This is a genomic window from Rhodanobacter fulvus Jip2 (genome assembly GCF_000264315.1).
Lineage (GTDB): Bacteria > Pseudomonadota > Gammaproteobacteria > Xanthomonadales > Rhodanobacteraceae > Rhodanobacter > Rhodanobacter fulvus.
Genome location: NZ_AJXU01000037.1, coordinates 55,925 through 169,307 on the forward strand (window position 1 = coordinate 55,925; position 113,383 = coordinate 169,307).

Here is a 113,383-nt window from a genome sequence, read left to right on the forward strand (position 1 = left end):
GCAAGGTGCTCACCGAATTCGTCAAGGCCGGCGCGCCGGAGGAAATCCTCTACGTCAGCAAGCCGCACATCGGCACCTTCCGGCTGGTGTCGATGGTGGAAAACATGCGCGCCACGATCGAATCGCTGGGCGGCGAAATCCGTTTCAGCCAGCGCGTGGATGATCTGCTGCTGGAGCCGGCAGCGGATGGGCAGCAGCAGGTCCGTGGCGTCACCCTGGCCAGCGGCGAGCAGATCCGCGCCGATCACGTGGTGCTGGCGCTGGGCCACAGCGCGCGCGATACCTTCGAGATGCTGCATGCGCGCGGTGTGTATCTCGAAGCCAAACCCTTTTCGATCGGCTTTCGCATCGAGCATCCGCAGTCGGTGATCGACCGCGCCCGCTTCGGGCCGCAGGCCGGCCATCCGATGCTCGGCGCGGCCGATTACAAGCTGGTGCATCACGGCAAAGGCGGGCGCTCGGTCTACAGTTTCTGCATGTGCCCCGGGGGCACCGTGGTCGCCGCCACCAGCGAACCCGGCCGCGTGGTCACCAACGGCATGAGCCAGTACTCGCGCAATGAGCGCAACGCGAACGCCGCGGTGGTCGTGGGCATCGAGCCTGCCGATTTCGCGCCGTACGGCGAAGGTCCGCTGGCCGGGATCGCGCTGCAACGCGCACTGGAAAGTCACGCCTATTTCCTGGGCGGCGAAAACTACAGTGCGCCCGCGCAACTCGTGGGCGATTTCCTCGCCGGCTGCGCCTCGCGCGACTTCGGCGACGTGCAACCGTCGTACCAGCCGGGCGTGACGCTGGGCAGCCTGGACAGCGCGCTGCCCGACTACGCCATCGCCGCCATCCGCGAAGCGCTGCCCGCGTTCGAACGGCAGATCCGCGGCTACGCGATGCCCGACGCCATCCTCACCGGTGTGGAAACGCGCACCTCCTCGCCCGTGCGCATCGAGCGCGACAACGACAGCCTGCAAAGCCTCAACACCCGCGGCCTGTATCCCGCCGGTGAAGGCGCCGGCTACGCCGGCGGCATTCTTTCCGCCGCCGTGGACGGGATCAAGGTGGCCGAGGCGGTGGCGCGGGATATCGCGGCGCGGGGCTTGTCCGCGTAACTTCAACACGAGGGTTGAAATGCCTCATTTAAACCTGTAAGTTGAATATCATCATATCAACCTATAGGTTGAGTTCATGCATTCGACGCCCATCCTTCTCCCCACTCAGTTGGGCGACATTCTGCGTAGTGCCCGACTGAGTCGCGGTCTGACCCAAACCGACATCGCGCGGCAACTCGGCATCAGCACCCAGGCCGTATCCAAGCTGGAGAACAATGCCGCCCGGGTCTCGTTCGACCGGATCCACCGGCTATGCCAGGTCCTGGGACTCGAACTGCTTCTGCAGGACAAACCCACGATGAACTTGCGCGACGCAGGCGCGCCGGAGTGGTAACCACGCCGCGCTCGCTGGCCCTGGACCTGTGGATGAACGGCCAGTACGTCGGAGCCTGGGAGCGCTCCAGGGGTGTCGCCGATCGGCTGACCTACGACGCCCGCTGGATCCAGTCCGAAGCAGGACGCCCGTTGTCACTGTCGTTGCCGTTCGGACACGCCCATGGACGCAGCAATGACATATCAGTCTTGCGCGGCGACAAGGTCGCCGCCTACTTCGAGAACCTGATTCCGGACAACGAGCGCATCCTGCAACGCTTGCGCGATCGCCATGGCGCGCGCTCCACCGCCCCCTTCGACCTGCTGGCCGCGATTGGCCGCGACTGCGTCGGCGCCATCCAGTTGCTGCCCGCAGGAATGGACCCGGGCGACATCCGTCGCATCGAGGCCACGTCGCTTAATGAAGCGGGGGTCGCGGACGTATTGCGCAACACCACGCTGTCCCGATACCCGGGCCAGACGGTCGACGACGACGCGTTTCGCCTGTCGATTGCCGGTGCGCAGGAAAAGACCGCATTGCTGCGGCATCGCGGACGCTGGTGTATTCCGCACGGCGCCACGCCATCCACCCACATTTTCAAATTGCCCCTGGGATTGGTCGGCAATGTGCAGGCTGACATGCGCATGTCGGTCGAACTGGAATGGCTTTGCATGGCCTTGGTGCGCGGATACGGCCTGCCCGTTGCCCATGCTGAAATTGGCCGTTTCGAAGACCAGACGGCCCTGATCGTCGAGCGCTTCGATCGCGTTCGCGCACGCGATGGCCATTGGTTGCGCATTCCGCAGGAGGATTTCTGCCAGGTCACCGGATTGCCGCCGAACCGCAAGTACGAAAGCGACGGCGGTCCGGGTATTCGTCAGATCATGGATGTCCTGCGCGGTTCCGAAAACGCCGACACAGACCGCGAAAACTTCTTCCGGACGCAAATAGTGTTCTGGATCATGGGCGCCACCGACGGCCACGCCAAGAATTTCAGCCTCACCCTGCTCGCCGGCGGGCGCTATCGACGCACGCCCCTGTACGACATCCTGTCCACCTGGCCCATCCAGGGCCGCGGCGCAAACCGCATGGATGCGCGCAAGGCGCGACTGGCGATGGCGGTGGAAGGCGGCAACCGTCACTACCTGATTCACGACATCCATCGCTGGCATTGGGTCGGCATGGCCGAAAGCCTGGGTCTCGGCGATCGTATTTCGGCGATGCTCGAGGACCTCATCGACCGCACTCCGCAGGCACTTGATGCCATTGCAAAGCGCTTGCCGCAGGATTTCCCTGCGGAGCTGTTCGACCGTGTGGCAAGCGGCATGACCGATACCGTCAAACGGCTGGCAAGAGAGCCTGATCGTCGATCAGCAACGTCGATCGGCAAACGTTGAGCTGCCCCTCGCCCAAGGCCGCACGCACACACGCCTGTGGTTGCCATGAAGATCGTCGCAAAGCCTGCTCGGCGCCGTGCAATGGGCGATGCCTGATTCGCCGCGACCCCTGCAATGGGCATCGCTGCAACGCCTTGAAGCTGCCAGCCCCATCCCCAATCTCGTGTCTGTTCACTCCACTGGCAGAAAGACCATGACCGCTCCCGCCTCCGTCCGCATCGATTTCGTCTCCGACGTTTCCTGCCCGTGGTGTGCGATCGGGCTGGCGTCCTTGCAGCAGGCGCTGGCGAAGCTCGATGGCGAGGTGGCCGCCGAAATCCACTTCCAGCCGTTCGAGTTGAATCCGCAGATGGCTCCCGAAGGCGAGGATTCCACCGAGCATCTGGTGCGCAAGTACGGCAGTTCGGCCGGGCAGATCGACGCGAACCGCGCGATGATCCGCGAGCGCGGCGCCGCGCTGGGGTTCACCTTCAACATGGACCGGCGCAGCCGCGTCTACAACACGTTCGATGCGCACCGGCTGCTGCATTGGGCGGAGCTCGAAGGCCGGCAGATCGCGTTGAAAAAGATCCTGCTGCGCGCGTATTTCACCGATGGCGAGGACGTCAGCGCGCACGACACGCTGCTGCGGCTGGCCGTTGAAGCGGGGCTTGATGCGGAGCGTGCGCGGCAGATTCTCGCCGGCGATGAATACGCCGACGACGTGCGCGCGCAGGAACAGTTCTTCCAGTCACGCGGCATCCGTTCGGTGCCGGCCACGATCGTCAACGGCCAGCACCTGATTTCCGGCGGGCAACCGCCCGAGGCCTTCGAGCAGGCGCTGCGTCAGATCGTCGCCGCCGCCTGATTACCGCGCACGTCGCGGATGTTTTCGCGCCACCGCGCAGGTGAGCGGTCGTCCACCGTTTCAGGGATGCTCGATGCCCATGTCGTGATGCGACTGGCGCTTTACTTCCCGGGCGCCTTCTTCCTTTTTGTCGTCGCGGCGATCCTGCAGCTTCTCGTCATGCTTGGCGACGTCGCCCTCGTTGCGGTCGCCGGTGCCGTGCTTGCGGTCAGCGGGTGGACGGGTCATGGCGCTTCTCCGGGTTTTTCGCCAGATTAGGCCGCCGCTGCTGACGGATTCGTGATGCCGCGCGGGCGTCAGGCGCTCTCGGACGCCAGCCAGTGCGCGATGGGCGAGGGATAACCCATCAGGTAGCCCTGCCCCAGCTCGCAGCCCATCGCCTGCAACGCGCCGTATTGCACGTCGGTTTCGATGCCTTCGGCGATCACCTCGATGCCCAGTGCGCGCGACAGCGCCAGGATCGCCGCGACCACCGTGGTGCTGTTGGTGTTGGCGCCCTTGTCCAGCTCGTGCACGAAGGCGCGGTCGATCTTCAGCATCCGCAGCGGCAGCGAATGCAGGTAGCTCAGCGATGAGTAGCCGGTGCCGAAATCGTCCAGTGCGGCGCCGACGCCGGCAGCGCGCAAGCGTTCCAGCGTGGCGCGCACGCGTTCGGGGTTGTCCAGCAACGCGCCTTCGGTGACCTCGGCGATCAACCGCGCGGGTGGCAGGCCGGTGCGTTCCAGCAGGGCGATCAGCCGCTCGTCGAAATCGGCATGGCGCAGGTGCAGCGCCGACACGTTGATCGTCATGAAGGTGTCGGCCGCGCCGTCGCGCATCAGATGAGTGCAGCTCAACTCGAACATGCGCCAGTCGATCGCTTCGATCAGGCCGCTGTCCTCGGCGATCTTGAGGAAGTCGGCGGGGCGCAGCACGCCGCGTTGCGGATGGTTCCAGCGGATCAGCGCCTCGTAACCGACCACCTTGCCGCCATCGAGGTGGCAGATCGGCTGGAAGTACGGTTCGAACTGATCCTGCGCCAGCGCCTGGCGCAACTCGCCCTCCATCGCCAGCACGTCGATCACGTTCCTGGCCAGCGTTTCGTCGAACAACGCATAGCGCTTGCGGCCCAGCGCCTTGGCCCGGTACAGCGCGATGTCGGCGTCGCGCAGCATCTCGTCGGCGGCGCTGTACTGTCCGTCGCCGATGGCGATGCCCACGCTGGCGGTAGTCTGCAGCTCCTTGCCGGCGATCATCATCGATGCACTCAAGGCGTCCAGCACGCGCTGCGCCACCATCATGGCATCGGCGGGTTTCTCCACCTCTTCCACCAGGATGGCGAACTCGTCGCCGGACAACCGCGCCACCAGGTCGGGGTAACGCACGCAGTTGGCGAGGCGGTTGGACACCTCTTTCAGCACTTCGTCGCCGGCCAGGTGGCCGAGGCTGTCGTTGATGATCTTGAAGCGATCGACGTCCAGGTAGAGCAAGGCGCAGCGGCGCGCGGGCTCGCGCCGGATGGCGGCCAGCACGCGATCCATGCGGTCGCGCAGATAGCCGCGATTGGGCAGGCCGGTGAGCAGGTCGTGCATGACCTGATGCTTGAGCTGATCCTGCACCCGCTCGCGCTCGATGATCTCCTTGCGCAGCGCCAGCGTGCGCTCCTCGACGCGCTGCTCCAGTTCCTCGTAGGCGCGCCGCAGCGATTCGGCCGAGCGCCGCCGCATCAGGCTGCTGGCGATCTGGGTGGCGACGAAGCTGAGCAGTTCCTGATCCGCCTGGTCGTAGACGACATCGCGCGAATAACTCTGCACGGTGACCACGCCGATCGCCTCGTCACCCACGATCAGTGGCACGCCCAGCCAGCAGGTCGCCTTGGCGCCAGATTGCACCGACGACGCTTCGCCGTTGCGCACGAGCTTGCGGATGTCGGCCTTGTCGGCCAGCAGCGCCTTGCCGTGGCGCAGCACGTATTCGCTGAGGCCGCGGCCCAGCGGGCGCTCCTCCTGTCGCGGCTTGGTCGCATCCACCGAGTACGGAAACATCAGCCGCTTGCCGTCGTCGGAAACCAGTGCGATGTAGAAATTCTTGGCGTTGAGCAAGTCGTCGACCACCGCATGCACGCGGCGATAGAACTCGTCCTGGCCGATGTCGGCGGTCGCCAGCTGCGCGATCTGGAACAGCGCCGCCTGCAGGTGCTCGGCGCGCTGGCGTTCGACGATCTCCAGTTGCAGGCCGCGATTGGCCTCGGCCAGTTCCAGCGTGCGCAGCTGCACGCGCTGTTCGAGATCGGCCTTGGATTGCTTGCGCTCCAGCGCGGTGAGGATGTGGCTGCCGACGAACTCCAGCAGGGCCAGGTCCTCGTTGGTGAAACCCAGGCCTTGCTGGTAGTTGTGCACGACCAGGGCGCCGCCCAACTGGCCGTCGCGCAGCATCGGCACGCCGAGCCAGTCGTAGCTTTCCGGGCCTTGCAGATTCATCGGGCCGGATACCTGGCTGCGCAGCTCGCGGGTGTTGCCCATGCGCGCCTTGCCGTCGCGGATCACGTACCAGGTGAGCGTGTGCTCGATGGCGCTCAACGGCAGGTCCTGGCCATCGCCGGGTACGGCGGGCTCCTCCACATCCACGAAATACAGGAAGCGGATGGTGTCGTTGGCAGGGTGGTACATCACGATGCAGAAGTTTTCCGCGTACATCAGCGTGCTGACGATGCCGTGGATGTCGCTGAGCATATCCGGCATGTCGCGGTCGGAACCGGCCAGGTCGGATATGGCGAACAGCGCGCGTTGCAGGGTTTCCGAGCGCGCCAGCTGGCGGTGGGAATCCTGCAGCTCGAACCATTCCAGCGCCCGGCGCAGGTGCTGGCCGGCCAGTTGCAGCGGCGCAGCCAGATCCTCCAGCAGCGCGCTGCCGTCGTGACCTTCCGCAATCGTCAGCACCAGCAGCACCGGCTCGGGTCGTTGGCAGATGCGCAGGGCCACGCGGTTCTGTTGCGGGTGCGGGCGCGCCGAACTGGCGCGTGCGGCGTCCTGCAACCAGGGCCAGTCGGAAGAATCGATCCAGCATGGCGGCGCGCTGTAATGGTTGGCGGGATCACCCAGCCCCCACACCACGAACGCCTTCTCGCAACCGGGTTGGGCCTGCGCCAGCGAGGCAATCGTCACGCCGACTTCGTCGGGCGTGTGCGCAGCGGCGAGGCGCGCCAGCCATATCAGCTGCAAAGAGCCTTCTGACGGCGTCGATCGCACAGCACCCGCCTGCATCATTCTGAGGTTCCCCAATCGCGGCCCGCCAACGCCTGTTGGCCGCCGACGGCTTATTGTCGCGCATCGCTCCCTCGCGCGCCGCATGAGCGTGCCCGCAAGCGGGCGCCGGCGCAATACCGATATAAACTGTGCTGCTTGCACCGCGCGCACGGCCGGTGCCCGCGGCATCATCCGCGCCTGCCATCATCGGCCGCGGCGATGCCCTTCCAGCGTCACAGGTTCACCACGCATGCTTGCCGACACCACCAAAGATGCCATCCGCGCCGCCTATGCGCGCCTGAAAGACGGCCTGCCCGGCTTCCGCGCGCGCGCCTCGCAGGGGCGGATGATCGCCGAGGTGGCCAAGGCGTTCGGCCAGGCCGGCGGCGTGGCGGTGATCGAGGCGCCCACCGGCACCGGCAAGTCGATGGCCTACCTGATCGCCGGCGTGGAAGTGGCGCGCTTCCAGAAAAAGAAACTGCTGATCGCCACCGCCACCGTGGCGCTGCAGGAGCAACTGGTCGACCGCGATATCCCGCTGTATCTGCAGCTCAACGGCATCGAGGCGAAAGTGGCGCTGGCCAAGGGCCGCGGCCGCTATCTGTGCCCGCGCAACCTGGCGCTGGCCGCCAACAGCATCAACGACACCGCGCAGATGGGCCTGGCCGGTTTCGATGCCGACCTGGTGTTGTGGACCAAACCGCCGCAGCCACGTGACAAGCAGGCGCTGGCCAAGCTCGGCGCCGCGTTCGAGAGCCGCGAATGGAATGGCGACATGGACAGCGCCCCCGAGCCGGTCAGCGACCTGTTGCGCCCGATGCTCACCACCAGCGCCGGCGGCTGCACCAACCGCAAGTGCGCGCACTTCATGAACTGCCCGTTCTTCACCGCGCGGCGTGCGGCGGAAGACGCCGAGATCATCGTGGCCAACCAGGATCTGGTGCTGGCGGATCTGACCATGCCGGGCGAGAGCGCCGGCAACGGCGACCCGGCATGGGGCGGCGTGATCCTGCCGCGGCCGGACGAGACGCTGTACATCTTCGACGAGGGCCACCACGTGCCGGGCAAGGCGATCGATCGCGGTGCCGCCGAGGTGTACATGAATGTCACCGTGCGCCAGTTGAGCCGGCTCGGTCGGCAGGTGCACGCGGCCTATTCGCTGACCGACAAGGAAACCCTGGGCAAGCTCAGCCTGGACAAGGGCGACGAGAAGCTGCAGGAGCTAAGCAACACGCTGGAGGAACTGGAGAAGGAGATCCGCCTCGGCTGGCTGCCCGACCCCTCCGAGACCGAGCCGATGTACCGCGGCTCGCTGGGCCAGCTGCCGGACGCCTGGGTGGCGCACGCGCAGGCGCTCAGCGCGTATACCAACGAAGTGCAGCGCTGGCTGGCCGCCGTGCGCCGCGCGGTGGTGGAAATGACCGACGGCGGCCCCACCCAGGAAGCGCTGTCGCGTGAGCTGGGCATCGCGCTGGAGCGGGTCGACAAACAGGCCCGCTGCTGGCGCGCCTGGGCGACTGCCGATGCCGACGACGCCCCGCCGATGGCGCGTTGGGTCACCCTGGGCGGCGATCAGCAACTGGTCTGCCACGCCTCCGCCGTCTCCGCCGGCGGCCTGCTGCGCAGCGTGCTGTGGGGCAACGCCAGCGGCGTGGTGATGACCTCGGCCACGCTGAGCGCAGGCGGCAATTTTCGCGGCTTTGCCGACGCGGTGGGGCTGCCCGGCGACGCGGTGACGGTGAGCCTGCCGTCGCCGTTCGACCTGGCCGCACAAGCGCGGCTGGAAGTGCCGATGATGCGCACGCTGCCCGACGCACGCGAGGCGCACGCCGAGGAAATCAGCGAATGGCTGGCCGAACACCTCGACTGGGATGCGGGCAACCTGGTGCTGTTCACCTCGCGGGTGAAACTGGACCGCGTGCTGCAGAAGCTGCCGATCGCGATGGTGCGCAAGGTGCGCGCGCAAGGCTCGCTGGGCAAGTCGCAACTGGTCGCCGAGCACTGCGCCGACATCGAAGCCGGCAAGGGCAGCACATTGTTCGGACTGGCCTCGTTCGGCGAAGGCCTGGATCTCCCCGGCAAGCTGTGCGAGACCGTGGTTATCACCCAGCTGCCGTTCGCCGTGCCCACCGACCCGGTGGGTGCCACCTACGCCGAGTGGCTGGAATCGCGCGGCCGCAACCCGTTCATCGAAGTCAGCATTCCCGAGGCCACGCGACTGCTCACCCAGTATTGCGGCCGCCTGATCCGCGCCGAGACCGACCAGGGCCGCATCGTGCTGCTGGACCGGCGCGTGGTCACCAAGCGCTACGGCAGCGGCATGCTGAAGGCGCTGCCACCGTTCCGCCGGGTGATCGAACGCGGCTGACGCGTTCGCTCCCTCCCCTGCAACGCAGGGGAGGGTTGGGGAGGGGTCGCTCTTGATCCTGCCCTCCCGTCCCCCGCACAACCCCTCTCAATCTCCCCCTGCAAGCAGGGGGAGAAGCCAAGCACCGCGCCTTGCTTCTCCCCGAAGGTGCCAGGAGTCATCTACGCCGCATGATGACCCTGCGTTAGAGTGACGGCATCCTTCGATCCGCGAGGAATGCGACATGGCCGGTTTCCTGCTCTGGTTGTTGCTGTTGGTGTTCTGCTGGCCGCTGGCACTGCTGGCGCTGGTGTTGTATCCGATCGTGTGGTTGCTGTTGCTGCCGCTGCGACTGGTCGGCATTACCGTGACGGCGGTGTTTTCCTTCCTCGGTGCGCTGCTGATGCTGCCGGCGCGCGTGCTGCGTGGGCGTCCGGTCTGAGGGCGATCCGGCCTTCCATGCCCGCGCGGGTCGATCGGGCGACCTGCACAATGCCGCCAAACCGGGTACAAGTGCGGCATGAAATCCATCGACACCATGACGCCGTGCCCGTGCGGCAACGACGCCGGCTACGCCGCTTGCTGTGGGCCGCTGCATGACGGCAAGCCGGCCGAATCGGCCGAGCAGTTGATGCGCTCGCGCTACAGCGCGTACGTGTTGTTGCGCGAGGATTACCTGCTGGCCAGCTGGCACGCCGACACGCGACCGGCGTCATTGCGGTTGTCCGCCCAGCAACCCGCACCTACCTGGCTGGGGCTGGATATCCGCAGGCATCAGGTGATCGACAACGATCACGCCATCGTCGAATTTGTAGCCCGCTACCGGCTCGGTGGCGGTCGTGCGCAACGCCAGCACGAAACCAGTCGTTTCGTGCGCGAAAACGATCGCTGGTTCTATCGCGACGGCGAAATCAAGGCCTGACGACCCGCACCGACGCGGCGGCTTTCTTCAGAAGCCGGCCACGCCCAGCGCACGCAGATGTACCGCCAGCGCACGCACGTCGGCATGCCGGAAGAACGCCACCAGGTGTTGCGCCCGCCCCGGACCGATGCCTCCGCCGGCTTGCCATTGATCGTTGTTGCGCGCCGCCAGACTGCGCCAGTCAGTCAGCGCGACGGCGCCGCTGGCAGGCATGCCCAGCGCGTGCAGCCAGCGCTTGAAGGGTTGCGCCCGGGCGGCGGCGAACGCGTGCAGCAGCGCATCGGCACGCGCATCGCCGAGCCCGGGCACGGCCGCCAACTGCGCGGCCGTGAGATCCATCCAGTCGAGCAGCCCGTGCACCAGGCCGGCGTCGATCAGGGCTTGCCAGGTATCGGGACCGAGGCCGTCCAGCTGCAATCCGGATTTGCCGGACAGCCAGACCAGCCGCGCCCGGAACTGCTGCTCGCAGCCCGGCACCCATCGCCAGCAACTGAGGAAATCATGCTGCGCCGGATCGGGCGGCGTCACCGGCTGGCGTTGCTGCGCCCGCCACGCCACCGACTGCAGCCGCGGAATGGTCAGCCCGGCCAGCGCCACTTCCACCTGATCGCCGGGACGAATATCCAGCTGCTGCCAGCGCCGCAGCGAACCCACGCTGACCCGTTGCACGCGATGATCGTCCAGTTGCACCGGCTCCAGCTCCAGCACCGGCGTGATGCGACCGCTGCGACCGACGGTGAAGGTCACCGCGCGCACTTCCGCCAACGCCTGCGCGGCGGGATATTTCCACGCCACGGCCCACGCTGGCGGTTCGGCGCGCCAGGTCGAGGCCGCCGGTCGTCGGCCCTGGCGCAGCACGGTGCCATCGGCCGCAAACTGCATCGAGTGCCGGTACCACTGCCGGCGCCAGCGTTCGACATCGGCAAGCGTGCTCACCGGCCGGGTGTAATCCGCGCTGTCCGCCAGGCCCATCGCACGCAGGCCGGCCAGCCGCGAAGACATGTCGGCCGGGCCGTTGGGCCAGTCCCATACGAACAGGCCGATGTGCGCCGCGGTGGCGGCGTCCAGCGTATCGCGCGCCATGGCGCCGGCCACCGCCGAACGTGCGTTGACGCCACCATCGCGCGCCTGCACATGGCTGGGCAGGCGCCAGTAGAGTTCGCCCTGCAACACCACCCGTGGCGGCGCGTTGGGCAGGTGCTGCGGGATCGCGTCGATCCGCAAGGCCTTGGCGGTCCAGTCCGATCCATGCAGGCCATCGCCGCGGCTGGTCGCCTGGCGCAGCTCGCCATCGCGATACAGCAAGGTGACGGCCACCCCATCCGCCTTGGGCTGCACCCACAGATCGCTGCCGCGCGCCCGCATCCACGCCGTCACCGCGGCGGCATCGGGCAATTTCGCCAGCCCCGTCTGCGCCACCGGCGCGGTGACCGCGCCGCTTGCATCGGCGAGATGCGCGAGGGGCGCGGGTGCCTGCTCGGGAAAGCAGGCGCGCCAGCGGTCGAACCGCTGCAGCGCCTGGTCGTACACCGCGTCGTCGACCGGCGATTGACCGGTCACGCGATAGGCATGGTTCCAGCCATCCAGCCGGTCGTGCAGCGCGTCGAGTTCCTGCCGGGCCTGCGCCTCGGTCCACGGCGGACAGGTCGCCCCCGCCATCGTGGCCACCAGAAAAACCGGCAGCCCCAGCCACAGCCATCGCTTGCGCATGATGCGTTCCGCGTCGTGATCGTCACCACAGCGTGATGGGCAAGCCGGGTTGCGTAGTAGCGGCCCATGACTTCACCAGCCGTAGTCGATCGCCGCAGCGCGGCACAGCCGATCGCTAGCCCGCGCCACCGATGGGCAGCGACGATTGGCCGTCCATACGGCCATTCGGTCCATAACGCCGCTCGACGATCACGCCAGCACCGTGGCGATCGATCGCCACCACCGTGCTGGCGCGCGTGCCGTAGTGCTCGCCACGGATGAAGGCGGCCGAAAGCAGCCGCTCGCGCTCGAGCCCCACGCCGGTCTGCGGCAGTTCGGCGTCGGGCGCGGGCCGTTCGTCGGCCAATGCCTCGAACAGAGGATCGAAACCGTCATCGCCGTCTTCGTCGATCCACTGCCGCACCCGCTGCATCAGGTTGCGCGTCTTGGGCCACGGCGTATTGAAATCGGCATTGGACAGGCCATGCACGCCCGGCGTGATCGCCTGCGCCCGCGGTTGCGGCCGGTTGCCCAGATAGAAGCCGTCGCGGCCATCGAAGGTGAGCAGGTTGAATGGCCGGAATGCGGCCGCCGACGCCAACAACTGCGTGGCATGGGTGGCGGCGTCGGCGGCACCGGCCAGATAGTCGGTGGCCAGCATGCCGCGCGAAACGCCCAGCTGCGGATCGCGCGGATCGCGCACATTGGTGACCACGCAGCAGCGCCCCGTATCGGTGACGCCCAGCCAGGTGCCGCCGGCCTGCAGGTCGCGCCCACCGATGATCGGCAGGTCATCCCAGCGCGCCAACGCCGCGCTGGGACGTGCGTGCATTTCGTCGCGATTGCCTGCCAGCAGCAGGCGCCAGCGCGGATGGGCCTCCCAGGCGAAGGCGATCAGGCACATGGCGGAACAATGATGGTCGACATGCCGACCATTGTGGGCGATGCGCCACGGCTCGGCCAGCCGTGGCCGGCCTCAGGGCGATGGCGTGCCGGCATCCGCGGTGGAGAACGCATACACGATGTGGTTGCGATAGGTCTGGCCGGGCATCAGGCGGGCCGAGCCGAATGCCGGCTGGTTCGGCGTGTCGGGAAACAGCTCCGGCTCCAGCGCGAACCCGGCGTTGTGCTGGTAGCGCGTGCCGCTGGTGCCGATCGAGGTGCCGTCCAGATGATTGGCGGAATAGAACTGCAGCCCCGGCTGGTTGGAATGCAGCGTCAGCACGCGGCCGGAAGCGGGATCTTCCGCCCGCGCCATCAGCCGCATTTTGTTGTCGGGATGACGGCTGATCACCCAGTTGTGGTCGTAGCCATGCGCAATCAGCAACTGCGGCTCGCCACTGCGATGGATGTCCTGGCCGATCGGCTTGCCCTGGCGGAAATCGAACGCGGTGCCGGTCACGTCGGCGAAAGTTCCGGTGGGAATCGCACCCGCATCCACCGGCAGATACGTATCCGCAGGAATCGTCAGCCGCTGGCCCAGCACGTCGCCCGACGCCTCGCCCGCCAGGTTCCAATAGATGTGGTTGGTGATGTTGACGATCGTGGGCTTGTCGGTGGTGGCGGTGTAGTCGATCGTCAGCCGGTTGTCCGCGCCCAGCGTGTAGACGGCGGTGGCAGTGAGCTTGCCCGGAAAACCCATGTCGCCATCGGGGCTGACATAGCGCAGGGTGACGCTGGCGCCGTTGGCGTCGTGCGTGGTATCGACCACCGTCCACAACACCTTGTCGAAACCGATCGGGCCACTGTGCAGCGAATTGACGCCGTCCGTGATTGGCAGCTGGTACGTGTGGCCGTCCAGCGTGAAGCGCCCCTTGGCGATGCGGTTGGCATAACGCCCCACCGTGGCGCCGAAGCACTGCGGCCTGGCCAGGTACTCCGCCAGGTCGATCGAGCCCAGCACGATATTGGCCGACTTGCCGTTGCGATCGGGCGCATTGAGCGAGCGCACCGCGGCGCCCAGCGTGATCACCTGCGCCACCAGGCCATGGCCGTTGTCCAGCGTGACCTCGCCCACCTTGCGGCCGTCGGGCATGGTGCCGAAATCGCCGCGCGTGACGCTGGTGGCCGTGCTGGCCCCCGCGGTCAACGGCAGCGCGACCACCGCCCAACCCAACCACCGCCTGATCCGATTCGCTCGCTTCATGTGCCGGCCTCGTTGATGGGCACAGCACCATGCGCGGCCGGCCCGTGTGATAATATTGTATGACTAATCGACCTGCCCGCCGGGCCGAAGCCTCAACGCCACTCGGCCTCCCCGACATTCCCTGCCGGCGTCTCTTCCGACCACCGTACTTACTATGACGACTGCACCCCGCTCTCAGCAAGGCGACCGGCAGCGACTGGCTGGACGCTCGCTCGTCCGGCCACTCATCGATGCCGGCGCGGAAGGCCTGCGACCATGATCAAGGCAACATCTCCCCGAAACCTGCACGGCCACGTCATGCACGAACTTGGCCGGCGCATCGTGGGTGGCGAGTTGCGCCCAGGCGATGTGCTGCCGCGCGAGGAACTGCTGGCGGAACAGATGAACGTGAGCCGCACCGCGCTGCGCGAGGCGATGAAAGTGTTGTCGGCCAAAGGGCTGGTGGAATCACGCACCAAGGTGGGTACGCGCGTGCGCGACCCGCGCTACTGGCATCAGCTGGATGCCGACGTGCTGGCGTGGCGCTGCGCGCTGATGCCCACTGAGGACTTCGTGCAGAAACTGGCGGAAATGCGCGAGATCATCGAACCGAGCGCCGCCGCCGCGGCCGCACGGCGCGGCAGCGAGGAACAACTCAAGCGACTCGAAGCCGCCTACGCCGCAATGGATGCCGCACAGACGCTGGACGCCTGGGCCAAGGCCGATCTTGATTTCCACGAGGCGCTGCTCAGCGCCACCAACAACGAGTTGATGATTTCGCTGTTCTCGGTGATCGAAACCGCGCTGGGCACGTTCTTCGTGCTGTCCGCGCGCACCGTGAAAAATTTCAAATATTCGCTGCCCCACCATCGCAAGGTGCTCGACGCGGTGCGTCGCCGGCAACCCGAAGCCGCCCGGCGCGCCATGCAACGCATGATCGCCGACTCCAGCACCCCCATGAACAAGACGCGCCGTCATGTGGAGAAAGGTTGAAACCATGGGCTGGCTGATCGGCCTCGACTGGGGCACCTCCAGCCTGCGCGCGATGCTGTTCGACGGCGAAGGCGGCGTGCACGAAACCCGCCATCGCGCCTGGGGCATCCGTCAGTTGCCCGACGGCGGCTTCGAGGCCGCGCTTTCATCGATCTGCGAGGGCTGGCCGTCATGTCCGGTGCTGGCCGCCGGCATGGTCGGCAGCCAGCAGGGCTGGCACGAAGCGCCCTATGTCGACACGCCCGTCGACGTGCACGCATTGGCTGCCCGTCTGGTAACGGTAGCGGCCGCCGATGGACGCCGCATCCATATCGTTCCGGGCGTGCGTGACAGCGCGGGCCCCGATGTGATGCGGGGCGAGGAGACCCAACTGATCGGCGCGCTGGATGCGCAGCCACGCATCGCCGAGGGCACGCCGCTGGTGTTGCCCGGCACGCACAGCAAATGGGTGCAGCTGCACCGGCGCCGCATCAGCGGCTTCACCACGATGATGACCGGCGAGTTGTACGGTGTGCTGCGCACGCACTCGATTCTCGGCACCTCCCTGCCCGATGCACCCGCTGCAGCACGCAACCACGAAAGCTTCGATGACGGCGTGCGCGCTGCCCGCGCCAGCGGCTCGGCCGGCGTGCTGACGCGGCTGTTTTCCGCGCGCACGCTGGTGCTCGAAGGGAAACTGGACGCCGCCGCCGTGCCCGACTACCTGTCCGGCCTGCTGATCGGCGAAGAGTGGCGCGCCGCGCTCGCCGCCGGCTGGCTCGATCGCGGTGAAGCCCCGGTGTTGATCGGCGACGAAGCGCTGTGCCTGCGCTACCGCCGTGCCGCCGCCTTGTTCGACCTGCCCGACCCCGCCTGGATCGCCGACGCCACCGCGCGCGGCCTGTGGCGCATCGCCCGCGTCGCCGGCCTGGCCGTCGATCGCCCCTCTCCCGTCCCCATGGAGCTCCCCGGATGATCCGTTCCTGGCTCGACCCGTTACCACTGATCGCCATCCTGCGTGGCCTCACCCCGCGCGAGGCCGTCGCCATCGGCGAAGTGATTGCCGACGCCGGCTTTCGCATGCTGGAAGTGCCGCTGAATTCGCCCAATCCGCTGGAAAGCATCCGCCTGCTGCATGAACGCCTGGGCGAGCGCTGCCTGGTCGGCGCCGGCACCGTGATGACGCCGGCGCAGGTCGACGACATCGCCGCCGCCGGCGGCAAGCTGATCGTGATGCCGCACGCGGACACGCAGGTGATCGCCGCCGCCAAGCGCGCCGGCATGGTCTGCACGCCCGGCGTTGCCACGCCCACCGAGGCGTTCGCCGCGCTGGCCGCCGGCGCGGACGCGCTGAAGATCTTCCCCGCCGAACAGGTCAGCCCGGCCGTCGTGAAAGCGTGGCGTGCGGTGTTGCCGCGCGATCTGGCGCTGCTGCCGGTAGGCGGCATCACGCCCGACAACATGCAGCCCTACGTCGACGCGGGCGCCAACGGTTTCGGCATTGGTTCGGCGCTGTATGCGCCCGGCCGCGACGTGGCCGACGTGGGCCGCCGTGCGCAGGCGTTTGCGCGAGCGTGGGCCGCGCTGCCGCGGGGAGAAGGTGCATGAAGATCACCAAGCTCACCACCTTCCTGGTGCCGCCGCGCTGGCTGTTCCTGCGCATCGACACCGATGCAGGCATCAGCGGCTGGGGCGAGCCGGTGGTGGAAGGCCGCGCGCATACCGTGGCCGCCGCCGTGGACGAGCTTTCCGATTACCTGATCGGCAAGGACCCGCGCCACATCGAGGATTTGTGGAACGTGATGTACCGCGGCGGCTTCTATCGTGGCGGCCCGATCCTGATGAGTGCCATCGCCGGCATCGACCAGGCGCTGTGGGACATCAAGGGCAAGGATCTGAACGTGCCCGTGCATGCGCTGCTGGGCGGCCCGGTGCGCGACCGCATCCGCGTGTATTCGTGGATCGGCGGCGACCGCCCGGCCGATACAGCCAGAGCCGCCAGTGAGGCGGTGGCGCGCGGCTTCACCGCCGTGAAGATGAACGCCACCGAGGAAATGCAGTACGTCGATACGCACGACAAGGTCGAGCGCGTGCTGGAAAACGTGCAGGCGGTGCGTGACGCGGTGGGCCCGAACGTGGGCCTGGGGCTGGATTTCCACGGCCGCGTGCACAAGCCGATGGCCAAGGTGCTGATGCGCGAGCTGGCACCGTACAAGCTGATGTTCATCGAGGAGCCGGTGCTGTCCGATCACCTGGAAGCGATCCCCGAACTCGCCGCGATCTCGCCCGCGCCGATCGCCTTGGGCGAGCGGCTGTACTCGCGCTACGACTTCAAGCGCGTGCTGCAGCGCGGCGGCGTGGACATCATCCAGCCCGATCCCTCGCACGCCGGCGGCATCACCGAAACGTGCAAGATCGCGGCGATGGCCGAAGCCTATGACGTGGCCTTGGCGCTGCATTGCCCGCTGGGTCCGATCGCGCTGGCGGCGAACCTGCAGATCGACGCGGTATGCCACAACGCGTTCATCCAGGAGCAGAGCCTGGGCATCCACTACAACGCCGGCAACGACCTGCTCGACTACGTCACCGATCGCAGCGTGTTCGCCTACGAAAACGGTTTCGTCACCATCCCCAACGGGCCCGGCCTGGGCATCACGGTGAACGAGGAGTACGTGACCGAGCGCGCCGCCGTCGGCCACCGCTGGCGCAACCCGATCTGGCGTCACGCGGACAACAGCGTGGCGGAATGGTGACCCCGATGAAACCCGCCTATGCCACCTACCCCAGCCTCGCCGACCGCGCGGTATTGATCACCGGTGGCGCCAGCGGCATCGGCGCCGCCTTCGTCGAGCACTTCGCGCGCCAGGGCGCGCGGGTGGCATTTCTGGATGTCGATGCCGCCTCGGCACAATCGCTGCTCGACGGCCTGGGCGAGGTAAACCACACGCCGCTGTTCATCGCCTGCGACCTCACCGATCTGGATGCGCTGAAGGGTGCGATCGACCAGGCGCGCGCGCACATCGGCCCGATCGCGGTGCTGATCAACAACGCCGCCAACGACGTGCGCCACGATTTCGCTGCAACCACCACCGCCGATTTCGAGCGCAGCGTGGCGGTGAATCTGCGCCACCAGTACTTCGCCACGCAGGCGGTGGTCGAGGACATGAAAGCGCTGGGCGGCGGCTCGGTGATCTGCCTGGGCTCCACCGGCTGGATGATCAAGAACGCCGGCTATCCGATGTACACGATGGCCAAGGCCGCCATCCACGGCCTGGTGGCGGGACTGGCGCGCGAACTGGGCCAGCACCACATCCGCATCAACTGCCTGGTGCCCGGCTGGGTGATCACCGAAAAGCAGCAACGGCTGTGGCTGGACGCCGAGGGCGAAGCCGACATCGCCCGCAACCAATGCCTGCCCGGCCACGTGATGGCCGACGATCTGGCCCGCGGCGCACTGTTCCTGGCGGCCGACGACAGCCGTATGCTGACGGCAAAAGACGTCATCATCGATGGGGGCTGGGTATGAGTATCGCGGCGCAATCCGTCGTGGCGGCGGACAACCGGTTGGGCGAAGGCGTGCAGTGGTGCCCGCGCACGCAGGCGCTGTACTGGACCGACATCCTCGCCTCGACGCTGTGGCGCTACACGCCGCACGACGGCGCCACGCGCCAGTGGACGATGCCCGAGCGGCTGGCCTCGTTCGCGCTGTGCGAGGCCGACGGCTGGCTGTTGCTGGGACTGGCTTCGCAGCTGGCGTTTTTCCACCTGGACAGCGGCGAGCTGCAACCCATTGTCGATGTGGAGCCGGACCTGCTCACCCGGGTCAACGACGGCGCCTGCGATCGCCAGGGCCGCTTCGTCTTCGGCACCATGCACGAGCCCGAAGGTGATGCGCCGAAACAGGCCATCGGAGGCTTCTATCGGTTGAACACCGACCTGTCGCTGGAACGCCTGCCGCTGCCTTCGGTGGCGATCAGCAACAGCCTTGCCTTCAGCCCCGACGGCGCCACGATGTATTTCTGCGACTCGCCCACCCAGCGCATCCAGTGCTGCGATTACGCAGTTGATGGCCGCCTGGGCACTCCACGCACCTTCGTCGACCTGGCCGGCATCGAAGGCGATCCCGACGGCTCGACCGTGGATGCCGAAGGTGGCCTGTGGAACGCGCAATGGGGCATGTCGCGCGTGGTGCGATATCGCGCCGATGGCCGCGAGGACACCGTGGTGCCGCTGCCCGCCCGGCAGCCGACGCGGCCGGCACTGGGCGGCGCGGCGCTGGACACGCTGTACATCACCAGCGCCCGCGACGGCCTGCCTGCGGATTGCGTGCGCGATGAACCGCGCAACGGCGCGCTGTTCTCGGCGCCCGCCCCTGCGGGCGTGCATGGCCTTGCCGAAGCGCGCTTCGGCGGCAGCCCTTCACTCGGGTGAGCGGTTCGAACCGAGTCGTGCCATGGCCCGACGCGCGGCGCGTGCCGGGCCATGGCGGAACAGCCGTCTAAACGGCTGCTTTGCGCAGCGCCACCGCTTCGGCCCAGCGCGCGGCCACCTTGGGCGAGGTCATGCAGACGGTGGCGTCGGTCACCGTGGTCACCGCACGCTCGAGCAGCTGGATATCGGCTTCGTGCTGGCGTGCCACGTGCGGGTCCTCGAAGAAGATGGCGCGCTGGCAGCGGCGTTCCAGCACCAGGTCGGCGATCTGCGCGTCGCCGCCCATCGGGCCGCTCTGGTAGCGCTGCACCCACGGCTTGTCCTGCGGCCAGCCGCGGCTCCAGGCCAGCTCGTTGAGACGCTGGCCGGTGGTGCCGGTGGCCACGCGGGCGGCAAAGCGCGATAGCAGGTCGAAGTGTTCGGCGGCGAACGCCAGCATCTGCGGCTTCATCGCATCGTGGGCGATCAGCGCCAGCGTATGCGTCTCCAGCGCGTGCAGTTCGTTGGCGCCCGGGTCCGGTGCGAAACCGGCATGGATGCGCTCGATCTCCACCCAGTCGCGCGCCGACGCCACCGTCGAAATGAACGGTTTCTGGTGGATCACGCACTGGCGTTTCAGCGCGATCGCCTCGGGGAAGATCGAGGACGGGTCGACCGGATCGATCAGGTAGATCGCGCCATCCAGTGCGCGCTCCGATTCCTGCAGGCCGACGACCTCCGCCACCAGCTTCATCAAGCCGCCATCGCGGCCGTAGGGATAACGGCGCAGCGCCGGGTAGTTGTTGAGCCAGCCGGCGCGGACGATGGCGTCGCAGGTTCGCCCCACGGCGTGCAGGCCCAGTTCCAACTCACGGATACCCGGCTCGCAGGCACGCAGCCAGCGAAACAACGCCGCATCTTCGTGACCGTGGTGGCGTTGGTTGGCAGCCAGGCCCATACGCATAGTGCTCTCCTTGAACGTGCATCGATTGAGTTGTGCCGGATCCATCGGCCAGCGCTTGGCGCCGCGCCATGGACATCTCGACAGACAGGAAGCTTAACCAACCTGCGTGACAATCGGCACGCCATGGCCGCTCGCTCCCACCGGCCGGCTCGGTGATAATCACCCGATGCCCAGCCCCGCCCGTTTCCTTCGCCTGCCCGCCTGCCTGGTAATCGCCGCGGTCCTGTTCGGCGCGGCACCCGCGCTCATCGCCAGCCCGCAGAGCAGCACGGAGCAGGCCGCCGCCCGCAAGAAGCTGGCCGACGTGCACAGCAGGATGCAGGCCCTGGCCAAGCAGCAATCGGAAACCGCCGCGCGGCGCGAGCAGCTCAACGCGGAACTCGCCAAGCAGGCCACGGCGCTGGCCGTCGCCGCCCGCGCCCTGCGTCAGACCGAAGCGGAGCAGGCGGCCAAACAACAACAGCTCGACGACCTGCAACAACAACGCAGCGCGCTGCAGGAAAAACTGGCGGGGCAGCGTGCCGCCATCGCCGCGCTGTTGCGCGCCACCTATACCCTGGGCCGCGGCTCCGACCTGCGCCTGCTGCTGGGCGACGAGGATGTGGGCCGGATCTCGCGGGCGCTGGTCTACTCGACCTATTTCCAGCGTGACCGGGTCGAACGCGTGCGCCTGCTGATGACCGACCTGGCCCGCCTGCAGGAAGTGGAAACCACCATCACCGCCGAGCAACAAGCCTTGCAGGCGGTGCGCGAAAAGCGCGAGGAACAGGCGCAGACGCTGAAAAAGCAGCGCGCCGCGCAGCAGAAACTGGCGCGCGAGGCCGACGCCACCTACCAGGACCAGGCACAGCGACTGGCCGCGCTGAAAGAGAACGCGCAGGCCTTGAACGCGCTGGTCGACAAGCTGCAAAAGGCCATCGACGAAGCGGCCCGCAAGGCCCGCCAGGCGGCGGCACGCGAGGCGGCGAAACAGAAACGCACCGGCCGCAAGGCGCCGCCGGTGGAAGTGGGCAATGCCGGCGCCAACATCCGCGGCAATCTGCCGTGGCCGGCGGCGGGCGACGTGCACAGCTACGGCAACGGCGTGCTGATCCGCGCCAGCGGTGGCAGCGAGATCCACGCCGTGGCGCGTGGCCGGGTGATCTACGCGGGTTTCCTGCGCGGCTACGGCATGCTGCTGATCCTCAACCACGGCGACGGCTGGATGAGCATGTACGGCAACAACGAAACCCTGCTGCACGGCGTGGGCGACGCGATCGAAGCGGGCCAGGCCATCGGCACCGCCAGCGCGCCCACCGGCGTCAACACCGGCGTGTATTTCGAGCTGCGGCACAACAGCCAACCGGTCGATCCGCGCAGCTGGCTGAGCAAGCACCGTTGACGCCGACGGCGCCGCGCCGCAGGCTGGCCCGAACCGCGTCCCCGGCGACGCACCCCGTTTTCCTGGAGTCTTGCGTCATGCGTGTTTTCCTTCGCGGATCCCTCGCCGGCCTGACCGGCCTGCTGCTGGCCGCACCGCTGCTGGCGCAGACGGCGGCACCGGCGGCCGCCCGCAGCGCCGCCGCCCCGGTCGACCTGCCGGCCACCGCCAGCTCCGCCTCCGGGCCGAATGAGGATGCGATCGACCTGGACGACGTGCGGCGCTTCAGCCGCGTGTATGAAGTGGTGCGCCAGGCCTATGTGGAAAAGGTCGACAACAAGACGCTGATGAATGCGGCGATCAGCGGCATGCTCAGCCAGCTCGATCCGCACAGCGCCTACCTCGACAAGGAAGGCCTGCAACAGCTCAGCGAGGACACCACCGGCCAGTACAGCGGGCTGGGCATCGAGGTGTTGCAGACCGACGGCGGCCTGCACATCGTCACCCCGATCGACGACACACCCGCCGCGCGCGCCGGCATCCAGCCGGGCGACGACATCGTGAAGATCAACGGCACTACCATCGACCCGCAGAATGTCGATGCGATGTTCAAGCAGCTGCGCGGCGAACCCGGCAGCAAGATCAGCCTGACCATCGTGCACGCCAACAGCGACAAGCCGATCGACCTGAACCTGGTGCGCGAGAACATCGCCATCGCCAGCGTCAAGACGCGCGAACTGGAGCCGGGCTACGCCTATATCCGGCTGACCCAGTTCCAGAGCGACACCGCCGCCGACCTGGAAAAGAAGCTGCCCGAACTGCTGCGGAAGAACGGCCCGCTGAAAGGCGCGGTGCTGGACCTGCGCAACAACCCCGGCGGCCTGCTGACCGCCGCCGTCTCGGTCAGCGACGACCTGCTCGACTCAGGTGTGATCGTCACCACCCGCGGCCGCCTGCCCGACGCCAACCTGCGCTTCGCCGCGCACCCGGGCGACCTGCTCGACGGTGCGCCGCTGGTCGTGCTGGTCAACAACGGCACCGCGTCGGCCGCCGAGATCGTCTCCGGCGCGCTGAAGGACAACCACCGCGCGCTGATCATCGGCCAGCGCACCTTCGGCAAGGGCGTGGTGCAAACCGTGCTGCCGCTGGACGCCGACCACGCGGTGAAGATCACCACCGCGCGCTACTACACGCCCAACGGCACCTCGATCCAGGCCAAGGGCATCACGCCCGACATCGTGCTGGCCGATCTGGCAGTGCGCAAGGCCGATCGCGCCACCGGCCCGGTGAACTTCGAATCCGACCTGCCCCATCACCTGGCCAACGAAAAAGCGGTGACGTCCCATGGCGACACCGCCGACGAGGAGGCCAAGCTGGCCACCCAGGATTTCGCGCTGTCGCAGGCGCTGAACGTGCTCAAGGGCATGTCGCTCAACCGCGCTGCGGTCAAGCCGGCACGGTGAAATTCACGCGCCGGGCGATGCCGCCTCGCGCGGCTTCACCAGCCAGCCCACCGCCAGCACGCCGAGCTCGTACAGCAGGCACATCGGGATCGCCAGCATGATCATCGAGGTGATGTCCGGCGGCGTGATGAACGCGGAAATGGCGAACGCGCCGACGACCGCATAGCGACGGCCGCTGCGCAGTTGCTTCACGTCGACCACGCCAACGGCCGCCAGGATCACCACGCCCACCGGCACCTCGAAGCACAGCCCGAACGCGAAGAACATCAGCATCACGAAATCGAGGTAATGGGAGATGTCGGTCATCATCTCCACGCCTTGCGGCGTCACCGCCGTGAGAAAGCGGAACGCGGCCGGCAGCACCAGGAAGTAGGCAAAGGCGCAGCCCAGATAGAACAGCCCCATCGCCGCCACCAGCAGCGGCCGCGCCAGGCGCTTCTCATGCTTGTAAAGACCGGGGCTGACGAACGCCCACAGTTGGTAGAGGATCATCGGCATGCCGAGGAACAGCGCCGCGTAAAAGGCCAGCTTAAGCGGCGTCACGAACGGGCTGGCGACTTCGGTGGCGATCAGGTGCGCCCCCTCCGGCAACCGGGCCACCAGCGGCGCGGCCAGCTCGGTGTAGAGGCGGTTGGCGAAGGGGACCAGCACCAGCAGGATCACCACCACCGCCGCCACCGCCTTGAGCAGGCGCGAGCGCAGTTCGATCAGGTGCGAAAACAGGCCCTGCTGCAGGTCGTCGACGGGATCGTCGGGCGTGGTCATGCGGAGTGATCCCTGTTCGGTTCGGCTGGCGCCGGCGCGTCGAGCGGCAGCTCCGCCTGCACCTGGCTGGACGGATCATCGCCTGCTTCCGTGCCCGTTTCCGCGCCATCCCCGATCGCCGGGGTCTTGGGGCGCACCATCGCCGCCGCTTCGTCCAGCGCACCGGCCAGCGGCTCGCGAACCTTCTGCACGCCGTCATTCAACTGGCTCTGCAGGGCTTCGGCGCGCGCCGCGGCCTCGCGCGCGGTGCGCTTGATCTCCTCGATCTCGAACTCCCGCTCCACCTCGGCGCGCACGTTGTCCCAGCCGCTGCGCACCCGCCGCAGCAAGGCGCCCGCGGTGCGCGCCACGCCGGGCAGCTTCTCCGGGCCCAGCACGATCAATGCAACCAGCGCCAGCAGCACCAGCTTGCCGAAGCTGATCTCGATCATTGCGATGTATCCCGCCGCGCCCGCGCGCGCTTACTTCGATTCGGTGGAATCGGGTTGCTTCTGCTCGGCAGCTTTCTCGGCCGGCGGATCGGCCTGCAGGCGCTGCTCGTCCTTGGACTTGGCCTCTTCACCCTCCAGGCCCTTCTTGAAGTCGCGCATGGCGCCGCCCAGGTCCGAGCCGATGTTGCGCAGCTTCTTGGTGCCGAAGATCAGCACGACGACGATCAGCAGGATGATGAGATGGGTGATGCTCATGGTTTGACCTCAAAACGGCGACGGACAGCGATGTGCCGGAGCGCGCCGCAGCGCCGACGGCTCATCGCTGAGTGTACTCTTCCAGCCGGTCGCGAAAATCGACCACCGGCGCGGGGATATTGCTCACGCCACCTTCGAAGATGCGCCGCGGCGTGATGCCGGGGCCGTAGATGGCGGCATTCGCATCATAATCGATGCGCAGCGCCGAGCCATCCAGCGCCACGCCGGCAAACAGCCCGCGCGTGCGCGAGTAGGAATAGATTTCCGCCTTCAGCTGGCCGTCGGTGGCCGCGCTGGCCGTACGACCGACCGGACCGGCCGCCGCCGACGCATCGGCGCCCAGGGTGAACTTGCCGTTGACGATGGAATCGACGCCGCGCTGGGTGCGAAACACCAGGATCACGTCGGTCGACGACACGCCCGCCTGGAAGCCCACGCTGCCGCCGGTCATGGTGATGAAGCTGGGGTTGGACCAGGTGCCGTCGCGGGTCTTCACCGAGATCAACCCTTCGCCGCGGCGGCCGCCGAAGATGAAGCCGGCCTTGATCATGTCCGGAATCACCGCGATCGCCTTGGCTTCGCGCAGCAGGTCGCTGGGGATGGCCTTGTCCGGCGCCTGCATGATTTCGCCCAGCACGCGCACGGCATTGTTGGCACGGACCAGCGGCGGATCTTCGGCGTGCACGGACACGGCGGGCAGCAGCAGGGCAACGCCGATCACAAGCAGACGATGCAGCGGGATCTTGAACATGGGCTCAGCTCCACGTGGGGTTGGGATGCGGGGCGACGATGGGCGTGCTCACAGCCCGGATGGGCGCTTGTGGCAGACTGCGCGATTGATCGCCTTCGACGCAATCGCCCTCGTCACGATGCCACCCAATTACTATACCGGCCCCACCGGCCATTCCCACACGACCGACGTTCAGTCCGTTCAGACAGCCGTTTTGCTGGTCAACCTGGGCACGCCGACCGCGCCCACCGCGCAGGCGGTGCGACCCTATCTGGCGGAGTTCCTTGGCGACACACGGGTCATCGACTACCCGCGCTGGCTGTGGTGGCTGATTCTGCACGGGGTCATCCTGCGCACCCGACCGGCGCGTTCGGCGCATGCCTACGCGCGGATCTGGACCGAGCGCGGCTCGCCGCTGCGCTTCGAAAGCGAGGCCCTGGCGGCGGCATTGCAGGCCAAGCTGGAGCGTGAGCAACCGGGCACGCTGCGGGTGGCACTGGCGATGCGCTACGGCGAGCCCGCCGTGGCCGATACCATCGCGCAACTGCATCGCGAGGGTGTGCGCCGGCTGCTGGTGTTGCCGCTGTATCCGCAGTATTCGGCCACGTCCACCGGCTCGGTGATCGATGCGGTGGCCGACGCGATGAAGGCGATGCGCTGGCCGCCCGAACTGCGCCTGATCAACGATTATCACGACGATACGGGGCACATCGAAGCACTGGCACGGCGCATCGAACGCTGGTGGGCCGATAACGGTCGCGGCGACAAGCTGCTGCTGTCCTTCCACGGCATCCCGGAGCGCTACGTACGGCTGGGCGATCCCTACGCCGAGCAGTGCCAGGCCACCGCGCGCTTACTGCGCCAGCGCCTGCGGCTGGGCGAGAGCGAACTGCTGGTGAGTTTCCAGTCGCGGGTGGGCCGCGAGCGCTGGCTGCATCCCTACACCGACGCCACCGTGCGCCAGCTGGCGGCCGACGGCGTGAAGTGTCTCGACGTGGCCTGCCCCGGTTTCGCGGTGGATTGCCTGGAGACGCTGGAGGAAATCGCGATGCAGAACCGCGACTTCTTCCTCGCCGCCGGCGGCCAATCGCTGCGCTACATCCCCGCGCTGAACGACAGCCCCGAGCAGATCGACAGCCTGGCCGCGTTGCTGCGGCGCCATCTCCGCGGATGGCCGACATTCGCCAACGACGACGGCGCCGCGTGATCGAACCGCGCGAACGGCGCATCGCGCTGCCGCACCTCACCCTCGCCGCACAGGTCTGGGGCGACGACGCGCTGCCGCCGCTGCTGGCCCTGCATGGCTGGCTCGACAATGCCGGCACCTATGCGCTGCTGGCGCCCCTGCTGGCCACGCGGTTCCAGGTGATCGCGCTGGATCTGCCCGGGCACGGGCACGCCGACCACATGGCGGCGGGCGCGCAGTATCACTATGTGGATTACGTGCGTACCGTGCTGGCCGCCGCCGATGCGCTGGGGCTGGATCGCTACAGTCTGCTGGGGCATTCGCTGGGCGCGGGCATTGCCTCGCTGGTGGCGGCGGCCGCGCCGTCGCGGATCGAACGGCTGTGGCTGGTCGAGGGGCTGGGCCCGCTCGGCGACGATGGCACGCGTACGCTGCAACGCTTTCGCGAGGCGCTGGCGCAGGAACAACCACGCAAGCCGTTGCGGCTGTTCCGCAGCATCGACCAAGCCGTCGACGCACGCCAGATCGCCAGTGGTTTGCGCGGCGATCTGGCGCGACCGATCGTGACGCGCAGCCTCGCAGAGGTCGACGGCGGCTGGCGCTGGCGCAGTGATCCGCGCCTGACCCGGTCCAGCGCCACGCGACTGGCCGAATCGCAGGTACACGCCCTGCTGCAGGGCATCGCCTCACCCACCACACTGCTGCTGGCGCAACCATCGACGTCCTATTTGCCGACGGCGTTGATGCAGGCGCGCATCGACAGCGTCGATGGCATCGTCGTCAGCCACATGGACGGCGGCCACCATCTCCACCTGGAACATCCCGCCGCCGTGGCGACCTGGATCAAGGCCGAGAACGGACCCGCGCGCTAGCATCGGTCACGATCGCCAGCGCACCTGAAGATGCCGCGGCATTCGACCGCGCATCGACACCCGGGCTGCAAGGATGCAGCGACTGGCACATGCCATCGCCGAGGGAGCCCTCATGCCAAACCGTCCCACCGATGATCCGGACGCCCGCGCGAGCTGGCCCCATGTGCTGATCCTGGGCGGCGGCTTTGGCGGGCTCGCCGTGGCGCGGCGGCTGGCCGGCGCGCCGGTGCGCATGACGCTGGTGGACCGGTGCAACCATCACCTGTTTCAGCCGCTGCTGTACCAGGTGGCCACCGCCAGCCTGGCGGCACCCTCCATTGCCGCGCCCTTGCGGCAGATCCTGCGCCAGCAGCGCGATCTCACCGTGCTGCTCGATGAAGTCGTCGGCGTGGACACGTCGGCGCGCGAGGTCATGCTGGCCCACGGCACGCTGCACTACGACATCCTGGTGGTGGCGACCGGATCGACGCACGCCTACTTCGGCCACGACGAATGGGCGCCGTTCGCACCCGCGCTGAAGACACTGGACGATGCCTTCCTGATCCGCCGCCGCGTGTTGCTGGCGTTCGAACACGCCGAACGCGAAACCGATCCGGCGCGGCGTCAGGCCTGGCTGAATTTCGTAGTCGTGGGTGGCGGTTCCACCGGCGTCGAACTGGCGGGCACACTGGCCGAACTGGCACGACGCACCCTGCCGCGCGATTTCCGCCGCAGCGACCCGCGCCGCGCCAGCGTGCGGTTGATCGAGGCCGGGCCGCGCCTGCTGCCCGCGTTCGACCCGCTGTTGTCGGAGCGCGCACGCCGTCAGCTGGAACGCCTGGGCGTGGCGGTTCACACCGGCACGGCAGTCACCGCCATCGACGCACATGGCGTGAACCTGGGCGATCAACGACTGCCGGCGCGCACCGTGCTGTGGGCCGCGGGCGTAGCGGCTTCGCCATTGGGACGCGTGCTGGGCGCGCCGCTGGATCGCGCCGGCCGGGTACAGGTTCGCCCCGACCTCAGCCTGCCGATGCATCCGGAGGTATTCGTCATCGGCGACCTGGCGGACGTGCAACAACCGGGTGGCAAACCGGTGCCCGGCGTGGCACCGGCGGCCAAGCAGATGGGTGAATATGTGGGCACGGCTATCCGCGCACGGCTCGACGGGAGCGACAGCCCCGCGCCATTCCGCTACCGCGACGCCGGCTCGCTGGCCACGATAGGCCGCATGGCCGCGGTGGCCCAGTTTGGCCGTCTGAAACTGTCGGGCTTTGTGGCGTGGGCGGTGTGGCTGCTGGCGCACATCTATTTTCTGATCGGCTTCCGCAACCGGCTGGTGGTGATGCTGGACTGGGCGTGGGCATACTGGACCCACGAACGCCACGCCCGCATCGTCAGCGGCCGCGATGAAGCGGACGAAACGCCGGAAAATCGCTGATTTTCGGGCCTGGATCGCTCAACCGTCACCAACGCAAACGGCCCCTTGCGGGGCCGTCTTTCGGTGCACTGCGCCGCGATCAGGCTTCGGCGAACAGCCCGCGCATCTTCTTCATCGCGTTGGCCTCGACCTGGCGGATGCGTTCGGCCGATACGCCGTACTCATCGGCCAGATCCTGCAACGTCGCCTTGTTGTCGTCGTCCAGCCAGCGGCGCTGGATGATGTCGCGCGAGCGCGCATCGAGTTGCACCAGTGCGTCGGACAAGGCCTGCAGGCGGCTGTCGCTGGCGTCGGCATCGGACACGTTTTCGTACGGATCGGCGCCGTCGTCGATCAGGAACGCGGCCGGTGCGGGCTTGGCGTCCTCGTCGTCGGTCACCGGCTCGAAACCGATGTCGCGGCCGGACAGGCGTGATTCCATTTCGCGCACCGTCGCCTCGGGCACGCCCAGGTCGTTCGCCACCGTGCGCACTTCGGCGGCATTCATCCAGCCCAGCCGCTTCTTGCTCTTGCGCAGGTTGAAGAACAGCTTGCGCTGCGCCTTGGTGGTGGCGACCTTCACGATGCGCCAGTTCTTCAGGATGAATTCGTGCATTTCGGCGCGGATCCAGTGCACCGCGAAGCTGACCAGACGCACGCCCTGGTCGGGGTCGAAGCGCTTGACCGCCTTCATCAGGCCGATGTTGCCTTCCTGGATCAGGTCGGCCAGCTGCAGGCCGTAGCCGCTGTAGCCGCGGGCCACGTGCACCACGAAACGCAGGTGCGACATCACCAGCTTCTTGGCCGCGTCGAGATTGGCGTCCTCGAGATAGTCGCGCGAGAGCGACTGCTCCTCTTCAGAGCTCAGTACCGGGATGCGATGCACGGCGGAAATATAGGCATCCAGACTTCCGACCACGCTCGGCAGCGGGAAGTTGGCGGTTACCAAGGCTTGAGACATGGTTGGAACCTCCAGAATGGCAACAAAGTTTAGCACTCGGTGGGTTGGAGTGCTAAGTCCGGACATTGGTTCCGGACCTTTAATGAACTAGATGGTACATATATTGGCGGACGTTGTCCATCTGCCGAGTTCTTCGCTGCCAGTCTGGCGAGGGTTACGTTCAAAACGCGTCATGCCTGCGTGCCTGGCGTCTTTGCACCACGCACCGTTCGACCGCGCGAAAGCGGGCGCGGCTTGACAGCATGCAACCGGCGCGACCATTCTGCCGGCCATTCCGAGGGGTGCCCACCATAAGCGTGGGCTGAGATAGCGCGAGCTGACCCTTGAACCTGATCCGGGTAATACCGGCGTAGGAACGGGAATCACCACCACGGGCGGCCGGCTGCGGCGCGTCCGTGCGCCGTTGCAGCGTCGCATCCCGGATCTCCATCGAAGGAGGAGATCCATGAACCATCCCGCTGCCGCACCCCTCAGTGTCACCACCGGACCGATCGGCGGTTCGCGCAAGGTCTACATGTCGCCGCCCGCGCATCCCTCCTTGCGAGTGCCGGTGCGCGAGATCGCGCTGAACGATCCGCTCTCGCCCGCGCTGCACGTCTACGATCCCTCCGGGCCGTATACCGACGACACGGTGCAGATCGACCTGGCCGCCGGCCTGCCACCGGTACGCGATGCGTGGATCGCGGCGCGCGGCTTTCCGACCATCGACGGGCGCGCCAGCCGCCCGGAAGACAATGGTGGCGTCGGCCCGGACCGGCTGGTGGCGCCCTGCCCCGCGCACCGCACGTTGCGCCGGGGCGAAGCGGGCCAACCCGTGACCCAGCTGGAGTTTGCCCGCGCCGGGATCATCACCGAGGAAATGATCTACGCCGCCCAGCGCGAGAACCTGGGCCGCACGCAGATGCACGAAGACGCCGCCGCCCGGCTGGCCGATGGCGAAGCCTTCGGCGCGGCCCTGCCCGCCTTCGTCACGCCCGAATTCGTGCGCAGCGAGATCGCATTGGGGCGCGCCATCATCCCGGCCAACATCAACCACGGCGAGCTGGAGCCGATGGTGATCGGGCGCAACTTCCTGGTGAAGGTCAACGCGAACATCGGCAATTCGGCGGTGTCATCCGGCGTGGCCGAGGAGGTCGAGAAACTGGTGTGGGCGATCCGCTGGGGCGCGGACACCGTCATGGATCTCTCCACCGGCCGCAACATCCACAACATCCGCTCGTGGATCATCCGCAACGCGCCGGTGCCGATCGGCACCGTGCCGATCTATCAGGCGCTGGAAAAAGTCGGTGGCGATCCGGCGCGGCTGAACTGGGAGGTTTTCCGCGACACACTGATCGAGCAGGCCGAGCAAGGCGTGGACTATTTCACCATTCACGCCGGCGTGCGCCTGCACCACGTGCCGCTGACCGCGAAGCGGGTCACCGGCATCGTTTCGCGCGGCGGTTCGATCATGGCGCGCTGGTGCCTGAGCCATCACCGCGAGAGTTTCCTGTACGAACACTTCGCCGAGATCTGCCAGATCATGCGCCGCTACGACGTGGCCTTCTCGCTCGGCGACGGCCTGCGCCCCGGCTCGATCGCCGACGCCAACGACGCGGCCCAGTTCGCCGAGCTGGAAACCCTGGGCGAGCTGACCCGGATCGCGTGGGAACACGGCTGCCAGGTGATGATCGAAGGGCCCGGCCACGTGCCGATGCACAAGATCCGGCTCAACATGGACAAGCAGCTGGAGCACTGCGCCGAGGCGCCGTTCTACACGCTCGGCCCGCTGATCACCGACATCGCGCCGGGTTACGACCACATCACCTCGGGCATCGGCGCGGCGATGATCGGCTGGTTCGGCACCGCCATGCTCTGCTACGTGACGCCGAAGGAACACCTGGGCCTGCCCGACCGCGACGACGTCAAGACCGGCGTCATCACCTACAAGATCGCCGCCCACGCCGCCGACCTCGCCAAGGGCCATCCCGCTGCCCAGCACCGCGACAACGCGCTGTCGCGCGCGCGCTTCGAATTCCGCTGGGAGGATCAGTTCAACCTGTCGCTCGATCCCGACACGGCGCGCGCCTACCACGACGCCACCCTGCCGAAGGAGGCGCACAAGGTGGCGCATTTCTGCTCGATGTGCGGGCCGAAATTCTGCTCGATGAAGATCACCCAGGACCTGCGCCGCGAGGTGCGCGAGATGGAGGACGCCGCGGTGCGCGCGGGTATGGACGCGAAGTCGCGCGAGTTCGCCGCGCAGGGCGCCACGCTCTACGTGCCGGCGGCGGAGTGAACGCCATGCGCGTCACCGTCATTGGCGCGGGTGTGGCCGGACTGGTCACGGCCATCGAACTGGCCAGCCGCGGCGCCCGGGTGGAGATCGTGGAACGCGGCGCAGGTCCGGGCGCGCAGGCCTGCGCCTGGTTTGCCGGCGGCATGCTGGCGCCGTGGTGCGAACAGGCCACCGCCGAACCGCCGGTGGCGGCGTTGGGCGCCGCTTCCATCACGTGGTGGCAGCGCCATTTCACCGATACCGTGCAGCGCGGCACGCTGGTGGTCGCCGCCACCCGCGATGCCGGCGAACTGGAGTTGTTCGGCCGCCGCACCGAGCGGTTCGAAGCAGCCGACGCCGCCCTTATCGGCGCACTCGAACCGGATCTGGCGGGACGGTTTCACCGCGGCCTGTTCTTTCCCGACGAGGCGCACCTGGACCCGCGCCGCGCGCTGCAGGCCTTGACGGCGCAACTGGATGCGATGGGCGTGACGATCCGCTACGGCGTGGACGCCGATGTGGAACGGGTGGTGGCGGACCGGGTGATCGATTGCCGCGGCATCGCCGCGCACGACACGCTGGAGGAGCTACGCGGCGTGCGGGGCGAAATGATCATGCTGCGCGCACCGGACATCCATCTCACGCGCCCCGTGCGTCTGCTGCATCCGCGCTTCGGGATATACGTGATCCCGCGCGGCCAGGGCGTCTTCATGCTGGGGGGCACCTTGCTGGAAAGCAGCAGCCATGGCCCGGTCACCGTGCGTTCGGCGATGGATCTGCTCAACGCCGCCTACGCGCTGCACCCGGCGTTTGCCGAAGCGCAGATCCTGGAGCTGGGTGTGGGCGTGCGCCCCGCCTTTCCCGACAACCTGCCGCGCGTGTTCCGCCGCGGCAACGTCATCCACGTCAACGGCCTCTATCGCCACGGCTTCCTGCTTTCGCCCGCGATGGCGCAGCAGGCCGTGCAGATGGCGCTGGCCAACACCCCGGAGGCAAGCGCATGCATATCCTCGTGAACGGCGCCGCGCACGACGTGTGCGCCACCACCCTGGCGCAGGCACTGGACGCGCTCGGTTATCGGCGAGCCATCGTGGCCACCGCGCTCAACGGCGCGTTCGTGCCCACGGATCATCGCGACACCACCGCGCTGGCCGAAGGCGATGCGCTGGAGATTCTCGCCCCGATGCAGGGCGGTTGAGCCATGAATCTCTATGGCATCGAACTGACATCGCGCCTGCTGCTGGGCAGCGCCCGCTATCCCTCGCCGGCGATGCTGGCCGATGCGGTGCGCGCGTCGGGCACCGAGGTGGTCACCGTGTCGCTGCGGCGCGAATCGGGCGGACAACGCAGCGGGCAGGGTTTTTGGTCGCTGATCCGCGATCTGGGCGTGCGCGTGCTGCCGAATACGGCCGGTTGCCATTCGGCGAAGGAAGCGGTGACCACCGCGCGGATGGCGCGCGACATCTTCCAGACGCCGTGGATCAAGCTGGAAGTGATCGGCGACGCCGACACGCTGCAGCCGGATGTGTTCGACCTGGTCGAGGCGGCGGCCGAGTTGTGCGCCGACGGCTTCGAGGTGTTTCCGTACACCACCGACGATCTGGTCGTGGCCGACCGGCTGCTGCAGGCGGGTTGTCGCGTGCTGATGCCGTGGGGCGCACCGATCGGCAGCGGGCGCGGGTTGAACAACCGCTTCGGCCTGCGCACCTTGCGCGCGCACTTTCCCGACGTGCCGCTGATCATCGACGCCGGCATCGGCCGGCCATCGCACGCGGTGGAAGCGATGGAGCTGGGTTTCGATGGCGTGCTGCTGAATACCGCGGTGGCGCTGGCCGGCGATCCGGTGGCGATGGCCGCCGCGTTCGCCCGCGCGATCGAAGCGGGGCGCGCGGGTTTCGAGGCCCAGCCGATGGCGCCGCGCGACCTCGCCGAACCCTCCACGCCGATCACCGGCAAGGCGTGGCTGGCGTGATCGCGTTGCCCCCGTTCTACCCCATCGTGGACAGCGCCGAATGGGTCGGCCGGCTGGCACCGCTCGGCATCGAGCTGGTGCAGCTGCGGCTCAAGGCACAGCCCGCGGAGGTGATTCGCCGCGAGGTTCGCGCCGCGCTGGCGGTCTGTCGCTGGCAGGGAGTGCAACTGGTGGTCAACGACCATTGGCAGATCGCGCTGGACGAAGGCGCCGACTTCATCCACCTCGGCCAGCAGGACTTGCTCGACGCGGATCTGAAGGCGATCCGCGGGCACGGCATGCGGCTGGGCATCAGCACCCACGACCATGCCGAACTGGATCGCGCACTGGCGGCATCACCCGACTACGTGGCGCTGGGGCCGATCTATGACACCACGCTCAAGCAGATGCCGTGGGCGCCGCAGGGCCTGCCGCGCATCGCCGAGTGGAAGCGGCTGATCGGCGATCGACCGCTGGTGGCGATCGGCGGCATCACGCTGGAGCGCGCCGCCGGCTGTTTCGATGCGGGCGCCGACAGCATCGCCACCATCGGCGACGTGACCGGCCACGCCGACCCGCTGGCACGCGCGGCGGCATGGCTCACCGCGACGGCAGCGCACCCATGAGCGACCGTTACGCGCGCCAGATCGTGCTGCCCCATGTCGGCGAGGCGGGCCAGGCGCGGTTGTCGGCCGCACATGTGCTGGTGATCGGTGCAGGTGGCCTGGGCTGTCCGGTGCTGCAGTATCTGGCGGGCGCCGGCGTCGGTCGGATCACCGTGATCGATCACGATGACGTCGAGGAGAGCAACCTGCATCGGCAGCCGCTGTATGCGATGGCCGATGTTGGTTCATTCAAGGCGCGGGCGGCGCGCGCCGCCCTGTTGCGGCTCAACCCGACCATCGCCGTGGACGCGCTGACACAGCAGCTGACCCCGGCCAACGCGGCGGCGCTGGTGGCCGGCGTCGATAGCGTCGTCGACGCCTCCGACAGTCTCGCCGTTACCTACACCGTGAGCGACGCCTGCCTGCAGCAAAACACCCCGCTGATCAGCGCGTCCGCCGTGGGCCTGGCCGGTTACGTCGGTGGCTTTTGCGGCGGCGCCCCCAGCTATCGCGCCGTGTTTCCCGACATGCCCGCACGCGCGGCCAGTTGCAGCAGCGCCGGCGTGCTGGGCAGTCTGGTTGGCATGATCGGCAGCCTGCAGGCGCAATGCGTGCTGCAACTGCTGCTGGGCATCGCGCCCTCGCCGCTGGGGCGACTGCTGAGTTTCGATGCGAGCCGTCTGGCGTTCGGTGGTTTCGACTTCCACGAGGCGAGCGAACCGGAAGGCGACGCGTTGCGCTTCATCGACGTCGGCGATGTGGTGCGGGACGACCTGGTGATCGACCTGCGCAGCCTGGACGAAGCCCCGGTATCGCCGCTGGCCGCGGCCCTGCGTTTCACCCCGGAGCACATCGACGCCTTCATCGGCGCCCATCCGCCCACGACGCGCCGCGTAGTGTTGTGCTGTCACAGCGGCGTGCGCGCATGGCGCATCGGTCGACAATTGCAGTCGCGCGGCTACGCCAACCTGGCCCTGGCGACGCTCGCCAGGGTGTCGGCATGACACAGGTACTGTCCATCGCCGGCTCCGACTCCTGCGGTGGCGCCGGCCTGCAGGCGGATCTGAAAACGTTCGCCGCCTTCGGCGTCGACGGCGCCACCGTGGTGACCGCCGTCACCGCCCAGAACACCGCCGGCGTGCGCGCCATCGCGCCCATGTCCGCGGCGATGGTGCAGGCGCAGATGGACGCGGTATTCGAGGAGATGACCATCGACGCCGTGAAGCTGGGCATGCTGGTCAACGCGGATATCGTGGCCACGGTCGCGCAGCAACTTGAATGCCGGCGGCCAGCGTTCGTGGTGCTCGACCCGGTGTTGCTCGCCACCTCCGGGGCGCAGCTGCTGGAAGCCGCAGCGGTGGATCTGCTGCGCACGCGGCTGTTGCCGCTGGCCGATTGCCTCACCCCCAATCTGGCCGAAGCCGCCGCACTGCTGGACGCGCCGCACGCAACGGACGAGGTGGAGATGGCGCGGCAAGGGCGTGCGCTGCTCTCGCTGGGGCCGCGATCGGTGTTGATGAAGGGCGGCCATGCTGCCCTGCCCGAAGCGGTCGACCTTCTGGTCACCGCGCGCGGCATACAACGCTTCGCCGCGCCGTGGGTGGCCACCACCCGCCTGCACGGAACCGGCTGCATGCTCGCAGCCGGCATTGCGGCCGGGCTGGCGAAAGCATGTCCGCTGCACGAGGCGGTTGATCGCGCCCGGCAGCATCTGCGCCAGGTGCTGATCCAGCGGGCGCGATGCTGACGGCCCGACATCTGCTGCGCCGCGCGTTTCCCCGCCAATCGGCGCCCGATACAATGATTTGCGCATCGAACGCGCTCTTCCCTCCACTGCGTCCAGGCGGCATCCCGTGATCCTTTGCGTACCCAACGTGTTGACGGCCGACGAGCTCGGCGTCCTTCGCAGCGAACTGCGCGATGCGTCGTTCACCGACGGCGCGCGCACCGCGGGTTGGTCGGCGCGGGAGGTGAAGAAGAACCTGCAAGCCAGCGACGACAACCCGCATCAGGAGCGTTTGCGCGACATGGTGCGCAGCGCCTTCATGCGCAATGGCATGCTGCAGACGGCGCTGCTGCCATCGGCATCGACGCTGCCGCTGTTCAACCGCTACGACATCGGCATGCAGTACGGGCAGCACGTCGACGCGCCGGTGATGGGCGGCATGGGCAATGCGGTGCGCACCGACGTGGCGATCACGCTGTTCATTTCCGAGCCCACGAGCTACGACGGCGGCGAGCTGATGATCGATTCCGGCGGCATGGAATACGCGTTCAAGCTCGATGCCGGTGCCGCCATCGCCTACCCCGCCAATTCGCTGCATCACGTGACCCCGGTGACGCGCGGCAGTCGCCAGGCGGCGATCATCTGGGTGCAAAGCCTGGTGCGCGACCCGGCACGGCGGGAATTGCTGTGGGATCTGGAAAACGCCAAACGGCAGCTCTTCGGCCGCGAAGGGAAGAGCGTCACCTTCGACACGGTCAGCCGATCCCACGCGAACTTGCTGCGCATGTGGGCGGACGTCTAGACGCCGGGGCGGTCAAACGCCAGAAACGGGAAACAGTGCGGCTCGCGCTGTGGGAGCGACTTCAGTCGCGAAGCTCCTGTTTTTTTGGCAATGAAGCGAAGAGCATCGCGACTGAAGTCGCTCCCACCGGTCGGCGCTGCGGTTGAGGGCACGGGGAGATGAACTCGTCGAGTTTTCCACGCGCGCAGCACGCGCCACTACCCTCTCGCCGCTCCCGGCATCGCCGCCTTCGGTGGCAGCGACCAGTCGATCGGCGCCTGGCCGTGGCTTTCCAGATACCGGTTGGCCGCCGAGAAATGGCCGCAACCGAGAAACCCCCGGTGGGCCGACAGCGGCGAGGGATGCACCGAGGTCAGCACGCAATGGCGATTGCGGTCGATCAGGCTGCCCTTGCGTTGCGCATAGGCGCCCCACAGCAGGAACACCAGGCCCTCGCGCTCGCGGTTGAGTGCGGCGATCGCCGCGTCGGTGAAGCCTTCCCAGCCCTTGCCCTGGTGCGCGCCGGCGCGGCCCTCTTCCACCGTCAGCACGCTGTTGAGCAACAGCACGCCGCGGTCGGCCCAGGGCGTGAGGCAGCCGTGGTCGGGGCGCGCGATACCGAGGTCGCGCTGGATTTCCTTGAAGATGTTGTCCAGCGAGGGCGGCACCCGCACGCCGGCCGGCACGGAGAAGCACAAGCCATGCGCCTGTCCCGGGCCGTGGTACGGGTCCTGCCCCAGTATCACCACGCGGACGGCATCGAACGGTGTGTGGTCGAAGGCGGAGAAAATCGCCGGACCGGGCGGGTAGATGTGTTTGCCGTCCGCTTTCTGCGCCCGCAGGAACGCCGCCAGCGCCTGCATGTCCGGACGCCGCAGATAATCCTCCAGCCGCACCTTCCACGATGCTTCCAGCCGGACCGGGGCGTCACTCATCGCCGGCCGTTTCGCGCAAATGGCGGGCCACCCGCAGCTGGAACAGCAGCTTGGTCACCAGCAGCTTTTCCTCCACCGGCTTCTCCACCAGGTCGTTGGCGCCGGTCTTGATCAGCGCCGCCTGGTTGACCGGGTTCTCGTCGCCGGTCATCACCAGCACCGGCAGCCGACCCTTCCCGTAACCGTATTCGGTACGGATGCGTTCGAGCAGATCGCCGCCGGTCAGTTCGCCCTTCAGGCTGACGTCGGTCAGTACCACGTCCGCCCCGATCTGCCCCTGCGCGCGGGCGGTTTCCAGCAGCACCAGCGCATCCTCCACGCTGATCACATGACGCACGGTGAGACCGTATTTCTCCAGCATGCGACGGGTGGCCAGCGCCACCACGCGACTGTCTTCCACGTACAGCACGGTGCCCTCGACGCTGCTTTCCGGCCGCACGTAGCCGCGGATGAACTCGGCCAGCGCCTGGAAGCCCAAGGACTTGTCGAAGTAGTCGGTGACATGCTCGCCCAGCTCGCGGCGATGCAGGCGCGAGTCCACGTCGCCGGAAACCACCACGATGGGTACATAGAATTGCGGCGCCGACTCGCGCACGAATTGCGCCAGCTCCAGCCCGTCCATGTCGGGCAGGCGCAGCGCGATGGTGATGAAGTCGAACACGCCCACGCCCAGCAGTTGCTGCGCCTCGTTGCCGCTGCCGCAACCGACGATCTCGACGCCCGGCAATTCCGCCTTCAGCACCCGGGTGATCAACTGCCGCACCACCCGCGAACCGTCAACCACCAGCACCCGCGGCGCGGTGGTCAGCAAGCGGTTGCTGATCGCCTGGGGTGCTTCCTGGTTGTCCACTCCATTCATGACGATCCCGATTCACGTCGCGGCACGACCCTGTCTGCCACCATACTTTACCGACACCAGGCGGGGTGTCGGCGCAAGTCACAAGTTCAGGCGGCCTTGCGCAACTGCCAGGCGCTGACCAGCCGCGCACCCAGCCAGCCCAGCGCGGCGGCAGCCAGCGGTACGGCCAGCAGCAGCCAGGTGGGAAGGCCGGCCACTTGCAGCTTGCCGTCGTAGGTCTGGCTCAGCTGCGCTACCGGTGCGGCCAGGCCCAGCTCGATCACCACCGCCAGCGCGGCGGCGAAAATACCGCTGAACAAGCCGTACCAGATGCCGGCATACAGATAAGGACGGCGCACGAACGCATCGCTGGCGCCCACCAGCAGCAGCACGCCGATTTCCTCGCTGCGGCTGGCGATGTCCACCCGCACCGTATTGCCCACCACCAGCAACGCCGCGGCAGCCAGCATCAACGCCAGCATCAGCACCACGCGGTTGCCCACGCCGAGCAGCGCCTCCAGCCGTTTGCGCCAGCTGTCGCTGTCCTGCACCAACTCGACCCCGCGCATCGCGCGCACGTCGGCCACCAGCGACTCAACGGCGGCGGCGTTTGCATCGGTGCGCGGCTGCAGTTGCACCACGTAAGGCAGCGGGTTGTCATCCAGCAATTCCAGCGCGCCGGAGAAACCCTGCATCTTCGCCAGCTCTTCCATGCCTTGCTGCGGGCTTTTCACGGCGACGGACGCGACCTCCGGTCGATTGCCCAACTGAGTCGCCAGCAACTGGGTGGCCTGCCCACTCTGCCCGGTTTGCATGAAGACGCTGATTGCCTGGCTCTGGCCCATGGCATCGCCCAGCTTCTGCACATTGCCCAGCAGCAGGTAGAACGCCAGCGGCAAGGCCAGCGCCAGGCCCATCACGGCAATGGTCAGCAGGCTGCCCAGCGGGCGCGCGGCCAGCCGGCGCAGGCTGGCCGCGGCGCTCCAGCCATGGTGCTCCTGCCAGCTGGCGAATCGCTGCGGCCGCGGCGCCTGCGCGGACGGCCCGTGGTATTCCGGCGACGTGTTCACAGCACCTCCTGCGCGGCAAGGTCCGCCACCAGCCGGCCATGATCGAGCACGATCACGCGTTTGCGCATGCGCTTGATCAACGGCAGGTCATGGCTGGCGATCAGCACGGTGGTGCCCACCTGCTGGAATTCGGCGAACAGGCCCATGATCTCCACCGCCAGTTGCGGGTCGAGGTTGCCGGTGGGTTCGTCGGCGATCAGCAGGGTGGGCCGCGCCACGATGGCGCGGGCGATACCCACGCGTTGCTGCTCGCCGGTGGACAAGGTGGCCGGCAACTGTCGTTCGTAGGCCAGCAGGCCGACTTTCTCCAGCGCGGCGCGCACGCGGCGCGCGCGCTCAGCCCGCGCCACGCCGCCGATCATCAACGGCAACTCGACGTTGGCGAATACCGTGCGCTCCATCAGCAGCCGGTGATCCTGGAACACCATGCCGATCCGCCGACGCAGCCTGGGAATGCCGCCCCGGCGCACCTTGGCCAGGTTCTGGCCATCCAGGGTGATCACGCCATGGGAGGGGCGCTCGATCAGGCCCAGCAATTTCAGCAGCGTGCTCTTGCCGGCGCCGGAGTGACCGGTGACGAAGGCCATCTCGCCGGTAGGCACTTCGAAAGACAGCTGCGAGAGCGCCTCGTGGCCGCCTTCGTAGCGTTTGCTCACTTGCTCGAATTGGATCACCGGTTTCCCCGCACCTGCATGGCCTGCCAGCGACAAGGATAAGGGAAGCGCATGCGAAGTGGCGGACTCCGACAGCGGCGGCGACCGATCCCGGCCACCGCACGCAGGGGTCGATCAGCGGCCGGTCAGCAACCGCGTCAGGCGGCTGAGCAAACCGGGCTTTTTCGCCGGGGCGTTGTCGCGCGGTTTGCCCGCCGTCACCGCCACCTGCCGCGAGGGCCGATGATAGGCAACCGCTTCGGCCGGCGCGGCGTTCGACTCGCGCGCGGGACGATCGGCACGCGGTGCGCGCTCGGCGCCCGCCTGGGCCACCGATGCACCGCCGGCATCCGTGGCAGCACCGTCACGACGGCGGTTGCGGCCACCACGACGGCGGCGCGGCTTGTGCGGCGCGTCGCCACTGGCGGGGGCGCCGGCCTCGGTGGCATGCACCGGCACCGGAATCGGCTGCGCGGCGGCCACGTCGGCACTGGTGTCGGCGGCGGGAGCCGGCCGGGGCTTGCGCGGCAGGCGCGGGCCGGAACGATCCGACCCGCGTTCGCCCCCGCGACCATCGCGACTGCCGGATCGGCGCGGCTTCTCGCCCGGTCGCGGCGGCACCACGTCGCCGAACGCGGCGCTGTCGGCGGCGGCATTGGCGGCGAACTCGGCATCGACGGCGCGCGGCTTGGGCATCACCAGCAAGTCGGCGTCCATGTGCGCCACCGGAATGCTCTGCCCGATGTACGCCTCGATATCCGGCAGGCTCATCGCGTACAGGTCGCAGGCGAAACTGATCGCGTCGCCCTCGGCGCCGAGCCGCGCGGTGCGGCCGATGCGGTGCACGTAATCCTCCGCTTCATGCGGCAGGTCGTAATTGAAAACGTGGCTGACCGCCGGGATGTGCAGCCCGCGCGCGGCCACATCGGTGGCAACAAGAATGTCGAGCTGGCCGTCCTGGAAACGCTGCAGCAGCTTCTGCCGCTTCAGCTGCGGCACGTCGCCGGAAATCGCGCCCACGCGGCAGCCGTGGCGCTTGACCCGCTCGGTGATGCGTTCGGCGGCGGCCTTGGTGTTGACGAAGATGATGCTGCGGGTGGGCTGGTGCTTGTCGATCAGGTTCAACAGCAGCGGCATCTTTTCTTCCTTGGCTGGGAAGTAGACGACCTGGCGCACCTTGTCGGCGGTGACGTTGTCGCTTTCCACCACCAGCTTCTCGGCCTCGTGCATGTGCTCGTAGGCCAGCTCCAGCACGCGGTGGCTCAACGTGGCCGAGAACAGCAGCACCTGGCGCTGCTCGCGCGGCGGCAGCTTGCGGAAGATGAAGCGCACGTCCTTGATGAAGCCGAGGTCGAACATGCGGTCCGCCTCGTCGATCACCATCACCTCGACGCTGTTGAGGTTGAAAACCCCCTGCTTGTGGTAGTCGAGCATGCGGCCGGGCGTGGCGATGATGATGTCGCAGCCGTCTTTCAACTGCTGGCGCTGCTTCTCGTAATCGACGCCGCCGTAGATCAGGGCGATCTTCAGGCCGGTGTGACGGCCGATGGCCTGGGCGTCCTTGTCGATCTGGATGGCCAGCTCGCGGGTGGGCGCGATGATCAGCGCGCGCGGGTCGGCGTCCTTGCGCCCGGCCACGGCCGGCGTGGTCAGCAGGCGGTTCATCAGCGCCACCAGGAAGGCACAGGTCTTGCCGGTGCCGGTCTGTGCCTGACCGGCGACGTCCTTGCCGGCCAGCGCCAGCGGCAGCGTCATTTCCTGGATCGGCGTGCAGCGGGTGAAACCGCTGTCGTCCAGGCCCTGCTGCAGCAGCGGATGAAGATCGAAATTGGTGAAAAAGGTGTCGGTGAGTACGGTTTGGGACATATGCGGATGGTTGACCTGGCCAGACGGCGGCGTGAAGCGCTGCACCCGCTTGATGCCGGATGTCGGCGCAGGGCGGTGCAGGACGGGATGCGCGGGTGAAGCGAGCGACCCAGCGCCAGGCCCGACGGGCCGCGCCGCAACGGGCGGCACCGGAGATTGTCGGCTCCCTGGCTGGCGGCCTTCGCAGGCCGCCCTTGAATCGTGCCCGGAGTTGCGCTGGAATGAAGAACCTGCCGCAAGGCAGACCATCTTCCGGCTCGACCCGCGCTTCATGGGCACCCGAGTGTAGCTGATGACGGCTCCCGGCGTCTTTAACCGGCCCGGCCGCCGCCGGCTTGCGCCGCGACCAGGTTGCAGTCGAACGTGTTGCATTCGGGCGCGGCCGCCCCATTTTTCAACCACGCGGTTTACTTAATCGCGTTTTGCCCAGTCACGGAGATTCCCGGTGAGCGACCTGATTACCCATGTGAACGACGATGCCTTCCAGCAGCAGGTGCTGGAATCAGATGTACCCGTATTGCTTGATTTCTGGGCGGAATGGTGCGGCCCGTGCAAGGCCATCGCGCCGATGCTCGAGGACCTGGCCAAGGATTACGAAGGCAAGTTGCGGGTGGTCAAGGTCAATATCGACCACAACCAGCAGACGCCCCGCACCTATGGCGTGCGCGGCATTCCCACCCTGATGGTGTTCAAGAACGGCAAGGTCGAGGCCACCCAGATCGGTGCCGTCAGCAAGGGTCAGCTGGCCCAGATGATCGACAAGGCCATCTGAACCGCTCCCCCGTACCATCCAGTGATTCCCGCCGCGTGCTTTACGGCCGCACGCGGCGGATGCTAGATTCATCGCGTCCGTCGGGACAGTCCTGTCCCCCAGCGCCCTCCGCGCGACGCACATCCTCCCTCCTGTAATTCAACGGCGCCCCGCGAGGATTGCCCGTGTCCGATACCGAAAACCACACCCCGAACGACGCCGTTGGCGCCGACGCCAAACCTGTTGCCGATGGCAAGCCCGAGCCGCGCCCGCGCGCGCCGCGCCGCACGGCAGCAGCCATAGCGGCGGCAAATGCCGAGAAAGCCGCCAAGACATCCGGCACGGAAAAGCCGGCCACCGAGACCGCCGATCGGCCGGCCCCGGCGCCGTCCGCACCCGTGCAGGGCAACCTGCCCGTCGCCGCACCGGCCGCCGCCTCGTCCAGCGAGGCGCCCGCCCCACGCGCGCCGCAGGAACCACGCGAAGCGGCCCCGGCCGGCAACGCCAACCCCCAACAGAACCAGGGCCAGGCGCAGAACCCGAACCAGGGCCAGAACCCGTCCAACCAGGGCCAGAACCAGAATCAGGGCCAGGGGCAAAACCAGAACAACGGCAACGGCGGCCGCGAAAATCGCGAAGGCCGTGGCCGGCGCCGCCGCAACGAGCGCAGCCCGCAGCAGCAACCGCCGCGCGGACAGAACAACAACCCGCGCCACAACAACCCGAACGGCCTGCCGGTGGACGACGACAACGCCGACCCGGGCAGCAACGACCGCGTCATCAACCTCACCGAGCTGAAGCGCAAGAACGCGCCGCAGCTGCTGGAATTCGCCGAATCGCTGGGCATCCACGAAGGCATCGCCCGCGCCCGCAAGCAGGACGTGATCTTCAACGTGCTCAAGGCGCACGCCCGCTCCGGCGGCGGCATCTGGGCCGAAGGCGTGCTGGAAATCCTGCAGGACGGCTTCGGCTTCATGCGTTCGGCCGACGAGTCGTACCTGGCCGGCCCCGACGACATCTACGTCTCGCCCAGCCAGATCCGCCGCTTCAACCTGCGCACCGGCGACTACATCACCGGCCGCGTGCGGCATCCGAAGGAAGGCGAGCGCTACTTCGCCATGCTGCGGGTCGAGACGATCAACGGCGATCCGCCGGAAGCATCGAAAAACAAGATGCTGTTCGAGAACCTCACCCCGCTGTTCCCGCGCAAGGCGTTCAAGCTGGAGCGCGGCAACGGTTCCAGCGAGGACATCACCGGCCGTATCCTCGATTTGATCGCACCGATCGGCAAGGGCCAGCGCGGCCTGATCGTCTCCCAGCCGAAATCCGGCAAGACGATGATGCTGCAGAACATCGCCCAGGCCATCCAGTACAACCACCCCGAAGCGCACCTGATCATCCTGCTGGTCGACGAGCGGCCGGAGGAAGTCACCGAAATCGCCCGCACCGTGCGCGCCGAGGTCATCTCCTCCACCTTCGACGAGCCGGCCGTGCGTCACGTGCAGGTCGCCGAGATGGTGATCGAGCGCGCCAAGCGCCTGGTCGAGCACAAGAAGGACGTGATCATCCTGCTGGACTCGATCACCCGCCTGGCGCGTGCCTACAACACCGTGATCCCCAGCTCCGGCAAGGTGCTCACCGGCGGCGTGGACGCCAACGCCCTGCAGCGCCCGAAGCGTTTCTTCGGTGCCGCGCGTAACGTGGAAGAAGGCGGTTCGCTGACCATCATCGCCACCGCGCTGACCGAAACCGGCAGCAAGATGGACGAGGTGATCTACGAGGAGTTCAAGGGCACCGGCAACATGGAAGTGCACCTGAGCCGCCGCATCTCCGAGAAGCGCGTCTACCCGGCGATCGACATCAACCGCTCCGGCACCCGCCGCGAAGACCTGCTGATCGACCCGGACATGCTGGCCAAGATCTGGATCCTGCGCAAACTGCTGCATCCGATGGACGAACTGTCGGCAATGGAGTTCATGCTGGACAAGATGAAGAACACCAAGTCCAACGACGAATTCTTCAACTCGATGAAGCGCTGAGGGGCCGGGAATCGGCAATCGGGATTCGGGATTCGCGGAGCCTCGACGCCGCTGCTTCCCTCCCTCTCCCCCAAGCAACGATTGGGGGAGAGGGTTGGGGTGAGGGGGGCTCCTGTACCACCACGTACAATTATTTCCCGTCGCCCCCTTTTCGTTGTCACGCAACACCCCCATAGTGTCTCGTTCAACCTGCGAGGCCATACCGTGTCCATACCCAGTGCCGCCAAGAGCACGCCGATCGGCGGTCGCCAGCAACTCGCTGATTATCTGGCTGCCGGCGAAAAGCCCCGCGAAGCCTGGCGCATCGGCACCGAACACGAGAAATTCGGTTTCCTCACCGACAGCCTGCGACCGCCCACCTTCGAGGGCGATCGCGGCATCCGCGTGTTGCTGGAAACGCTGGCCAGCCGCTACGGCTGGCAGATCGCCCGCGAGGGCGACACGCCGGTGGCGCTCACCCGCGGCATGGCCAACATCACGCTGGAACCGGCCGGCCAGCTGGAGCTTTCCGGCGCGCCGCTGGAAACGGTGCACGACACCTGCCGCGAAGTGAATTCGCACCTGGATGAAGTGCGCTCGGTGGCCGACACGCTGGGCATCGGCTTTCTGGGCATGGGCTTCCAGCCGAAATGGCCGCGTGACGAAATGCCGTGGATGCCCAAGGGCCGCTACAGGATCATGCACGAGTACATGCCCAAGGTCGGTTCGCTGGGCCTGGACATGATGACCCGCACCTGCACCGTGCAGGTGAACCTGGATTTCGGCAGCCAGGCCGACATGGTGAAGAAATTCCGCGTCAGCCTGGCACTGCAACCGATCGCCACCGCGTTGTTCGCCGACTCGCCGTTCACGGAAGGCCGTCCAAACGGCTATCAGTCCTACCGCTCGCACATCTGGACCGACACCGACAACGACCGTACCGGCATGCTCGATTTCGTGTTCGAGGACGGCTTCGGCTACGAGCGTTATGTCGACTACATCCTCGACGTACCGATGTACTTCAGCCTGCAGAACGGTGAGTACCTCGACCTGGCCGGCCAGGATTTCAAGCAGTTCATGGCCGGCAACCTCGCCGCCCTGCCCGGCACCCGCGCCACCATGAAGGACTGGGCCGACCACCTCACCACCGCGTTCCCCGAGGTGCGGCTGAAGCAGTACCTGGAAATGCGCGGCGCCGACGGTGGCCCATGGAACCGGCTGTGCGCCCTGCCCGCGTTCTGGGTCGGCCTGCTGTACGACGATGAGGCGCTGGATGCGGCGTGGGATCTGGTCAAGGATTTCAGCCTCGCCGAACGCCATGCGCTGCGCGACGGCGTACCGAAGCATGCGCTGAAGCTGCCGTTCCGCAACGGCACCGTGCGCGACCTGGCCGAGCAGGCGCTGAAGATCGCCGCCCACGGCCTGCAGCGCCGCGCCCGCCTCAACGCCAACGGTGCCGACGAGCGCGTCTTCCTGGAACCCCTGCTGGAAATCGTGCAGGCCAACCAGACCCCTGCCGACCGCAAGCTGGAGCTTTTCCACGGGCCGTGGAACGGCAGCGTCGATCCGGTGTTCCGCGAGTTCGCTTACTGAGCTGCCGTCGACCGGATCGGTTACTGCGTACTGAACTGCGCCTGGGGCTGGAGCCCCGCCGGTGTCGGACAAACGCTCAAAGCAAGGGTAGTTGCCCGCCATCGTAATCGCGCGCCGTTTCAGCACGACGTATCATCTGCTGCACCTCCGACACGGCATGAACCGGTACCAGTTCGACTTCCGGATGGGCTTGGGCAAACACGCGGAATATCTCGTCGGCAAACGCTTGCCCGATGGTGGTGACGCCGCTGAAGTCGAGCACCACGTGCCGGAACCGGTCCACGCGTTGCATCAAGCGCTTGGCCTGCGAACGGGAAATCAGGTTTTCATCCCCCACTTGGGCAAGGCGAACCGGAACCACGGTTTTAGCGAAAGCGTATTCGTCCGGGCCGCTGGAATATTCATCGAACACCTGCTTGGCGGTGCGCTGGGATCTCGTGGATATCCCCATGGATACGACGGTGCCTTCCTTCGGCATATCGTCGAGATCGAACAACACGTCGTTGCCATGCCCCTCTTCATGGGAGAACACCAACCCTCCGGACATGATCTGGAAACGGTCGAACATCCGCGAGGTAAAGAACACGCCCTCGCCCGAGTGATTTCGGGGATCCGTGGTGAACTTGCCCTTGGACAGTTCCAGCAGCGCCAAGCGTTCATCAGGCAGCTGCAGGGCACGCGCGATTTTTCGGAAGATGCCGACACCGTCATCGGCGATCATCATCAAGAGCTCTTCATCGCGCAATTCCACATGCACTCCGACGTGCGCGGCCTCGGAGTGATCGATGGCATTGTTGATCATCTCGGTTGCGCCATGATGCGCAATGTCCAGGACGTTGCGCGGCACGTCGCGCAGCAGAGGCGACAAGTGTGTCGACCAGAGGGAGTCTTCGGCCAGGCCTTCCCGCGGGTAACGCTGCCAGAACCGGCGGTTGTGACCCCTGGTGTAGACAGGGCGCGTCGTCCCTTCCTTGCGCAGATAGCCCTCGGCCACCAGCTTGCGAACCTGAATGCTGACCCGTGCACTCGACAGACCCAATTGAGCCGACACCATGCCGACCAGATCGCGCGGATGCGTGGCCACCGCCTGCAGCAGGGCGGCATCGATTTCAGCGGAACGACTGGGGCGAGCCATTTCCGGATTCTAAATTTATCTCGCCCTATTTGCTACTTAAAAGTAGACGACTTAAAAATAAAGGCCTGCTTGCGCAGGCCCTTAAATGGCTGCCGATCCAATCGGCTTACTTCTTTGGCGCATCCTTCAAGCCGCGATTTTCCAGCATCGGCTCGATCTCCGGCTCCTGGCCGCGCCAGTTGCGGTACATCGTGGCGAGGTCTTCGGTATTGCCGCGCGAGAGCACCATCTTGCGGAAGCGGTCGCCGTTGGCGCGGGTCATGCCGCCGTGGTCCTTGAACGCCACGAAGGCGTCGTCGGCCAGCATTTCGGTCCACAGGTAGGCGTAGTAGCCGGCGGCGTAGCCGTTGCCCCAGATGTGCTGGAAGTAGCTGGAGCGGTAGCGCGGCGGCACGTAGCTGAGGTCGGTCTTGTCCTTTTTCAGCGCGGCGGCCTCGAATGCGTCCGCGTCCTGCAGCGGCGCACTGGCGCCGAGCGTGTGCCAGTCCATGTCCAGCAGCGCGGCGGAGACCAGCTCGGTCATGTTGTAGCCGGAGTTGAACTTGCCCGCCTTCTTCATCTTGTCGACCAGCGGCTGCGGCATCGGCGCACCGGTCTTGTAGTGCCTGACGTAGTGTGCGAACACCTTGGGGTTGGTCGCCCAGTGCTCGTTGAATTGCGAGGGGAACTCGACGAAGTCGCGCGCGGTGCTGGTGCCGGAAAGGGTCGGGTACTGCTCGTCGGCGAAAATGCCATGCAGCGCGTGGCCGAACTCGTGGAACATGGTGACGACGTCATCGAACGACAGCAGCGCCGGCTGGCCCGCGGCCGGTTTGCTGAAGTTGGCGACGTTGTAGATCACCGGCTTGGTGCCCAGCAGTTTCGACTGGGTGACCAGGTTGTCCATCCAGGCGCCGCCGTTCTTGTTGTCGCGCTTGAAGTAGTCGCAGTAGAACAGCGCCAGCGAGCTGCCGTCCTGGTCGAACACCTCGAACACGCGCACGTCGGGCTGCCACACGGGAATGTCGTGGCGCTCCTTGAAGGTCAGGCCGTAGAGCTGGTTGGCGGCGTAGAACACGCCGTTCTCCAGCACGTTGTTCAATTCGAAATACGGCTTGATCTGGTTTTCGTCGAGGTCGTACTTCGCCTTGCGCACCTGCTCGGCATAGAAGTTCCAGTCCCACGGCGCCACCTTGAAACCGCCGTGCTGCTGGTCGATGACGGCCTGGATGTCCCTGGCCTCGGCTTCGGCGCGGGCGGTGGCGGCGGGAACCAGCCGCTGCATGAAGGCGATCGCCGTTTCCGGCGTCTTGGCCATCTGGTCGTCCAGCTTCCACGCCGCGTAGTTCTTGAAGCCCAGCAGCCTGGCCTGCTCGGCGCGGATCTGCGCCAGCCGCTCGATGGTCTTGCGGGTATCGTTGGCGTCGCCTTGTTCGGCGCGGTTCCACGAGGCCTTGAACAAGGCTTCGCGCGTGGCGCGATCGTCCAGATCCTGCAGCGCCGGCTGCTGGGTGGTGTTCTGCAGGGTCAATACGTACTTGCCGCCCAGCTTGCGCTCCTTGGCGGCCGCGGCGGCGGCAGCCAGTTCGGCATCGGACAGGCCGGCGAGTTTCGCTTTGTCATCGACCACCAGCGCGGCGGCCTTGGTGGCGGCCAGCAGCTTGTTGGTGAAGGCGGTGCTGAGCGTGGATTCTTCCTTGTTCAGCGCCTTCAGTTTGGTCTTGTCGGCGACGGAAAGCTTGGCGCCGGCGTGGACGAAATCGCGATAGACCACCTCGACCAGCCGCTTCGATTCCGGATCGAGCTTGAGCGTGTCGCGCAGGTTGTAGACCGTCTCGATACGATGGAACAGCTTGTCGTTGAACGAGATCGCATCACGATGCGCGGACAGCCGCGGCGCTTCCTGCTCCTGGATTTTCTGCAGCGTGTCGTCGGTGTTGGCGCCGGTGACGGTGTTGAACGCAGCCATAACGCGGTCCAGCATGGCACCGGATTTCTCCATCGCCACGAAGGTGTTTTCAAAGGTTGGCGCGGCGGGGTTGTTGGCGATCTTCTCGATTTCCGCCAGATGCTGGCGCATGCCCTCCTCGATCGCCGGCTGGTAGTCACCATCACTGATCTTGTCGAACGGCGGCGCCTGGAACGGCAGCGTGCTGGCGGCGTAGAACGGGTTGCTGCCGAGGTCGGCGCCAGCGGTGTTCACGGCAGCCTGGGAGGAGAACGCGGCAAGCGACATGGTGCTGGCAATCACCAGAGTGCGAAGGGGAAACATCGTGCTTACTCCGTTGGGTACACCCAAACGTGCAACCTGGCAACGGTGGGGTCAATGTCACTAACGGCACTGGTGGTTGCCGCGATGCCTCGCGGTTTCAGGCCGCCCGCAGATCGCGCAATTGCCACGCCGAGCCCACCAGCAGGTACAGGCGATGGCGTACCACGCTCATCGGCAGCGAGGTCACGAGGTCGACTTCGGTATGCAGGCCGGCCAGATGCGCGCTGACCTGCGCCTCGGGATCGGCATGGCCCAGGCTGGCATCCACGGCATCCGGATCAGGCTGCACAGCGCGCCAGCGCTGGAACAGGCCATCGTCGCGCAACGATTGCTGCAGGATGGTGGCGAAGCTGCGCGGATCGACGCCGTCGTAGCTGAAACGCGGGTCATCGCCACGTGCGTGGGCCAGGTCGGCGATGGAAAGGTAGTAGTGGTGTCGACTCATGTTCACTCCGGTGGGCATCGGGGATGTGCCCATCGGATATCGACGCATAGTGGCCGTGAAGCGCGCCTGACGGCGGTGTGTGGACGCCCGCCTGCAGCGCTGGAAAGGCCGTTACGCGGCCGCCATCCGGTGGGCGTCCTGCACGGCGGCGACGGCGGCGGACAGCTGTGCGGCAGCCAGCGCCGGGGCCACGCCATGCGGCAACACGCCGAGGCAAGGCGCGGGCAGCAGCTCGCGCAGGGTGGCCAGGTTTTCGTCCAGCGCATCCATCGCAGGATCGATCCTGTTGCCGATCCACCCGATCAGCCGGCAGCCATCGGCGACGATCGCCCGCGCGCTCAGCTGCGCATGATTGAGGCAACCCAGCCGCAAGCCCACCACCAGGATCACCGGCAGCTGCCACTGCCGCGGGATGTCCGCGGCGGATAGCCCAGGCGCCAGCGGCACCATCCAGCCGCCCACGCCTTCCACCACCACGCAGTCGTGCGTGCCTTCCAGTTGCTCGAACGCCGCACGCAGCGGCGGTATCGAGATCAGCACGCCATCGTGGGCCGCCGCCAGGTGCGGCGACAGCGGATCGCGCATCGCGAACGGGTTGAGCACCGCATACGGCAACGCCGCGCTGCTGGCAGCCTGCAGCGCCAGCGCATCCTCGTTGCGCAAGCCGTCGGGCGTTTCCTCGCAGCCGCTGGCCACGGGTTTCATGCCGCACGCCACCAGGCCGGCGGCGCGCAGCGCATGCAGCAGGGTGCAGGAGCTGTGGGTCTTGCCGATGCCGGTGTCGGTGCCGGCAATGAAGACGGCGCTCATGCCGATGTGTTCCGAGGAAGAGATTTCATGAACATTCCGAGGCTGGGGACGGGCGCATAATGCAATTTTACCGCCGGATCCACCGCATGTTCGAACTCAAGCCCATCGTCTACGCCAGCAAACGTGAGCACTACCGGGAACTGGCGCAGCAGGCGCGCGGCCTGCTCGCCGGCGAACGCGACCTGATCGCCAACGCGGCGAATTTCAGCGCACTGATCTACCACAGCCTGCCTGACATCAACTGGGCCGGCTTCTATCTGTACGACGGCAGCGAGCTGGTGGTGGGGCCGTTCCAGGGCAAGCCGGCCTGCATCCGCATCGCACTGGGCCGCGGCGTCTGCGGCACCGCCGCGCAGACGCGGGAAACCCAGTTGGTCGCCGACGTCAACGCCTTCGACGGCCATATCGCCTGCGACGCCGCCTCGCAATCGGAAATCGTGGTACCGCTAATCCGACCCGATGGCCGGCTGCTCGGCGTCTGGGACGTGGACAGCCCGCACACGCAGCGCTTCGACGAGGACGACCGCGCCGGCATGCAGGCGCTGTGCGCGGTGTTCATGGAAAATCTGGACGCCTGAGCGCGGCCCTCAGGCCGGATCCAGCGGCGTGGTGCCGCCGGTGAACTGCAGCCGCGCCTGCGCCAGGCGGTACTTGCGCTCGCGCCGCGCCCGTCGCCAGTCGCGCAGGGTGTAGACGGCGTAAACCAGCTTGAACAGCCGCAGTTTGCGCAGCACCAGCGGCATGTCGAACAAATCGCCGGCCAGCATCGAGATCACACCCTGCTCCAGCTGCCAGATGTTGCGCGGCTGGCGAAACATCTGCTGCATCACCGGCCCGTTGAAGCGATAGATGAAAAACGCGAAACGCTTCATGGCCGCGCGCTGGCGCTTTTCCAGCTTGCGCATCAGCGCCATTTCGCAGGCGGGGTCGCGCAGCGCCTGGTCGACCACCTCGATCGCCTTTTCCGCACCGCTCATGGCCAGGTACACGCCCGACGAAAACACCGGGTCGAGAAACGCGAACGCGTCGCCCACCAGGATCCAGCCCGGCCCGCCCATCGTCGTGGCGTCGTAGGAATAGTTGCCGGTGACGCGCACCTCGTCGCCGATCAGCTCGGCCTGCTGCAGGCGCTGCCACAGCGCCGGCACCTGCTGCAGCGTTTGCAACAGGAATTCGCGCGGGCTGCCCTTGCGCTGCTTGAGGTATTCCGGCCGCGCCACCGCGCCCACGCTCATCACGCCGTCGGGTAGCGGGATCATCCACATCCAGCCGTAATCGAAGTTGTAGATGCTGATGTTGCCCGCGTCCTCGCCCTCGCGCGCCTGCGCACCGCGGAAATGGCCGAAGATGGCGGCGCTCTGGTGGGCGGGGTTCTTGTGCCGCAGCTTCTTGCGGCTGGCGAAGAACGCATCGCGGCCGCTGGCATCCACCACGTAGCGGGCGCGCAGGCGGTAGCTTTCGCCCTGGTCGGTGCGCACGTCGAGCAGGGATTCGCGCGACCCGGCCTGCTCGACCTGTTTCACCTCGTGCCCCTCGCGCGCATCGGCACCGCACTCGCGGGCGTGGTCGTACAGCATCTTGTCGAAATCCTGCCGCCACACCTGGAACGCATGCGGCGGGCTGTTGCCGATCGCCCGGTTGAACGCGTAGGTGTTGTAGCCGCGCTCGTTGTCCGCCTCGAAATCCGCGCCGGCCTTGAACACGCCCATCGCCCGCACCTTTTCCAGCACGCCCAGGCGCTCGAACACCGGCAGGTTCATCGGCAGCAGCGATTCGCCGATATGGAAGCGCGGGTGATGGTCCTTCTCCAGCGCCACCACCTTGTAGCCGCGGCGCGCCAGCAAGGCGGCCGCCGTACTGCCGCCCGGCCCGCCGCCGATCACCACCACGTCGCATTGCTCATCGGCATCCGCTGCCTGTGTGTCGTGTGCGTGCCCGTCCTGTGCCTGAGCCGTCATGCGTTTTCCCCCTGTTGGTTGTCGGTCGCGGCGTGGCCGCCAGTCGGTAATTATGCCCAAGCACCCGCGGCCCGCCCAGATCGCATGGACGCCTCTGCTACCATCGGTCGCCCACCGATCCATCGTCCCGGCTGCCTCGATCCATGCTCAACCCGCAACAACAGGCCGCCGTCGAACATTGCGACACGCCGCTGCTCGTCCTCGCCGGCGCAGGCTCCGGCAAGACCTCGGTGATCACCCAGAAAATCGCCTACCTGATCCAGCGCAAGCGGCTGGCGCCGTCGCGAATTGCCGCCATCACCTTCACCAACAAGGCCGCGCGCGAGATGCGCGAGCGCGTGGGCAAGCTGGTGAGCGCCGAGGATGCCGCCGCGCTGACAGTCAGCACGTTCCATGCGCTGGGGCTGAAATTCCTGCAGATCGAACACGGGCGCGCCGGCCTGCGCCGCGGCTTCTCGGTGTTGGACGCGGACGACAGCGGTGGCATCGTGAAGGAGCTGGCGCCCAAGGGCGTCAAGAACGATGTGCTGTTCGGCATCCGCAACCTGCTCAGCCGGGCCAAGAACGGCGGCCTGTCGCCGGAGGAAGCACTGGCCGCCGCGCGCAGCCCGCGCGAGCTGGAAGCAGCCACGATCTACGACCTGTACCAGCAGCGCCTGGCCGCGTTCAATGCGGTGGATTTCGACGACCTGATCCGACTGCCGCTGCGCATCCTGGAAGCCGACGCCGAATGCCGCGACGCCTGGCGCGAGCGCCTGCGTTACCTGCTGGTGGACGAATACCAGGACACCAACGACGCCCAATACCGGCTGCTGAAGGCGCTGACCGGCGAGCGCGGCAGCATCACCTGCGTGGGCGACGACGACCAGTCGATCTACGCCTGGCGCGGCGCCAACCCCGAGAACATCGACCAGCTCGGCCGCGACTGGCCCAACCTGCGCGTGATCAAGCTGGAGCAGAACTACCGCTGCGGCAAGCGCATCCTGCGCGCGGCCAACAAGCTGATCGCCAACAACCCGCACCTGCACGAAAAGAAACTGTGGAGCGAGCACCCGGAAGGCGCGCCGATCCGCGTACTGGAATGCAAGGAAGCCGAGCACGAGGCCGAGCGCATCGCCGCCATTGCCACCACGCTGGCCGAAAAACACAAGGCACGCTGGGAGGACATGGCGATCCTGTACCGCGGCAATTTCCAGGCGCGTCCGTTGGAAAAGGCGCTGCGCCTGGCGCGCATTCCGTACCACCTCACCGGCGCACTGAGCTTCCTCGACCGCGCCGAGGTGAAGGACCTGCTGTGCTATCTGCGCCTGCTGACCAACCCCAGCGACGACGCCGCGTTCCTGCGCGTGGTCAACGTGCCCAAACGGGAGATCGGCGCCACCACGCTGGAAAAACTGGGCCAGTTCGCGCAGTCGCGGCACTCGTCATTGCTCGACGCCACCCGCAGCGACAGCGTGCTGCGCCAGCTCACGCCGCGCCCCGCCGCCGCGCTGGCCTCGTTCGCCACCTTGCTGGACGAGTTGCGCAGCGCCTCGCTGCACGAGAGCGCGGCCGACCTGGTCGAACGTATTCTCAAGCGCACCGGCTACGCGGCGCAGATTGCCGTCAGCACGCCCGATGCCGCCGTGCGCGAGCGCAAGCTGGGCAATCTGAAGGAGCTGGCCGACTGGTTCCGCGCCATGCAGAAGGGCGGCAACACCGCCGGCGATCTTGCTTCCCAGCTCGCCCTGCTCAGCCACGCCGATCGCGACGAACCGGGCAACGCCGTGCGCATGATGACGTTGCACGCGGCCAAGGGGCTGGAGTTCCGCTTCGTCTTCATCGTCGGCTGCGAGGACGGCACCCTGCCCCACGAAGGCGCCATCGACGAAGGCCGCACCGACGAGGAACGCCGCCTGATGTACGTGGGCATCACCCGCGCCAAGGAATTGCTGACGCTGTCGTGGTCGGCCAAGACCAAACGCTGGGGCGAAGTCCACAACAACCAGCCCAGCCGCTTCCTGCACGAACTGCCGCAAGCGGACCTGCACTGGCAAGGCAAGGACCCGGAAGCAGACAAGGAAGTGACCCGCGAGACCGCTGAATCGCATATGGCGAAGATCAAGGCGATGTTGGCGGGGGGATGAGCTGCGTGAAGCTGCTTCTGCAGCGCCCGGATTTGTCGTTCGTAGCTACCTGATCGGAGCAGGAAAACGAACTAGGCTCCTTCCGCGTTCCATTACACAAGGCGCGATCACTACGCACTTGTACGTGGCCATGCGGTCGATATCGGCATGAATTTTGCTCCGCCTGCACTCCAGGATTGGCTGGCAAGTTGAATCGCGCGGAGTTTTTGCGATTCCGAAAATCAGCAACTCGGAAAAACGCAGATTCTTAGGGAGCAAAATGAGGATCATGGATTGAAAGGCCTAGTCATTGATGAACCGTGGATCAGCAAGATCCTGCGGGGCGAAAAGATTTGGGAGATGCGCACGACAACGACCGCGATTCGTGGTCGCATTGCATTGATTCGCAAGGGAAGTGGCACCGTTGTGGGGGCGGCCGATCTGGTGGATTCGATCGGACCGCTGGATGCGATTGCATGCCGAGCCCACCGGGACAAGCACGGCATTCCTTCCAACCACGACGATGCACTGTTGCGCTGGAACCACGCCTGGGTACTGAAGAATGCCAAGCCGCTAGTGCGGCCTGTTGTCTATCATCACCCCAACGGAGCGGTCATCTGGGTGAATCTCGCCGACTCCGTTGCGGAGCAAATGTTGGCGGATCACGGCACATCGTGCCTCGCAGGGTTGCCTCGAACTGTTCAGTCCTCGATCCCCAAATCCTCACTTGATGCCCCACAGCCCCAGGTTGCCGCGAAGTCTTCGACCTCGGCAGGCATCCCTGAGGGATCATCTTTGGTGCCCGTCGCCAAGTGCGGCAACTGGTTCGGTCCGTATCTCGCACGTGCAGGCAAATTCACCATTGGTGCCAAGGGCGAGGAAGTCTCGTACGCCAACTACGACGAGGCGCTGTCGGCCTTGCGCACCATGCCCGTACCTCGCTGGCGCCGACCCAACAGCAAGGGCAACTGGGGCATCGTCACCGGTGTTCGATGGCGCCGTCCCAATGAACTTACTACGCCGTAGCACATCTTCCGAATTGGACTTTCTTCAATGAACAACCTTTTCCATTTGGTCATGGCGGACTGGCTGCACCAACTTCTGGGTAGTGCCATCCTCCTTCTCGTGCTGTTCTTCTTTTGGCACGTCCTGATCAAGGGCTTGATTCTCGTCGTTCGCCTGGGCCGCCTACGCAAGAAGCTCAGCGCGCTTGGCGGCGAACCGCCCGCTCGTGTCAAGGCCTCGCTGGCCCGCATTTTCGAACACACGCCATGGAAGGACGCCTGGCGGGAATACGAAGAAACGTTGCACGAACAGACGGATCCGACCAAGTCGGAGCCAACGGTGCTCGGCGTTCGTGCCACGGTGCAAGCGGAGGCGTTCTTCCATACGGAAGCGTTGGTCGATGATCCATTGCACGTAGAGTTTTACAAACACCTGCCCGGCATCCTGACCGGTATTGGCATCATCGCAACGTTTACCGGGCTTATCACCGGCCTGCAGCACTTCGATGCCTCAGCGACCGAGCCTGAAGCGCTCAAGCAGAGCCTTGGCAGCCTCTTCAGCTACGTGCGTAACGCGTTCATGTTTTCGGCCGTGGCCATTGGCTTGGCGATGCTGCTGACGGTTGTGGAAAAGGTGATCTATAACCTGTGCGTCCATAACGCCTCAGGTGTCGCGGCAGAATTGGATGCCCTGTTCCGGTCTGGAGTTGGCGAGGAATACCTCTCCCGCTTGGTCAAGTCCTCAGAAGATGGTGCCACCCAGACCAAGCAACTGAAGGAGAGCCTGGTTCAGGACCTCAAAGCGTTGCTCACCAATCTCGCCGAACAGCAGATCCAGGCGACCCGACAGCTTTCGATCGATATCGGCCAGAGCCTGCAAGCCAGCTTGCAGGAGCCGCTGCAGCACATTGCGGAAACCGTTCGCGCCGCCAGCGGCGATCAGTCCGCAAGCTCAGCGCGGATGCTCGAGAACCTGATGAGTGCCTTCATGGCGCAGATGAAGGAAACCGTCGGCGGCCAGCTGGGAGACCTCAGCGGCTTGATGCAACAAACCACGCAGGCCGTGGCGCAAGTGGAATTGACGCTGCGTGGTCTGGTTGCTGACATGGAGCGCAGCTCCCAGGCGTCGTCGAGCGGTATGCAGGCAGCGGTCAAGGGTTTGATGCAGTCGTTTGCCGATCATCAAAGCCAACTGGCCGACAGCGCATCCATACAACAGTCGCAGGCGCTGGCGCACATGCAGGATGTGCTGCAGCGCATGGCCGAGGCTCAGGAAACCTCGACACGTCGGACTCAGGAAGAGTCCAGTGCTGCAAGTGAGCAGCTTGGCAAGGTGACTGCGCAGTCGATCAGCGCCAGCCAGCAAGCCACGGAAGCCGCACAGACGTTGTTGTCTGGCGTGCAGCAGGTATCGATGGATGCTATCGGAGGGCTGGAGAAGGGGGCCGCGCGCATCAATGCGTCGATAGCTGCGATGGACACGGTGGCCGAGCGGCTGGCTCGCGCAGGCCAGTCGCTCAGCGGGCTCCAAGAGCAGTCGATGGAGGCGGCGGCAAAACTTGAACGCGCCTCGACCACGCTGGGAACGGGCGCACAGACGATCTCCCAGACGATGGGCGTACTTGGCCAGACCTCCACCCGACTGGAAGGTGTGTCCGAACTGATGGTCAGCGAGTCGCAGGCGCGTGAGTCGGCCCTGCGCGAGATTCAACAGGTGCTGGTCAAGAGTCGGGAAGCCTCAGAGCTGTTCGGCCAGCTGACCAGCGAGGTCGAAAAGCATCTGGTCGATGGCGTTGATCGTTTTGGTGAAGCCACCTCCAAGGTGCTGAATAACGTGCTCAAGCAGTACGACGACGCATTGGGATCGACGGTTTCTATGCTGAAGGAAACAATGGAAGAGCTACGTGAGAGGGCCGAAGACCTCGCCGACTTGGCGGAGCGATAAGCGATGTTCGGTCGCGCTTCCCCAACACGTCGCCGCGGCAAGGCTGATGGCGAAAAGCCGTTCTGGATCAGCTATGCCGATCTGATGACAGCAATGATGGTGCTCTTCCTCAGCGCGATGGCGGTCACCATCGCCGCCGTTACTCGCAAGGTGACGGGGCCGGAGGAACAGCGCCGCGGGGAAATCGTCGAGATCTGCTCAAGCATCCAGCAGCAGTTGGCTGGCGTTGGAAACCTCAACATTGATTGCGTCAACAACCGGATCTCCTTTGGAGATGCGGGCCGTTTTGCCACGAACAACTATCGCCTCCCCACAGAGGCTAATGCCGCCTTGGCCAGACTTGTGCCTGTGGTGCTGCAAGTCGCTGATGGTCCGCTGGGTAAAAAGTGGATGAAGCAAGTTGTCGTCGAAGGTTCTACCGATACGGTAGGAGGCTATCTCTACAACTTGCATCTCAGCCTGCAACGTTCCGAATGGATGCTGTGTCTGTTGATGGACCCTCGCAAGAACGCCGAGCTTCAGCTCACGCCACAGCAACTGCAGCGTGTTCGGCAACTCTTTCTGGCCGGTGGCGTGTCGTTCAACAACCAGCGTGCCACTGCGGATGAGAGCCGCCGGGTCGAGCTCAGGCTTCAGTTCTATGGCCTGAACGATGAGCACAAGGATCTTGAGCCACTGTCAGGAAGCACCCCGACGGATACCTGCCAGCTATGACTACGCTTGCCATGCGTTTGCAGCAAAGCCTCGACCGCAGCCTGCAGCAACTGCAGCGACGCAGTCAGAGCTGGTCGCCGAGGGTGCTTGAGCAAGCGCGCAAGGAGATCTGCGGCGCAAGCGATCAGCTGATATTTGACCCGCACGCAACCAACCGTCTCGACGCGGCGATGGACCGACTGCTTGCGGGTGGCGCCGAACGCATTGGCCAGCGCGACCATGTGGTGTTGGCCTACAACCTGGCCGAGGTGCATGCCAATCTGGAAGGCAACAGTCTGCTGAACACGCTGTCCGAATTGACGCCACTGCTTGAATACTGGCGCAAGCAACTTGCGGCACGCGGCTCGGCTCGGCAGATCTGGCGGGGGGCGTTGCTTAGCCTATTTCGTGGAGCGCCTGCCGATATGGGATTTGAGTCAACGCGCCGGTTTCTAGCCGATACGCTGGGTATCCTCCGCGCCGCGAAATTTCGTCCGAGCTGGTTGGTAGCTTTGGAAAGGCATCCACGGTTGCTGGCCGAGTGTCCCGTGGATCCCTATGCCCTGGCATGGGTCGAAGGTCACCGGGAGGGCATTGATGAACTCAGAGAGCTGGTCGATCTGCCGCCGAGAAGCTGGTTCTGGAGCAGCCTGATCGAAGCGATACTGGAGGCTTGTTGCAGCATGACGAAGGATTCGCTGTTCGACGAGCGCTGGCCAATCGCTCTGAAGCTCATCGACGATCATCCTCATTGCCGCGATCTTGTGCTGAGCCGCATCCTCGCACGCTACGCCCAGAAGCAGGTCGTCATTCGCCAGGATGATCTGTTGCAAGTTTCACTGGAAGCGTGGGGAAGCCCTCAGCTCGGCGCCGATGCAGTCGGGCGCTGGTCTGATACCTCTGATGAAGCACGCAACATGGTGTGCGGCTGGCTGGCGGAGGAGGATCTGGAAGACTTTGCCGCGTTCTGCAAGGGCGATGACTCCGTCGATGCCCGACGATTGGCTTATTGGCTGCGCTTCAAGAAACAGATCAGCTTCAGCCGGATCGTGCTTGGCTCGGCGATTCATAAGGCGCAAGACAAGGAAAGCAGAGAGTTCATCGCACGCAAAAAAGGACGCCTTGCGTATTTGAATGGGCCGCCGAACAACAATGCCATCATGCTTCGTATTGCTGATTGGTGGTTCGTCGAATTCAGTGAAAAGGGCAATGCTTGCTACCCGTACGGCAAAGACCACCTTCCTTTCAATCCAGGTGCGATGCACCTGAGGTTGTGGATTGATCTGAAGATGAAGGCTGCCGTCATAAGCAGTCAAGCCGAAACATTGACGCATCAGCCGCCTGCAAGTTGGGAAGAAAAATTCGATCGCTTTCTCTCCGAGCGCGGAATTTGGCCAGACGGAACGGGCAGAGGCGCAGCGCGCAAGGCCGCCGGTTCCTCGGCTACTAATGAGGATCCTTTCCCGCCGAAGGCGCCAGAGAAACCGGCCCCTCGCGAGAGTGGGTTGCCAGCTTTGGGGCTGGGACAACCGTTGCTCGATGAGCTGAAATCCTTCTCGCCTCTCTTGGTCGACAACCGATCGAAGGGGGGCGCGCTGTGGATCGAGATCACACGAACACCAGATTCAGCGCTGCTACGGGCTATGGAACGCCGTGGATTCCGCTATGCGAGACCGAGAGGCTTTTACAAGAAATGAAATGGGATTGGTTGAGCCGCAAGAAGCAGAATGACATCCAGCAGAATTCTCAGCCGTCGGCATCGACCGAAGGCTGGACTCTGGGAGATTCGGAGTCCCTCGCAGGTTCAGGTTTGGGTGCCTACGCGAATCAGCTGATCGAAGAGCAATACGCCGCGCAGCATGACGGTCACTATCTGATTTCATGGGACTCGCTCTATCGCCTTTTGGACAACGATGAACATGCGACCAGCGTTGCGTTGCTCGCGTTGCCGCCACGGTCAGTGCTGGTTCCCCACCTTGTCAGTGATGGCTCGCCCGCTGATGTCGATTTCAGGATACGTCTGGATCACTGGCTGGCTCCGGCGGGACCGCTGCCGCAGTCGGCTGTACTCCGGATCGGCGCCGTAGTCCGCTGGCAGGCCGGTGAGGAACTGCTCCCGTCATCGGCATACCTGCTGCTTGGCGCGATGCGAGAGTTGAGTACCGAGGGCTGCCACTGGACTCCAGAGGAACGTTTGCTCGCCACGGGTCGTATCCAGTCACTCGCACGCGTCTGTCGTGCATCGACCGATGACTACCTTTCCCAAACGGATGTTGTGGTGCCGGAGCGACTGGACATCGAATTAGTATCCGAGCAGGCCGCGGGGGTGCCAGTGATCGAACTCATCCCGCGTCCCGAGGGGTCCCCGCCCGAGTGGCTCAGCACCTTCGATGCCCATGATCGCGTTCGTGCCCGCTATGACGTGGTTCGCCCGGAAGGGGGCATGACGCATGTGGCATTGCCCGAAGCCATGCAGGCCGTGCTTGAGCACGTAAAGGATGCTCCGGGACGCCGTTACGCTTCGCGCGAAGCAGACGCATTTCTCCATAACCCTTATCCGTTCCTCGGCGACGATGCCGAGGCGATATTGCGCCCCGAGCAGTTCGAGGCCGCTCGACAACGCGCAGGCATCGTTGAGCGCGAATTGGACGCGCTGCCGTCAGACGACGGCCTGGAAATGCTGCTGCTGGATACCGCAGGCGTCGCGACCGATGTTTGCGAGCCCATGACGGACATCGCAGCAGCCAAGGCCTTGCTCGCCGCCGCAACGGTTGCCAGACAGGCCGCTCTCCCGTTGTTTCGCTGGCGAACGCATCGGGTGGTGTTTTCCGGAACGACGCCCTCGGCATTGCGCCAATTGGGCGAATGGATCGCCGCCTCCGCCGCCACGCCCGAAACACTGGGCGTCGATGAGGTGTTCGATCTTCAGGCTTATAGCGATCGCGTAGTCGGCTTCGATGGCAAGCCCATCCATGTGCCGTTCCTCGGCAAAAAGGACGCCTCCCGTGACTGGGTTCCGGACAACATTCAGCGGCATGTCTCGTCTACCGATCCGGCCACCGGTCAAAACACCAGTACAGCGTTGGATGAGGATCAGTTGTCAGAACTGGAGCAGGCCACGAACCAGGCCGAACGCGACGGATCGGCAGCGGTGCGAGTGCCCGGCACAACCATGGAGATCCAGACGGACGAAGCACGAAGATGGTTGTCCAGCTTTAGCGAAGGGATAAAAAAACAGCCAATTGCACCCTCGATCCCGAAAAATCCGCAGCCTGGTCGCGCTACCAGCTTGCGTATCCTGCACAACATCGAGGCGCTGGAGTACGGAGCCGCTGTCGCGTTGTCCCCGCCCAATGACATCGCCGCAACCCTTCCAGCGGCACTGCGTCCCGACGTCCAGCTGAAACAGCACCAACAATACGGAGTGGCTTGGCTTCAGCACCGTTATGGCCAGTGCGTGCAAGGTATCCGAGGCACCTTGCTTGCAGATGACATGGGTCTTGGCAAGACACTTCAATGTTTGTGTCTGATGGCTTGGTACCGCGAATGCCGCCCCAGTCCCAAGCCATGCCTGGTCGTCGCGCCGGTCTCGCTGCTGGAAAACTGGAAGGCCGAAATAGACAAATTTCTGGACGGCAGCCAGGGTTCCACCATGTTGTTGTATGGGCAGGAACTAGCGCGCCATCGCCTGCCCTCCGCGCAGTTGGGCGACGAGTTCACCAACTTGGGTCTGAAGAAGTTGTTGCGCCCCGGGTTCGCGCGAGGTGCCACGTTCGTCCTGACCACCTATGAAACCCTGCGCGACTACGAGCTCTCCTTCGGTCGAGAGCGATGGGGCATTCTGGTCTGCGACGAAGCGCAAAAAATCAAGACTCCAGGCGCCTTGGTCACTCGCTCAGCCAAGGCCATGCAGGCTGATTTCAAGATCGCATGCACCGGTACGCCGGTGGAAAATTCACTAGCTGATCTATGGTGTCTGTTCGACTTCTTCCAGCCCGGCTTGCTCGGCTCCCTCAGTGAGTTCACCCGGGTCTTTAGAAAGACCATTGAACTGAGGGAGGACGGTCACGAAGCGCAGATTGAGCGATTACGTAAATCCATTGAGCCTTGGGTATTGCGTCGCATGAAGTCGGAGGTCGCCGAGTTGCCACCCAAGATCGACGAATTCCATGATGAGTCTGATCCTGGCGTCCGGGCTATCCCGATGTCAGCACTTCAGCGCAAGCTCTACAGCGAGGCTGTCATTGGCTACAAGCGCGCAAAGGAGAAAGCTGAAGAGGAGGAAGTCCAGGCCGGCACGCTTACTCTGGCTTTGCTGCATAGGCTCAGGATGATTTGTTCCAATCCTTTGGCGGCTGCCCAGGAGGGCGCAGAACTTCTCTCTATAACGGAAAACGTCCTGCATTCTCCCAAATTGCGCTGGCTTTTGGATCAGCTGGAGCAAATCAAAAGACGTGGGGAAAAGGTCATCGTCTTTACCGAATACCGCGACATTCAGCGATTGGTGCAAAGGGCCATTGGCGAAAGATTCGGTGTTGGAGTGAGCATTGTCAACGGATCGACAACAGTTGACTCTCTCAACGACATGTCTAGGCAAAAAATTATTGACCGCTTCCAGGCCCAGCCAGGTTTCGGTGCAATCGTGCTGTCAACGACAGCCGTGGGCTTCGGGGTAAACATCCAGAAAGCCAATCACGTGATCCACTTCACTCGTCCTTGGAATCCGGCCAAGGAAGACCAAGCGACAGATCGTGCATATCGGATCGGCCAGGAAAAACCCGTATGGGTTTATTGTCCCACGATCGCAGGTGACGGCTACGAAAGTTTTGAGCAGCGGCTCGCTGAGCGGCTATCCCGTAAGCGGGCGCTATCCCAGGATTTGCTAGCGCCAGAAAGTACGGTTAGCTGGTCCGATTTTGAGGATCTCATCGCTTAGCGAAGGAAACAACTGGGTTGGGTCACCACGCGAACTCGCATGATAAAAAGGCGTCGCTTGGAAATGTTCCCGCTGATGCGGCGCATACCAAACTGCATACTAAATAAACTTTTCCAACGACACTTTGCTCGACGCCGGGCTCCGGATTAATCAATGGGCACGGTCGCGCCCTACAACAGCTTCTCCACCTCCAGCTCGCTTTTCAGATACGCGTAATAGATCGGCGCGGCGACCACGCCGGGCAGGCCGAAGGCCGCTTCCATCACCAGCATCGCTACCAGCAGCTCCCACGCACGGGCGCGGATCTGGGTGCCCACGATGCGGGCGTTGAGGAAGTATTCCAGCTTGTGCACCAGGATCAGGAAGACCAGCGCGGCCAGGCCCACGCCCAGCGACACCGACAGCCCGGCGATGGTGATGGCGGTGTTGGAGATCAGGTTGCCGACCACCGGCAGCAGGCCGACGATGAAGGTCACCACCACCAGCGTCTTGGCCAGCGGCACGTGCACGCCGAACAGCGGCAGCACGCCGAGCAGGAAGACCGCGGTGAACACGGTGTTGATCAGCGAAATCTTGACCTGCGCGAACACGATGTTGTGGAAGGCGTCAGCCAGGCGGCGGCAGCGCAGGCTCAACACGGCAACCAGCGGCCCGACCTGATGCGCCGGCCGGGTGCGGCTCAGCGCGATGATGGCGCCCAGCACCAGGCCGATCAGCACATGCACGAAGGTGCGCGCCGCTTCCTTGCCGGCCAGGCGCAAGGTGCCGGCATGCCGGTGGGTCAGCTCCATCACGCTGATCCGCAGGTCGTCGACGCTGTCGGGCAGGTGGTTGATCAGCACCGCGGGCAGTTGCTGGCGAGCCTTTTGCACCAGCGGCATCAGCTGTTGTTGCCACAGCAACTCGGGATTGCCGATCTCGGCGCGGAAAAAGCTGATGGCGCCCAGGATCAGCAGCAACAGCAGCCCCACCACCAGCGCACCCAGCAAGGCCACCACCACCACGCGGGCACGGTCGCCGGAGATGCGCCGGCCCAGCAGCGGGGTCATCGACTGCACCAGTTCGAACACCAGCAGCCCGCCCAGCAGCGCGGGCAACAGGCGCAGCTCCACCACCAGCAGCAAGGCGATGGCGGCCAGCACGTAACTGATCTTGCGCAACATCGGAGACGGCGGGCGCCAGGTGGGCGACGAGGGGAAGGACGGCGCGGGATCCATGCATATCACTGCGAGGTGGGGCGGCCAGTGTAATGCCTGGATGGACTCCGCCTGGCGAACCGATGCATGCCGATCGGCCGATGTTTCGTGCCCACCGGTTCGGCGATCATGGGTGCTTCATTCCACGCTTCAGGAACGCCATGACTCTTCGTCTCCCCGCCGGCTTGCTCGCGTTTGCCCTGCTGGCCGGTTGCGCCAGCGTGCCGGTGCCGACGGCCACGGTGCCGTCCGATGACAACCTCAACGCGGTGGCGTGGAGCCAGACGGCCATCGAGCACGACCTGATTTACCTGCAGACCTATCGCGATGCGCAATCCCGGTTGCTGACCGCCCTGAACGACCCGCAATGGGACGCGCTGGCCACCAGCGACCGGGTTGCGCCGCCGGTGCAGTTGCCGCCAGCGGTGGTGCTGGATATCGACGAGACAGTGCTGGACAACTCGCCCTACGCGGCGCGTCTGGTGCGCAGCGGCAAGGAATACGACGAGGCAAGCTGGCAAGCCTGGTGCCGCGAGGAGAGCGCCCGCGCGTTGCCGGGTGCGGTCGCGTTCACCCGCTTCGCCGCCAGCCATGGCATCGCGGTGATCTACATCTCCAATCGCAGCCGCGACCTGGACCAGGTGACGCTGGCCAACCTGCGCAAGGTCGGCCTGCCGGTTTCCGGGCCGGACGCGTTCCTGGGCCTGGGCACGGTGGTGGCTGGCTGCACGCAGGTGGGCAGCGACAAGAGCTGCCGCCGCCAGCAGGTGAGCCGGCATTACCGGGTGTTGATGCAACTGGGCGACCAGCTCGGCGATTTCGCCGACTTCCCCGCCGACCGGGCCGCGCGGTCGCAGGCCATGGCCCGTTATCTGCCGTGGATCGGCACGCGCTGGTTCGTGCTGCCCAACGCCACCTACGGTGCGTGGGAATCGGCGCTTTTTCACGACCAGTGGAGCACTCCGCGACAGGAGCGCCGGCGGCAGAAAATCGAGGCGCTGCGCTACTGACGAAACACGCCAATCAAAATCAACATGTTACGCGACAATAGAAAGGCGTTGCCTTAACTTTCACACCAAAGTAATATCTGCCTTGCCGATCCTGCTGACCGCGAGTTTGCAGACGAGGCCGTTTCCCATCCGGTTTTGCCGGATTTCCCCGTGAGGCTCCAGCCCGCGGGGTTTTCTTTTTGTGGGCTGCCCGAAACCGGTCCCTCGCCCTTGTTCCGCACCGCGCCGGCCCTTAACCTGCCCGGTCACGGCGCGCACCGGCGTTTCGCCCTGCTGCCACCCACCGCGAGAATCCGCCCATGCGCATCACCCTTGTTCGTCACGCCCTGCTGCCGCTGCTGGCCGCGTTCGTCCTGGCCGGCTGCCATGGCAAGGACGATCCGACCCAGCCCGGTGGCAGCACGCCGGTCGCCTCCGTGCAGAGCTCGGTGGAGCTGTTGAAGAAGGGCGACCTTGCCGGGCTGTGGAAGCACGCACTGCCGCCGGCGGATTACGCCACGCTGCGCGCCGACTGGAGCAAGCGCGACCCCAACCAGCCGCCGATTACCGAGCAAGACCGCGCCCGCTTCAACGAGACACTGCAGAAATTCACCGCGCCCGACGCGGAGCAAAAGCTGTACGCCGAGCTGGAGCCCAAGCTGACCCAGATGGAGCAGCAGTACAAGGACCAGTTGCCGGTGCTGATCAGCATGGGCGACGCGCTGGTCAAACGCGGCATCGCGCAGAACACCACGCTGGATGCGCAGCAGAAGACCCAGGCCAATGCCGTGGTCGACGTGCTGGCACCGTGGGCGCAGAAGACGCCGTGGTTCGACCAGGCCAAGGCGAAGCAGGCCGTCCACGTGGCCGTCACCACGGTGCGCCAGCTGGACCTGAAAAGCCCGGAAGCGCTGCGCGCGATGGATTTCGACACCGCCATGAAGAAATACGCGATCGGCTATGCCGGCGCCAAGCAGTTGCTGGCCATCTACGGCCTGTCGGTGGATGACACGCTCGATTCGATCAAGCTCAGCGAGCTGGAGAACAAGGACGGCCACGCCAGGGTGAAGATCGACTACACCTTGCTGGGCAAGCCGCTCTCCACCGAAACAGCGATGGTCGAGGTCGATGGCCGCTGGTACAGCGAGAGCATGCTGAAGAACGCCCGCCAATCGCATCAGCAGCATGAAGACAACGCGGCCGCCGCACCGGCACCGGCACCGGCCGGCAGCGCCGCTCACACGGACTGATCGGCGCAACCGTTTAGAATAGGCGGATGCCAAATCATTCAAACGCGGACGCCCCGCGCAGCCGGGCACCCTGGTGGTTCACCCTGGCCGGGCAGTTGTTGCAGTCCTGGGTGCGCATCCGCCGGGACCCCGCCGAACCGGCGACCTTGCTGCAGGCGGGTGTGCCCGTCTGCTACGCGATCGAACGCGACGGCTTTTCCGACGCCCTGATCCTGCAGCGCGCCTGTCGCGAGGCGGGCCTGCCCAGCCCGATGCAGCCGCTGGCCGGCACCCGCCGGCGGCGCTCGGTATTTGCGCTGGCACGTCGCGACGGCTGGATCTTCGGTCGCATCCGCAGCCGCACGCCGAACGAGCCGCTGGGCCAGCTGGTGCACTCGCTGGAGGGCTTCCCCGAGCGCGACATCCAGATCGTGCCGGTATCGATCTACGTGGGCCGCGCGCCCAACCGCGACAGCGGCTGGTTCCGTGTGCTGTTTTCGGAAAACTGGGTCATGGTCGGCAGCTTCCGCCGGCTGCTGGCGTTGCTGTTGAATGGCCGCGACACGGTGGTGCAGTTTTCCGCGCCGGTGTCGCTGCGCAAGGTGCTGGCCGAATCGGGCGACATCGCGCCGGAGCGTTTCGCGCGCAAGATCGCCCGCGTGCTGCGCACCCATTTCCGCCGCATCCGCACCGCCGTGGTGGGGCCGGACCTGTCGCACCGGCGCACCGTGGTCGATTCGGTACTCAATGCCGAACCGGTGCGCGCGGCGATCGCCGCCAGCGCCGCCAAGGAAAAGATCAGCCACGCCAAGGCCTGGCGCAAGGCGCACAAGATGCTGCTGGAGATCGCCGCCGATTACTCGCACCCGGTGGTGCGTTCGGTGTCGTTCCTGCTGTCCAACTTCTGGAACAAGCTGTACGACGGCATCGCCATGCACCACTTCGACAAGGCCCGCGCGGTGGCGCCCGGCCACGAAGTGATCTACGTGCCCTGCCATCGCAGCCACGCCGATTACCTGCTGCTGAGCTACCAGTTGCACGTGTCCGGCGTGGTGGTGCCGCACATCGCCGCGGGCGTGAACCTCAACCTGCCGGTGATCGGGCCGATCCTGCGTCGCGGCGGCGCGTTCTTCATGCGCCGCAGCTTCAAGGGCAACGCGCTGTACTCGGTGGTCTTCAACGAGTACCTGGCGCAACTGATCGACCGTGGCGTGCCGATGGAATATTTCATCGAGGGCGGCCGCTCGCGTACCGGCCGCCTGCTGGCGCCGCGTGCAGGCATGCTGGTGATGACCGTACGCGCCTTCCTGCGCGCACCGCGCCGGCCGGTGCTGTTCCAGCCGGTGTACATCGGCTACGAAAAGCTGATGGAGGGCAACGCCTATGCCGGCGAACTCAGCGGCAAGCCGAAGGAGAAGGAATCCCTGCTGGGCTTCCTGCGCGGCCTGAAGGTGCTGCGCCAGCGCTACGGTCATGTGGCGCTCAATTTCGGCGAACCGATCGAGCTGAATCCGCTGCTGGACGCCACCGGCACCGACTGGCGCGCCGGCAGCGGCGACCCGGATGCCCGCCCCGAGTGGCTCAACGACGTGGTCGACCAGGTGGCCGAACGCATCCAGATCAATATCAACCGCGCCGCCGACGTCAACCCGATCAACCTGCTGGCGCTGGTGCTGCTGGCCACGCCCAAGCACGCGATGGCCGAGAGCGACCTGCTGACACAGCTGGAGCTGAGCAAGGCGCTGCTGGAGGAACTGCCCTATTCCGACCGCGTCACGCTGACCCCGATGAACCCCGCCGGGATCATCGCCTACGGCGAGCAGATGGCCTGGATCCAGCGGGTCAAGCACCCGCTGGGCGACGTGCTGACGGTCAGCGGCGAGCAGGCGGTGCTGCTGAGCTATTTCCGCAACAACGTGCTGCACCTCACCGCCACCGCGGCGTGGGTGGCCTGCTGCTTCCTCAACAACCGGCGCATGGCACGCGCCACCGTGGTGCGGCTGGGCACGCTGATCTACCCGTTCATCCAGAGCGAGCTGTTCCTGCCGTGGGACAGCGACGGCTTCGCGGCGCAACTGGAAGCCACGCTGGACTTCTTCATCCGCCGCGGCCTGCTGGAATCGCGCAGCGACGGACGCACGGTCGAGCGCGGCCCGGGTCAGGAAGACAGCGCCTTCCAGCTCAAGGTGATCGCACGTGGCCTGCTGCAGGCGTTCGAGCGCTACTACATCACGCTGGCGGCGCTGGCCAAGCACGGCCCGCACACCATCACCGGCTCGGAATTGGAAACCGCCTGCACGCTCACCGCGCAACGGCTGGGCCTGCTCAACGAATTGTCCGCGCCGGAGTTCTTCGACAAGGCGCTGTTCCGCGGCTTCATCCAGAAACTGCGCGAGCAGAAGATCGTGTGGACCGACGAGGCCGGCAAGCTCGATTACGACAGCGCGCTGGAAGGCATGGTGCGCGACGCGCGGGTGATCCTGTCGCGCGATGTGCGCCATTCGATCCTGAAGATCACCCAGGGCGGCGGCGAGAAGGAGCCGCCGGCCGAGACGGGCGAGGCGGACACGGCGGCGTGATGCGACGGCGTTCGCGTTCGTCCTGAGCGCAGAGCAGGAGCGCCCTCATCCGCCCTGTCGGGCACCTTCCCCCGCAAGCGGGGGAAGGGAAAAGTCGCGGCGCCGAGGGAATGCGTGAAGCGCAGCGTCGCTTCCCTTCTCCCGCTTGCGGGAGAAGGTGCCCGAAGGGCGGATGAGGGCGCTTTTCGCCCCCCCGCCGCTCCACACAACCCCATCCTGTAACATCACCGCCCATGAACGAGCAGCCCGAACCCTCCGCCGCCCCGACCACCCATTTCGGTTTCCGCGACGTCCCCGTCGGCGACAAGCAGAAGCTGGTGGGCGAAGTATTTACCTCGGTGGCGCGCAGCTACGACCTGATGAACGACCTGATGTCGTTCGGCGTGCATCGGCTGTGGAAGCGGCATTTCGTGGCGATCAGCGGCGTGCGCCGCGGCGATCGCGTGCTGGACCTGGCCGGCGGTACCGGCGACATCGCCGCGCTGCTGAAGCCGGTGGTGGGCGAGACCGGCGAAGTGGTGGTGGGCGACATCAACGCCGCCATGCTGGGCGTGGGCCGCGACCGGCTGACCGACCGCGGGCTGGTGTCCGGCCTGCGCTGGGCGCAGCTCAACGCCGAGGCGCTGCCGTTTCCCGACAACAGCTTCGACGCGGTGACCATGGCCTTCGGCCTGCGCAACGTCACCGACAAGGACAAGGCGCTGGCCGACATCTGCCGCGTGCTGAAGCCCGGCGGCCGCCTGCTGGTGCTGGAGTTCTCGCGCGTGCAGAACGAGCTGTTCAACAAGCTCTACGATTTCCACTCGTTCAAGGTGCTGCCGAAACTGGGCCGCCTGTTTGCCGGCGACGCCGACAGCTACCAGTACCTGGCCGAATCGATCCGCAAGCATCCCGACCAGGAAACGCTGAAGGGGATGATGGAACGCGCCGGCTTCGGCAAGGTGGAGGTGCGCAACCTCACCAACGGCGTCGTGGCGATCCACCGCGCGTACAAGCTGTAGGAGCCTGTCGGACCTTGGCTGGTCGGTCTGAGAATCCGCCTGTGTGGTCCACATTCCCGCCGACTCGACCACCAAAGCCCGACAGACGGCTCGCAGCGCGGCCTCGCTGATCCAGATCAGGGGCCTGGCGCGGATCGCGGCGTATGTTGATGACCTCTTGCAACGAGGTATCAACACCATGTCGATCGACGCCCTACCCGAAGCCAATGTCCACACGTTCGACGCACGCGGCGTGGCCCGGCGTTTCCGCCATTCGGCCATCTTCGCCGCCATCGGCGTGCTGCGCTCGGGCGAAACGATGCGCTTCATCAACGACCACGACCCGATCCCGCTGATCGCGCAATTGAACGAGCGCCTCGGCGAAAACCTCACCGTGACCTACCGCCAGCGCGACCCCGGAGCGATCGTGATCGACTTCGGCATCGTCGGCCTGCCCATCGAGTGAGCGCCGCGATGCATTACCCCGCGTTCTATGACGAAGCTCCGCGCATCGCGATGCGCGATCCGCTGGCCGCCCTGCTGGGCGCCGCCGACGATGGCCTGATCGACTACGGATACGCGGATGCCGTGCGCCTGGCCGGCCACTCCTGCCCCACCGTGGCCGGTGCCTACCTGATGGCGCGCACGGCCCTGCGCACGCTGTATCCGGACCAGCCGGCCGAGCGCGGCGGCATCTGCGTGCGCATGCCGGCGGCCGAAGACGAGGGTGTGACCGGCGTCACCGCGCAGGTGCTGACGCTGATCACCGGCGCGGCTGCCAGCAACGGTTTCCACGGCATCGGCGGGCGTTTCGTGCGGCAATCGCTGCTCAGTTACGCCGCGGTGAGGGGCGCCAGCGCCGTGCAGTTCCACCGTCGCGACAACGGCGACGCGGTGTCCGTCGAGCTGGACCTGAGCCGCGTACCGCCAGCGCCGCAACTGCGCGAATTGATGGGCGCGGCACTCGACCCGGCCGCCACCGCGGCGCAACGCACGGCATTCGGCCAGGCCTGGCAGGATCGCGTGCGGCGGCTGTTGCTCGATCACGCCGACGACCCGCAAGTGGTGCGGTTGACGCAGTTGCAGTGAGCGCTCCGCCGGAGGCCAGGCGCCCCGGCTGATACCCGCCCGACAGCTCGCTGCTCCCTCCCCTGCTCGAAGGGGAGGAGAGCAAAGCGGGCCTGTGCTCAGGGTTTGCCGAGTCCCAGCACATCCAGGCCCTGCTCGAAGCGGATATCGACCGGGATGTTCGCCTCGGCCAGCCGGTTCAAATCACCCGCCAGCTTCGCATCGGCCGCCCCCAGCTGGTCGGTCAGCTGCTTGGCCGCGTCGTAGTCGCCGTCGCCCTGGATGGTCAGCAGCTTGGTCGACAGCGAGCTCATCGCGGCGGTCATCTTGTCGAAATCGACGCGGTAGCGGCCGGTTCTTTCATCGCGCGTGAACGCACCCGCCTGCTTGAAATAGTTGAAGCGCACCATGTTCGCCCGTGCGTGCGCGTCGCTGGCGCCGAAGCGCACCGAGCGCAGGATGCCGGCCAGGAAGGTGACGTAGTTGTCCATCAGCCTGGTCTTGTCCAGCTCGCCCTTGTCGGCCAGCTTCACCACCATGTACAGGCCCAGCACATCGGCCTTGCCTTCCTCGAAACTGGAGGCCTGATCCTTCAGCGCCTTGCGCACCGTGCCCTTGCCATCCAGCGTCTGCTTGATGCCCAGCCCGTGCGCCACCTCGTGGAACATGGTGTTCTGGAAGAACGCGTCGAAGGTGAGGTTCTGCTGCTGGTCGTCGGCGATCAGCAGCTTGCCGATGGGCAACATGATGGTGTCGAACTTCGCCTTCATCACGTTTTCCAGCTGCAGCCGGCGCGTGCCTTTTTTCAGCTGCACCTGCTCGTCGTTGGGCAGGTTGATGGCGATGGTCTTGGCGCCGGCGTTGGCGTCGCCGCCGTAGTACACCGCGAAGTAGGCGTTGAGGTCGGCATCGGAGCCGGGCTTCTCCGCCTTGTAGCGGTCGGGCACGGGCAGGCCGCGCTGCAGTTCGGGCAGGTATTTGGCGAAGCGCGCCAGCTTGGCGCTCCAGGCCTGGTCCTTGATCAGCACGTAGGATTCGTAGCTGGCCTTGTAGCCGTAGAGCTGGTCTTCGTAGGTTTCGATGGGCCCGATCACGATGTCGACCGGGTTTTTCTTCATGTCCATCCAGGCCAGGTCGCTGGGCTGGTAGTTGTCGCTGAGCAAGGCATCGGCGCGCAGCGTGAGGTACTTCCTGAAGCCCGCGTCCTGCGCCAGCTTGGCGGCATCGCGCAGCAGGCCGGCGGCTTTCTCAAGCTCGGCCTTGTACGCCTCGTGATAGGGCACGGTGATCAGCTGGCCCTGCGCGTCGCGGCGCAGCAGGGTGTAGAGCGAGGTCTTGTCTTTCAGCGGCGACTGGTCGAACTGCTCGCGGGTCATGTCGGCCGGGTAGAACTGCGCGCCGGGCGGGCGCTCGACGACGCCATCGACGAAGGGCTTGTCGTTGTTGAGCCGGTCCCACGGGCCGTAGTTGAGTTCGGCGAACTCGCGCGTGGCCGGGTCGGTGATGCGGCTCAGCAGTGCGTCCTTGTCGCCCCACGACTGGCGCCAGTAGATCGCGTTCATGCTGTCGGCCGCTTCGACCAGCAGGGCGATCATCTTCTTCTGGCGCTTGTTGAACGCGGACAGGTCCGCTTCCAGTTTCACCGGCGCGTAGCTGGCCAGGCGCTGCGCCACGCTGCCTTCTTCCGCCGTTGCTGCCGCACTCGCGGCAGAGGCCGGCGCCGAGCTGGCCGGGGCTGGCGCCAGCTCCTCTTTCGACACCGGTGCGATAGGCGCCGCATCGTGGCCGGATGAACAGCCCGCCAGCGCAAGCAGCAGGCACAACGGGAGCAGGCGTCGATGCATGGAAAGTCCTCCGGCGAAAGGGCCATGGTATCGCCTGCGCCGGTGTCCGCAATGCGATGGCGATCGCATGCGGACGCGCGCCGTTCAGCCGGAAATGGCCAGCCGCTCCGAGCGGTACAACTGCATGCCGATCGCCACCGCCACCAGCGCGGCCGCCGCGGTACCCGCCAGGCACAACAGCATGTGCATCGGCGCCACACCGGTGCCGCGCAGCAGGTCGATGATGCCCAGGTGCTGGCCCAGCAGCGGTACGGCGTACATCCATTCCTGCGGCTTGATCGGCATCACCATCAACATGATGCTGGGCAGGATCGGCAGCATCATCAATAGCGACAGGTACGTCTGCGCCTCGCGGTAGCTCTTGGCGAAGGCGGCCACCAGCGATTGCAGCGCCGCCAGCAACACGATCATCGGCCACTGCAGCAACAGCACGTTGGCGGCGAAATGCCAGCCCAGGTTGATTTCCATGCCCAGCTTGTCGGTGGGCAGGAAGCGGCCGACCAGCGAGAACGCCAGCAGGCAGATCAGCAGGCTTGCGGTGGAAAACGCGCAGATCGCCGCCAGCTTGCCCAGCAGGATCTTCCAGCGCGGCACCGGGTTGGCGAACAGCGGCTCCAGCGATTGCCGCTCGCGCTCGCCCGCGGTGAGGTCGATCGCCAGATACATGCCGCCGATGAAAATGGTCAGCACGAACAGGTACGGCAGCATGTTGAACAGCAGCACCGCACGCGATTCCGCCGTGGCCTGATCGCGCCGCGCCACCTGCACCGGCCACGCCGTACCGGGTGACAGGCCGCGCGCCACCAGCCGCATCACACCTTGCTGGCGCGCGTACGACTGCACCAGCTGGTTTACGCGGTCGACCGAACCGCCGGCATCGCGCTGGGACGAGTCGTAGATCATTTCCACCTGCACCGGCTCGCCCTGGCGCCAGGCCTTGGGGTACTCGGCGCTGAGGCGCAGCACCAGATCCGCCTCCTGTTCGCGCACGGCTTTTTCGGGGTCGGCGATGGCCGGCTGCGGCACGATGCCGCCGGCTTTCAGCGCATCGATCAGGTTGGGCGCGTATTGCGCGCCGATCACCGGCACCTTCAACGGCTGCTCGGCCTTGTCCAGCTGGCGGTGGATGGACACGCTGATCAGCATCACGAAGATCAGCGGGGTCAGCAGCGGGCCGGTGACGAACGCGCTGATCAAGGTGCGCCGGTCGCGCAGGTTCTCGCGCACTTCCTTCAGGAACACGGTGACGAACGCACGGCTGCGGCGCACGCGGGTGGGCTTGATGACGTTCATGCGGCCAGGCCCTCGTCGCTGCCGATGATCTTCACGAAGGCATCCTCCAGGTTCGCTTCACCGGTTTGTGCGCGCAGCGCATCGGGTGTTTCGTCGGCCACTACGCGGCCGCGCGCGATCACCACGATGCGATCGCACAGCGCGCCCACCTCCTGCATGATGTGGCTGGAAAACAGCACGCAACGGCCTTCGGCGCGCAGCTTCAGCATGAACTGGCGCAAGGCGCGGGTAGCCATCACGTCCAGCCCGTTGGTGGGCTCATCGAGGATCACGTTGCCGGGATCATGGATCAGCGCACGGGCGATCGCGGTCTTCACCCGCTGGCCTTGCGAGAAGCCCTCGGTACGGCGATCGGCGATGTCGCCCATGTCTAGCGCCTGCACCAGCGCTTCGCGGCGCTCGCGCACTTCGTCGTCGGGCAGGCCTTGCAGGCGCGCGAAATAATCGATGTTCTCGCGCGCGGTGAGCCGCTTGTACAGCCCGCGCGCATCCGGCAGCACGCCCAGCCGGCGGCGCACCGCCAGCGGGTCGACGGCCGCATCGATGCCGTCGACCAGCACCTGGCCGCGGTCGGGCGTCATCAAGGTGTAGAGCATGCGCAGCGTGGTGGTCTTGCCGGCGCCGTTGGGGCCGAGCAGGCCGGTGATCTCGCCGTCACGAGCGGTGAAGCCGACACCATCCACGGCGCGCACGTCGCCGAATGCCTTGTGCAGATCCTTTACTTCGATCATGGCGCCGCTCCCTTATGGCGTTGAACCGTTGAAATCGATGAACAGCGGCGGGGCCTGCAACCGGTCCAGGCAACTGGCGTCCAGCGCCTTGGGCTGCAGATCCTCGATGAATGTTTTCACCAACCGTGGCGCGCAACCGGCACCCATCACGTTGTGGCCCTGGCCCTTGAGCACCAGGTGGCGCGCATCGGTGAGCCCCTTCAGCACCGCCTCGCCATAGGCCGGCGGCGTCACCGGATCGTATTGGCCCGACAGCAGCAAGGCCGGCGTGGCACCGCGCAAAGGCTGGTGGAAATCGGCCGGCCGCGTGCCCCGCGGCCACACCGTGCACACCGCCTGCAGCGCCGCGATCATCCGCGTACCCAAGATGGTGTCTTCATCCTGCGGACGCGGGCGCAGCAGATCCGCATCCTCACTGCAGATCACCGACGACTGCATGCCGCCATCCATCGAATCGACCAGGTCGCCCTGCAGCAATTTCGCCTGGCCCAGCAGCGGCCCCACGTCGCCGTGTGCGGCCGCGTCGATCGACAGCGGCAACAGCGCGGCGGTGATTGGCGTGTAGGCGAACATGCGCACCACGCTGGCCAGTGAATCCTCGCTCAGCACGCGCTGCACGCTCTGGTAGCTTTGCGGATCGCGAAAGCTCACCTTGTGCGGGTTGGCACGCAGCGCATCGCGCAATTGGTAAAGCGTCTGGTACGGGTCGCCGAAGCGCGCCTTGCAGGCGGGCTGCGCCGTGCAACGGGCGAATTGCAACTTCAATGCCGCATCGAGGTTCTGCGCAAAATCCTCGCCCAGCACCAGCGGGTTCGGCACCACGCCATCGAGCACCAGGCTGCGAATCGCGTCGGGATAATGCATCGCATATTGCTGCGCCACGCGCGTGCCGTAGGACACGCCGACCAGGTCGAAACGCGGCGAACCCAGCGCGCGGCGCACGTCTTCCAGATCCTGCACGGCAATGGTCGTGGTGTAGTAGCGCGGATCGGCGCGCGATGTCACCTGCTGCAGGCAACGCGCCGTTTCCGCCCGCAGCGCCTCCGGGTCGAAGCCCACTTTCTCGTCCGTGGCCGCCTGCTCGGGGCCCTTGCAGCTGAGCGGGTTGGAATGGCCGGTGCCGCGCTGGTCCAGCAACAGCACGTTGCGGTGCGCCAGCAGCGGGTCCAGCGCGTTTGCCACCGACGGCCAGCTTTCCGTGGCGGCCTGGCCGGGGCCGCCGGCCAGCAGCACCACCATGTCTTTCGCCGGCAGTTGCGCCGCCGAGCGGATCACCGCCAAATTCAGGGTGATCTTGCGGCTGTGCGGATCGTCCCGATTTTCCGGCACCTCGAACGGCGCGCACCATGCCGCGCTGGAAAGCCCGGTGTGCGGCTGCGGCAGTTCGCAGGCGGTCAGCGTGAGCGAACCCAGCCGCCAGGTGCGCGGCTTCTGCGGCGCGCTGGTCGCGATGGCGTCGTCACTGGCGGGCGAAGCGGTTGCATCGGTGCGTGCCCGGTCAGGATGGAAGTAGCTCCAGCCGAACCAGCCCAGGGCCGCCGCGGCGAGAACGATGCGAAACACGGTGCGCGGTGCGAGCTTCATGGCGCGGGCTCCTCGTGGGACCGGAAAAGGGTAATGGCGTCGTGCATCATCAGCGGGTATGGCATCGACATGCCCTCATGCGCCCGGGTCGAAGATCGACTCGATCGGACGGCCAAACAAGGCGGCAATCTTGAACGCCAGCGGCAGGCTGGGATCGTACTTGCCGGTCTCGATGGCGTTGACGGTTTGCCGCGACACATCCAGCCGCTCGGCCAGGTCGGCCTGCGACCAGCCCTGGTCGCCGCGCAGTTCGCGCACATGATTATTCATGGTCGCGGTAGCGCCTTGCGACCAGCGGCTTGGCGATGCCGAAGATGGCAAACAGGCATGGCATCACCCAGATCGCCACCGCATCGCCACGCACATGCCAGCCGATATCCGCCAGCGGCAGCAGGCCGAAGCTGAAAAAGCCGAAAGCCGTCGACATCGCGGCGATCGCGATGGCCTCCAGGTCGATGCGCCGCTCCAGTTCATCCTGGTCGCGCAACACGCGGACCATGGCGCGTATCAGCAGCACGATCGGCAACAGCGGGAGCACCGCCAGCGCCATTCGACCAACGACACTCTCCATGCGGGAGACCAGCGTGCCGGACACCATGATGAGCACCAGATAGCCCACCATCGCCGGAAGAAACTCGCGCAGGTAGCGCCTGTGCACCGGGCGCAGCGCCTCCTCGCGGGCGAAGCGGGCGCACAACAGCCACGCCACCCCGGTGACGGCGGCGACGATACCCGCCGTCACCAGCCAGCCGCGATGGGTGAGCCCACCGACGAGCAGGCAGGGCAAGGCGCCAAGCACGGCCATGCCACCCATCGCGGTCAGGATGCGGCGGTTGGTGAGCTTCAGCGGCGATTTCGATGGTTCGGACATGCGACGGCTCCGGTGGTCTTGCACGTTGGCGATCATGATCGGGTCTCAAAGCGACGTCAGGAAACCGTCCAGCGCGCGCTGGAATTTCTGCGGCTGGTCAAGCATCACGAAATGCCGCGAAGGCGAGATCGAGACCACGTTCGCCCGTGGCGCGCCGGCCAGCAGGCTTTCGTAGTACGCGGTCTTCTGCGCCTCGCTCATGGCCATCGGCGGCTGGCTGAAGTCGGGCGCGTTGTAAGGCGAGATCTCCAGGATCGGCACGTTCGCATTTTTCAGCCCCGGGCGGTAATCGGCGACCATGTCCTCGGCCATGTACTGCGCGCTGGCCTTGATGTCGCTGCGCGCATTCATCGGCGCGTAGCGCGCCGCCAATTGCGGATCGATCACCCCGATCTTCTGCATGTAGCCCAGCGACTGCGCCGCAAACTGCTCGGGCGAGAGCGCGGCCATCTGCTGCTGTATCCGCGCCGCCATGGCCTTGCGCTGCTCCCCACCCATCCGCTCCATGCCGGGGAAGATCGGCAGCCCGTCGACCGCCACCACGCCGGAAATCATTTGCGGATGCTCGCCGGCAAAACGCAACGCCAGCGTGCCGCCCAGGCTGTGGCCCACCAGTACCGGCTTGTCGATCTTCCGCTGCTCGATCAACTGCTTCAGCGACGTATCCGCCCGATCGAGCAGGTTGCCGCCGCCGGCCGGGGCCGGCATGCCATCGAACCCGGCCAGCGTCACCGCATACACCACGTGGTCCTTCTGCAACGCCCCGATCGTCTGCCCCCACACCCACGGCCCTCCCTCCAGCCCGGGAATCAGGATCACCGGCCGGCCATGGTCGCCATGACGCTCGACTTTCAGGGTGCCGACCGTGCCGGCGATCGCCGGCGGCCCGGCATACGTGGGGCCATGCCACAGCCATGCCGAGAATCCGAGCAACAGCGTGGCAATCATTCGGTAACCGATCTTGTTCATGGCGATGCCTCCATATATGTCAAGTGAACTTGACACGAGGTTAGAAGCATCGTTGGCGTCATGTCAAGCAGACTTTACATGACGCAACGGTGAGGCGCAGACCATCATTGCCTCATTGCCGGCACGGGCCGATTCCGGCGGGCCCGATGCGGACGCCGCCGCTCAGCGCGACGAGATGTATTTCTCGCGGCGGATCTGCGGCACCGGCAGGCCGAATTCCTTCAGCGCCGCGAAGGCCGCGTCGACCATGTTGGGATTGCCGCAGAGATAGGCGATGTCGCGCTCGGCGCTGGGGCCCAGTTCGGCCAGCACGTTCTGCACGTGGCCGCTGCGGTCGCTGGAACGCGGCACGGCCCGCGCCTCGCGGCTGAGGCAGCCGTGGAACAGGAAGCCCGGGTGCGTCTGCGCGAACGCCTCGAATTGCTCGCCGTAGAGCAGCTCCGCCTCGTTGCGCGCGCCGTACAGCAGCACCACTTCGCGATCCCCGCGGGCCAGCAGCTGTTCGATCTGCGGCAGCATGGCGCGGTACGGCGTGACGCCGGTGCCGGTGGCCAGCAGCAGATAGCGCGGATGCGTGTCGGCAGCCTGCAGGCAGAAGCGGCCATACGGGCCGCTGGCGTCCACGATGCCGCCAATGGGCAACTCGCCCAGCAGCTTGGTGGCGGCGCCGCCTTCCACGTAGCTCACCGCGATCTCGATGCGCGGCACCGGCGAACTGCCGTCGCCCACGCTGGCCACCGAATAGCTGCGCTTGGTGGCCGTGCCGTCGTCGTAGTGGAAATGGATCTGCAGGAACTGGCCGGGCGTGAACGCCAGCGGCTGCCCGTCGACCCGCTCGAACACCAGATGGCGTACGGCGGAGGCCAGCATGTGACTGTCGACGAGGCGGAGCTGGAAGTGATCGGCCATGGTGATTCCGGAAACGATGTGTGCTTCTGGCACGGCCAGACGGCAGGATGTAGCCCGCTATAATAAGCGGCTAGCCTTTTCGGTGCAGCCCATGTCATTGCAGTCTCTTTCTTCCGCACCCGCGCTCGTGGTCGACAACCTGCGCAAGACCTATGGCAACGGCGTGGAAGCGCTGAAGGGCATCAGCCTCACGGTGCAACCGGGCGATTTCTTCGCCCTGCTCGGCCCCAACGGTGCCGGAAAATCCACCTTGATCGGCATTCTTTCCTCGCTGGTCAACTCCACCAGCGGCGACGCCAGGGTGTTCGGCGTGTCGGTCAACAGCGACCGCAGCGAGGCGATGCGGCTGATCGGGCTGGTGCCGCAGGAAATCAACTTCAACCAGTTCGAGAAGCCGTTCGACATCTGCGTCAACGAGGCCGGTTTCTACGGCATCCCGCGCAAGGAGGCCGCCCGTCGCGCGGAGAAATACCTGAAGGAACTGCGCCTGTGGGACAAGGCGCAGATGCAGGCGCGCACGCTGTCCGGCGGCATGAAGCGGCGGCTGATGATCGCCCGCGCGATGATGAACGAGCCGAAGCTGCTGATCCTGGACGAGCCCACCGCGGGCGTGGACATCGAGATCCGCCGCTCGATGTGGCAGTTCGTCAGCGCCATCAACGCGGCCGGCACCACGGTGATCCTCACCACGCATTACCTGGAAGAGGCCGAGTCGCTGTGCCGCAACATCGCGATCATCGACCACGGCAGCATCATCGAGAACACCAGCATGAAGCGACTGCTGGCGACGCTGGACGTGGAGACGTTCGTGCTCGACGTGATCGCCATTCCCGACGAACTGCCGAACCTGCCCAACATCATCCTGCGCCGCCGCGACGAGCACACGCTGGAGGCCGAAATGGCCCGCTCGCACGACCTCAATTCGCTGTTCGCGCAGCTCTCCACGCACGGCATCATGGTGACCTCGATGCGCAACAAGACCAACCGGCTGGAGGAGCTGTTCGTGCGGCTGGTGGAAGGCGGCAGGGAGCAGGCGGCATGAGCGCCGCGCACTGCTCCCTCTCCCCCAACGGCGTTGGGGGAGAGGGCTGGGATGAGGGGGCGCTCTGGCTTTCCGCCCCAACATCAAAAGCGCCCCCTCACCCCAACCCTCTCCCCCGGCTGTGCCGGGGGAGAGGGAGTGACCTCGCGGAGATCCACGCATGAGCAACACCACCGCCAACCTGGTCGCCCTCAACACCCTGGTGCGCCGCGAGATCGTGCGCATCATGCGCATCTGGACGCAGACGCTGATTCCGCCGGCGATCACCATGACGCTGTACTTCGTGATCTTCGGCAAGCTGATCGGCAGCAAGATCGGCACGATCGAAGGCGGCTTCACCTACATGCAGTACATCGTGCCGGGACTGGTGATGATGAGCATCATCACCAACAGCTACGGCAACATCTCCAGCTCGTTCTTCGGCGCCAAGTTCAGCCGCGCGGTGGAGGAAATGCTGGTGTCGCCGATGCCGAACTGGGTGATCCTGCTGGGCTACGTCACCGGCGCGGTGGCGCGCGGGCTGGTGGTGGGCGTGCTGGTGCTGCTGATCGCGCTGTTCTTCACCGACCTGCACGTGATGCATCCGCTGATCACGTTCGCCTCGGTGCTGCTGGGCGCCACGATCTTCTCGCTGGCCGGTTTCGTCAACGCGGTGTACGCCAAGAAATTCGACGACATCGCGCTGGTGCCCACCTTCATCCTGACCCCGCTGACCTACCTGGGCGGCGTGTTCTACTCGGTCAACATGCTGGCCGAACCGTGGCAGGCGATCTCGCGCGCCAACCCGATCCTGTACATGGTCAACGCGTTCCGCTTTGGCGTGCTCGGCATCAGCGACGTGCATCTGGGCGTGGCGTTCGCGGTGATGCTCGGGTTCGTGATCGGACTGTCGGCGCTGGCGCTGCAGTTGCTGAAGCGCGGCGTGGGGCTGAGGTCGTGAGAGGCGGGATTCGCGAGGCGGGATTCGGGATTCGCAAAAGCCGGGAGCTGGCGAGCGCGCGCCTTGCCGAATCCCGAATCCCGAATGCCGAATCCCGGCCCTGACCCATGCGCGTCAACAAATACATCAGCGAAGCCGGCCTCTGTTCGCGCCGCGAAGCGGACGAGATGCTGCTGGCCGGTCGCGTCAGCATCAACGGTGAAACGGTCACGACCGGCGCCAAGGCGCTGGACGGCGACGAGGTGCGCGTCGACGGCGAGATCGTCAAGGCACGCATTCTCGCCGCCACGCCGGCGGCGAAAAAGGCCATCTACATCGCGCTGAACAAGCCGGTCGGCATCACCTGCACCACCGATCAGGGCGTGGACGGCAACATCGTGGATTTCGTGGACCACCCGCAGCGAATCTTTCCGATCGGCCGGCTGGACAAGGATTCCGAGGGGCTGATCCTGCTGACCAGCAACGGTGACATCGTCAACGAGATCCTGCGCTCGGAGAACAACCATGAGAAGGAATATCTGGTCGGCGTGAACAAGGCGGTCACCGACGAATTCCTGGCCGGTATGAGCAAGGGCGTGCGCATCCACAACCAGATGACGAATCCCTGCCGCGTGCGCCGCATCGCCAAATTCGGCTTCTCGATCGTGCTGACCCAGGGCCTGAACCGGCAGATCCGGCTGATGGCCGCCGCGTTCGGCTATCGCGTCACCCAGCTGCGCCGCGTGCGCATCGACAACGTGAAGCTGGCGCACCTGAAACCCGGCCAGTGGCGCAACCTCACCGAGGCGGAACTGAAGGGGCTGCTGCCCGGGCGCACGCAATGGTGATGCCGCGCCTCTCTGTGGGAGCGGCTTCAGCCGCGATGCTTTTCCGGTTGCCCGAAGAGCATCGCGGCTGAAGCCGCTCCTACAGGAGCCTTCAAGCCGCCGGCAGCGTCTGCAGATCCCAGCGCGGGCGCACCTGCACGGTTTCGTCCTGATGCTGGCCGCTGGCCAGGCGGATGGCGCCGGCCAGGGCGATCATGGCGCCGTTGTCGGTGCAGAAATCCAGCCGCGGGAAATACACCTGGAAGCCGTCCTTTTCGCCGGCCTTCGCCAACTCCGCGCGCAGGTGTCGGTTGGCGCCCACACCGCCGGCGATCACCAGCCGCTTGGCGCCGCAGGCTTCCAGCGCGCGGCGGCACTTGATGATCAGCGTGTCGACGATCGCTTCCTGGAAGGCGCGGGCGATGTCGGCGCGGGTCTGCTCGCTCTGGTCCGATTTCTGCCAGGCCAGCAAAACCTGCGTCTTCAGGCCGGAGAAGCTGAAATCCAGCCCCGGTCGATCGGTCATCGGGCGGGAGAAACGGAACGCGCCGGCCGTGCCCTGCTCGGCCAGTCTCGCCAGCGCCGGACCGCCCGGATACGGCAGGCCCATCATCTTGGCGGTCTTGTCGAACGCCTCGCCCGCCGCGTCGTCCAGGGTGTCGCCCAGGATCGTGTACTGGCCGATCGCCTTCACCTCCACCAGCATGGAATGGCCACCGGAAACCAGCAGCGCCACGAACGGCGGCTCCGGCGGGTTCTCCTCCAGCAACGGCGCCAGCAGGTGGCCTTCCATGTGGTGTACGCCGATCGCCGGTACGCCCAGCGCCCAGGCCAGCGCGCGGCCCGCCGAGGCGCCCACCAGCAGCGCGCCGACCAGGCCGGGGCCGGCGGTATACGCCACCCCGCCCAGGTCCTGCACGGTGAGGCCCGCCTGGGCCAGCGCCTCGCGGATCAGCGGCAGCAGCTTGCGCACATGGTCGCGGCTGGCCAGCTCCGGCACCACGCCGCCGTAATCGGCGTGCAGCTTGATCTGGCTGTACAGCGTGTGGGCCAGCAAGCCACGGCCCGGCGCGTCCGGCTCCCAGCGCAGCAGGGCCACGCCGGTCTCGTCGCAGGAGCTTTCGATGCCCAGGATTGGCCGGTTGTTAACCGGCTTTGAAAATTCTCTGATATCCACGGTATAATTCGCGGCTCGCTCTATCCAACAGTCCCGACAGCGGGACAGATTACCACTCGGAGTTTCCATGCCCAACGTAAAAGTTCGCGAGAACGAGCCGTTCGAGATTGCACTGCGTCGTTTCAAGCGTACCTGCGAAAAGGCCGGCGTCCTGGCTGAAACGCGCAAGCGCGAGTTCTACGAAAAGCCCACCCAGGAGCGCAAGCGCAAGCGCGCTGCCGCCGTCAAGCGTCACCTGCGCCGCCTGTCGCGCGACGTGTCGCGCAAAGTCCGCCTGTACTGATTCCTGTCTCGATCCACCGCCCGTCGGTGGATCCCGCACACAGGAAGCGCGGTCGGCGCCAGCTCCTTGACGGGAGCCGCTCGCAGCCACCGCAAGCACTCGGATGCGAATTGGCCGGTGTTGTCCTCGGGGCAACGCCGGCTTCGCCGTTTCCGTAAAATCGTTTTTTCTCCCTTTCCCACGAGGCTTTCGCCATGACGCTCAAGCAGCAGCTTACCGACGACATGAAAACCGCCATGCGCGGCGGCGACAAGCAACGGCTGGGCGTGATCCGGTTGATGCTGGCCGCGATCAAGCAGCGCGAGGTGGATGAGCGCGTGGAACAGACCGACGCCATGGTGCTGGCCACGCTGGAAAAGATGCTGAAGCAGCGTCGCGATTCGGTCAGCCAGTTCGACGCCGCCAACCGCGACGATCTGGCCGCCATCGAGCGCGCCGAGATGGTGGTGATCGAGGCCTACCTGCCAGCCAAGCTGAACGAGGCGGAGATCGACGCACTGATCGAGGCCGCCATCGCCGAAACCGGCGCCAGCTCGCCGCGCGACATGGGCAAGGTGGTGGCGGCGGTGAAGGACAAGGCCGCCGGCCGCGCCGACATGGCCGTGGTGTCCGGCAAGATCAAGGCGCGACTGGCGCCCTGAGCCCGCAGCGGCGCGCCGATGCGCCGCATTCACGCCGATCCCGCTAAAACATGGCGACACCTGCCGGCACACCGCCGCGCGGGATCTCATGGGCGGGAGAAACGCATGCTGAAGTGGGCCATCATTTTCGCCATCGTGTCGCTGATCACCGGCTGGCTGGGTTTTGGCGGCGTCTCCGGCGCCACCGCCACGATCGCCAAGATCCTGTTCGCCTGTTTCGTGATCCTGTTCCTGCTGGCGATACTGGCGGTCATCGGCGTGTTCCACATCCTCTGACCGCGCCATCGCCCTTGTGTGGGAGCGACTTCAGTCGCGATGCTTCTGCTGTGGAGCCCCGGAACAAGAGCATCGCGACTGAAGTCGCTCCCACAAGGGGGATCCGCGCTACGCCGGCGGCAACCGACTAAACTAGGCCGCTTATGCGCGGCCTGATTCCCGACAGCTTCATCGATGAACTGCTTGCCCGCGTCGACATCGTCGACGTGGTCGAGCGGCGGGTGCCGCTGAAGAAAGCCGGTCGCGAATGGACCGCCTGCTGCCCCTTCCACGACGAGCGCACGCCGTCGTTCTACGTCAGCCCGGCCAAGCAGTTCTTCCACTGTTTCGGCTGCGGTGTCAGCGGCAGCGCGATCAAGTTCATCATGGACTTCGACCGCCTGGAATTCCCCGACGCGGTGGAGGAGCTGGCGCAGACGGCAGGCATGACCGTGCCGCGCGAAAGCGGCCGCGACGGCGCCCCGCGCGAGGACAAGACCGATCTCTACAGCCTGCTTGAGGATGCGGCCAGCTGGTACGAGCGCGAACTGCCGCGCCATGCCGACGCCCAGGCGTATTGCAAAAAGCGCGGTCTGGACGCCGACACCATCAAGCGTTTCCGCATCGGTTGGGCGCCCGCCGGCTACGACGGCGTGATGAAGGCGCTGGGCAACAGCACGCGTCGGCGCGACCTGCTCGATCAGGCCGGCATGCTGGCCAGCGGGGATCGCGGCAAGTACGACCGCTTCCGCGAGCGGCTGATGTTCCCGATCCTGGATCGCCGTGGCCGGGTGATCGCGTTTGGCGGACGCGTGGTGCAGGCCGCGCCGGCGTCGGGCCAGGCGCCGCCGAAGTACCTCAACTCGCCCGAGACGCCGCTGTTCCACAAGGGCCGCGAGCTGTTCGCGCTGTGGCAGGTGAAGCAGGCCAACCAGAGCCTGGCGCGTATCGTGGTGGTCGAGGGCTACATGGATGTGATCGCCCTGCACCAGGCCGGGCTGCCGATCGCGGTGGCCACGCTGGGCACCGCCACCACGCCCGACCACACCGAAATCCTGTTCCGCGCCGCGCCCGACGTGGTGTTCTGCTTCGATGGCGACCGCGCCGGCCGCGCCGCCGCGTGGAAGGCGCTGGAAGCGGCGCTGCCGCGGCTGCGTGACGGCCGCCAGGCGTATTTCCTGTTTCTGCCCGACGGCGAGGATCCCGATTCGCTGGTGCGCCAGGAGGGCAAGGACGGCTTCGAGAAGCGCATCAGGGAAGCGATGCCGCTGTCCGATTATTTCTTCAGCGAGCTGTCGCACGACGTGGAGATGGGCAGCCTCGATGGCCGCGCGCGACTGGCCGAGCGGGCGCGCCCGCTGATCGGCAAGCTGCCCGATGGCGCGTTCCGCGACTTGATGGTGCAGGAGTTGGAGAAGCGCAGCGGCGTGGGCGCCAACCTCCCCGCCAGCGCGCTCCATCGCGCCGCGCACCAGCCCACCACGGTGCAGCGCAGCCTTGTGCGCAGCGCCATTTCGCTGCTGCTGACCCAGCCGACACTGGCCGACCGGGTCGACAAGCCCTATCGCTTCCTGCGCCTGGACAAACCCGGCGTGGGTTTGCTGGCCGAGTTGCTGGACCTGGCGCGGGCCCGGCCGGGGATCAATTCGGCGATGCTGGTGGAACATTTCGCCGAGCGGCCCGAATACGCCGCGCTGAAGAAACTGATGGCCACGCTGTCGGTGGGCGAGCCCGAGGCGCAGGCAATGGAGTTCTTCGACGCGCTGACGCGCATGGACGACCAGGCCACCACCCAGCGTCGCGACACGTTGCTGGACAAGAGCCGCAGCGGCGCGCTGGACAGCGCCGAAAAGGCCGAGCTGCGCGAATTGCTGGCCGCACGCGCACGGCCACCCGTGGCATCGACATGACCGTGCTGCACGGCCGCATCCGGGTATACGCACCGCGTCATCGTGCCTCGCCTCCCCTTCCCCGCCGACCGACTGTGGGATCATGCCGGCCCGCGATGCATGTCGCGCATGGCGCGCAAGGATATCGATGGATCTTCTGCAACAACTGATTACGGTGTTTGCCGAGAACGGCTACGTTGCCGTCTTCATCGCGCTGATGATCTGCGGCGCGGGCCTGCCGTTGCCGGAGGACATCACCCTGGTCGCCGGCGGCGTGATCGCCGGGCTGGGCTACGCCAACGTGCATGTGATGTTCGCGCTGACGATGTTCGGCGTGCTGCTGGGCGACGCGGCGATCTTCCTGCTGGGCCATCACTACGGCCCGCGCATGCTGAAGTGGCGCCTGGTGGCGCGCGTGCTGACGCCGGAGCGCTACGCCCGGGTGCAGGAGAAATTCGACCGCTACGGCAACCGCATGCTGTTTTTCGCGCGCTTCCTGCCCGGCATGCGCACCACCGTGTACATCACCGCCGGCACCACGCACCGGGTCTCGTTCTGGCGGTTTCTGCTGATCGACACGCTGGCGGCGCTGATCAGCGTGCCGTTCTGGGTTTACCTCGGCTACATCGGCGCCAACAACCACGAATGGCTGGTGAAGTGGATGCACCGCGGCCAGACCAGCCTGTGGGTGGTGCTCGGCATCCTGCTGGTGGCGCTGCTGGTGCTGTGGTGGCGCCATCGCTGCCGCGCGCGCTGCAACCTGCCTTGATCGCCACCCGCCGCAGGCCGCGTTGCCGCTCGACCGGACGCTGATTCCATGTCGCTGCGACGCCTGCTGCCGGACAACTTCACCCTGGCCTTGCTGGCCACGGTGGTGCTGGCCTCGCTGCTGCCCTGTCGCGGCGAGACGGCGCGGGTGTTCGACCTCATCACCGACGGCGCGATCGCGCTGCTGTTTTTCCTGCATGGCGCCAAGCTGCCGCGCCAGGCGATCGTGCAGGGCGTGACCCACTGGCGACTGCATCTGACCGTGTTCGCCAGCACCTTCGTGCTGTTTCCGCTGCTGGGGCTGGCACTGCAGCCGCTGGGCCATGCGCTGCTGACGCCACAGCTTTATCTCGGCGTGCTGTTTGTCTGCGCGCTGCCGTCCACCGTGCAATCGTCGATTGCCTTCACCTCGATCGCCGGGGGCAATGTGCCGGCAGCGGTGGTCAGCGCCTCGGTGTCCAACCTGATCGGCATCGTGCTGACGCCGCTGCTGGTGGGCCTGCTGCTGGCCAGCCATGGCGGCGGCATGTCGTGGCACGGCGTGCTGGACATCGTGCTGCAGCTGTTGCTGCCGTTCGTGCTGGGCCATGTCGCACGGCGCTGGATCGGCACGTTCGTGGATCGGCACAAGCCGCTGCTGCGGCTCACCGACCAGGGCACGATCCTGCTGGTGGTGTACACCGCGTTCAGCGCCGCCGTGGTGCAGGGCCTGTGGCACGACACGCCGGTCGGCGCGCTGGTTTCCACGCTGGCGCTGAGCGCGTTGCTGCTGGCGCTGGTGATGACCATCGTGACCTGGGCCGCGCGGCGCCTGGGCTTCTCGCGCAGGGACGAGATCGCCATCGTGTTCTGCGGCTCCAAGAAGAGCATGGCCAGCGGCATCCCGATGGCCAAGATCCTGTTCGCCGGCCAGCTCGGCGGCCTTGGCGCGCTGGTGCTGCCGCTGATGATCTTCCACCAGTTGCAGTTGATGGTGTGCGCGGTGGTGGCGCGCAGGTATGCGATGCGGGGCGATCATGCGGATGCCGAAGATCGCCGCGAGGCCGAATGAAGGTGTGGGAGCGACTTCAGTCGCGATGCTTGGCGCGAAGACCGTTCAACGCCTGCAAGAGCATCGCGGCTGAAGCCGCTCCCACAAAAACCCGCTACAGCCACCGGCCATAGCGGCGGATGTAGATCACTTTCACCAGCTGGGTCAGCACGCAGTAACTCGCCAGGGTGAGCGCCAGCCACGCGAAGTAGATCGGCGGCAGCGGCACCATGCCGATCTTCGCGCCCAGCGCGCTGAACGGAATCAGCATGCCGGCGATGATGATGGCGAGGGTCAGCCCAACCACTGGCGCGGCCGCCCTGCTCTGCAGGAAAGGGATGCGGCGGGTGCGGATCATGTGCACGATCAGGGTCTGCGACAGCAGGCCCTCGATGAACCAGCCGGACTGGAACAGCGATTGCTGTGCGGGTGAATTCGCGCCGAAGTAATGCCACATCAGCCAGAACGTGGTGATGTCGAAGATCGAGCTGACCGGCCCCACCCACACCATGAACCGGCCGATGTCGCCGGCATCCCACTGGCGCGGCACGGCCAGGTAATCCTCGTCCATGCGGTCGAACGGGATCGACAGTTGCGAGATGTCGTAGAGCAGGTTCTGCACCAGGATCTGCAGCGGCAGCATCGGCAGGAACGGCAGGAACGCGCTGGCCACCAGCACACTGAACACGTTGCCGAAGTTGGAGCTGGCAGTCATCTTGATGTACTTCATGATGTTGCCGAAGGTGACGCGCCCTTCCAGCACGCCCTCCTCCAGCACCATCAGGTTTTTTTCCAGCAGGATGATGTCGGCCGACTCCTTGGCGATGTCGGTGGCGGTATCCACCGAGATGCCGACGTCGGCATCGTGCAGCGCCGGCGCGTCGTTGATGCCGTCGCCCAGAAACCCCACCGTGTGCCCCAGCCGCTGCAGCGAACGGACCACCCGCGATTTCTGCAGCGGCGACATCTTGGCGAACACGGTGACGCGCGCCACCTGCGCATCCAGCGCCGGGTCATCGAGCGCCTCAATCTCGCTGCCCTGCATCGAGTGGCGGACATCCAGCCCCACCTCGCGGCAGATCTTGCGCGTCACCGCCTCGTTGTCGCCGGTGATCACCTTCACCGCGACGCCGTGCTGGTGCAGCGCGCGGATCGCGGTGGCGGCCGAATCCTTCGGCGGATCGAGGAATGCCAGGCAACCGACGGCGATCAGGCCGCTTTCGTCGGCCACGCTGTAGGGCTGTCCGCGCGCGCCCTGGCGCTGCATGGCCACCACCAGCACGCGCAAGCCGTCCTCGTTGAGGCGGCGGGTCATCGCCTTGATGGCGCGGCGACGGGCGTCGGTCATCGGCGCGATCGCGTCGCCGGTCCGGGCGAAATCGCAGATCGCCAGCATCTCCTCGACCGCGCCCTTGCAGATCAGCAGGTGATCGCCATCGCCTTCGGCCAGCACCACCGACATGCGCCGGCGCTGGAAGTCGAACGGGATTTCGTCGATCACCCGGAAGCGAGCCGCCGCCGTTTCCAGCTCGCGGTGTTCCAGCACCGCCTTGTCCATCAGGTTGCGCAGGCCGGTCTGGAAACGGCTGTTGAGATAGCCGTATTCCAGCGCCTCGCCGGAGGCCTCGCCATCCAGATCAAGGTGGCGTTCCAGCACGATGCGGTCGAGCGTGAGGGTGCCGGTCTTGTCGGTGCACAACACGTCCATCGCGCCGAAGTTCTGGATCGCGTTGAGCCGTTTCACCACCACCTTGCGCCGCGACATCGCCATCGCGCCGCGGGCCAGGTTGGCGGTGACGATCAGCGGCAGCATCTCCGGGGTCAGGCCCACCGCGATCGACAGCGCGAACAGGAACGCCTCGGCCCAGCTGTGCTTGTCCAGCCCGTTGATCAGGAAAACCACCGGCACCATCACCGCCATGAAGCGGATCAGCAGCCAGCTGACCCCGCTCACGCCGCGGTCGAAACTGGTCTGCACGCGCTGGCCGGTCATGCTGTGCGACAGCGATCCCAGATACGTGCGCGGGCCAGTGGCAAGCACCACCGCCACCGCGGTGCCGCTGACCACGTTGGTGCCCATGTAGCAGATCGTGGGCAACTCCAGCGGATCGCCATCCGCCTGGCCTTCGGCCCCAGCGACGGCCGCGGATTTTTCCACCGGCAGCGATTCGCCGGTGAGGATCGCCTGGCTGATGAACAGGTCCTTGGCGCTGAGCAGGCGCACGTCCGCGGGCACCATGTCGCCCGCACCCAGGTGCACGATGTCGCCAGCCACCAGCTCGGCCACCGGTACCTCGATCATCTCGCTGTGGCCGTCGGACGCGCGCCGCGTCACGCTGGCGGTGTTGCGCACCATCGCCTTCAGGCTGTCCGCCGCGCGCGACGAACGGTATTCCTGGCTGAAACTCAGCGCCACGCTGATCGCCACCATCACCGCGATGATCGCCGGCCCGGTCAGGTCCGTGCGATCGGTGAACAGCTGCACGCCGGCCAGCACCAGCAGCACCACGATGAAGGGGTTCTTGAACGCACGCAGCAACTGCCGCGTCCAGTGCGGCGGCTTCTCGTGCGCCACCTCGTTTGGCCCGTCGCGATGCAGCCGCGCCCTGATCCGCGTCTCGTCGAGACCGTCTTGCGTGGTGTCCAGCGCCCGCAGCAATGCATCGACGGGACGAAACGCCTCCGCCGCGGCGCCCGGCCGCGCGCCCTTCTTTTCCGGTCGCGGGATGGTGAAGTTGTTCATCGGTTGCTGCTTTGGATGCGGTGAGGTCGCAGTCGCCACGCGTCATCGCGAATGGACGTATGGACGTCCATTCGTGGAACACGGAAAAGGCCGTGGTAGCGCGCAGCGGTCAAGGCCCGCCTGCCGGGCAGTCGCCCGTCAGTGGCCGAGTGGCGCGAAAGACGGGCCCAGCGCGGGTGGCATCGCCGGCTCGACGGCATGCACGCCATCGGCCACCGGCGCGGCCAGCGGCGGCGGCACGGTCACCACAAAGCTGCGCTCGCGCCGGTCGACGCCAACAGTCAGCCAGGGCCGACCGGCGAGGCGCCGGCGGCAGAATTCACGTATGAGCTTCATGGGCCCATCTCCTCGTAACGGCGCCAGCGGCGTCGTCAGGGGGAGGGCCGGACTTCCCTAGCGGAAAGCACCAACCGTCCGCAGGCGATCGCTGCAGGCGTTCAATGTGAAAAGCGACGCCGGCACCCGAAGCAAGCGGATGTCGACGGTGCGACTAGGGTAGACGTCCATGGGCCTTGATCAGTCAGGACTGGATACCCGCTGGCGCGGGCGCGCCGGAGGGCGCGCGCATTGTTGTGCTGCATTGCGCGGCTGTCAATCCATTTCGCGGCGACCGTCATCGTTGCCATGAACCCGTTTGCTAAGATGCGCCGCTACCGGTTCATCCCCCATGACGCCGCTTGGGCGGCGGTGGAATCCACGCTCGCTGCCGAACCGACACGTCTCATCTGGAAGCCCATGACGCCACCCGCCCCACCCAGGCTGCACGCCGCGAAGTTGCTTGCCGAGGCTCACGCCGCCCTCCTCCAGGGAGACCCGGGCAAAGCGCGGGAGCTTGCACTGCAGGCCTTGCAGATGGATGCCGACCAGCCGGAAGCACGCTACCTCGCAGGCAAGGCGGCGTTGGCGCTGCGGCGGCTGCCCGAAGCGCTGGATCATCTGCACCGCGCGGCCAGCGCCATGCCACGGCACGCGGCGTACGCCGTGCACTTCGCCCGGGCGCTGGCGGCCACGCACCGCACCGGCGATGCCCTGCAGGTTGCCAACATCGCGCTTGGACTGGCGCCCGACGATCCGCTATTGCTCCACAGCCTCGGCACCACGTATATGCAATGCCACGCTCACGAGCGGGCCGCGGCGGCGTTTCGCCAGGCCGCCACGCTGGCACCGGACAACCCGGCATGCCGCTTCAGCTTTGCCACCTCGTTGATCTTTTCCGGCGACGTAGCCCAGGCCGAAACCGAACTGGAGGCTTGCCTGGCGCTGGCGCCCGGGCACTGGCATGCGCACGCCACGCTTTCGCGCCTCCGGCGCCAGACCCCGGCGCACAACCACGTCGACAGGCTGCTCGCGCTGGCCGCAGACGTGGACGAGGAACCGGTGGCCTCGATGCATACGCACGTGGCGCTCAGCAAGGAGTACGAGGATCTCGGCGATTTCGCGAAAGCCTTCGACCAGCTGGTGATCGGCAAATCCCCGGTCAAGGTGGCCATCGGCTACACCATCGATCGCGACCAGGCCATCGTGGATGCCTTGATCCAGGCCTTCCCCGAACCGCGACCGCAACCGGCAGGCCACCCGTCGGCCGAGCCCATCTTCGTGATGGGCATGCCGCGCACGGGCACCACGCTGGTGGAACGCATCCTTTCCAGCCACCCGGAGGTCTACGCCGCCGGCGAACTGGAAAACTTCGGGGTCGCGCTGGAACGCCTCTCGGGCGCCAACTCACCGGTGATGCTGAGCCCGGACGTCATCCGCCGCGCCGGCAGTATTTCGTGGGAAACCCTGGGCGAGGTCTACATCGCCAGCACGCGCCCGGCGACCTGCCTGAAACCGCGCTTCATCGACAAGCTGCCGCACAATTTTCTCTATGCCGGCTTCATCGCCAACGCGTTGCCGAACGCCCGCATCATCTGCCTGCGGCGCCAACCGCTGGACAGCTGCCTCAGCAATTTCCGCGAGCCGTTTTCGGAAACGTCGCCGCTGCATGGCTACTCGTTCGACCTGCTCGATACCGGCCGCTATTACGTGTTGTTCGACCGCTTGATGGCGCACTGGAAGCGGGTCCTGCCCGGTCGCATCCTGGAAGTGGATTACGAAACCCTGGTGGCCACGCAAGAGGCCAGCACGCGCCAGTTGCTGGAACATTGCGGCCTGCCGTGGAACGAGGCCTGCCTGCACTTCGAGCGCAATCAGGCGCCGTCCACCACGGCCAGCTCGGTGCAGGTGCGCGCCCCCATGCACCGCGACGCGGTCAGGCGCTGGACGAAGTACGAGGAACAGCTGAAGGACCTGCGTACCCTGCTGAGCGATGCAGGGATCGATTGCGACCGCTAGCCGCCGGGTACGGCGGGTCGGTCAGACCGTCTGCTGCAGCACCGGCCCCTGTTGCAGGATCGGTTCCACCAGCCAGTGATCGGCCAGCAGGAAGGCGAACAGCGCCATCAGGTAGACGATCGAATAGCTGAACACCTTCATGGCGAAACGCTCGTCGGGCGGGTTCAGCAGGCGCACCGCGTAATACAGGAAAGCCCCGCCCAGCACGGCCGCGCCGCCCAGGTAGATCAACCCGCTCATGCCGGTCATCGCCGGCAGCAGGGTCACCAGCACCAGCAGCACGGTGTAGAACAGGATGTGCCAGCGCGTGTAGACCACGCCATGCGTCACCGGCAACATCGGCACCTGGGCGCGCGAGTAGTCGTCGCGACGGAAGATCGCCAGCGCCCAGAAGTGGGGCGGCGTCCATACGAAGATGATCAGGCACAACTGCAACGCGTACGGATGCAGCGAACCGGTGACGGCGGTCCAGCCCAGCACCGGCGGGATCGCGCCGGCCAGGCCGCCGATCACGATGTTCTGCGGCGTGGCGCGCTTGAGAAACGCGGTGTAGATCACCGCATAGCCGATCAGGCCCGCGAAGGTCAGCACCGCGGTCAGCGTGTTGACCAGCAGCACCAGCACCACCATCGAGGCGATGCCCAGCGCCATCGCGAAGACGAACACCTGGCGCGGGTTGAGGTTGCCGGTGGCCAGCGGCCGGTTCGCGGTGCGCACCATCACCTTGTCGATGCGCTGGTCGATCAGCTGGTTGAATGCCGCCGCCGACGATGACGCCAGCCAGATGCCCAGCGTGCCGAACACCAGCGCGCGCCATGGCGGCATGCCGGGCACGGCCAGGAACATGCCGATCACCGCGCAGAACACCAGCAGCGCCACGATGCGCGGCTTGGTCAGTTGCAGGTATTGGGATAAGGACAGCTTCACGGGCAACTCGGCAACGGGCGACTGCCTAGTGTAATGCCTGGCGATGCCAGCGGCATGGCGCGCGGCGGTTCAACCGCCGTGCACCGGTTCGTCCGCGGCGACCGCCGCCCGACACTGGGTGCGCGCCAGCGTGGCCAGCAAGGCGAACAGCAACAGCGCCGCCATGCCGTTGTGCGCGGTAGCCACGGGCAGCGGCAAGCCGAAATGCACGTTGCTGATGCCCAGCAAGACCTGGCAGACCAGGGTCACCGCGATGGCGATGCCAAACCCGCGCAGCCCCTGCCGCGACGCCTTGAACGACAACCACGCCAGATAGCAGAACACCACCAGCGCCCCCAGCCGGTGCACCAGCTGGATCGCGCTGCGCGCCGGCAGATCCAGCACGCCGCCCTCGTAGTTGACGCCGATGCCGCGCCACAGGATGAAGCCCTGCTTGAAATCCGTCGCCGGCATCCATTGGCCGAGACATTCGGGGAACGAACCCGGGCCGTAGCCGCAGGCCAGCGCCGCGTAGTTCGCCGAGGTCCAGCCACCCAGCGCGATCTGGCAGGCCAGCAACACCACGCCGATCACCACCAGCTTGCGCAGGCTGGCCAGGCCATCGTCCGCCGCGCCCACGCCGGCAAAGCGCAGCGCCGCCCAGGCCAGCAGGCCGAACGTGGTCATGCCGCCGAGCAGATGGCTGGTAACCACCACCGGCTTCAGCAGCAGCGTTACCGTCCACATGCCCAGCATGGCCTGGAAGATGATCACCGCCAGCGCGAACACGCTGATCTTCCACGCGCCCGGCCGATTCAGGCCAAGCGACGCAAACAGCGGCAGCGCGATGGCGCAGGCGGCCAGCGCCGACGACCACAGGTGTTCGCCGTGCATGTACATGCCAACGCCGACGGCCGCGAACACGGCGCCGGTGACCACCGCCGCCAGCGCGCGGCGACGACGCCAGCTGGCCAGCAAGGCCAGCACCAGCACCATCACGCCGAGCGTGCCGGCCAGGAAGCGGTGCACCTGCTCACGCCAGGCCTTGTGCGCCTCATAGGGACGATCCGGAAAACTGGCGTCGGCATGCGCCACTGCCTGCGCATGCTGCGGCCAGGTGACCTGGCCATAACAGGTCGGCCAATCCGGGCACGACAGCCCGGCGTTGGACAGCCGCACGAAGGCGCCGAACATCACCAGCCCGAACGCGAACAGGGCCGCAAAGGCCGCCAGCCAGCGCAACCATCGCTTCATTCGCAGCGACATCACTTGACCACCTTTTGCAGATCACGCGCCAAGCCGGGGCCATCGAAGCCGGCCGGGTAGTACGACAACGCGGTGCCGTTGGATTCCACCAGCACCACGCCGAGGCTGTCCGGCGCGGACGGGCGGAACGTCGCCAGCTTGTCGCCCACGTCCTTGCCCAGCAGCCAGAACGGCTGCATCGCCTCGCGGCGCTGCGGATCGGCCGGCGGCGCGCCGAGATAGAGCAGGCGCAGGCGCCCCTGGTTGCGGTTGAGCATCACCCGCGCCTTGGCCAGACCGGTGAGCAGATCGAAACACCGCGCCGCGCAATCGGGCCCGGGCAGCGCCACCAGGGTCATCCGCGGCTTGCTGTCGCGCCAGGCGTACGGATGGCCATCCGCCAGTTGCACGTCGAGCTTCTCCGCCACGAAATTCCGTTGCGGCACGATGGGCTCGCCGTTGCCCTTGGTGCCGGGCTGCCACCCCGCCAGGGTCAGCAGACCGGCCACCAGCATGGGCGCGGCGAACACCAGCGCGATCAACACCAGATACAGCCGGCTTCGCTTGCGCGAATGGGGTGACGAAGGGGAGCGGGTTTCATTCATGGTCAGGCATCTTCAAGGAGAACGGCGGCGCTTGTCGCGATTCAACACCAGCAGGATCGCCACCGCCGCCAGCGCAAACGAAAACCACTGGAACGCATAGGCACGGTGGCGCGCGGGCGTCATCGAAAGTTCAAGCGAATGCTGGCGGATGTAGCCGGAAACGGGGTCCGCATCCAGCGCCAGCACGCGTGGAAACAGCGGGCGGCCCAGATCGGCGGCGAGCTCGGTCGGGTCGAGAAAAATGCTTTCCTTCGGCCAGTGCGTCTGCCGTGCCAGCGCGTTGCCACCCATCTCGAAACCAACCGGCGGCGGCGGCACATACAACCCCTGCAGCGTGGTTTCCTCTTTCGGCAAGGCCGGCAGCGCTGGCGTGGTGCCGTTGGCGCCGGGATGCAGGAAGCCCGCGTCGACCAGCAGCAAGCTGGTTTCACCCTCGACCGCAAACGGCACGAAGACCTCGACGCCACCGCGATGATCGTGGTGCGGGTTGTCCAGCAGGTAGATGCGATCAAGCAGGTAACGGCCACGGGCGCGCACTCGCGGAAAGCTGTCCGTCGGCGGCCGCACCGCGACGCCGGCAAAGTCCTGCGCCGCGGCCGAAACGGATGTGGCATAGCGCCGCAGAAGCGCTTCCTTGTAGTCGGCCCGATGCAGCTGCCAGACGCCCAGATACACGAACAGCGCCGCTCCGGCCACGGTAAGCAGCAGCGCCCACCAGGGCGGACGGCGCAGCCGCATCATGCGGAACGCCTGCCGGCGGTGGTTATACTGGCGATGTCGAATTCCTTCGGATCAATCACGTGGAAACCATCTACAAATATGCGCTGGTGGTGATGCTGCTGGTGGTGATTTTCAGCCTCGGCCAGGCGCTGTACTTCATGATGACCGACAAGGACGACGACAAGCGCACGGTGTGGGCGCTGACCCGGCGCATCGGCCTGTCGATCGTGTTGATCGGCATGGTTGCGTTCGGCATCTGGATGGGATGGCTGCAACCGCACGACGTCGGCGGCTGATTGTACTGCCCCCGCGGCGCCCGCGCGCCGCGCGCGACATTCGCGCACGCCGTCGCGGCGCATCCGCCGACCGGCACAAACCGCCCCTTGCAGAACACGCCGGATCGCCGGCCAAAAAAAACCCGCCGATTGGCGGGTTTTTTCATGCGGCGAGCCTGTCGTTCAGAGGATGTAGACGAACAGGAACAGGCACAGCCAGACCACGTCGACGAAGTGCCAGTACCACGCCACCGCCTCGAATCCGAAATGGTGATCCTTGTTGAAATGGCCTTTCAACACGCGGAACCAGATCACCAGAAGCATGATCGTGCCCAGCGTCACGTGCAGGCCGTGGAAGCCGGTCAGCATGAAGAAGGTGGCACCGTAGACGCCGCTGCGCAGGGTGAGGTTCAGCTCGTTGTACGCCTCCATGTACTCGTGCGCCTGGAAATACAGGAACGTGGCGCCGAGCAGCACGGTGAGGCCCAGGAACAGCAGGATCTTGCCGCGCTGTCCCGCACGCAAGGCGTGATGGGCGATCGTCACCGTGACGCTGGAGGTGAGCAGCAACATCGTATTGAGCAGCGGCAGGCCCCACGCCGGCACGGTGCGGAACGCTCCACCGACCTGCTCCGGGCCGCCACCACCATTGGCGCCCCAGGACGCGACGTAGTCGCTCCACAGGAACTGGTGGGTCAGCACGCCGTGGCCATGGCCGCCGAGCCACGGCAGCGAATACATGCGGATGTAGAACAGGGCGCCGAAGAAGGCACCGAAGAACATCACTTCGGAAAAGATGAACCACATCATGCCCATGCGGAACGAGGTGTCCACCTGGGCGTTGTAGCTGCCAGCCAGCGATTCGTTGATCACCGAGCGGAACCAGCCGAAGAACATGCCGATGATGCCGATCACGCCGATCGTCAGCACACCCTTGCCGAAACCGGCTTCGCCGGGGCCGGCGTTCAACCAGTGCGCGGCACCGAACACGGTGATGAACATGACTACTGCGGCCACGATCGGCCAGTAGCTCTTGGTCGGAACGAAATACGCGTCGTGCTGCTGACCCATGGTGAGACCCCGTGGATTTCTCTTGATGACTTCTGCCCCGTCGTGCCGCCCGGGGAACTGCATGCCGGTCAATAACCGACCGGTTGAAAGGAAAGATGTGGCAACCGCTACTTCATCAGCAGGATCTGCACGAACGACAGCGCGAAGAACACCAGCACGATGACGAGAAGTATCTTCACGGTGCGATTCACACCCTTGCGGCTTTCGTCGTCTTGTTGATGTTCGCTCATGGCCTCGGCTCTCTTTGCACCCTGCAGCCACGAAGGCGCAAGGGTGCGGCAAGAATCAGTCGTTCACGTGGCCGTGGGCCAGTTCTTCGTCACGAACCACCGGCGGCAGCTCGAAGGTGTGATACGGCGCCGGCGACGGCACGGTCCACTCCAGCCCCTTGGCGCCTTCCCACACGCGATCGGTGGCCTTCTTCTTCGAGAAGAACACGCAATGGATCAGCACGCCGACGAAGATCAACTGCGAGGCGCCGAACAGGAAACCGCCGATCGAGCTGACCATGTTGAAGTTGGCGAACGCCACGTTGTAGTCGGGGATGCGGCGCGGCATGCCGGCCAGGCCCAGGAAGTGCTGTGGGAAGAACAACACGTTCACCCAGACCACGCTGTTCCAGAAATGCACCTTGCCCCAGAACTCGCTGTACATGTTGCCGGTCCACTTCGGCATCCAGTAATACGCGGCGGCAATGATCGCGAACAGCGCGCCGGTCACCAGCACATAGTGGAAATGCGCCACGATGAAGTAGGTGTCGTGATACTGGAAGTCGGCCGGCACCAGCGCCATCATCAGGCCGGAGAAGCCGCCGATGGTGAACAGGATGATGAAGGCGATCGAGAACAGCATCGGCGTCTCGAACGTCATCGAACCGCCCCACATGGTGGCGACCCAGTTGAACACCTTCACGCCGGTCGGCACCGAGATCAGCATGGTGGCGTACATGAAGAAGATTTCGGCGCCCAGCGGCAGGCCCACCGCGAACATGTGGTGCGCCCACACGATGAACGACAGGAAGGCGATGCAGGCGATCGCGAACACCATCGCCTTGTAGCCGAAGATGGGCTTGCGGGCGAAGGTCGGCACGATTTCCGAGATGATCCCGAACGCGGGCAGGATCATGATGTAGACCTCGGGGTGACCGAAGAACCAGAAGATGTGCTGATACAGGACGGGGTCGCCGCCGCCGCCCGGGTTGAAGAAGTTGGTGCCGAAGTACTTGTCGGTAAGCAGCATCGTCACCGCGCCGGCCAGCGCCGGCATCACGGCGATCAGCAGGAACGCGGTGATCAGCCAGCTCCACACGAACACCGGCATCTTCATCAGGTCCATGCCGGGCGCGCGCATGTTGAGGATGGTGGCGATGATGTTGATCGCGCCCATGATCGAGCTGATGCCCATCAGGTGGATCGCGAACACCACGTACGCCAGCGAGTTGCTCTGCAGCGACAGCGGCGGATACATCGTCCAGCCACCGGCCGGGCCACCGCCGGGCAGGAACAGGGTGGACAGCATCAGGATGAAGGCGAACGGCAGGATCCAGAACGACAGGTTGTTCATGCGCGGCAGCGCCATGTCCGGCGCGCCGACCATCAACGGGATCATCCAGTTACCCAGGCCCACGAAGGCCGGCATGATCGCGCCGAAGATCATCACCAGCGCATGCATGGTGGTCAGCTCGTTGAAGAAGTACGGCTGCATCAACTGCAGGCCGGGCTTGAACAACTCGGCACGGATGCCCATGGCGAACGAGCCGCCGATGAAGAACATCGTCAGCGCGAAAACCAGATACAGCGTGCCGATGTCCTTGTGGTTGGTGGACATGCACCAACGCTGGAAGAAACTTTTCGGCGCGCCGTGGTGATCATCGTGCTGATCATGGGTGGCTGCGTAGGACATGGCCGTGCACCTCTAACCTGAAATATTGAATGCGACTGCGTGAAACTGCGGAGGGCGAAAAGAGTGCGGAGCGATCAGCCCTGCCCGCCAGCGGATACCGGTGCGGGTGCGGCCACTTGCGCGGTCTGCGGCGCCGCCGCCGGCGCGCTGGAAGCGGCCTCCTGCGCGGCCAGCCAGGTGGCGAAATCCGCCTTGGACTTGACCACCACCACGATCGGCATGAAGCCATGGTCCTGGCCACACAGCTCGGCGCACTGGCCGCGGTACGTACCCGGCGTGGTGAAGTTGGCCCATGCCGAGTTGACGATGCCGGGGATCGCGTCGATCTTCCAGCCGGTTGCCGGCACCCACCACGAATGGATCACGTCACCGCTGGTGATCACGAAACGGATCTTGGTGTCGACCGGCACCACCAGCGGCTTGTCGACATTCAGCAGGTAGGTGTTTTCGTCACCGACCCTGACCGCGTAGGGGTCCATGCCCGAATCGAGCTGGCGGGTGTCGTCGCTCTGCTGGTCCAGCTTGGACATGAAGCCGACCTTGGCGACCGGCTTGCCCAGGTAGTCGACGTAGTCGTAGCGCCATTTCCACTGGTAGCCGGTGACCTTGACCGTCATCTGCGAGCCGGTGGTGTCCGCCCACGAGGTGAGGCCGGTGGTGGCGAGCCAGGCCAGCGTGACCAGGATCAGCACCGGGATCGTGGTCCAGACCACTTCGACCATGGTGTTGTGCGACCACTTCTCGGCCACGGCACCGCGTGATTTGCGGAAACGGAACATCGCGATGAACATCGCGCCGAACACCAGCAGGCCGATCACCGTGCACACGGCCAGCGAGATGTTGTTCAAGTGATATGGCACCGGGGACCAGGTGCTCGCGCCGCGGGTCAGGTTCAACTGCCAGGGGTGCGGATTGGCCTGGGCGACGCCACCGAACAGCGCGAGCGCGCCAATGGTCAGTGTGGTGAATGCCCGCCCGATGCCGTGATGCCGGATGCTGCCAGATGTCATGTCTTGCACCTTTGTTGTACCTACTTGCGCGGCTGGCCGTGAATGGCGGACAGCAACACCATGAGTTTCTTCGACAGCTCGGCACGCTCCTGTTCGGCCAGGAACGCACCAATTTCCAACGCGTTTCCGTGCGATGCCAGCAAAAGCCGATGGCGTCCCTCGCCAGGCTCCAGCACCACGCGCACCCAGTACGACTGGAATCGCGTGCAACGCCGACCAGGCAGCGATTGCACCTCCAGCGACGATTCGTCGAGGGTGATGCGTTCGCCGCGATCGCCAGAACGCCAGGCCACGCTCAACGCGCAGGCCACGGCGACCGACTCGATCACGGCAAACAGCGGGGCAAACACATTCCCCTGCCACACGCCAAGCCCCGCCGACATCAACGCCAGAACCACCAGAGCCACGATGAGCCGTACCAGCCCCCTCCGACTCAGCATGCGATTGGGCCGAAGCCACATCGTCACGCACGGCAGCCCGGCGGCGGTTGGTCGAAGCACGATCATGAACATCCGGCGCGCCTGGAACGACGGAATGATAGGCCGCGGCGAGGCAGTGGGCAAGAATGTCGCACCCTGCTGACCTGGATCAGCCCGAAAGACGCGCCGTCGCGCAACGCCAGTCGCGCCCGGCGTCGCCCGCCAGGCACAGGTGTGGCAGCGTGCCATACCCCCCTTTTGGCAGGGGTCCGGGCCGTCATGCCGCGGCGTACAATCCGGCGATTCCCGCCCCTCCCCGGCGGATTCCCCGGCATACCTGCGGTCCTTCCGTGAACTACCCTCCCCCTGCATCACCCATCCTCAGCCCCGAATTGCCGGACGCTGTCGAACCCGCCCGCGCCCGCATCACCGCCGCCTGGCTGCGCGACGAAACCGAAGCGGTGAACGACCTCTTGGCGCAAGCCACGCTGCCACCGGTCGAACGCGAACAGGTGATCGACGTGGCCGCCGGCCTGGTCACCCGCGTGCGTGCGCGATCGAACGACCAGAGCGCGATCGAATCCTTCATGCGCCAGTACGACCTTTCCTCCGAGGAAGGCGTGCTGCTGATGTGCGTGGCCGAGGCGCTGCTGCGCATCCCCGACAAGGGCACCGCCGACAAGCTGATCCGCGACAAGCTGGGCGATGCGAACTGGAAGAAGCACCTGGGCCAGAGCGAGTCGCTGTTCGTCAACGCCTCCACCTGGGGCTTGATGCTGACCGGCCAGCTGGTAACGCTCAGCGAGGACACCCGCCACGATTTCACCGGCTCGCTGCGCCGGCTGGTGGGCCGCGCGGGCGAGCCGGCGATCCGCCTGGCGGTGCGCCAGGCAATGCGCATCATGGGCCATCAGTTCGTGATGGGCCGCACGATCGATGAGGCGCTGGACCGTTGCGCGAAGAAGGAGAACGCGCGTTATCGCTATTCGTACGACATGCTCGGCGAATCGGCGATCACCGCCGAAACCGCCGAGCGCTACCAGGAGGACTACCGCCGCGCCATCGCCGCCATCGGCGCACGCGGCCCGTTCGCCAACCACATGGATGCGCCGTCGATCTCGGTGAAGCTGTCGGCGCTGCATCCGCGCTACGAAGTGGCCAAGCGCGAGCTGGCCCATCGTCAGCTCACCGAAAAATTGCTGGAGCTTTCGCAGCTGGCGATGAAGCACGGCATCGCGCTGTCGGTCGACGCCGAGGAGGCCGATCGGCTGGAGCTGTCGCTGGACATCATCGGCGACGTCTTCGCGCATCCGTCGCTGGAAGGCTGGAACGGCTTGGGGATCGTGGTGCAGGCCTACGCCAAGCGCACCCCGTTCGTGATCGACTGGCTGATCGAAACCGCGCGCGCCGCCCACCGCCGCTGGTACGTGCGGCTGGTGAAGGGCGCCTACTGGGACGCGGAGATCAAGCGCGCGCAGGAAACCGGTTTGGCCGGCTACCCCGTCTACACGCGCAAGCCGAACACCGACGTGTCGTACCTGGCCTGCGCGCGGCGCCTGTTCGATGGCGGCAGCGAGCTGATCTATCCGCAGTTCGCCACCCACAACGCGCACACCATCGCCGCCGTGCATCACATCGCGCAGGGACGCGCGTTCGAATACCAGCGCCTGCACGGCATGGGCACCGACCTGTACGCCGAGGTGATCGGGCCGGACAACTTGAACGTGCCCTGCCGCGTGTACGCGCCGGTGGGCACGCACGAAGACCTGCTGCCCTACCTGGTGCGCCGCCTGCTGGAAAACGGCGCCAACACCAGTTTCGTCAACCGCGTGGTGGACGAGAGCGTGCCGGTGCGCGAGCTGGTGGCCGACCCGTGCGAGACGGTGCGCGCGTTCGCTTCGATCCCACATCCGCGCATCCCGTTGCCGGTGAATCTCTACGCCGAGAGCACGGCGCTTGCGCAAAATCCGAATGCTGTATCCAGGAAGAATTCCATGGGCGTCAACTTTTCCAACGACAACGAATTGCGGGCGATGGCCGAGGCGGTAAACGCGCACCCCGGCCCGTGGACGGCCACGCCGCTGGTGCCCGGCGCCGCCGCCGGCAATGTGATCGTGCCGGTGACCAACCCCGCCGACCGCCGCCAGAGCCTGGGCAGCTACGTCAGCGCCGATGCCGCCACCGTGGACACGGCGCTGAACAACGCGCTGGGCGCGCAGCTGGGCTGGGATCGCCTGCCCGCCGCCAGCCGCGCCGCCATCCTGGAGCACGCCGCCGATCTGCTGGAAGCGCGCCGCGGCGAGTTCATCGCGCTGTGCGTGCGCGAGGCCGGCAAGAACCTGCCCGACGCCATCGCCGAGATCCGCGAGGCGGCCGATTTCCTGCGCTACTACGCCACCATGGCGCGGCGCCTGTTCGGCCAGCCCGAGCAACTGCCCGGCCCCACCGGCGAAACCAACCAACTGTTCCTCAACGGCCGCGGCGTGTTCGTCTGCATCAGCCCGTGGAATTTCCCGCTGGCGATTTTCCTGGGCCAGGTCAGCGCCGCGCTGGCGGCCGGCAACGCGGTGATCGCCAAGCCCGCCGAACAAACCAGCCTGATCGGCTACCTGGCGGTGAAACTGCTGCACGAGGCCGGTATCCCCGCCGACGTGCTGCAGTTCGTGCCGGGTGACGGCGCCGTGGTGGGCGTGGCATTGACGAAGGACCCGCGCGTGGCCGGCGTGGCGTTCACCGGTTCCACCGACACCGCGTGGGCGATCAACCGCGCGCTGGCCGCGCGCAACGCGCCGATCGCCGCGCTGATCGCCGAAACCGGCGGCCAGAACGCGATGATCGCCGATTCCTCTGCCCTGCCCGAGCAGATCGTGAAGGACGTGATGGCCTCCTCGTTCCAGTCCGCGGGCCAGCGTTGCTCGGCCGCGCGCGTGCTGTTCGTGCAGGAAGACATCGCCGACAAGGTCACCGCGATGCTGGCCGGCGCCATGGCCGAGTTGGAGGTGGGCGACCCGGGCCTGCTGTCCACCGACCTGGGCCCGGTGATCGACGACGACGCACTGCAGATCCTGATCGACCACGCGGCGCGGATGGATCGCGAGGCGAAGAAGATCGCCGAGGTGACGCTGGATCCTTCCCGCACGGAGCACGGCAGTTTCTTCGCGCCGCGCGCCTACGAGATCGCCTCGCTCGATGTGCTGCAACGGGAGATCTTCGGCCCCGTGCTGCACGTGATCCGCTGGAAGGCCAGCGACCTGGCCGGCGTGGCGCAGCAGATCAACGCCGCCGGCTACGGCCTCACCCTGGGCATCCACAGCCGCATCAACGACACCGTGGAATACCTGGCCACGCACACGCGGGTGGGCAACTGCTACGTCAACCGCAACCAGATCGGCGCGGTGGTGGGCGTGCAGCCGTTCGGCGGCGAAAACCTCTCCGGCACCGGCCCCAAGGCCGGCGGCCCACACTACCTGCTGCGCTTCGCCACCGAACGCGTGCTGACCATCAACACCACGGCCGCCGGCGGCAATGCCTCGCTGCTGACCATCGGCGAGTAAACAGGCACGTGTCGCGTAGCCGACCGGCACGCCACACGCGGTCGCGGCATCACCCCGGCAGCGTTTCCGGCATCAATGGCTCGCGCTCCACCGGGAACGCGGCCCACAGCTCGGCCATGCGCTGGCCGCCGATCGGGTGGCGGAAATCCGGTGCGATATCGGCGATCGGCCGCAACACGAACGCGTGCTTCAATTCCTTGCGCGGCAGCTGCAGGTGGCCCGGGCCGTCGATGACCAGCGCGTCGTAGAACACGATGTCCAGGTCCAGCGTGCGATCGGAGTAACGCGGGCCGTCGCGACGGCGGCCGTGGCGATCCTCCAGTGCGTGCAACCAGTCATTCAGCGCGGGCGGCGACAGCGGCGTATCCAGCCCCACCGCCAGGTTCACGAAATCCGCGCCGTCGAAACCCACCGAACGGCTGCGGTACGCCGGCGACACGGTGATCTCGCCGAATGCCTGCCGCAATTCCGCCAACGCGGCGGGCAGATAGCGCTGCGGCTCGATATTGGAGCCCAGGCTCAAATAGACGCGTGCCATCAGGCGGGCCGCTGGCCGCGTTCGATCCGCACGCCCACCGCATGCGCGCCGCGCACCGCGCCGGGTTTGGACAACTTCAGCCGCACCCAGCTCACCCCGAACTCCTCGCGGATGATCGCCGCGCAACGCTCGGCCAGCGTCTCCACCAGGCCGAAGCTGGACTCGCTCACGTACGCGCTGAGGCGCTTGGACACGTCCTTGTAGTTGAGCGTCTTCTCGATATCGTCGTCGGCGGCGGGCACGCTGTTGTCGAACGCCATCTCCACGTCCAGCGACAAGGTCTGGCGCACGCGGCGCTCCCAGTCGTAGATGCCGATGACGGTATCGACGCGCAGGTCCTCGATGAAAACGATATCCATGGCGGTGATCACTGATGACGGTAGCCGCACAGGGTCGGTCAGCACGCGGGTGGATGCAAGCGTGGCGATGCGTGGCCCTTCGACTCCGCTGCGCTACGCTCAGGGAGAACGGTAGTTGGATTGCACCGCTACACGCCGTTCGCCCTGAGCGTAGCGCAGCGGAGTCGAAGGGCCGCCAGCCGCCGCACACCCAACGAGCGCGCGGCATAGATGCGATCATGGTGCATGACTTCCTTCACCACACTCCCGCTCAAACCCGCCCTGCTCGCCAGCGTGGAAACCCTCGGCTACACCGAAATGACCCCGGTACAGGCGCAAAGCCTGCCGCCGATGCTGGAAGGCCGCGACGTGATCGCGCAGGCGCAGACCGGCAGCGGCAAGACCGCCGCGTTCGGGCTGAGCCTGCTGCAGGCGATCGACGTGGATACGATCCGGCTGCAGGCGCTGGTGCTGTGTCCCACGCGAGAACTGGCCGACCAGGTCAGCAAGGCGATCCGCAAGCTGGCCGCCAATATCCCCAACGTGAAGCTGCTGACCCTGTGCGGCGGCATGCCGCTGGGGCCGCAACTGGCCTCGCTGACGCACGATCCGCATATCGTGGTGGGCACGCCCGGCCGCGTGCAGGAGCACCTGAAACGGCAGAGCCTGCACGGCGGCGGCATCAAGGTATTGGTGCTGGACGAGGCCGACCGCATGCTCGACATGGGCTTCACCGAAGCCATCGACGACATTATCGGGCGCATCGCGAAACATCATCAGACCTTGCTGTTCTCGGCCACTTACCCGGAGGAAATCCGCGCGGTGAGCCAGCGCGTGCAGAACGATCCGGTGGAAGTGACGGTGGAAGCGCCCGCCGATGAGAAGCCGGCGATCGAACAGCGTTTCCACGAAGTGGAGCCGGCGCAGAAGATCGACGCGCTGACCCAGTTGCTGGGCGGCGCACACGCCGAGCAGGCGCTGGTGTTCTGCAACATGCGCCGCGAGGTGGACGCGGTGGCGCAGGAACTGGACCGCCGCGGCTTCTCCGCACTGGCCCTGCACGGCGACATGGAGCAGCGCGACCGCGATGAAGTGCTGGTGCGCTTCGCCAACCACAGCTGCGCCGTGCTGGTGGCCACCGACGTCGCTGCGCGCGGCCTCGACATCGTGGCGCTGCCACTGGTGGTGAGCTACGACATCGCGCACGACCCGGAAACCCACACCCACCGCGTCGGCCGCACCGGCCGCGCCGGCGAGAGCGGCCTGGCGATCACCCTGTGCACGCCGCGCGAGCGGCCGAAAGCGGCGAACATCGAAGAATTGAACGGCACCCCGCTGCCGTGGCGGCCGTTGAAAATCACGCCATCGCGCGGCAAGGCTCTGCACCTGGCGCCAATGAAAACGCTGGTGATCGATGCCGGCCGGCAGGACAAATTGCGTCCCGGCGACATCCTCGGCGCGCTCACCGGCGACGCAGGATTGGCCGCGAAGGACATTGGCAAGATCGACGTGTTCGCCACTCGCGCCTACGTGGCAATCACGCGCTCGCTGGCGAACAAGGCGTTGGAACAACTGCGGGCGGGCAAGATCAAGGGCCGCAACTTCCGCGTGCGCCCACTGGGCTGATTCGCCACGCAGCCCTTGTGGGAGCGGCTTCAGCCGCGATGTTTTTGACTGTTTGAAAAGCATCGCGGCTGAAGCCGCTCCCACATAAATCGCTGCGTTTCAAAGCGTGGACAGATACGTCGACAGCGCCTGCACATCGTCGTCGCCCAGCGTGGCGGCTACGCCCTGCATCACCTTCGCATTGCTGCTGCCGGCACGCGCGCCGCTCTTGAAATCGCCCAGCTGCTTGGCGGTATACAACGATGATTGGCCGCGCAGATGCGGATAAGTGGCCCATGGCGGTTGCGGCGCGCTACTCCAGTGCGGTTGCGGACCAAGTCCGGTCGGTCCATGACAACCCTGGCAAGGCGGGATGCCTTGCTCCGGATCACCGGCCAGATACAACTGCGCACCGCGCGAATTCGCATCGGCCTGGCCCGCCGGCTTCGGCGCCAGCGACGCGTAGTAGCTGGCCAGGTCGCGCATATCGGTATCGCTCAGCGGCGCGGCCTGCGCGGTCATCACCGGATCGTTGCGCTCGCCGTCGTGGAATTCCTTCAGCTGCACGTACAGGTAGGTGGCCGATTGTCCGGCCAGGTTCGGGAAGGTCGGCGCGATCGCCACGCCCTGCGCGCCGTGGCAGGCCGCGCACACCGCGGCCTTGCCGGCACCGGCGTGGGCATCACCGCTGATAGGCTGGATGCGGCGCAGGTCCAGCGTTGCCGCAGGTGCCGATGCACTGGTGTCTGCTGCGGGTGCTTCTTGCGCGATGGCGCCGGTGGCGGCACCGGCCATCACCAGCAGGCCGGCCAGCAGGAGGTTGCTGCGATACGTCATGCCGTCATCCTCCTCACAGCTTCAAATTCAACATCACGCCGACCAGGCTGGCGCTGTAATGCAGTTGGCCGCCCTTGTCGGTGTAGATGCGGTGGTCATAGCTGAGCGTGTCGTTGAAGCCGGCGTAATGCCAGTCGCTGAACGCGCCGGTCTGATAGCGGCCGAACACGCGCACGCCGACGTCACGTGTGAGGCTGAAACTCATGCCCAGGTCCAGCGTGTTGGTGCGGTACTTGTTGTCGGGAAATCCGTCGCCGACGGCGGCGGCCGCATCGGCACCTTTATAGGCCAGCGCGGCGAGCGAGGCGTAGTCATAACCGACGCGCCCCAGTGAGCCGGTGTAGTTGTAGCTGAGATCGAAGCGCACGCGGCTGAAGTCGTGGCTGAAACTCAGACCCGCGTTGCGGTTGCGTTCGCGATCGAATTCCCACCATTGATTGGCGTAGGGATACAGCGGCCCGCCCAGGTTCGGATCGGTCTGGCCGATGTCGGCACCGACCAGTGCCTCGTTGTCGGCCACGTTGGAAATGCCCATGCGCGACGTTTCCGCGCCCAGGTAGACGTTCATCGTGGTCGCCGGAGTCGGCTGCCAATCCCACTGCAGCGTGCTGCCGGTGGTACGCGTATCCTGCCGGCCGATCAACGCGTCGTAGTTGTCGCGGTTGCCGTAGAACGTGGCCGACAGCGTCGCCGACTCGCCCCACGGGTAGGTGACGATCGCGCGCGCCTTGCTCTCGGTGCGGTCGGACAGATCGTACTTGCGCATGTCGGCGACGGTGTGCACGGCGACGCCGGTGGCCGGTTCGACATAGCCGGGCAGCGACTCGGAGAAAAACTGCGCGTACGGATCGTAGTTGTACTTGTCGCCATCGCGTTTGGCGTATTCCCAGCTCAGTCGAACGGTGGCGCCGATGACGTCGCGGCTGACCCAGTCGAACTTGATGCGCTGGTCGTCGACGCGTTTGCGCTCGCGGTATTTCGGCTGGTTGTGGTCATAGGTATAGGTGACACCGAGCGAGGTCTTGCGGCCGATCTGCCAGTCGGTGGCCAGCTCCAGGATGGTGTCGGTGTAACCGAACGGCACGTTGCGCACGCTGACCATGTACGACTGGTACAGCGGGTTGGTCGGGTCGAAAATGCCGGTTTCGCCCGGCACGATGCTGCCTTGGGAACCGTTTTCGGAGATGTAGCCGTACTGGCCGGTGAGCGGGTTGTAGGCGAGGTAGCGGGTCTTGTTGTCCTCGCGGTACCAGCGCAGGTTGGCGTGCCAGCCGAACTTGGGCGTGGGCCGAAAGGTGACCCGCGCGTCGAGCAGGCCGGTGTCGATGCGGGCGTTGGCACTGCGCTGCGACAACGCCCCGGTGGTGTTCCAGTTGGCGCACTGGAAGGTGTAATCGACCGGCGGCGCGATGAAGATGCCGCCGGTACCGGTGCAGGTGGTCGGCGGCAGCAGCGCATCGTTCTGGCGCATCGTGCCCCACGCACCGGCGATGGTGAACTGGCCGTTACCCTTCAGCTCGCGCGACAGGTCCAGCCGGATGTTGTGGTAATCGTTGTTCGGCTCCAGCGAGAACTGGCCGTTCTCGATGTTGGCCACTTGCGGCGTGCCGACGACGTTCCACAGCGCGAACGGGCTCTCGAAGTCGAGATGGTTCTTGTGGTTGCGGAAGAACGAGCCGTTGTAGGTGGCCAGGAAATGCCACAGCTTGCCGACGTTGCGCACACTGAGGTTGATGTCGGTGGTGCGGAAGTCGATCGGCCGCACGGTTTCCAGTACGCCGCCGTTGTCGGGGAACGGATAGTTGAAGAACATCGAGCCACCCCACAACCGGGTGCCGCTGCGCTTCTCGTTGGTGATCGCGGCCGAGCCGATCCAGTTGCGGTACAGCGTGCCCTCGTAACTCAGCCCCGCGCGCGTGCGCACCAGTCCGATGCTGCGCCGGGGCGCGGCGGCCGACACCGCGGCCACCTGCGCCGGCGTGCTGGCGCCGGCCAGCAGCGACGCCGGCAGGGTCAGGTCGGTACCGCCGATGCCGTTCCAGATCGGGTAGGCGCTGGTGGACACCGTATGCGGCATGTCGCGATAGAAGCCTTCGATCCGGTAACTGCCGTATTTGCCGCCGCGCAAGCGATAGAACTGGTCGTTGCCGCTGACCCGGCTGCCGCGGAAATCCACATAGCTGCCGGTCTGGCGATTGTTGAAATCGAGCGCGAACAGGCCCAGCACCGCGCTGCTTTTCCAGTCGTCGTATTGGCGAAAATATTCGGCGTTGCGATCACCGCCCACGTGCAGGTAGCCGAATTCCAGCAGCCCGGAATACGTCCAGTCACCCGACCCCAGCGGTTTGCCCGCATCGATCATCGGCGGGTACGGATACAGCGCGCCCGTGGGCGTGCGCAGCATCCCGGGGTGCAGATACGACATGCCGTCGGGATCGGCCGGATGCAGCATCGGCGTCCAGCCGCGCAGGTCCAGACCGTTGCCGTACTGCATGTCGCCCACACGCATGGTGCCGCTGGTATCGCTGGCCGATGCGACCTGCATGCCGGACAAGCCGATCAGCAAACCGAGTGCCGCCACGGTCGGCGTCGTGCGATTTCCTTTCAAAGCAAGCATCGTCCGCCTCCGTCACTTGTGGAACTTCGGTCCGGAAGGATTGTTCGAGCCGTGGATATTCGTGTGGCAACTCAGGCAGCCGCGCCCCATCAACCGCTCATCCGGGGATGGACCGGTGCCCATGCCAGCGCGGGTCTGCAGGTCGTTCGGGTGGCGCGTCATCGTGTGGCATTGCTGGCACAGCATCGGGATCGGCGCGACCAGCAGGGTTTGCTGGTTGGAGCCGTGCACGTCGTGGCAGTTGAGGCAGTTGGCGCGCACCGGCGCGTGCTCGAACAAGAACGGCCCGCGCTTTTCGGCGTGGCAGGTGTAGCAGGTCTCGTTGACCGTGTCGGTTTTCAGCAGCGGCTTGGTGATCGAGCCGTGCGGATTGTGGCAATCGGTGCAGGCCATCTGCCCTTCCGGCAGCGGCATGTGCGAGCGGCGGTTGAACTTGGCGCGGATGTCCTGATGGCAGGTCGAGCAGACCTCGTTGATCGACGATTTCGCCAGCACACCCTCGGGCGAGAGCTTGGCCATCGGGTTGTGGCAGTCGGTGCAGGACAGGTCGCGGGTCTGATGGATCGAACCGATCCAGTGCTGCCGCGCACCGCCGGCGTGGCAGCTCAGGCAGACGCCCGCCTGGACCTGCGGCGAGGTTTTGGCATCGTGGGTGAAGGCGATGATCTTGCCCGGCGCGGTGGGATCCTTGGCGTGCTCGGAGCCCGGGCCGTGGCAGCTTTCGCAGGCCGCCTGCGGGCCGCTGTTGGCGGCGCCGGCGCGGAACGATGCCACATGCAGGCTGTGCGACGCCTGCACGTTTTCCTGCGCATGGCAGGCGACGCAGGTTTTCGCGCCGACCGGATCGGCATTCGGCGCCAACGGGTTGGCCGGAATCGAGGCCGCGTCGAACGGCGTGGCCGTGCTGTCGCCCATCGCAGCCGAATGCGGATTATGCGGGCGCGTCGAGTTCGCACCCATGTCGGTGGCCGGCAGCATCCGCGCGATGTCGCTCTGGCTGAGCTGATGGGAAAAGACATGATCGGCGGGCACGCTGCCCGACGGGGCCGGTGCCGCCTGTTGCGCCTGGGCGCCGTACGACATGAGAAGCAGGCCACCCGTGCCCAACATCAGACAGGCGACGACAGCAAGAAACGGCGAAATCACACGCATGGCTTGAAGCCCCTGGCTAGCGTGAAAACGGCAAACAATGATGACCGGCTGGACCGCCCCAAGCGTCGCGCTGTGCAGCGCATGCAACCGTGCTTTCGGTGACGCCCCTTCCGGCGTCGAAACGACGGCCCTCGATATACTGAATGCCGTATAAATTTGGCGTGACGACCGCCGACTGATGGACTCAGTCGCGCGCCTGGGCCTGCAACCACTGCGCCGCACCGCGGCCGGCGACCACGCCGCTGGCGAAGCAGGCGGTCAGCAGGTAGCCGCCGGTGGGAGCCTCCCAATCCAGTATTTCGCCGGCGCAGAAAACGCCGGGGCGGGTGCGCAGCATCAGTGCCTCGTCCAGCGACTCCAGCCGTACGCCGCCGGCGG

At 66.1% G+C, this 113,383-nt stretch carries 103 protein-coding genes and 1 riboswitch (2 of these 104 cut by a window edge); of the genes, 55 read left to right on the forward strand and 48 right to left on the reverse strand.

Features of this window, described 5'->3' with window-relative positions:
* From UU9_RS09655 to UU9_RS09670, 4 genes are all read left to right on the forward strand, one after another.
* Positions 1-1,103: the 3' portion of an NAD(P)/FAD-dependent oxidoreductase gene (locus tag UU9_RS09655; RefSeq protein WP_007081564.1), read on the forward strand. It extends 538 nt beyond the left edge of the window; the window shows 1,103 of its 1,641 coding nt (coding positions 539-1,641); the start codon falls outside the window, past its left edge; it ends in the stop codon at positions 1,101-1,103.
* Positions 1,104-1,179: 76 nt separating this feature from the next.
* Positions 1,180-1,437 (forward strand): helix-turn-helix domain-containing protein, encoded by a 258-nt coding sequence (locus UU9_RS09660; protein ID WP_007081565.1) that lies wholly within the window; start codon positions 1,180-1,182, stop codon positions 1,435-1,437.
* Positions 1,438-1,469: 32 nt separating this feature from the next.
* Positions 1,470-2,813 carry a type II toxin-antitoxin system HipA family toxin gene (locus UU9_RS09665; protein ID WP_050982431.1) on the forward strand — a complete coding sequence of 448 codons (1,344 nt, stop codon included), beginning with the start codon at positions 1,470-1,472 and terminating at the stop codon, positions 2,811-2,813.
* Positions 2,814-3,006: 193 nt separating this feature from the next.
* Positions 3,007-3,660 carry a DsbA family oxidoreductase gene (locus UU9_RS09670; protein ID WP_007081567.1) on the forward strand — a complete coding sequence of 218 codons (654 nt, stop codon included), beginning with the start codon at positions 3,007-3,009 and terminating at the stop codon, positions 3,658-3,660.
* A 60-nt stretch (positions 3,661-3,720) separates the two neighbouring features.
* On the opposite strand, the gene UU9_RS17915 is transcribed toward UU9_RS09670, so the two are convergent.
* Both UU9_RS17915 and UU9_RS09675 read right to left on the reverse strand, forming a co-directional pair.
* Positions 3,721-3,888 carry a hypothetical protein gene (locus UU9_RS17915; RefSeq protein ID WP_156804252.1) on the reverse strand — a complete coding sequence of 56 codons (168 nt, stop codon included), beginning with the start codon at positions 3,886-3,888 and terminating at the stop codon, positions 3,721-3,723.
* Between the two features lie 68 nt (positions 3,889-3,956).
* Positions 3,957-6,860 (reverse strand): bifunctional diguanylate cyclase/phosphodiesterase, encoded by a 2,904-nt coding sequence (locus UU9_RS09675; RefSeq protein ID WP_237710264.1) that lies wholly within the window; start codon positions 6,858-6,860, stop codon positions 3,957-3,959.
* Between the two features lie 274 nt (positions 6,861-7,134).
* Between UU9_RS09675 and dinG the strand changes: the two genes are divergently transcribed.
* The 3 genes from dinG (at position 7,135) to UU9_RS09690 (ending at position 10,153) form a co-directional block, all read left to right on the forward strand.
* A complete protein-coding gene (gene dinG, locus UU9_RS09680; RefSeq protein WP_007081569.1) occupies positions 7,135-9,252 on the forward strand; it encodes an ATP-dependent DNA helicase DinG in 2,118 nt (705 codons plus the stop codon).
* Positions 9,253-9,475: 223 nt separating this feature from the next.
* Positions 9,476-9,673 carry a hypothetical protein gene (locus UU9_RS09685; RefSeq protein WP_007081570.1) on the forward strand — a complete coding sequence of 66 codons (198 nt, stop codon included), beginning with the start codon at positions 9,476-9,478 and terminating at the stop codon, positions 9,671-9,673.
* 78 nt (positions 9,674-9,751) lie between these two features.
* Positions 9,752-10,153, forward strand: a complete 402-nt coding sequence (locus UU9_RS09690) for a YchJ family protein (protein WP_007081571.1) — start codon at positions 9,752-9,754, stop codon at positions 10,151-10,153.
* Positions 10,154-10,180: 27 nt separating this feature from the next.
* On the opposite strand, the gene ligB is transcribed toward UU9_RS09690, so the two are convergent.
* The 3 genes from ligB to UU9_RS09705 form a co-directional block, all read right to left on the reverse strand.
* Positions 10,181-11,863: an NAD-dependent DNA ligase LigB gene (ligB, locus tag UU9_RS09695; RefSeq protein ID WP_007081572.1), complete on the reverse strand. Its 1,683-nt coding sequence runs from the start codon at positions 11,861-11,863 to the stop codon at positions 10,181-10,183.
* Positions 11,864-11,978: 115 nt separating this feature from the next.
* Complete coding sequence (locus UU9_RS09700; RefSeq protein ID WP_007081573.1) at positions 11,979-12,746, reverse strand: NRDE family protein; 768 nt, start codon at positions 12,744-12,746, stop codon at positions 11,979-11,981.
* A 72-nt stretch (positions 12,747-12,818) separates the two neighbouring features.
* The gene (locus UU9_RS09705; protein ID WP_040670721.1) at positions 12,819-13,988 is read right to left on the reverse strand and encodes an aldose epimerase family protein; all 1,170 of its coding nucleotides are present in this window, start codon (positions 13,986-13,988) and stop codon (positions 12,819-12,821) included.
* A 255-nt stretch (positions 13,989-14,243) separates the two neighbouring features.
* Here UU9_RS09705 and UU9_RS09710 point away from each other — a divergent pair, with 255 nt between their 5' ends.
* The 6 genes from UU9_RS09710 to UU9_RS09735 are packed head-to-tail and all read left to right on the forward strand — an operon-like array spanning position 14,244 to position 19,370.
* The gene (locus UU9_RS09710; RefSeq protein WP_040670722.1) at positions 14,244-14,960 is read left to right on the forward strand and encodes a FadR/GntR family transcriptional regulator; all 717 of its coding nucleotides are present in this window, start codon (positions 14,244-14,246) and stop codon (positions 14,958-14,960) included.
* 4 nt (positions 14,961-14,964) lie between these two features.
* Complete coding sequence (locus tag UU9_RS09715) at positions 14,965-15,915, forward strand: 2-dehydro-3-deoxygalactonokinase (protein WP_007081576.1); 951 nt, start codon at positions 14,965-14,967, stop codon at positions 15,913-15,915.
* The gene (locus UU9_RS09720; RefSeq protein WP_007081577.1) at positions 15,912-16,547 is read left to right on the forward strand and encodes a 2-dehydro-3-deoxy-6-phosphogalactonate aldolase; all 636 of its coding nucleotides are present in this window, start codon (positions 15,912-15,914) and stop codon (positions 16,545-16,547) included. Before UU9_RS09715 ends, UU9_RS09720 begins: the two co-directional genes overlap by 4 nt.
* Entirely contained in the window at positions 16,544-17,692 is a 1,149-nt protein-coding gene (dgoD, locus tag UU9_RS09725) for a galactonate dehydratase (RefSeq protein ID WP_007081578.1), read from the forward strand. The genes UU9_RS09720 and dgoD overlap by 4 nt, the downstream gene beginning before the upstream one ends.
* Positions 17,693-17,697: 5 nt before the next feature.
* Positions 17,698-18,465: an SDR family NAD(P)-dependent oxidoreductase gene (locus tag UU9_RS09730; protein WP_007081579.1), complete on the forward strand. Its 768-nt coding sequence runs from the start codon at positions 17,698-17,700 to the stop codon at positions 18,463-18,465.
* The gene (locus tag UU9_RS09735; protein WP_007081580.1) at positions 18,462-19,370 is read left to right on the forward strand and encodes an SMP-30/gluconolactonase/LRE family protein; all 909 of its coding nucleotides are present in this window, start codon (positions 18,462-18,464) and stop codon (positions 19,368-19,370) included. The genes UU9_RS09730 and UU9_RS09735 overlap by 4 nt, the downstream gene beginning before the upstream one ends.
* Before the next feature lie 67 nt (positions 19,371-19,437).
* On the opposite strand, the gene UU9_RS09740 is transcribed toward UU9_RS09735, so the two are convergent.
* Positions 19,438-20,313 carry a methylglyoxal synthase gene (locus tag UU9_RS09740; protein WP_007081581.1) on the reverse strand — a complete coding sequence of 292 codons (876 nt, stop codon included), beginning with the start codon at positions 20,311-20,313 and terminating at the stop codon, positions 19,438-19,440.
* A 166-nt stretch (positions 20,314-20,479) separates the two neighbouring features.
* On the opposite strand from UU9_RS09740, the gene UU9_RS09745 reads away from it, so the two are divergent.
* A complete protein-coding gene (locus UU9_RS09745; protein WP_007081582.1) occupies positions 20,480-21,694 on the forward strand; it encodes a murein hydrolase activator EnvC family protein in 1,215 nt (404 codons plus the stop codon).
* Positions 21,695-21,771: 77 nt separating this feature from the next.
* Positions 21,772-23,136, forward strand: a complete 1,365-nt coding sequence (locus tag UU9_RS09750; protein WP_007081583.1) for a S41 family peptidase — start codon at positions 21,772-21,774, stop codon at positions 23,134-23,136.
* Positions 23,137-23,139: 3 nt separating this feature from the next.
* Here UU9_RS09750 and tatC read toward each other — a convergent pair whose 3' ends face one another.
* The 4 genes from tatC to UU9_RS09770 all read right to left on the reverse strand — a co-directional run bounded on the left by tatC (position 23,140) and on the right by UU9_RS09770 (position 25,338).
* Positions 23,140-23,901: a twin-arginine translocase subunit TatC gene (gene tatC / locus UU9_RS09755; protein WP_007081584.1), complete on the reverse strand. Its 762-nt coding sequence runs from the start codon at positions 23,899-23,901 to the stop codon at positions 23,140-23,142.
* On the reverse strand, positions 23,898-24,332 hold the full coding sequence (tatB, locus tag UU9_RS17530) for a Sec-independent protein translocase protein TatB (RefSeq protein ID WP_007081585.1): 435 nt from the start codon (positions 24,330-24,332) through the stop codon (positions 23,898-23,900). The genes tatC and tatB overlap by 4 nt, the downstream gene beginning before the upstream one ends.
* A gap of 30 nt (positions 24,333-24,362) precedes the next feature.
* Entirely contained in the window at positions 24,363-24,587 is a 225-nt protein-coding gene (gene tatA / locus UU9_RS09765; RefSeq protein ID WP_007081586.1) for a Sec-independent protein translocase subunit TatA, read from the reverse strand.
* A 61-nt stretch (positions 24,588-24,648) separates the two neighbouring features.
* A complete protein-coding gene (locus tag UU9_RS09770; protein WP_007081587.1) occupies positions 24,649-25,338 on the reverse strand; it encodes a lipid-binding SYLF domain-containing protein in 690 nt (229 codons plus the stop codon).
* 118 nt (positions 25,339-25,456) lie between these two features.
* On the opposite strand from UU9_RS09770, the gene hemH reads away from it, so the two are divergent.
* The 3 genes from hemH to UU9_RS09785 all read left to right on the forward strand — a co-directional run bounded on the left by hemH (position 25,457) and on the right by UU9_RS09785 (position 28,795).
* Positions 25,457-26,524 (forward strand): ferrochelatase, encoded by a 1,068-nt coding sequence (gene hemH / locus UU9_RS09775; protein WP_040670753.1) that lies wholly within the window; start codon positions 25,457-25,459, stop codon positions 26,522-26,524.
* The gene (locus tag UU9_RS09780) at positions 26,488-27,375 is read left to right on the forward strand and encodes an alpha/beta fold hydrolase (protein ID WP_007081589.1); all 888 of its coding nucleotides are present in this window, start codon (positions 26,488-26,490) and stop codon (positions 27,373-27,375) included. Before hemH ends, UU9_RS09780 begins: the two co-directional genes overlap by 37 nt.
* 112 nt (positions 27,376-27,487) lie before the next feature.
* The gene (locus tag UU9_RS09785) at positions 27,488-28,795 is read left to right on the forward strand and encodes an NAD(P)/FAD-dependent oxidoreductase (protein ID WP_007081590.1); all 1,308 of its coding nucleotides are present in this window, start codon (positions 27,488-27,490) and stop codon (positions 28,793-28,795) included.
* A 79-nt stretch (positions 28,796-28,874) separates the two neighbouring features.
* Here the strand turns inward: UU9_RS09785 and rpoH are convergent, their stop codons facing one another.
* Positions 28,875-29,735: an RNA polymerase sigma factor RpoH gene (rpoH, locus tag UU9_RS09790; protein ID WP_007081591.1), complete on the reverse strand. Its 861-nt coding sequence runs from the start codon at positions 29,733-29,735 to the stop codon at positions 28,875-28,877.
* A gap of 267 nt (positions 29,736-30,002) precedes the next feature.
* A riboswitch (TPP riboswitch) is annotated at positions 30,003-30,108 on the forward strand.
* Positions 30,109-30,180: 72 nt separating this feature from the next.
* On the opposite strand from rpoH, the gene thiC reads away from it, so the two are divergent.
* The 8 genes from thiC (at position 30,181) to UU9_RS09830 (ending at position 37,076) form a co-directional block, all read left to right on the forward strand.
* Entirely contained in the window at positions 30,181-32,013 is a 1,833-nt protein-coding gene (thiC, locus tag UU9_RS09795; RefSeq protein ID WP_007081592.1) for a phosphomethylpyrimidine synthase ThiC, read from the forward strand.
* Positions 32,014-32,018: 5 nt separating this feature from the next.
* On the forward strand, positions 32,019-33,008 hold the full coding sequence (gene thiO, locus UU9_RS09800) for a glycine oxidase ThiO (protein WP_007081593.1): 990 nt from the start codon (positions 32,019-32,021) through the stop codon (positions 33,006-33,008).
* Entirely contained in the window at positions 32,993-33,190 is a 198-nt protein-coding gene (gene thiS, locus UU9_RS09805; RefSeq protein ID WP_007081594.1) for a sulfur carrier protein ThiS, read from the forward strand. Before thiO ends, thiS begins: the two co-directional genes overlap by 16 nt.
* Before the next feature lie 3 nt (positions 33,191-33,193).
* On the forward strand, positions 33,194-33,964 hold the full coding sequence (locus UU9_RS09810; protein WP_007081595.1) for a thiazole synthase: 771 nt from the start codon (positions 33,194-33,196) through the stop codon (positions 33,962-33,964).
* On the forward strand, positions 33,961-34,569 hold the full coding sequence (locus UU9_RS09815; RefSeq protein WP_007081596.1) for a thiamine phosphate synthase: 609 nt from the start codon (positions 33,961-33,963) through the stop codon (positions 34,567-34,569). The genes UU9_RS09810 and UU9_RS09815 overlap by 4 nt, the downstream gene beginning before the upstream one ends.
* Positions 34,566-35,552: a HesA/MoeB/ThiF family protein gene (locus UU9_RS09820; protein WP_007081597.1), complete on the forward strand. Its 987-nt coding sequence runs from the start codon at positions 34,566-34,568 to the stop codon at positions 35,550-35,552. The genes UU9_RS09815 and UU9_RS09820 overlap by 4 nt, the downstream gene beginning before the upstream one ends.
* On the forward strand, positions 35,549-36,295 hold the full coding sequence (gene thiD / locus UU9_RS09825; RefSeq protein ID WP_007081598.1) for a bifunctional hydroxymethylpyrimidine kinase/phosphomethylpyrimidine kinase: 747 nt from the start codon (positions 35,549-35,551) through the stop codon (positions 36,293-36,295). Before UU9_RS09820 ends, thiD begins: the two co-directional genes overlap by 4 nt.
* Positions 36,296-36,401: 106 nt before the next feature.
* A complete protein-coding gene (locus UU9_RS09830) occupies positions 36,402-37,076 on the forward strand; it encodes a Fe2+-dependent dioxygenase (protein WP_007081599.1) in 675 nt (224 codons plus the stop codon).
* Between the two features lie 197 nt (positions 37,077-37,273).
* On the opposite strand, the gene ung is transcribed toward UU9_RS09830, so the two are convergent.
* The 5 genes from ung to UU9_RS09855 form a co-directional block, all read right to left on the reverse strand.
* Complete coding sequence (gene ung, locus UU9_RS09835; protein ID WP_007081600.1) at positions 37,274-37,990, reverse strand: uracil-DNA glycosylase; 717 nt, start codon at positions 37,988-37,990, stop codon at positions 37,274-37,276.
* Entirely contained in the window at positions 37,983-38,849 is an 867-nt protein-coding gene (locus UU9_RS09840; RefSeq protein ID WP_007081601.1) for a response regulator, read from the reverse strand. Before UU9_RS09840 ends, ung begins: the two co-directional genes overlap by 8 nt.
* 86 nt (positions 38,850-38,935) lie before the next feature.
* Positions 38,936-39,898 (reverse strand): permease-like cell division protein FtsX, encoded by a 963-nt coding sequence (ftsX, locus tag UU9_RS09845; RefSeq protein WP_007081602.1) that lies wholly within the window; start codon positions 39,896-39,898, stop codon positions 38,936-38,938.
* Positions 39,895-40,572, reverse strand: coding sequence for a cell division ATP-binding protein FtsE (ftsE, locus tag UU9_RS09850; RefSeq protein WP_007081603.1), 678 nt, complete (start codon positions 40,570-40,572; stop codon positions 39,895-39,897). The genes ftsX and ftsE overlap by 4 nt, the downstream gene beginning before the upstream one ends.
* Positions 40,573-40,686: 114 nt before the next feature.
* Entirely contained in the window at positions 40,687-42,417 is a 1,731-nt protein-coding gene (locus tag UU9_RS09855; protein ID WP_040670727.1) for a DEAD/DEAH box helicase, read from the reverse strand.
* A gap of 445 nt (positions 42,418-42,862) precedes the next feature.
* Between UU9_RS09855 and trxA the strand changes: the two genes are divergently transcribed.
* The 3 genes from trxA (at position 42,863) to UU9_RS09870 (ending at position 46,779) form a co-directional block, all read left to right on the forward strand.
* A complete protein-coding gene (gene trxA, locus UU9_RS09860) occupies positions 42,863-43,189 on the forward strand; it encodes a thioredoxin TrxA (RefSeq protein WP_007081605.1) in 327 nt (108 codons plus the stop codon).
* A gap of 164 nt (positions 43,190-43,353) precedes the next feature.
* Entirely contained in the window at positions 43,354-45,207 is a 1,854-nt protein-coding gene (gene rho / locus UU9_RS09865) for a transcription termination factor Rho (RefSeq protein WP_007081606.1), read from the forward strand.
* A gap of 204 nt (positions 45,208-45,411) precedes the next feature.
* A complete protein-coding gene (locus UU9_RS09870) occupies positions 45,412-46,779 on the forward strand; it encodes a glutamate--cysteine ligase (protein ID WP_007081607.1) in 1,368 nt (455 codons plus the stop codon).
* A gap of 76 nt (positions 46,780-46,855) precedes the next feature.
* On the opposite strand, the gene UU9_RS09875 is transcribed toward UU9_RS09870, so the two are convergent.
* From UU9_RS09875 to bioD, 4 genes are all read right to left on the reverse strand, one after another.
* The gene (locus tag UU9_RS09875) at positions 46,856-47,914 is read right to left on the reverse strand and encodes an STAS-like domain-containing protein (RefSeq protein ID WP_007081608.1); all 1,059 of its coding nucleotides are present in this window, start codon (positions 47,912-47,914) and stop codon (positions 46,856-46,858) included.
* Between the two features lie 106 nt (positions 47,915-48,020).
* A complete protein-coding gene (gene dcp / locus UU9_RS09880; protein WP_007081609.1) occupies positions 48,021-50,165 on the reverse strand; it encodes a peptidyl-dipeptidase Dcp in 2,145 nt (714 codons plus the stop codon).
* Between the two features lie 97 nt (positions 50,166-50,262).
* Positions 50,263-50,610 (reverse strand): hypothetical protein, encoded by a 348-nt coding sequence (locus UU9_RS09885; RefSeq protein ID WP_007081610.1) that lies wholly within the window; start codon positions 50,608-50,610, stop codon positions 50,263-50,265.
* 111 nt (positions 50,611-50,721) lie between these two features.
* Complete coding sequence (gene bioD / locus UU9_RS09890) at positions 50,722-51,420, reverse strand: dethiobiotin synthase (RefSeq protein WP_007081611.1); 699 nt, start codon at positions 51,418-51,420, stop codon at positions 50,722-50,724.
* Positions 51,421-51,506: 86 nt separating this feature from the next.
* Here bioD and UU9_RS09895 point away from each other — a divergent pair, with 86 nt between their 5' ends.
* Entirely contained in the window at positions 51,507-51,998 is a 492-nt protein-coding gene (locus UU9_RS09895) for a GAF domain-containing protein (RefSeq protein WP_007081612.1), read from the forward strand.
* A gap of 9 nt (positions 51,999-52,007) precedes the next feature.
* Here UU9_RS09895 and UU9_RS09900 read toward each other — a convergent pair whose 3' ends face one another.
* Entirely contained in the window at positions 52,008-53,378 is a 1,371-nt protein-coding gene (locus UU9_RS09900; RefSeq protein WP_007081613.1) for an NAD(P)/FAD-dependent oxidoreductase, read from the reverse strand.
* A 143-nt stretch (positions 53,379-53,521) separates the two neighbouring features.
* Here UU9_RS09900 and UU9_RS09905 point away from each other — a divergent pair, with 143 nt between their 5' ends.
* The 6 genes from UU9_RS09905 (at position 53,522) to UU9_RS09930 (ending at position 64,061) form a co-directional block, all read left to right on the forward strand.
* A complete protein-coding gene (locus UU9_RS09905; RefSeq protein ID WP_007081614.1) occupies positions 53,522-55,504 on the forward strand; it encodes a UvrD-helicase domain-containing protein in 1,983 nt (660 codons plus the stop codon).
* A 273-nt stretch (positions 55,505-55,777) separates the two neighbouring features.
* Complete coding sequence (locus UU9_RS18270) at positions 55,778-56,509, forward strand: ASCH domain-containing protein (RefSeq protein ID WP_202799818.1); 732 nt, start codon at positions 55,778-55,780, stop codon at positions 56,507-56,509.
* 27 nt (positions 56,510-56,536) lie between these two features.
* Positions 56,537-58,432, forward strand: a complete 1,896-nt coding sequence (gene zorA / locus UU9_RS09915) for an anti-phage ZorAB system protein ZorA (RefSeq protein WP_007081616.1) — start codon at positions 56,537-56,539, stop codon at positions 58,430-58,432.
* 3 nt (positions 58,433-58,435) lie between these two features.
* Complete coding sequence (locus UU9_RS09920) at positions 58,436-59,146, forward strand: flagellar motor protein MotB (RefSeq protein ID WP_007081617.1); 711 nt, start codon at positions 58,436-58,438, stop codon at positions 59,144-59,146.
* Positions 59,143-60,822, forward strand: a complete 1,680-nt coding sequence (locus UU9_RS09925; protein WP_007081618.1) for an EH signature domain-containing protein — start codon at positions 59,143-59,145, stop codon at positions 60,820-60,822. Before UU9_RS09920 ends, UU9_RS09925 begins: the two co-directional genes overlap by 4 nt.
* Positions 60,819-64,061 (forward strand): DEAD/DEAH box helicase, encoded by a 3,243-nt coding sequence (locus tag UU9_RS09930; protein ID WP_007081619.1) that lies wholly within the window; start codon positions 60,819-60,821, stop codon positions 64,059-64,061. Before UU9_RS09925 ends, UU9_RS09930 begins: the two co-directional genes overlap by 4 nt.
* Before the next feature lie 170 nt (positions 64,062-64,231).
* Here UU9_RS09930 and UU9_RS09935 read toward each other — a convergent pair whose 3' ends face one another.
* Entirely contained in the window at positions 64,232-65,224 is a 993-nt protein-coding gene (locus tag UU9_RS09935; RefSeq protein WP_007081620.1) for an AI-2E family transporter, read from the reverse strand.
* A 194-nt stretch (positions 65,225-65,418) separates the two neighbouring features.
* On the opposite strand from UU9_RS09935, the gene UU9_RS09940 reads away from it, so the two are divergent.
* The 6 genes from UU9_RS09940 (at position 65,419) to UU9_RS09965 (ending at position 72,123) form a co-directional block, all read left to right on the forward strand.
* Positions 65,419-66,267 (forward strand): 5'-nucleotidase, lipoprotein e(P4) family, encoded by an 849-nt coding sequence (locus tag UU9_RS09940; protein ID WP_040670734.1) that lies wholly within the window; start codon positions 65,419-65,421, stop codon positions 66,265-66,267.
* A gap of 299 nt (positions 66,268-66,566) precedes the next feature.
* On the forward strand, positions 66,567-67,496 hold the full coding sequence (locus UU9_RS09945; RefSeq protein WP_007081622.1) for a hypothetical protein: 930 nt from the start codon (positions 66,567-66,569) through the stop codon (positions 67,494-67,496).
* Positions 67,497-67,522: 26 nt separating this feature from the next.
* Positions 67,523-70,054 carry a glycerol-3-phosphate 1-O-acyltransferase PlsB gene (gene plsB, locus UU9_RS09950; protein WP_007081623.1) on the forward strand — a complete coding sequence of 844 codons (2,532 nt, stop codon included), beginning with the start codon at positions 67,523-67,525 and terminating at the stop codon, positions 70,052-70,054.
* A 233-nt stretch (positions 70,055-70,287) separates the two neighbouring features.
* Positions 70,288-71,055 carry a bifunctional demethylmenaquinone methyltransferase/2-methoxy-6-polyprenyl-1,4-benzoquinol methylase UbiE gene (gene ubiE, locus UU9_RS09955; protein WP_007081624.1) on the forward strand — a complete coding sequence of 256 codons (768 nt, stop codon included), beginning with the start codon at positions 70,288-70,290 and terminating at the stop codon, positions 71,053-71,055.
* Positions 71,056-71,233: 178 nt separating this feature from the next.
* On the forward strand, positions 71,234-71,500 hold the full coding sequence (locus UU9_RS09960) for a DUF2249 domain-containing protein (protein ID WP_040670765.1): 267 nt from the start codon (positions 71,234-71,236) through the stop codon (positions 71,498-71,500).
* An 8-nt stretch (positions 71,501-71,508) separates the two neighbouring features.
* Entirely contained in the window at positions 71,509-72,123 is a 615-nt protein-coding gene (locus tag UU9_RS09965) for an FmdE family protein (protein ID WP_007081626.1), read from the forward strand.
* Positions 72,124-72,221: 98 nt separating this feature from the next.
* Here UU9_RS09965 and UU9_RS09970 read toward each other — a convergent pair whose 3' ends face one another.
* The 8 genes from UU9_RS09970 to UU9_RS10005 form a co-directional block, all read right to left on the reverse strand.
* Entirely contained in the window at positions 72,222-73,946 is a 1,725-nt protein-coding gene (locus UU9_RS09970; protein ID WP_007081627.1) for a dipeptidyl-peptidase 3 family protein, read from the reverse strand.
* A gap of 84 nt (positions 73,947-74,030) precedes the next feature.
* Positions 74,031-75,239 (reverse strand): ABC transporter permease, encoded by a 1,209-nt coding sequence (locus tag UU9_RS09975; protein ID WP_007081628.1) that lies wholly within the window; start codon positions 75,237-75,239, stop codon positions 74,031-74,033.
* A complete protein-coding gene (locus UU9_RS09980; RefSeq protein ID WP_007081629.1) occupies positions 75,236-75,970 on the reverse strand; it encodes an ABC transporter ATP-binding protein in 735 nt (244 codons plus the stop codon). The genes UU9_RS09975 and UU9_RS09980 overlap by 4 nt, the downstream gene beginning before the upstream one ends.
* A 12-nt stretch (positions 75,971-75,982) precedes the next feature.
* Positions 75,983-77,554, reverse strand: coding sequence for an alpha/beta hydrolase (locus tag UU9_RS09985; protein ID WP_007081630.1), 1,572 nt, complete (start codon positions 77,552-77,554; stop codon positions 75,983-75,985).
* A 75-nt stretch (positions 77,555-77,629) separates the two neighbouring features.
* Positions 77,630-77,824, reverse strand: a complete 195-nt coding sequence (locus tag UU9_RS09990) for a helix-turn-helix transcriptional regulator (RefSeq protein WP_007081631.1) — start codon at positions 77,822-77,824, stop codon at positions 77,630-77,632.
* Positions 77,817-78,425: a hypothetical protein gene (locus UU9_RS09995; protein ID WP_237710266.1), complete on the reverse strand. Its 609-nt coding sequence runs from the start codon at positions 78,423-78,425 to the stop codon at positions 77,817-77,819. The genes UU9_RS09990 and UU9_RS09995 overlap by 8 nt, the downstream gene beginning before the upstream one ends.
* A gap of 45 nt (positions 78,426-78,470) precedes the next feature.
* The gene (locus UU9_RS10000) at positions 78,471-79,394 is read right to left on the reverse strand and encodes an alpha/beta fold hydrolase (RefSeq protein ID WP_007081633.1); all 924 of its coding nucleotides are present in this window, start codon (positions 79,392-79,394) and stop codon (positions 78,471-78,473) included.
* Positions 79,395-79,556: 162 nt separating this feature from the next.
* Positions 79,557-80,303, reverse strand: a complete 747-nt coding sequence (locus UU9_RS10005; protein WP_007081634.1) for a ferredoxin--NADP reductase — start codon at positions 80,301-80,303, stop codon at positions 79,557-79,559.
* A 91-nt stretch (positions 80,304-80,394) separates the two neighbouring features.
* On the opposite strand from UU9_RS10005, the gene UU9_RS10010 reads away from it, so the two are divergent.
* From UU9_RS10010 to UU9_RS10020, 3 genes are all read left to right on the forward strand, one after another.
* On the forward strand, positions 80,395-81,345 hold the full coding sequence (locus UU9_RS10010) for an ABC transporter ATP-binding protein (protein ID WP_040670736.1): 951 nt from the start codon (positions 80,395-80,397) through the stop codon (positions 81,343-81,345).
* A gap of 160 nt (positions 81,346-81,505) precedes the next feature.
* Positions 81,506-82,285 carry an ABC transporter permease gene (locus tag UU9_RS10015; protein ID WP_007081636.1) on the forward strand — a complete coding sequence of 260 codons (780 nt, stop codon included), beginning with the start codon at positions 81,506-81,508 and terminating at the stop codon, positions 82,283-82,285.
* A 107-nt stretch (positions 82,286-82,392) separates the two neighbouring features.
* Positions 82,393-83,112 (forward strand): pseudouridine synthase, encoded by a 720-nt coding sequence (locus UU9_RS10020; protein ID WP_007081637.1) that lies wholly within the window; start codon positions 82,393-82,395, stop codon positions 83,110-83,112.
* A gap of 91 nt (positions 83,113-83,203) precedes the next feature.
* Here UU9_RS10020 and tsaD read toward each other — a convergent pair whose 3' ends face one another.
* Positions 83,204-84,268 carry a tRNA (adenosine(37)-N6)-threonylcarbamoyltransferase complex transferase subunit TsaD gene (gene tsaD / locus UU9_RS10025; protein WP_007081638.1) on the reverse strand — a complete coding sequence of 355 codons (1,065 nt, stop codon included), beginning with the start codon at positions 84,266-84,268 and terminating at the stop codon, positions 83,204-83,206.
* A 67-nt stretch (positions 84,269-84,335) separates the two neighbouring features.
* Between tsaD and rpsU the strand changes: the two genes are divergently transcribed.
* The 6 genes from rpsU to UU9_RS10055 all read left to right on the forward strand — a co-directional run bounded on the left by rpsU (position 84,336) and on the right by UU9_RS10055 (position 89,155).
* Positions 84,336-84,551: a 30S ribosomal protein S21 gene (gene rpsU / locus UU9_RS10030; RefSeq protein ID WP_007081639.1), complete on the forward strand. Its 216-nt coding sequence runs from the start codon at positions 84,336-84,338 to the stop codon at positions 84,549-84,551.
* A gap of 194 nt (positions 84,552-84,745) precedes the next feature.
* Positions 84,746-85,192 (forward strand): GatB/YqeY domain-containing protein, encoded by a 447-nt coding sequence (locus tag UU9_RS10035; protein ID WP_007081640.1) that lies wholly within the window; start codon positions 84,746-84,748, stop codon positions 85,190-85,192.
* 105 nt (positions 85,193-85,297) lie between these two features.
* Positions 85,298-85,468 carry a DUF1328 domain-containing protein gene (locus UU9_RS17540; protein ID WP_007081641.1) on the forward strand — a complete coding sequence of 57 codons (171 nt, stop codon included), beginning with the start codon at positions 85,298-85,300 and terminating at the stop codon, positions 85,466-85,468.
* Between the two features lie 143 nt (positions 85,469-85,611).
* Positions 85,612-87,357, forward strand: a complete 1,746-nt coding sequence (gene dnaG / locus UU9_RS10045; protein ID WP_007081642.1) for a DNA primase — start codon at positions 85,612-85,614, stop codon at positions 87,355-87,357.
* A 127-nt stretch (positions 87,358-87,484) separates the two neighbouring features.
* Positions 87,485-88,105: a DedA family protein gene (locus UU9_RS10050; RefSeq protein WP_007081643.1), complete on the forward strand. Its 621-nt coding sequence runs from the start codon at positions 87,485-87,487 to the stop codon at positions 88,103-88,105.
* A gap of 48 nt (positions 88,106-88,153) precedes the next feature.
* A complete protein-coding gene (locus UU9_RS10055) occupies positions 88,154-89,155 on the forward strand; it encodes a bile acid:sodium symporter family protein (RefSeq protein ID WP_007081644.1) in 1,002 nt (333 codons plus the stop codon).
* A 94-nt stretch (positions 89,156-89,249) separates the two neighbouring features.
* Here the strand turns inward: UU9_RS10055 and mgtA are convergent, their stop codons facing one another.
* Both mgtA and UU9_RS10065 read right to left on the reverse strand, forming a co-directional pair.
* Positions 89,250-91,877 (reverse strand): magnesium-translocating P-type ATPase, encoded by a 2,628-nt coding sequence (mgtA, locus tag UU9_RS10060; RefSeq protein ID WP_007081645.1) that lies wholly within the window; start codon positions 91,875-91,877, stop codon positions 89,250-89,252.
* 138 nt (positions 91,878-92,015) lie between these two features.
* On the reverse strand, positions 92,016-92,213 hold the full coding sequence (locus tag UU9_RS10065; RefSeq protein WP_007081646.1) for a hypothetical protein: 198 nt from the start codon (positions 92,211-92,213) through the stop codon (positions 92,016-92,018).
* 399 nt (positions 92,214-92,612) lie between these two features.
* Here UU9_RS10065 and UU9_RS10070 point away from each other — a divergent pair, with 399 nt between their 5' ends.
* Positions 92,613-94,211 (forward strand): tetratricopeptide repeat-containing sulfotransferase family protein, encoded by a 1,599-nt coding sequence (locus UU9_RS10070; protein ID WP_050982432.1) that lies wholly within the window; start codon positions 92,613-92,615, stop codon positions 94,209-94,211.
* 21 nt (positions 94,212-94,232) lie between these two features.
* On the opposite strand, the gene cyoE is transcribed toward UU9_RS10070, so the two are convergent.
* The 4 genes from cyoE to UU9_RS10090 all read right to left on the reverse strand — a co-directional run bounded on the left by cyoE (position 94,233) and on the right by UU9_RS10090 (position 97,708).
* Entirely contained in the window at positions 94,233-95,144 is a 912-nt protein-coding gene (gene cyoE, locus UU9_RS10075; RefSeq protein WP_425476844.1) for a heme o synthase, read from the reverse strand.
* Positions 95,145-95,207: 63 nt separating this feature from the next.
* Positions 95,208-96,383 (reverse strand): COX15/CtaA family protein, encoded by a 1,176-nt coding sequence (locus UU9_RS10080; protein ID WP_007081649.1) that lies wholly within the window; start codon positions 96,381-96,383, stop codon positions 95,208-95,210.
* The gene (locus UU9_RS10085) at positions 96,383-96,967 is read right to left on the reverse strand and encodes a hypothetical protein (RefSeq protein ID WP_007081650.1); all 585 of its coding nucleotides are present in this window, start codon (positions 96,965-96,967) and stop codon (positions 96,383-96,385) included. The genes UU9_RS10080 and UU9_RS10085 overlap by 1 nt, the downstream gene beginning before the upstream one ends.
* A 12-nt stretch (positions 96,968-96,979) precedes the next feature.
* Positions 96,980-97,708: an SURF1 family protein gene (locus UU9_RS10090; protein ID WP_007081651.1), complete on the reverse strand. Its 729-nt coding sequence runs from the start codon at positions 97,706-97,708 to the stop codon at positions 96,980-96,982.
* A 59-nt stretch (positions 97,709-97,767) separates the two neighbouring features.
* On the opposite strand from UU9_RS10090, the gene UU9_RS10095 reads away from it, so the two are divergent.
* Positions 97,768-97,983: a twin transmembrane helix small protein gene (locus UU9_RS10095; RefSeq protein ID WP_007081652.1), complete on the forward strand. Its 216-nt coding sequence runs from the start codon at positions 97,768-97,770 to the stop codon at positions 97,981-97,983.
* 162 nt (positions 97,984-98,145) lie between these two features.
* Here the strand turns inward: UU9_RS10095 and UU9_RS10100 are convergent, their stop codons facing one another.
* The 5 genes from UU9_RS10100 to UU9_RS10115 form a co-directional block, all read right to left on the reverse strand.
* Entirely contained in the window at positions 98,146-99,033 is an 888-nt protein-coding gene (locus tag UU9_RS10100; RefSeq protein WP_007081653.1) for a cytochrome c oxidase subunit 3, read from the reverse strand.
* 107 nt (positions 99,034-99,140) lie between these two features.
* Positions 99,141-99,263 (reverse strand): hypothetical protein, encoded by a 123-nt coding sequence (locus tag UU9_RS18510; RefSeq protein ID WP_255357426.1) that lies wholly within the window; start codon positions 99,261-99,263, stop codon positions 99,141-99,143.
* 55 nt (positions 99,264-99,318) lie between these two features.
* Entirely contained in the window at positions 99,319-100,935 is a 1,617-nt protein-coding gene (gene ctaD, locus UU9_RS10105) for a cytochrome c oxidase subunit I (protein WP_007081654.1), read from the reverse strand.
* Positions 100,936-101,009: 74 nt separating this feature from the next.
* Positions 101,010-101,945, reverse strand: coding sequence for a cytochrome c oxidase subunit II (coxB, locus tag UU9_RS10110; protein ID WP_007081655.1), 936 nt, complete (start codon positions 101,943-101,945; stop codon positions 101,010-101,012).
* Positions 101,946-101,965: 20 nt separating this feature from the next.
* A complete protein-coding gene (locus UU9_RS10115; protein WP_050982434.1) occupies positions 101,966-102,406 on the reverse strand; it encodes a DUF2244 domain-containing protein in 441 nt (146 codons plus the stop codon).
* Positions 102,407-102,741: 335 nt separating this feature from the next.
* Between UU9_RS10115 and putA the strand changes: the two genes are divergently transcribed.
* A complete protein-coding gene (gene putA, locus UU9_RS10120) occupies positions 102,742-105,918 on the forward strand; it encodes a bifunctional proline dehydrogenase/L-glutamate gamma-semialdehyde dehydrogenase PutA (protein WP_040670774.1) in 3,177 nt (1,058 codons plus the stop codon).
* Positions 105,919-105,967: 49 nt separating this feature from the next.
* On the opposite strand, the gene folK is transcribed toward putA, so the two are convergent.
* On the reverse strand, positions 105,968-106,456 hold the full coding sequence (gene folK, locus UU9_RS10125) for a 2-amino-4-hydroxy-6-hydroxymethyldihydropteridine diphosphokinase (RefSeq protein WP_007081658.1): 489 nt from the start codon (positions 106,454-106,456) through the stop codon (positions 105,968-105,970).
* The gene (gene folB, locus UU9_RS10130; protein WP_007081659.1) at positions 106,456-106,815 is read right to left on the reverse strand and encodes a dihydroneopterin aldolase; all 360 of its coding nucleotides are present in this window, start codon (positions 106,813-106,815) and stop codon (positions 106,456-106,458) included. The genes folK and folB overlap by 1 nt, the downstream gene beginning before the upstream one ends.
* A 225-nt stretch (positions 106,816-107,040) precedes the next feature.
* Between folB and dbpA the strand changes: the two genes are divergently transcribed.
* Entirely contained in the window at positions 107,041-108,420 is a 1,380-nt protein-coding gene (dbpA, locus tag UU9_RS10135) for an ATP-dependent RNA helicase DbpA (RefSeq protein ID WP_007081660.1), read from the forward strand.
* 99 nt (positions 108,421-108,519) lie between these two features.
* Here dbpA and UU9_RS10140 read toward each other — a convergent pair whose 3' ends face one another.
* From UU9_RS10140 to UU9_RS10155, 4 genes are all read right to left on the reverse strand, one after another.
* A complete protein-coding gene (locus UU9_RS10140; RefSeq protein ID WP_007081661.1) occupies positions 108,520-109,236 on the reverse strand; it encodes a c-type cytochrome in 717 nt (238 codons plus the stop codon).
* A gap of 13 nt (positions 109,237-109,249) precedes the next feature.
* A complete protein-coding gene (locus tag UU9_RS10145) occupies positions 109,250-111,853 on the reverse strand; it encodes an MtrB/PioB family outer membrane beta-barrel protein (protein ID WP_007081662.1) in 2,604 nt (867 codons plus the stop codon).
* Positions 111,854-111,865: 12 nt separating this feature from the next.
* Positions 111,866-113,005: a DmsE family decaheme c-type cytochrome gene (locus UU9_RS10150; RefSeq protein ID WP_007081663.1), complete on the reverse strand. Its 1,140-nt coding sequence runs from the start codon at positions 113,003-113,005 to the stop codon at positions 111,866-111,868.
* A 184-nt stretch (positions 113,006-113,189) separates the two neighbouring features.
* Positions 113,190-113,383, reverse strand: the 3' portion of a protein-coding gene (locus tag UU9_RS10155; RefSeq protein ID WP_007081664.1) for a TIGR03862 family flavoprotein. The gene runs 1,057 nt beyond the window's last position; only the last 194 of its 1,251 coding nucleotides appear in the window; the start codon falls outside the window, past its right edge; it ends in the stop codon at positions 113,190-113,192.

Excerpts from the sequence above, each read along its gene's own strand:
- tatC (WP_007081584.1), bottom strand. The coding sequence starts at position 23,901 with ATGACCACGCCCGACGATCCCGTCGACGACCTGCAGCAGGGCCTGTTT.
- UU9_RS09660 (WP_007081565.1), top strand. The coding sequence starts at position 1,180 with ATGCATTCGACGCCCATCCTTCTCCCCACTCAGTTGGGCGACATTCTG.
- UU9_RS09780 (WP_007081589.1), top strand. The coding sequence starts at position 26,488 with ATGGCCGACATTCGCCAACGACGACGGCGCCGCGTGATCGAACCGCGC.
- folB (WP_007081659.1), bottom strand. The coding sequence starts at position 106,815 with ATGGATATCGTTTTCATCGAGGACCTGCGCGTCGATACCGTCATCGGC.
- UU9_RS09930 (WP_007081619.1), top strand. The coding sequence starts at position 60,819 with ATGAAATGGGATTGGTTGAGCCGCAAGAAGCAGAATGACATCCAGCAG.
- tatB (WP_007081585.1), bottom strand. The coding sequence starts at position 24,332 with ATGATCGAGATCAGCTTCGGCAAGCTGGTGCTGCTGGCGCTGGTTGCA.
- tatA (WP_007081586.1), bottom strand. The coding sequence starts at position 24,587 with ATGAGCATCACCCATCTCATCATCCTGCTGATCGTCGTCGTGCTGATC.
- UU9_RS09945 (WP_007081622.1), top strand. The coding sequence starts at position 66,567 with ATGCGCATCACCCTTGTTCGTCACGCCCTGCTGCCGCTGCTGGCCGCG.
- UU9_RS09990 (WP_007081631.1), bottom strand. The coding sequence starts at position 77,824 with ATGAATAATCATGTGCGCGAACTGCGCGGCGACCAGGGCTGGTCGCAG.
- coxB (WP_007081655.1), bottom strand. The coding sequence starts at position 101,945 with ATGACATCTGGCAGCATCCGGCATCACGGCATCGGGCGGGCATTCACC.
- UU9_RS09720 (WP_007081577.1), top strand. The coding sequence starts at position 15,912 with ATGATCCGTTCCTGGCTCGACCCGTTACCACTGATCGCCATCCTGCGT.
- UU9_RS18510 (WP_255357426.1), bottom strand. The coding sequence starts at position 99,263 with ATGAGCGAACATCAACAAGACGACGAAAGCCGCAAGGGTGTGAATCGC.
- UU9_RS09820 (WP_007081597.1), top strand. The coding sequence starts at position 34,566 with ATGAGCGACCGTTACGCGCGCCAGATCGTGCTGCCCCATGTCGGCGAG.
- UU9_RS10010 (WP_040670736.1), top strand. The coding sequence starts at position 80,395 with ATGTCATTGCAGTCTCTTTCTTCCGCACCCGCGCTCGTGGTCGACAAC.
- UU9_RS09745 (WP_007081582.1), top strand. The coding sequence starts at position 20,480 with ATGCCCAGCCCCGCCCGTTTCCTTCGCCTGCCCGCCTGCCTGGTAATC.
- UU9_RS10015 (WP_007081636.1), top strand. The coding sequence starts at position 81,506 with ATGAGCAACACCACCGCCAACCTGGTCGCCCTCAACACCCTGGTGCGC.
- UU9_RS09730 (WP_007081579.1), top strand. The coding sequence starts at position 17,698 with ATGAAACCCGCCTATGCCACCTACCCCAGCCTCGCCGACCGCGCGGTA.
- UU9_RS09970 (WP_007081627.1), bottom strand. The coding sequence starts at position 73,946 with ATGCATCGACGCCTGCTCCCGTTGTGCCTGCTGCTTGCGCTGGCGGGC.
- UU9_RS10150 (WP_007081663.1), bottom strand. The coding sequence starts at position 113,005 with ATGCGTGTGATTTCGCCGTTTCTTGCTGTCGTCGCCTGTCTGATGTTG.
- dcp (WP_007081609.1), bottom strand. The coding sequence starts at position 50,165 with ATGTTTCCCCTTCGCACTCTGGTGATTGCCAGCACCATGTCGCTTGCC.
- UU9_RS17915 (WP_156804252.1), bottom strand. The coding sequence starts at position 3,888 with ATGACCCGTCCACCCGCTGACCGCAAGCACGGCACCGGCGACCGCAAC.
- rpoH (WP_007081591.1), bottom strand. The coding sequence starts at position 29,735 with ATGTCTCAAGCCTTGGTAACCGCCAACTTCCCGCTGCCGAGCGTGGTC.
- ubiE (WP_007081624.1), top strand. The coding sequence starts at position 70,288 with ATGAACGAGCAGCCCGAACCCTCCGCCGCCCCGACCACCCATTTCGGT.
- UU9_RS09900 (WP_007081613.1), bottom strand. The coding sequence starts at position 53,378 with ATGACGGCTCAGGCACAGGACGGGCACGCACACGACACACAGGCAGCG.
- UU9_RS09770 (WP_007081587.1), bottom strand. The coding sequence starts at position 25,338 with ATGTTCAAGATCCCGCTGCATCGTCTGCTTGTGATCGGCGTTGCCCTG.
- UU9_RS09905 (WP_007081614.1), top strand. The coding sequence starts at position 53,522 with ATGCTCAACCCGCAACAACAGGCCGCCGTCGAACATTGCGACACGCCG.
- UU9_RS09685 (WP_007081570.1), top strand. The coding sequence starts at position 9,476 with ATGGCCGGTTTCCTGCTCTGGTTGTTGCTGTTGGTGTTCTGCTGGCCG.
- bioD (WP_007081611.1), bottom strand. The coding sequence starts at position 51,420 with ATGAGCGCCGTCTTCATTGCCGGCACCGACACCGGCATCGGCAAGACC.
- UU9_RS10115 (WP_050982434.1), bottom strand. The coding sequence starts at position 102,406 with ATGTGGCTTCGGCCCAATCGCATGCTGAGTCGGAGGGGGCTGGTACGG.
- UU9_RS10085 (WP_007081650.1), bottom strand. The coding sequence starts at position 96,967 with ATGAATGAAACCCGCTCCCCTTCGTCACCCCATTCGCGCAAGCGAAGC.
- thiC (WP_007081592.1), top strand. The coding sequence starts at position 30,181 with ATGAACCATCCCGCTGCCGCACCCCTCAGTGTCACCACCGGACCGATC.
- rpsU (WP_007081639.1), top strand. The coding sequence starts at position 84,336 with ATGCCCAACGTAAAAGTTCGCGAGAACGAGCCGTTCGAGATTGCACTG.
- UU9_RS09840 (WP_007081601.1), bottom strand. The coding sequence starts at position 38,849 with ATGAATGGAGTGGACAACCAGGAAGCACCCCAGGCGATCAGCAACCGC.
- UU9_RS10050 (WP_007081643.1), top strand. The coding sequence starts at position 87,485 with ATGGATCTTCTGCAACAACTGATTACGGTGTTTGCCGAGAACGGCTAC.
- UU9_RS10090 (WP_007081651.1), bottom strand. The coding sequence starts at position 97,708 with ATGATGCGGCTGCGCCGTCCGCCCTGGTGGGCGCTGCTGCTTACCGTG.
- UU9_RS09935 (WP_007081620.1), bottom strand. The coding sequence starts at position 65,224 with ATGTTGCGCAAGATCAGTTACGTGCTGGCCGCCATCGCCTTGCTGCTG.
- plsB (WP_007081623.1), top strand. The coding sequence starts at position 67,523 with ATGCCAAATCATTCAAACGCGGACGCCCCGCGCAGCCGGGCACCCTGG.
- dinG (WP_007081569.1), top strand. The coding sequence starts at position 7,135 with ATGCTTGCCGACACCACCAAAGATGCCATCCGCGCCGCCTATGCGCGC.
- UU9_RS10035 (WP_007081640.1), top strand. The coding sequence starts at position 84,746 with ATGACGCTCAAGCAGCAGCTTACCGACGACATGAAAACCGCCATGCGC.
- UU9_RS09855 (WP_040670727.1), bottom strand. The coding sequence starts at position 42,417 with ATGTCCCAAACCGTACTCACCGACACCTTTTTCACCAATTTCGATCTT.
- UU9_RS09895 (WP_007081612.1), top strand. The coding sequence starts at position 51,507 with ATGTTCGAACTCAAGCCCATCGTCTACGCCAGCAAACGTGAGCACTAC.
- UU9_RS09735 (WP_007081580.1), top strand. The coding sequence starts at position 18,462 with ATGAGTATCGCGGCGCAATCCGTCGTGGCGGCGGACAACCGGTTGGGC.
- thiD (WP_007081598.1), top strand. The coding sequence starts at position 35,549 with ATGACACAGGTACTGTCCATCGCCGGCTCCGACTCCTGCGGTGGCGCC.
- UU9_RS10070 (WP_050982432.1), top strand. The coding sequence starts at position 92,613 with ATGACGCCACCCGCCCCACCCAGGCTGCACGCCGCGAAGTTGCTTGCC.
- dnaG (WP_007081642.1), top strand. The coding sequence starts at position 85,612 with ATGCGCGGCCTGATTCCCGACAGCTTCATCGATGAACTGCTTGCCCGC.
- UU9_RS10145 (WP_007081662.1), bottom strand. The coding sequence starts at position 111,853 with ATGCTTGCTTTGAAAGGAAATCGCACGACGCCGACCGTGGCGGCACTC.
- UU9_RS10080 (WP_007081649.1), bottom strand. The coding sequence starts at position 96,383 with ATGTCGCTGCGAATGAAGCGATGGTTGCGCTGGCTGGCGGCCTTTGCG.
- UU9_RS10140 (WP_007081661.1), bottom strand. The coding sequence starts at position 109,236 with ATGACGTATCGCAGCAACCTCCTGCTGGCCGGCCTGCTGGTGATGGCC.
- UU9_RS09975 (WP_007081628.1), bottom strand. The coding sequence starts at position 75,239 with ATGAACGTCATCAAGCCCACCCGCGTGCGCCGCAGCCGTGCGTTCGTC.
- hemH (WP_040670753.1), top strand. The coding sequence starts at position 25,457 with ATGCCACCCAATTACTATACCGGCCCCACCGGCCATTCCCACACGACC.
- UU9_RS09665 (WP_050982431.1), top strand. The coding sequence starts at position 1,470 with ATGAACGGCCAGTACGTCGGAGCCTGGGAGCGCTCCAGGGGTGTCGCC.
- dgoD (WP_007081578.1), top strand. The coding sequence starts at position 16,544 with ATGAAGATCACCAAGCTCACCACCTTCCTGGTGCCGCCGCGCTGGCTG.
- UU9_RS10005 (WP_007081634.1), bottom strand. The coding sequence starts at position 80,303 with ATGGCCGATCACTTCCAGCTCCGCCTCGTCGACAGTCACATGCTGGCC.
- UU9_RS10000 (WP_007081633.1), bottom strand. The coding sequence starts at position 79,394 with ATGAACAAGATCGGTTACCGAATGATTGCCACGCTGTTGCTCGGATTC.
- UU9_RS09670 (WP_007081567.1), top strand. The coding sequence starts at position 3,007 with ATGACCGCTCCCGCCTCCGTCCGCATCGATTTCGTCTCCGACGTTTCC.
- ung (WP_007081600.1), bottom strand. The coding sequence starts at position 37,990 with ATGAGTGACGCCCCGGTCCGGCTGGAAGCATCGTGGAAGGTGCGGCTG.
- UU9_RS09750 (WP_007081583.1), top strand. The coding sequence starts at position 21,772 with ATGCGTGTTTTCCTTCGCGGATCCCTCGCCGGCCTGACCGGCCTGCTG.
- UU9_RS09985 (WP_007081630.1), bottom strand. The coding sequence starts at position 77,554 with ATGAAGCTCGCACCGCGCACCGTGTTTCGCATCGTTCTCGCCGCGGCG.
- zorA (WP_007081616.1), top strand. The coding sequence starts at position 56,537 with ATGAACAACCTTTTCCATTTGGTCATGGCGGACTGGCTGCACCAACTT.
- thiO (WP_007081593.1), top strand. The coding sequence starts at position 32,019 with ATGCGCGTCACCGTCATTGGCGCGGGTGTGGCCGGACTGGTCACGGCC.
- UU9_RS09690 (WP_007081571.1), top strand. The coding sequence starts at position 9,752 with ATGAAATCCATCGACACCATGACGCCGTGCCCGTGCGGCAACGACGCC.
- UU9_RS09960 (WP_040670765.1), top strand. The coding sequence starts at position 71,234 with ATGTCGATCGACGCCCTACCCGAAGCCAATGTCCACACGTTCGACGCA.
- UU9_RS10100 (WP_007081653.1), bottom strand. The coding sequence starts at position 99,033 with ATGGGTCAGCAGCACGACGCGTATTTCGTTCCGACCAAGAGCTACTGG.
- dbpA (WP_007081660.1), top strand. The coding sequence starts at position 107,041 with ATGACTTCCTTCACCACACTCCCGCTCAAACCCGCCCTGCTCGCCAGC.
- UU9_RS09705 (WP_040670721.1), bottom strand. The coding sequence starts at position 13,988 with ATGAAGCGAGCGAATCGGATCAGGCGGTGGTTGGGTTGGGCGGTGGTC.
- UU9_RS09810 (WP_007081595.1), top strand. The coding sequence starts at position 33,194 with ATGAATCTCTATGGCATCGAACTGACATCGCGCCTGCTGCTGGGCAGC.
- UU9_RS10065 (WP_007081646.1), bottom strand. The coding sequence starts at position 92,213 with ATGAAGCTCATACGTGAATTCTGCCGCCGGCGCCTCGCCGGTCGGCCC.
- UU9_RS09875 (WP_007081608.1), bottom strand. The coding sequence starts at position 47,914 with ATGGCTCGCCCCAGTCGTTCCGCTGAAATCGATGCCGCCCTGCTGCAG.
- UU9_RS09715 (WP_007081576.1), top strand. The coding sequence starts at position 14,965 with ATGGGCTGGCTGATCGGCCTCGACTGGGGCACCTCCAGCCTGCGCGCG.
- UU9_RS09920 (WP_007081617.1), top strand. The coding sequence starts at position 58,436 with ATGTTCGGTCGCGCTTCCCCAACACGTCGCCGCGGCAAGGCTGATGGC.
- UU9_RS09885 (WP_007081610.1), bottom strand. The coding sequence starts at position 50,610 with ATGAGTCGACACCACTACTACCTTTCCATCGCCGACCTGGCCCACGCA.
- UU9_RS09995 (WP_237710266.1), bottom strand. The coding sequence starts at position 78,425 with ATGTCCGAACCATCGAAATCGCCGCTGAAGCTCACCAACCGCCGCATC.
- mgtA (WP_007081645.1), bottom strand. The coding sequence starts at position 91,877 with ATGAACAACTTCACCATCCCGCGACCGGAAAAGAAGGGCGCGCGGCCG.
- UU9_RS09785 (WP_007081590.1), top strand. The coding sequence starts at position 27,488 with ATGCCAAACCGTCCCACCGATGATCCGGACGCCCGCGCGAGCTGGCCC.
- UU9_RS09740 (WP_007081581.1), bottom strand. The coding sequence starts at position 20,313 with ATGCGTATGGGCCTGGCTGCCAACCAACGCCACCACGGTCACGAAGAT.
- ligB (WP_007081572.1), bottom strand. The coding sequence starts at position 11,863 with ATGCGCAAGCGATGGCTGTGGCTGGGGCTGCCGGTTTTTCTGGTGGCC.
- UU9_RS09710 (WP_040670722.1), top strand. The coding sequence starts at position 14,244 with ATGATCAAGGCAACATCTCCCCGAAACCTGCACGGCCACGTCATGCAC.
- ctaD (WP_007081654.1), bottom strand. The coding sequence starts at position 100,935 with ATGTCCTACGCAGCCACCCATGATCAGCACGATGATCACCACGGCGCG.
- UU9_RS09700 (WP_007081573.1), bottom strand. The coding sequence starts at position 12,746 with ATGTGCCTGATCGCCTTCGCCTGGGAGGCCCATCCGCGCTGGCGCCTG.
- UU9_RS09965 (WP_007081626.1), top strand. The coding sequence starts at position 71,509 with ATGCATTACCCCGCGTTCTATGACGAAGCTCCGCGCATCGCGATGCGC.
- UU9_RS10020 (WP_007081637.1), top strand. The coding sequence starts at position 82,393 with ATGCGCGTCAACAAATACATCAGCGAAGCCGGCCTCTGTTCGCGCCGC.
- UU9_RS09980 (WP_007081629.1), bottom strand. The coding sequence starts at position 75,970 with ATGATCGAAGTAAAGGATCTGCACAAGGCATTCGGCGACGTGCGCGCC.
- folK (WP_007081658.1), bottom strand. The coding sequence starts at position 106,456 with ATGGCACGCGTCTATTTGAGCCTGGGCTCCAATATCGAGCCGCAGCGC.
- thiS (WP_007081594.1), top strand. The coding sequence starts at position 32,993 with ATGCATATCCTCGTGAACGGCGCCGCGCACGACGTGTGCGCCACCACC.
- UU9_RS10055 (WP_007081644.1), top strand. The coding sequence starts at position 88,154 with ATGTCGCTGCGACGCCTGCTGCCGGACAACTTCACCCTGGCCTTGCTG.
- UU9_RS09925 (WP_007081618.1), top strand. The coding sequence starts at position 59,143 with ATGACTACGCTTGCCATGCGTTTGCAGCAAAGCCTCGACCGCAGCCTG.
- UU9_RS17540 (WP_007081641.1), top strand. The coding sequence starts at position 85,298 with ATGCTGAAGTGGGCCATCATTTTCGCCATCGTGTCGCTGATCACCGGC.
- UU9_RS09940 (WP_040670734.1), top strand. The coding sequence starts at position 65,419 with ATGACTCTTCGTCTCCCCGCCGGCTTGCTCGCGTTTGCCCTGCTGGCC.